This is a genomic window from Streptomyces sp. NPDC001852 (genome assembly GCF_042891825.1).
Classification (GTDB): Bacteria; Actinomycetota; Actinomycetes; order Streptomycetales; family Streptomycetaceae; genus Streptomyces.
The window spans coordinates 111,742-224,824 of the sequence record NZ_JBIATN010000015.1; the positions used below are offsets into that span (position 1 = coordinate 111,742).

Below are 113,083 nucleotides of genomic sequence, written 5' to 3' on the forward strand. Positions count from 1 at the left end.
GCGGAGCCCCCGGCACGGCTCGCGAGCCAGCCGCACCGCCTGGCCACCGGTGGTCGCATCGACCGCGACGTCCACCTGGCGTTCACGTTCGACGGCACCCGGTACGAAGGGTTCCGCGGCGACACCCTCGCCTCCGCCCTCCTCGCCAACGGCGTCATCCAGGCCGCCACCAGCATCAAGCTCGGCCGCCCGCGCGGCATCTTCTCGGCCGGCGTGGAGGAACCCAACGCGGTCGTCCAGATCGAGGAGCCGTTCCCCGAGCCCATGCTCCCCGCCACGACCGTCGAGCTGTACGACGGCCTGGTCGCGAGCAGCCTCCCGGGCCAGGGCCGGCTCGCCGCCGAACCCGACCCCGCCCGCTACGACGCCGTACACGCCCACTGCGACCTGCTCGTCGTCGGCGCGGGCCCGGCCGGCCTCGCCGCCGCGGCGGCGGCAGCGCACAGCGGCGCCCGCGTCATCCTCGCCGACGACCAGCCGGAACCCGGCGGCAGCCTGCTCGGCACCGGCGAGCACCTCGACTGGGTCGAGGCGACGCGTGCCCGGCTCGAAAGCGCCCCCGAGGTGCGCGTCCTGCGCCGTACCACGGTCTTCGGCCACTACGACGACAACCACCTCCTCGCCGTCGAGCGCCGCACCAGCCACCTCGGCGCCGACGCCCCGGCGGACGTCTCCCGCGAGCGGGTCTGGCGGATCCGCGCCCGGCGCGTGGTCCTCGCGACCGGCGCCCACGAGCGTTCGCTGGCGTTCGGCGACAACGACCGGCCCGGCGTGATGCTGGCGTCCTCGGCCCGGACGTACCTGCACCGGTACGCCGTGCTGCCCGGCCGGCACGCGGTCGTGTTCACCACCAACGACAGCGCCTACGCCGCCGCGCTCGACCTGGCCGCCGCCGGCGTGGGTATCGCCGCGATCGTCGACACCCGGCCCGAGCCGGGGGAGTGGGCCGAGCGCGCCCGGTCCGCCGGGATCGAGGTGCTCGCCGGGCACGCGGTCACCGGCACCGAAGGCGCGGACCGGCTCACCGCCGTGACGGTCGCCCCGTACGGGAAGACCGCCGGACAGCGGCAGTTCGCCGTCGACCTGCTCCTGGTCTCCGGCGGCTGGAACCCGGTCGCGCACCTGTTCAGCCAGTCGGGCGGCAAGCTTCGCCACGACGACGTGCTCGGTGCCTTCGTGCCCGACACGGGCCGGCAGGCGGTGGAGGTCGTGGGCAGCGCCAACGGCGCCTTCGACCTCGCCGCAACCCTCGCGCAGGGCGCGGCAGCCGGCACCCGCGCGGTCGAGGCGGAGGGCTACACGGCCGAAGCACCCGCCCTCCCGCCCGTGGCCGTCCAGCCGCACACCCCGCCCATGCAGGTCTTCACCGTCCCCACCGACACCGGCGCACCCCGCTTCGCCGACCTCCAGCGCGACGTCACGGTGGACGACCTGGCGCGGGCGACGGGCGCGGGACTGCGCTCGGTGGAGCACACCAAGCGCTACACCACCGCGGGAACCGGGGGTGACCAGGGCAGGACGGCCGGTGTGCTGGCCAGCGGGGTCGTCGCCGAACTCCTCGGCGTGGACATCTCGGCGCTCGGTCTGCCCACCTTCCGGCCGCCGTACACGCCGGTCTCCTTCGCCGCCCTCGCCGGGCGGGACCGTGGCGCGCTGAGCGACCCGGTGCGTACGACGGCCCTGCACCCGTGGCATGTGGCGCACGGCGCCCTGTTCGAGAACGTCGGCCAGTGGAAGCGGCCCTGGTACTACCCGCAGGACGGCGAGGACATGGAGACCGCGGTGCTGCGCGAGTGCCGCGCCGCCCGCGAGGGCGTCGCCTTCATGGACGCCTCCACCCTCGGCAAGATCGACGTGCAGGGCCCGGACGCGGCACTCTTCCTCGACCGGCTGTACACCAACATGATGAGCACCCTGAAGGTCGGCATGATCCGCTACGGCGTGATGTGCCGCCTGGACGGGATGGTCTTCGACGACGGCACGGTCATCCGGCTCGCCCAGGACCGCTTCCTGGTCACCACGACGACGGGCAACGCGGCAGCGGTCCTGGACTGGATGGAGGAGTGGCTGCAGACCGAGTGGCCCGACCTGCGGGTCCGCTGCACATCGGTCACCGAGCAGTGGGCGACCGTGGCCCTCGTCGGCCCGCGCTCCCGCCGGGTTCTGGGCTCGCTGGCGCCCCAACTGGCCGTGGACAACGAGGACTTCCCGTTCATGGCGTGGCGGGAGACGACCGTCGCCGGCATCGACGCGCGCGTGTGCCGGATCAGCTTCTCCGGCGAACTCGCCTACGAGGTCAACGTGTCACCGTGGGACGCCCTCGCCCTGTGGGAGGCGCTGTACGAGGCCGGCGCCCCGTACGGCATCACCCCGTACGGCACCGAGACCATGCACGTCCTGCGTGCCGAGAAGGGATACCCGATCGTCGGCCAGGACACCGACGGCACGGTCACCCCGCAGGACCTCGGCATGGGCTGGGCGGTGTCGAAGAAGAAGCCCGACTTCATCGGCAAGCGCTCCCACGCCCGCGCCGACACGGTCCGCCCCGACCGCAAGCACCTCGTCGGGCTCCTGACGGAGGACCCGGCCGCCTTCCTGCCGGAGGGCACGCACCTGGTCGCCGACGGCGAACTGCCCGCCCCGCCCGTACCGATGCTCGGTCACGTCACGTCCAGCTACCGCAGCGCGGCGCTCGGGCGGACCTTCGCGCTCGCCCTGATCAAGGGCGGCCGGGACCGCATCGGCGAACGCCTCTACGCACCCGTCGGCGACCGGCTGGTCCCAGTGACCGTCGCAAGCCCCGTCCTCTACGACCCCGAGGGAGCCCGCCGCGATGGCTGACACCGCCCCGACCGTACGGCAGCGCAGCCCCCTGGCCGACGCCGCCCACCGCCTGGCCGCCGCGACGCGCTCCTCCCGGGGCGCGATCCGCCTGGCCGAACTCCCCTTCCTGGCCCAGGTGAACGTCCGCCTCGACGCCAAGAGTCCGGCGGCGGACGCCGTCGGACTGGCCCTGGGACTGCAACTGCCCCTGGAACCCAACACCGTCGTGCACGCGGGCGGCGTGACCGTGGTGTGGCTCGGCCCCGACGAATGGCTCGTGGTGGGCCTGCCCGGAACCGAGCGGGACCTGGAGGGCCTGATCCGCTCGGCGGCGGGAGACGAACCGGTCTCCGTCACCGACGTCTCCGCCCAGCGCACCACCCTGCTGGTCGGCGGACCCCGAGCCCGCGACCTGCTGGCCCACGGCTGCGCGCTGGACCTGCACCCGCGTGCCTTCGGCCCCGGCCGCTGCGCCCAGACGACGCTGGCCCGCACCCAGGTCGTCCTGGTGGCCCGCGACGAGCCCAGGGCCGGCTTCTGGGTGCTGGTGCGCTCCTCCTTCGCCGGCTATCTGGCGGACTGGCTGCTGGACGCGGCCGTCGAATACCGGTGAGCGACCCGGCGGGGACGCGGAGGTGAACCGGCGGTGCCGGGTCGACGCGGGGGAGGCTCAGCCGACGTACCCCATTCGGTGGCTGATCTCCTCCGCGCCCCTGAGCAGCAGGGGCGCCAGCTCGTGCATGCGCTCCTCGGTGAAGCGGTAGGCGGGGCCCGATGCGCTGAGGGCGGCGACGACCTGGCCGTGGTGCGAGCGGATGGGGGCAGCCATGGCGTGCAGGCCGATCTCGAGTTCCTCCAGGGTCACCGCGTAGCCGCGTTCGCGCGCCTCGGTGAGGTTCTCCTCCAGCGTCGTCCCTGCGGTCAGGGTGTGCGGCGTGAGCCTCCGCAGTCCGGAGGCCGCGAGCACCGCGGCGCGCTCCTGCGCGGGCAGGTGTGCGAGCAGGACCTTGCCGCTGGACGTGGCATGCACGGGCGTCAGCTGTCCGACCCAGTTGTGGGTGCCGACGGCGCCCGGACCGCGTACCTGGTGGAGGTTGACGGCGTAGTGCTCCTGCAGCACGGCGATGTTGACGGTCTCGCCGATCTCCTCGCTGAGCCGCTCGCACACCTCCCGGCCCTGCTGTGTGATGTCGAGGCGGCCCGCCACCGCGCCGGCCAGGCGCACGATCCCGAAACCGAGCCGGTATTTGCCGCGCTCGGCGGCCTGCTCGACCAGACCGCGCGCCTCCAGCGCTCCGAGCAACCGGAACGCGGTCGACTTGTGGACGTCGATCTCGGCGGCGACCTCGCTGACGCCCGCCTCACCGCGCCGGGCCAGGATCTCCAGGACGCTGACCGCACGGTCGACGGACTGCACCCCGTTCACCGCCGGAGCCGCTGTTTCGCCATCTGCGAGGTAGTTGCTCATAGCGCAACTATACGCACCATCGGCCCCTGTGCCCCGTGGTTCGCAGAGGGAGGCTATACGACGGCTCCCCGGGCAGGGGAGCCGTCGTCGCAGAGTTCTCGCGGGCCGCGCGGGAAGGGGGTGTCAGCGGAAGACGACCGTGCAGTTGCCGTTGGTCAGCACGCGGCTCTCGCTGTGCCACTGCACGGCGCGCGCGAGGACCCGGGCCTCGACATCGCGGCCCATGGTGACCAGTTCGTCCGGGGTCTGGGAGTGGTCCACCCGGACGACGTCCTGTTCGATGATCGGGCCCTCGTCGAGGTCGGGGGTGACGTAGTGCGCGGTGGCTCCGACGAGCTTGACGCCCCGCTGATGCGCCTGCACGTACGGCCGGGCGCCCTTGAAGCTCGGCAGGAAGGAGTGGTGGATGTTGATGGCCCGGCCGTCGAGCCGCTTGCACAGGTCGTCGGAGAGGATCTGCATGTAGCGGGCCAGCACCACCAGGTCGACGTCGAGCGCGCCGACGAGCTCCAGGAGCCGGGCCTCCGCCTCGGACTTGGTCTCCCGGGTCACCGGGATGTGGTGGAAGGGGATGCCGTAGGTGCGGGCCAGCGGCTCGAAGTCGCGGTGGTTGGAGACGATCGCCGGTATCTCGATGTTGAGCGAGCCCGTGGACCGGCGGAAGAGCAGGTCGTTCAGGCAGTGGCCGAACTTCGACACCATGATCAGGGTGCGGGTCGGGGTCGTCACGTCGTGCAGCTGCCATGTGATCCGGTGGGCCTCGGCGACGGGGCCGAAGTCGGTGCGCAACTGCTCCAGGGACGTGGCCGGATACGAGACCTCGAAGTGCACCCGCATGAAGAAGCGGTCCTGCAGACGGTCGTCGAACTGCTGGCTCTCCAGGATGTTGCCCGAGTGGTTCACGAGGAAGCCGGTGACCGCGTGGACGAGGCCGGCCCGGTCGGGGCACGAGAGGGTGAGGACGAACTCGCGGCCGGGCTGCGGGCGAGGGGACATGGCATCCTCCGTAGTGCGCAATACGCAACGATGAGAGTGATGCGCAACATGGTCCGACGTTGGGGGCCGACTGGTCAAGAGGCTGACCCCTCACGCTCCTTGCCGGGGCGAGTGGTGACCTCACCCTCGGCCCACCCCTTGACAGCGGTCCTGCGCGACGGAAACCATGTTGCGCATAGCGAATATCGTTGTGTTATTCGAGACAGGTCTCCGGGGGCCCGCATGAGGACCATCACCGTCGTCGGCGCGTCGCTGGCCGGCCTGAGCGCCGTCCGTGCGCTGCGCGCACAGGGCTACGACGGCGAGATCGTCGTCGTCGGGGAGGAGCGGCACACCCCCTACGACCGCCCGCCGCTGTCCAAGGACTTCCTCAAGGGTGACCTCGACACCGACGCACTCGCGCTCGGCGACGCGGAGGAATACGCGGACCTGGACGCGCAGTGGCTGCTCGGCGAGCGAGCGGTACGGCTCGACCCCGCCGCCCGGACCGTCACGCTGGCCGGCGGGCGGCATGTGCGCACCGAAGGCGTCGTCGTCGCCACCGGCGCCGCTCCCCGGACGCTCCCCGGCGCGGACGGACTGGCGGGCGTCCACACCCTGCGCACCCTGGACGACGCCCAGGCCCTGCGCGCCGAGCTGTTGAACGGGCTGCCCCGGGTCGTCGTCATCGGCGCCGGTTTCATCGGCGCCGAGGTGGCCTCCACCGCCCACCGCCTCGGACTCCACGTCACCGTCGTCGAAGCGCTGAACGTGCCGCTGGAGCGTCAACTGGGCCGCCGGATGGGGCTGGTGTGCTCCTCGCTCCACCGCGATCACGGGGTCGGCCTGCTGTGCGGAACCGGCGTGGCGGGACTCACCGGCAACGGCCGGGTGACCGGCGTACGGCTGACCGACGGGCGTGTGCTGCCCGCCGACGTCGTCGTGGTCGGGGTGGGTGTACGGCCGGCCACCGACTGGCTCGCCGGTTCCGGCGTCCACGTGGACGACGGCGTGGTGTGCGACGCCGGCTGCGCCACCACGGTCCCGGGCGTGGTCGCCGTCGGCGACGTCGCCCGCTGCCCCAACCCGTTCACCGGCCGGCACGCCCGCATCGAGCACTGGAGCAGTGCCATGGAACAGGGGACGACCGCCGCCCGCACGCTGCTCTCGGGAGTGCCGGCCCCCGCCCCGGTCACCGCGCCCTACTTCTGGTCCGACCAGTACCAGGTGCGGATCCAGCTCGCCGGGCACGTCGCTCCCGCTGCCGAGCCCCAGGTCGTCGACGGCGACCTCGACAGCCGTTGCTTCACCGCCGTCTACCGGCGCGAGGGCGCGCCGGTCGCGGTGCTCTCCCTGAACCAGCCGAAGCTGTTCAACCGGCTTCGTCGCACCCTCACCCCCGCCGACGTGCCCGTCGGCTCATGAGCCCGGGCCGCCGGCTGCCCAGCCGTTCCCACCGGGAGACCGCACGACGTGTGCGGCGCGTCGACCCACCCGGGCCGTGGTCGTCCGGCGCCCACCGGCGCCCCCGCCGCGTGGCGATGCTCAGCGTGCACACCTCACCCCTGCACCAGCCGGGCACCGGCGACGCGGGCGGGATGAACGTCTGCATCGTCGAGCTCGCCAAACGCCTCGCCGCCATCGGCATCGAGGTGGAGATCTTCACCCGGGCCACCTCCGCCGCACTCCCGCCGCGCGTCGAACTGGCACCCGGAGTCCTGGTACGGCACGTGACCGCCGGACCCTACGACGGCCTGGCGAAGGAGGACCTGCCCGCTCAGCTCTGCGCCTTCACGCACGGCGTGACGCAGGCCTGGGCCGACCACCGCCCCGGCCATTACGACCTGCTCCACTCGCACTACTGGCTCTCCGGCCAGGTCGGGCGCCTCGCCGCCGAACGCTGGGGCGTCCCGCTGGTGCACACCATGCACACCATGGCCAAGGTCAAGAACGCCTCACTCGCCGAGGGGGACACCCCCGAGCCCGCGAACCGCGTGACCGGCGAGACACACGTCGTACGGGCGGCCGACCGGTTGACAGCGAACACCGAGCGGGAAGCGCACGAACTCCAAGGCGCCCGACGTCCTGCTGCGTGCCGTGGCCACGCTCCTCGCGGATCGGCCACGGCTGCGTGAGCGGATCACGGTGCCCGTGGTGGGCGGGCCGAGCGGCAGCGGTCTGGCCCGGCCGGAAGGACTGCAGAAGCTCGCGGCCTCGCTCGGCATCTCCGACGTCGTCCTGTTCCGCCCGCCGGTCGGCCAGGACCAGCTCGCCGACTGGTACCGGGCAGCGTCCGTCCTGGTCATGCCCTCCCACAGCGAGTCCTTCGGCCTCGTGGCCCTCGAGGCACAGGCCTGCGGCACGCCGGTGATCGCCGCCGAGGTGGGCGGGCTTCCGGTGGCGGTGAGAAACGGTGTGAGCGGCGTTCTCGTACGCGGGCACGATCCGGTGGACTACGCGCGGGCCCTGTGCGCCTTCGCCGACGACCCGCCACTCTCCGCCCGGATGGGCGCGGCCGCGGCCCGGCACGCCCGTCGCTACGGCTGGGACACGGCCGCGGCGACGACGGCGGACGTGTACGCCGCGGCCCTGCACGAGCGCCGCCTCCCCGGGCCGCCGGCCCGATGACGGCTGCATGTCTTCCGGCGCCCCGACGACAAGAGGTCGCTCAGAGCTGACTGAGAGGTGGCTGTGCCAGGGTGGCGCGCGCCCACACCCCCTTCAGGAGCCCCTGGATGACTCTGATCAACGGTCTGCCCGCCCATGTCCTGTTCGTCCACGTGGTCGTCGTGCTGATACCCCTCACCGCGCTGGCCCTCGTGACGGCCGCGCTCTGGCCGCGCGCCGCCCGGCGGCTGGGCGTCCTGCTCCCGGTGCTCGCCTTCCTGGCCCTGGCCAGCGTGCCGGTGACCACGCACGCCGGCGAGTGGCTCGAACGGCACGTGGCCGATGACGCCCTGGTACGCCGCCACACCGAGCTCGGCGACGGACTGCTGCCGTGGGCCCTGGGCCTCTTCGTGCTGGCGGCGGTCGTGTGGTGGGCGGGGCGGCGCGCTCCGGAGCAGCGCGGACAGGGCAGCGCCACGCTCTGGGCCGCCCTGCCGGTCCGCATCGTCGTCGGCGTGCTCTCGCTGGCCGTCGCGGCGGGAGCGGTCGTGGACGTCTACCGGATCGGCGACTCCGGCGCGAAGGCCGCCTGGCACGACGCCTACTCCAAGACGGCGACGGGATCGCAGGGCCACGGCGACTGATCCGGCGCCCGCCCGCTGGGCCCGGACCACCCGACAGGCCCCGCCTCCGCTGGGCCCGGCAGCCCTGCCGAGGGCCCCGGTGCGGAACTCCGCGCCGGGGCCCACGGCGCGTGCACGTGCTCGGCGCACGGCCCACCCTCGTCCGGCTCGGGGCCGAAGGACCCCCAGGCCCGGCCCGAGTGGCCCGTGGCGCTCTGTACCGGATGCGCCCACGCTGGGTGCAGAAGCCACGAAGGGAGCCGGTGCGATGACCTCCACCACCACCATGAGCGCGGCTCTGGAACCCGGGCACCGCGAACGGCTGATGCGCCTGGCCCACGAGGTCTCCTTCGAAGCCGGGTCCCGCCTCTTCGAGGAGGGCCGGCGCGCCGACCGGTTCTGGATCGTGCGCACCGGCACCGTCGCCCTGGACCTGCACGTACCGGGCCGCCGGCCCGCCGTGATCGAGACCCTCGGACGCGGCGAACTGGTCGGCTGGTCCTGGCACTTCGCGCCGTACCTCTGGCACCTGGGTGCCGAGGCGGTGAGCCCGGTGCGCGCCTGGGAGTTCGACGCCGGGGACGTGCGGGCGATGTGCGCCGAGGACGCCGAGTTCGGCCGGGAGATCGCCGACTGGGTCGGGCGCGTGGTCGCCCAACGCCTGCATGCCTCCCGGGTCCGGCTCCTCGACCTCTACGCCCCCTACGGCAGCGGCATGCTCACGTGACCCGCTCCTGTGAGGAGAACGCCATGGACAGCAGCCCGCACCGGGTGAGTGACGTGATGACGCGAGCCGCCGTCGCCGTGGGCCGCAAGGCGCCCTTCAAGGACATCGTGGAGCGCATGGAGCAGTGGCAGGTCAGCGCCCTGCCCGTGCTGGAGGGCGATGCCCGGGTGGTCGGTGTGGTGTCCGAGGCCGATCTGCTGCCCAAGGAGGAGTTCCGGGACAGCGACCCGGACCGGTTCACGCAACGGCGCCGACTGGCGGACCTCGCCAAGGCGGGGGCCGTGTGCGCCGAGGAGCTGATGAGCACCCCGGCCGTCACCGTGCACGCCGACGCCACGCTGGCCGAGGCCGCACGCATCATGGCGCTGCGGCACGTCAAACGGCTGCCCGTCGTGAACGCGGAGGGTGTGCTGGAGGGCGTGGTCAGCCGCGGGGACCTGCTCAAGGTGTTCCTGCGGCCGGACAACGACCTGGCCGACGAGATCCGGCGCGATGTCGTCGACCCGCTCTTCCCGGCCCCCGTCGAGCCGGTCCATGTCGTGGTCACCGAAGGCGTCGTGACCCTGACCGGGCGGGTGCAGGACGGCGCGCGGATCCCCCTCGCCGCACGCCTCACCCGCGGCGTCGAGGGCGTCGTGGGGGTGGACTGCCGGCTCACCGCGGCCGACGTCGGGTGAGCCGGGCGACGGGATGCCGGTGCGGCCGTCGGTGACGAAGCGAGGGCCGCACCCACGTCGTACGGCTCGGCGCCGAGGTGGTCTGTCAGGGCGTGGGCGTCCTGTCGGCCTCGGGGAGGTCGGGGTCGAGGTCCGGACGGCGAGGCGGTCCGGCCAGCCCGCAGTGCACGTCCACCACGCCCGGCACGGCCCGTGCGAGCCGCGCCGCGAGCGGGACCAGGGCCGTCTCACGGACCCCGCCCGCCAGCGTGACGACACCGTCGCGCACCTCCACCCGGACGGTGACGGCGCGCGGACCGAAGAGGCGTACGACGACCTCGCGCCGGACCTCCTCGGCGATGTCCTCGTCGTCCCGGAGAAAGACCTTCAGCAGGTCGGAGCGGCTGACGATGCCGCGCAGAGTGCCGTCACGGCCGACGACCGGCAGCCGCTTGACCCCGGTGCGGGCCATGAGGCGCGCGGCGTGCGCGAGCGTGGCCTCGGGCGCCACGGTGACGGCCGGGGCGGTCATCAGCCCCGCCGCGGTCACCGCGTCCGCCTTGCGGGCCCCGGCGGGGTACCGGACCTGCCCGTACCGGCCGATGCCACCGTCCTGGTACTCCTCCTTGGCCAGCAGATCACCCTCGGAGACCACGCCGACGACCCGGCCGGCGTCGTCCAGCACCGGCAGGGCGCTCACCTGCCACTCGCGCATGACCTTCACGATGTCCTTGAAGGCCGCGCCCGCGCGCAGGGCTACGACCTGGTGCGTCATCACGTCGTTCACGAGGGCCGGAGTGCCGTTCATGGCGTCCTCCCGGGGCGGGGGTGCCGTCGTCGGACATCCTCAGGCTGCGGCGGCGGACCGGTTCCTGGCATGGGCCGAGTGGTCCCGATCCCGTGTCCCGTCGGCCCTGCGCGCCGTGTGCGAGGGGACCGAGGGCGGACGCGGCCTACCCGGCGGACAGCGGGACGTGCCAGTCCAGCGCCGAACCGCCCGCCTCCGGGCTGGTCACCTCGAGCGCTCCGCCGAGGTTGTCCGCCCGTTCGGCCATGTTCAGCAGCCCGCTGCGCCGGCCGTCGGAGGGGATGCCCACGCCGTTGTCCGAGACCCTCAGGCGCACCTCGCCGCCGCCGGCCGTCAGGACGACCTGGGCCCGGTCGGCGCGGGCGTGCCGGGCGATGTTGGTGAGGGCCTCGGTCAGCACGGCCACCACGTGGTCGGCGATCTCCGGCGGCACATCGGTGTCGACCAGCCCTTCCATGCGCACGCTGGGGGTGAAACCCAGCACCGGGGCGGCTTCACCGGTGGCGCGGACGACCCGCGCCCGCAGCCCGCTGCCGACGACGCCCGTGCGTGACCGCAGCCCGAAGATGGTCGACCTGATGATCTTGATGGTCTCGTCGAGGTCGTCCACGGCCCGCAGCACCCGCTCGGAGGCCTCGGCATGTTCGATGAATCGGCCCGCGCTCTGCAAGGTCATCCCGGTCGCGAACAGCCGCTGGATGGCGAGGTCGTGCAGGTCCCGGGCGATGCGGTCGCGGTCCTCCAGCAGCGCGATCTGCTGGGCGTCCCGCCTGCGGTCGGCCAGCTCCATCGCGATCGCGGCCTGGGCGGCGAACCCCTGCAGCAACTCGGTCTCCTTCTGGAGGAAAGGCGGCCGGCCGCCCTCGCGGGCCACCAGCACCACGCCACGCACCCCGCTCTCGTCCGAGCCGATCGGGACGGCCACGGCGGGGCCGAGCCCCTCGAAGCGCGGCGGCTCGGGGGTTATCCGCGCGTCATGGATGACGTCGTCGCTGGTGACCGGGGCGGTTGCCGTGTACGCCAGGCCCATGAGGCTCGTGTCCATGGGCAGCACCAGACCCCGGTGCGCCTCCGCGTCCACGCCGACGGCGATCTCCACGGTGAGCGACTTCGTGCCCTCCATGGGCATGGCCACGGCGGCCAGTGCGGAGCCCGAGATCTCCCGGGCACGTTCGGCGATCAGGCCCAGGGACTCGGCGCGGTCGGTCCCGGACATCAGGCTGTGGCTGATCTCGGCGTTCGCCCGCTGCCAGCGCTCGCGCAGCCGGGAGTCCTCGTACAGGCGCGCGTTGTCGATGGCCACGCCGGCCGCCACGGCCAGCGTGGACAGCACCGACTCGTCCTCCTCGTCGAACTCCCGCCCACCGCGTTTCTCGGTCAGGTAGAGGTTGCCGAAGACCTCGTCACGGACCCGGATCGGGACGCCGAGGAAGCTGTTCATCGGCGGGTGCCCCGGCGGAAAGCCGTAGGAGGCGGCGTGTTCGGAGATCTTGCCGAGCCGGAGCGGCTGCGGGTGCCGGATCAACTCACCGAGGATGCCGTGCCCTTCCGGATAGGGGCCGATCGCGGCGATCTGCTCCTCGGTGACGCCCACCGTGTGGAAGGCGGACAGCCGAGTGCCGTCCGGCCCGATGACGCCGAGGGCCGCGTACGCGGCGGAGACGAGCACCGCGGCCGCCTCCACGATGGAGTGCAGGACCTGCTCCAGGTTCAGCTCCCGGCCGACGGAGAGGACCGCCTCCAGCAGACCCTGCACGCGATCCTGCGTGCCACGGGCCGCGTCGATCCGGGCCTGCAGCTCCTCCAGCAGCTCGTCGAGCTTCAGCTGGGGCAGTCGTACGCGGGGTTCCTCCGCACCGGTCACCACGCCCTCCAGCGCCCATCGGCTCACGGCTGCGAACCAACGGGTTCCCTGCACACCGTATCCCTTTCCCGGGCCGGGCGGGCATTTCCAGGACGTTGCCGCGACCTGGCTGTCAGGCTCCTCCCCGTCAGGCCGCGGGAACGGCCACTTCCGCGTGCTGCTCCCCGCCGAGCACGATCTTGAGCGCGCCGGTCTCGGCGGCCTCGGAGAAGACGTCGTAGGCCTCCTCCATGTGGCCCAACGGGAAGGTGTGGGTGACCAGTTGCCGGGTCGGCAGCCGGCCGGCGGCGGCCATCCGCAGCAGGGTGGGCGTGGAGGAGGTGTCCACCAGGCCGGTCGTGATGGTCACGTTCTTGATCCAGAGGTCCTCGAGGTGCAGCGTGGCGGGCTTGCCGTGCACCCCGATGTTGGCCACGTGCCCGCCGGGGCGGACCATGCGGGTGCACAGCTCGAAGCTCTCCGGGGCACCGACCGCCTCCATCACCACGTCCGCGCCGAGCTCCTCGGTCAGATCGGCGACCAACTGGGCGGGTTCCTCGCGCACGTCGGCGACGGCGTCGGCGCCGAGCCGCCGGGCGGCCTCCAGCCGGGCCGGTGCCAGGTCGACCGAGATGATCCGTTCCGGGGCGAACAGGCGCGCCGTGGCGACGGCCGCGAGTCCGACGGGTCCGGCGCCGACGATGACGACGGTGTCGCCGGGGCGCACCCGCCCGTTGCGGACACCGACCTCGTAGGAGGTCGGGAAGATGTCCGCGAGCAGGACGGCGTCCTCGCTGGGCACGGTGGCGGGCAGCGCATGCACGGACAGGTCGGCGTGGGGAACGCGGACGTACTCGGCCTGCGTGCCGTCGATCAGGTGGCCGAGGATCCAGCCCCCGCCGCCCCGGCACTGGCCGTACGAGCCGTCCCGGCAGAACCGGCACCGGCCGCACGAGGTGATGCAGGACACCAGCACCCGGTCCCCCGGCCGTACGGTGCGCACGTCGCTGCCGGCCTCGACGATCTCACCGACCGCCTCGTGCCCGAGCACCGTGCCGGAGCGGACCTCGGGGACGTCGCCCTCGAGGATGTGCAGATCCGTCCCGCAGATGGTCACGACGCCGACCTTCACGATGGCGTCGGTGGGTTCCTTGATGGCGGGGTCCGGGACGTCCTGCCAGGACGCCTGCCCCGGACCGTGGAACACGAAGCCCTTCATGGCAGCTCCTCGTCGGTCTTCGTCGACTCCGCCGCGGGATCGCGGTTCCGGCACGCTGCCGGGATCGCCCGCACCTTCAGTGTGGCCGGTGGGCAGCGGTGCCGCCTGGGCCGTCCGGCCCTCGCCCGGGGCACGCCGGGGCCGAGCGGGGGCGCGGCCGTCGTCCGGGCGGGCGGTGCCCCGTACGGACCCGCAGCCAGGGCCGGACGGCCCTTCCGCCCCGCCCGGAACGCCCGCTTGGCTCGTGACATGCCCGAGAACGACGCGGCCCGCGGGACAGAGCACCCCACAGCACCGGAAGCACTCGCGGCCCACCGGGCGGCCGACGGAGCAACCGTCGTGGCCCTGCACGGCGAGATCGACCTGCTGACCGCTCCCGCCCTGTCGCGGCGGCTCGACGCGCTCACCACCTGCCCGGGGCCCGATCTGGTGCTCGACCTGCGGCAGGTCACGTTCATCGACTGCGCCGGACTCTGGGTCCTGTGCCGCGCGCACAACCGGACGCTGGCCCGGCAGGGCCGGCTGCGGCTGATCACGGAGAGTGCGGGCTTCCGGCGGATCCTGCGGGTCACGGGCCTGGGGGACGTCTTCGAGGTGCACACACGATTGCCCCACCCGCTGCCGGGGGCCCGGGGCGGAGCGGTGTGATGAACGCGAAGCCGGGGCTGTGGCGTTGGCGGAGCAATCCGCTGCGGCGACGCGAGGACGTGGTGGAGGCCTGGCTCGTCCTGGCCGTGTGGATGGTCGTCGTGGTCGCCGGGGCCGTGGCCGGGGTGCTGACGGCACGCGCCGCCGCGGACGTGTTCGCGGCGCAGCGCGCCCACCGGCACCCCGTCCGCGCCGTACTGCTCGCCGACGCACCGCATGGCGCCACATCCGCCTGGCCGGCGGACGGCCTGGTCCGGGCGAGGGTGCGCTGGACCGCACCGGACGGCACTCCCCGCACCGGTGACACGCTGGTCGACAGCGGGCTGCGGTCCGGCGCCCGGGTGGCCGTCTGGCGGGACGACCACGGAAACCTCGCCCCCGCGAAGCCGACGAACCCCACCGAGGGCGCGATCGAGGCCGGCGTCTTCGGCGTCGCGGCCGCCCTGGCCGTCGCCGCCCCGGTGTACGGGGCGGGAGCGCTCGGACGACTGTGGCTCGACCGGCGGCGGATGGCCCGCTGGGAGCGTGAGTGGGACCTGGTGGAACCCCGCTGGGGCCACAGGACGGGCTGATCCGGACCGCCGTCGCAGGCGCAGGCCGCCGCCGCGGGCCGCACCTGCCGCGGACCTGGCGCCGAGGGCTCGCACGCGCGGTGGGCGAACGGCTCGTACGGCGCCGTGGCCGGCGACCCGGTGGCCGCGATCGTGCGGGCCAGGACGTCAGGCGGGCTCCGGCACGACGGCCACCGGGCAGGCCGCGTGGTGCAGCACCGCGCGGGCGACGCGCCCGAGCCGGGGCCCGAAGTGACCGTGCCCGCGCCGGGCGCCGACGACGAGCAGGTCGGCCTCACGGGAGACGGCGATCAGGGCGCCGCGGGCGTGGCCCTCGACCGTGCGGCGGTCCACCTCCAGCCCGGCCGGTGCGCCGCGCAGGGCCTCCTCCAGCAGCTCGAGGGCCTCCTGCCGCTGCAGACGCGCCGGTTCGCGGTGACCAGTGGTCGCGTGCGGGGGCTGCCGCCAGGCCCGTACGGCTTCCAGGGGCACCCCGCGCAGGCGGGCCTCGTCGACCGCGAACCGCACGGCGGCCGAGCCGGCCGGCTGCTCGCCCACCCCCAGCGCGATCCGTCCCCGGACCCCGGTGCGGGCCTGGTTGTCGTGGCTGTCACGCAGCACGATCACCGGGCAGTGCGCATGCCCGGCGACCGCGAGGCTGACGGAACCCAGCAGCGCCTCGGCCATGCCGCTGCGGCCACGACACCCCAGCACCAGGGCGAGGGCGCTGCCGCTCTCCCGTACGAGCCCGTGCTCCGGCTCCTCGGGCAGCACCTCGGTGGTGACCTTCACCTCCGGCCGGCGGCATCGGGCGCGCTCCTCCGCGGCACCGACGACGTCCCGGGCCATCACCTCCTCCAGCGGCTTGTGGAGCTCCTGCGCGAGCAGGGCCCCTTCGTAGCGGTCCCACAGGGAGCCGTACACCAGCCGGAGCGGGGCCCCGCGCAGGGCGGCCTCGTCGGCCGCCCAGTCGACAGCCCGCACGCTCGGCTCGGAACCGTCGACACCGACGACGATCGGAAGGTCCATCGTGTTCATCGCTCCTCGAGGGATCAGACGTGCGGAACGACGGCGACCGGGGCCAGGACGTGGTGCAGCACGGCATGCGTGACATGGCCGATGTGGGCGCCGAGCGGGCTGGTGCGGACGCGTCGGCCCACGACGACGAGGGAGGCCTCGCGCGAGGTGTCGACGAGCACCTGTGCGGCGCTGCCGCACCGGCTCGCCTCGATCACCTGCACGTCCGGGAACTTCTGCCGCCAGGAGCGCAGCAGCTCGGTCAGGGCCTTGGCCTGCCCGCGGGTGAGCTCCTCGGCGAGCTCGGCGTCACCGTAGAAGCGGTAGAAGGAGGTGGGCGGCTCGCTCCAGGCGTGCACGACCCGAAGGGGCGCACCGCGCCGGGCGGCGGCGCCGAAGGCGAAGCCGAGCAGGGTCTCGTCGGGGGTGCCGAGGTCGAGGCCGAGGACGACCGGCCGGAAGGGGGCCGCCTCGGACGGCACGCCCGCCGGGTCCGGCTTGTGCTCGTCGGTGGCCTGTTCTCCGGCCCGGACCAGCACGACCGGACGTTCGGCGTGGGCGAGGACGGCCAGGCTGACCGAGCCGGTCATGAAGCCGGCGATCCCGCCGAAGCCGCGTGAGCCCAGCACCGTCAGCTCGGCGGAGTCGGCCGCCTCGGTCAGGGCGTGGGCCGGATTCCCGGTGAGCCGGTCGGTGACCACCTCGAGGCCGGGATGGCGCAGCCGCAGCCCTTCGGCGGCCTCACGGGGAACCTCATCGGTCCAGTGCTGCCGGGTCTCGCCGCCGAGCAGCGGGGCCTGGGCCACGGGTTCGGGCACCGGCTCCCAGACGTGAACGATCTTCAGCGGCAGACCGCACAACGCTGCCTCACGGGCCGCCCATTCGGCGGCGGCCCGGCTCTCGGGCGAGCCGTCGAGACCTACCGTGACCGTTCGATTCATCGTCTCCACCTCCCGGGGCGAGGGATCCAGCTCCAGCGTGGTGCCACCGCGCTCGCGGGATGAGGGGCCGTAAGTCCCCATACGGGTCCGACCGGCCCCCGTGACCCGGACGGCACACCGGGCGTGACGGTGGCCGCGTATTCCGTTGCGCGGGGTGTGGCGGACGCAGTGATCCAGGGACTGTTGCCCGGACGGGCGGGGAGCCGAACGGCCCACCCGGGGGACCGGTGGCCCCTGGCCGGCCGTCCGGCACCGGCACATGCTGGGAACGGACCGGCCGCCAGGACCGTACGGAGGTCACCATGTACGGCACCCCGCACATCGTCAGCGATGTCATGACCCACACGGTCGCCGCCGTGGGCCGTCGTGCCCCCTTCAAGGAGATCGTGCAGCTCATGCAGGACTGGCAGGTCAGCGCCCTGCCGGTGATCGAGGGCGAGGGCCGGGTGATCGGTGTCGTCTCCGAGGCCGACCTGCTGCCCACGGAGGAACTGCGGGACGAGCCGGAGACCGGCTGCCTGCAGCGGCGCCGGCCGGCCGACATGGCGAAGGCCGGCGCACTGACCGCGGCGGAGCTGATGTCGTCGCCCGCCGTCACGGTCCGGGCGAACGCCACCCTCGCCGAGGCCGCGCGCACGATGGCGCAAGAGGGGGTCAAGAGGCTGCCGGTGGTGGACGCGGCCGGTCTGCTGGCGGGCATCGTCAGCCGTGCCGACCTGCTCAAGGTCTTCCTGCGCGACGACGACGCCATCGCCGAGGAGGTCCGGCGCGAGATCGTCTCGTACCTCTTCCCGCCGCCGGCGTCGGCGCTCCAGGCGGACGTGCACGACGGAGTCGTCACGCTGACGGGCCGGGTCCGCGATCCCGCCCTGGTCCCGGTGGCCGCGCGCCTGGTGCGGGCCGTGGAGGGCGTGGTGGACGTGCAGTTCGACCTCGCACACGACGACCGCGGGGTGACGGGGGCCGGTCGGCCCTAGCCCGCACGGCGCCACCGGATGGATGATCGGCCTCGTGTACAGCCCGCGGTCCGTCCTTCCCGGGGAACGAGAGGTCGTCATGGCCGAGACCCGCACCTTCACCGAGCAGAACCCGATCCGGGTGTTCCTGCTGGACGACCACGAGGTCGTGCGGCGCGGCCTGGCCGACCTGCTCGACGCCGAACCGGACATCTGCGTGGTCGGTGACGCCGACACCGCCGAGCACGCCCTCGCCCGCGGGCCCGCGGTGCGACCGGACGTCGCCGTGCTCGACGTGCGGCTTCCGGACGGCGACGGCATCTCGGTCTGCCGGGAGCTGCGCAGCCGGATGCCGCAGCTGGCGTGTCTGATGCTGACCTCGTTCGACGACGAGGACGCCCTGCTGGACGCCATCATGGCCGGCGCCTCCGGCTATGTGCTGAAACAGATCAAGGGCTCCGACCTCCTCTCCGCCGTGCGTACCGTCGCCTCGGGCCAGTCGATGCTCGACCCGGCGACCACGGCCCGCCTGATGCGCTCCCTGCGCACCGACCCGGCCGAGTCCCCGTCGCTGCCGTCCGAGCTGGCAACGCTGTCGCCGCGCGAACGGGACATCCTCGCCCTGATCGGGGACGGTCTCACCAACCGCGAGATCGGCAAACGGCTGTACCTGTCGGAGAAGACCGTCAAGAACCACATCTCGCGGATGCTGGCGAAGCTGGGAGTCCAGCGGCGGGTCCAGGCCGCGGTCCTCGCGTCCCACCTGGAGCCGCAGGGCTCGGGGGAAGGAGGGGAAGGAAAGGAGAGGTGAGGGGCGGAGGGAAGGGCGGACGGGAACAGGCCGCGGCACGCCCGGCGGAGCACATCGCACCGGCGGGCCCACGCGAGGTCCGCCGGTGAAGTGAAGGCGTCCGTCAGCCGTGGTGCCTGATCTCGACGTGCCTGGCCTCCGCCTTCTCGGCGCCCAGGCCCACGCTGACGGTCAGCATGCCGTCGGTGTAGTCGGCCGTGACGTCCTCCTCGTCGGCGCCGGCCGGCAGCGTCACGCTGCGGCTCAGCGCGCCGTACCGGATCTCGCTGTGGTGCTTGTCGACCTCCCGTTCGGTGCGCTCGGCCTTCACCGTGAGCACCCCGTCGCCGATGACGACGTCGATGTCCTCGGGAGACATGCCCGGAAGCTCGGCACGCACGACGTAACGGTCGTTCTCCGTGTAGTCCTCGATACGGACGGAAGGCATCGCGAACTTGCTCGGAATGGTCTCGAACCAGTCCGGCATGTCCAGGAAGGGGATCCTCTGCCTGCGGGTGAGTGTGCCCATGACCGTACCTCCTCGTTCTTCGCCTGCTTCCAGTACAACGCGCCGGGCATCCCCGTGCCGAGCCCAACAGGCCCCGTCATGGTCCTCGAAGTCCCTTCTGCGAAGTGACCATGGTGTGCGGGCGGGGGAGGGGGACACGCGGGCGCTCGTGGCCTCGGTGCGCAACGGGCTCTGCGCCTCGGGCCGTTCGGCCCTGGGCCGGGTCCGGGCGGCCCCTGCCACGGACGGTGAGCGTCGCCGAGGCTGGGGAGAGGACTCGGTATGCCGGCCCGCAGCACGCTGTGGGTCGTCGCCTCGTACGACGGCCGGGCCCGCCACCCAGGGAGGCCATCGTGATCACGCCACCCAGCACCTCGTACGACATCACCGCCCTCGTGTCCGACGCCGCGGCAGCCCCCTCGCTGCACAACGCCCAGCCCTGGAGGTTCCGTTACCGGCGCGACAGCGGGATCCTGTGCCTCTTCGCCGACCTGGAGCGTGCCCTGCCGCGGACCGACCCGGACAACCGCGGCCTGTACCTGGGCTGCGGCGCGGCACTGCTCAACCTGCGCGTGGCCGCAGCGGCGGCCGGCCTGGATCCGGCGGTCCGGCTGCTGCCCGACCCGGCCGATCCGGCGCTGCTGGCCGAACTGGACCTCGGCGGCCCGGCCCACCCCGACAAGGCCCTCGCCGTACTGGAGCCGGCGATCGGCCGTCGGCACTCCAGCCGTCATCCCTACCACGAGGAGGAGATACCGGGCGCGCTGAAGGACCGGTTGCGCGAGGCGGCCCGTGCCGAGGGAGCGGAGCTGCTGTTCCCGGGCCCCTGGCATGTGGCGTTGCTGCTGGAGCTGGTGCGCGACGCCGAGGGACGGGAGGCCGTGGATCCCGGCGTGCGGGGCGAGACGGTGCGCTGGACCGGAACGCGACCGTCGAGCGGAGCCGAGGCACGGGAGGGCATCCCCGCCGAGGCGTTCGGGCCCCGTAGCCGCCGCGCTGCCGCACCGGTGCGCGATTTCGCCGCGGGGCGGGCAGTGCCCGGTCGCGGCTGTGCGGCGTTCGAACAGAACCCCCAGGTAGCTCTGCTGGGCACCGCCCACGACCGGCCCGTGGACTGGTTGTGCGCGGGCCAGGCGCTGGAGCGGGTCCTGCTCCGGGCCACCACGGACGGGCTGGTCGCCTCGCTGACGTCCCAGCCCCTGGAATGGGCCGAGTTGCGGTGGGCCGTCCGCGACCCCGGCTCGGCCATGGCCCACGTCCAGATGGTCGTCCGGCTCGGTTACGGGCCCGAAGGACGACCGAGTCCCCGTCGGCCCGTCGCCGACGTGCTGGACGTCGTATGAGACGGCGACGCCCACGGGCGTCCGACCGGAGGGAGGATCCGGGTGAAGGTGTCCGAGGTGATGACCGCTCCCGCGGTCGCCGTGCCACCGCACGTCTCCCTGGCACAGGTGACCCGGAGGATGTCGGAGTCCGGTGTGGGTTGCGTCCTCGTCGTCGAGGACGGGACGCTGCGCGGCATCGTCACCGACCGCGACATAGCGGTGCGCGGGCTGGGCGGAGGGCTGCCCCCGAGCACAGCGGTCGAAGCGGTGATGTCCGCGGGGGTCGTCACGGTCGACGCCGCGGACGACGTCCAGGCGGCCTATCGCACCTTCCGTCGTATCGGCGTGCGCCGCCTGCCGGTGCTGGCCGGACACCGCCTGGTGGGCGTGGTGACGATCGACGACCTCCTGCTGGACGTCTTCCGGCGGCTGACCGACCTGCTGGGGCCGGTCGCCTGGAGCGTGCTGCGGGAACCGCCGGGACCGCCGGGAGCGGAAACGGCGTCGTGCGTGCGCTGAACGGGGGGCAACGCGCGACCGGGACGACGGTGCTCCGGAGAGGACGGCACCGGGGTTTCCCGGCGCCGGGCAGCAGGGCGCTGCCTGCCGGAGCAGGTCACTGCTGCCGAGCGCGCACGATCACGACCGGGCAGCTCGCGTGCTGCGACACATGCTGGCTGACCGAGCCGAGCAGGGCCGCGGCGAATCCGCCCCTGCCTCGGCTGCCGACGACCAGGACCTCGGCCCCCTCGGCGGCCCGCAGCAGCACGTCGGCGGCATTGCCGTGCACCACATGGCTGTGGACCGACTCGGCCGCTTCCGCCCCGAGCACGTCGGTCAGCTCCTTCCGTATCCGCTGCCGGGTCTCCTCCTCGTCGACGTCCATGTCCACGGCGGGCGCCGACCAGCCGTACAGCCCCGGCAGCTCCCACACCGCGACCGCCTCCACGGTGCCGCCGACGAGGCCCGCGTACCGGACGGCCCAGCGCAGTGCCTCGTACGAGGACGGCGATCCGTCGACACCGACGACCACCCGGGGCCCGGAGACATCCCTGTCCATGTGTCCCACCTCTCCTACGGCTCTTGCACCCGCCGGCTCTTCCACCCCGCCGATCGGAAACGCTCGTTTCCACGCTGCACGCGGTCGCGCGATCTCGCCAGGGCAACGCGTCCGAGGGCGATCCCCGGTGAAAAGGACGATGATGAGGTGAGTGCTCAGGCAGGGCGACGCGGGCGAAGTACCGCGCCTCATATGGTGGGAGGAGCCATGAGCAAGGCGGCGTTCGCTCGGCCGCGGATCGCGGCGGAAGGCTGTGGCTCTCGGCTGCCGACGCGCAGGGCGGCGCGCACTCCCGGCGTACGCAGGGCCTCGTCGCCGAAGAGCGACTGGCTCCTGCTGCCCGGCGGCTCGTGGCGGCATGTCGAGACGATCAGGGTGCGCAGTCTGTTCGGCTGAGAACACCATGCGGCGGACCGACCGGCCTGGCTGCTCCGGTGGCTCGCGACGGCCAGTGCACGACCGCGACCACGACCACGGGTCAGCGCGCCCGGGCCGTGACGGCCAGACCGACCGGGCCGAGCAGCAGTTCCCTGAGCCGGCGGCGCCCCGCACGGCCTCTGTCACCACGGTCCCAGGACTCTGAGCGGGAACAACTCACGCGCACCAGGTGCTGTCACTGATACCCGACCGGGTATGAGAGCCGCTGGAGTGGCGGCTGCTGGGGAGGGGACCGAGCGGCGGAGGAGCGCGAGACCGATGGCGACGGCAGGGAGTGACCGGCTCTACAGGGCCGACGAAGGCCGTACCGAACAGGGCCCTCTGGTGACGGGGTGCGGTCGCAGGATCGACGTACGGTGTCTGAGCCTCGGACACCCGGACCGGCCCCTCAGCCGGATCGCTCTGGACGTGGGGGAGGACCAGGGTGGCGAACCGGGAGTCTGGGCGGCACTCACCCCGGACGAGGCGCGTGGTCTGGCCCACCTGCTCCTCCAGCGGATCGGCGCGACCGACCGGCCCACCGAGGCCGGACCGCACGACGGCACTGCGTGACACGCGGCGGTACGGAAACCGCGCCGACGCCTGCCGTTCACCTGCCGCTCTAGCCGACCTTGATGGGCGCCGCCGTCCCGGACTGGGACGTACAGTACCCCTAGGGGTATTTTTCGAGGAGTGATCGTGGAACTGGAGCTTGAGGGCGCATCCCTGAGGGCCGTGCTGAACCGGCTGCGGCGTGCGCAGGGCCAGATCTCCGGCGTGATCCGGATGATCGAGGAGGGGCGGGACTGCGAGGACGTCATCACGCAGCTGGCCGCCGCCTCGCGGGCGCTGGACCGGGCCGGCTTCGCGATCATCGCCACCGGCCTGCAGCAGTGCGTGGCCGACATCGAATCGGGCCGTAGGAACGGGGAGGACACGGAGGCGATGCGCGCGCGGTTGGAGAAGCTGTTCCTGTCGCTGGCGTAGGCCACTGATCGCCGAAGCCGTCACGACCGGCAGCACCACCGCGGCCCACCTCTGCACGCTGCGGAGACACCCCGACACCCCGACACCCCGACGGCACGACCGCTCGTCCGCGGCGACCACGACCAGCGACGGCGATCGTGCCCCGCGCTTCTATCTCCGACCTGTGTTGTTCCTAGAATGGCCGGGTGGAGGACATCGAAGCGATCGCGGCGTTGCAGGATCCGGTCCGGCGGCGCCTGTACGAGTACGTTGCGGCGCAGGGCCGCGAGGTCGGCCGCAACGAGGCCGCCGAGGCGGCCGGGGTGGCGCGCACCCTCGCTGCGCACCATCTGGACAGGCTCACGGAGGTCGGACTGCTGGAGAGCGGCAGCCGTCGCCTGACGGGCCGCTCGGGGCCGGGGGCGGGCCGTCCCGCCAAGGTGTACACGCGGGCGCGGGCCGAACGGGCGGTGTCGCTGCCCGCCCGCGACTACCGCACCGCCGCCGAACTGCTCGCCGAAGCCGCTGAGCAGGCCGGGCTGGATGCCGGGCTCTGCGCGGCCGCGCGCCGCCGGGGTGAGGCCCTGCGCGGCTCGGCGGCACCCTGCGGCGGTCTCGAAGAGGTCATGGAGATGCTGGCGGCCCGTGGCTACGAACCGCACCTGGAAGTCGCCGAAGGCGCCGAAGGGGCCCAGGAAGCCTCCGGGGAAGCCCCGCGCGTCGTGCGTATGCGCAACTGCCCCTTCCATGCCGTCGCCGAACGCTTCCCGCCGCTGGTCTGCGGCATGAATCTCGCGCTGTTGGAGGGGCTGCTCGGCACGGACGGTCCCGTTCGCGCCCGCATGGACGCCCGGCCCGGGGAGTGCTGTGTGGTGGTCGAGGATTCTAAAAACAACAATGATTGACATAGAAAGCGGGGTCGTGCTGGGATGAGGCCATGACCGCATCCACGCATGCCGCTCACCTCGCCCACTTCAACGTCGCCACGCTCCGCCACCCCCTCGACGACCCACGTACGGCGCCCTTCGTCGACATGCTCGACCCGGTCAACGCCGCCGCCGACGGCGCACCCGGCTTCGTGTGGCGGCTCGTGGAGGAGGGGAAGGCCGACGCCACCGGCCTGCGCCCGGCGGGCGAGAACGTCATCGTCACCCTGTCGGTGTGGGAGACCCAGCAGGCCCTGTGGGACTTCACCTACCGCAGCGGGCACCTGGAGGCGATGCAGCGGCGCCGCGACTGGTTCGAACGGCACGTCGAGGCGCACCTGGTGCTCTGGTGGGTCCCCGCCGGTCACCTCCCGACCGTCGACGAGGCCCTGGAACGGCTGGCGGACCTGCGGGCCCACGGGCCGTCCCCCCGCGCATTCACCTTCGCCTCCGCCTACACCACCGCCGAGGCCGCCCGGCACCTTCAGGACGTGCCGCCGATGCAGCCCGGGATGGCCGTCGGGAGCGCGCGGCCGACGCCGGCCGGGGGCACGGCGGCCGTATAGCGCAGGGACGCGCGGGCCGGCAGGGACACCCGGCCCGGCACGGCGGCCGCGCCGGCCTCTCCGTTCGCGGCGATCAACATGGCCTTCCCGGCTGCCCGTTGATGCCAGTGCCCGCCCCGTCGCAACTGACTGCCTGCCAGGGCATCGGTCGCAGTCTCCACGAACGTGCCGGGCGACGCTGTGCCCGGCCCCGGGACGCCGACTCGAGCGGGCGGGGCTTCGGCGTCAGGATGGGCTTGATGCCCGGGACATGCCCGGAGCCCGCTCACGCACGCGGTCACCCCATGCACCAGCCCCCCGACCGGTCCCTGCACTGGCAGCCCGGCTTCGCCGTGGACGCGCGGCTGAGCCTGGAGAGCCTGCGCCGCGGCCGTGACGACCCCACGCACCGCGTCGAGGCCGACGGCGCCCTGTGGCGTACGGCGCTGACGCCCTCGGGACCCGTGACGTACCGCATCCGCCAGCAGCGCCTGGACGACCTGCACATCGACGCCTGGGGAGCCGGGGCCGCCGAACTCGTCGACCGCATCCGCACCGAACTGGGCGCGGACGACCGGCCCGACCTGTTCCGGCCCCGGCATCCGGCCCTCCGGGCTGCCCTCCGGCGCCTGCCCGGGCTGCGTGTGCCGTGCACCGGACGCCTCTTCGAAGCGATCGTCCCGGCGATCATCGAACAGCGCGTGATCGGCCCCGACGCCGCCGCGTCCTTCGGCCGCCTGGTCCGTGCCCATGGGGAGCAGGCGCCCGGCCCCGCGCCGGCGGGCATGCGGGTGCCGCCCGCCCCCGAGGTCTGGCGGACCCTCCCGAGCTGGGAATGGCGCCGGGCCGGCGTCGACCTGCAGCGCTCCCGCACCGTCGTCCGGACCGCCCGCCACGCCGCACGGCTCGACCGGGCCGCCGGGGACCCCGCCCGGGCCTACGAACTGATGGCGAAGCTGCCCGGCATCGGCATCTGGACGGCCGCCCAGGTCGGCCACCGTGCCCTCGGAGACGCCGACGCGCTGCCGCTGGGCGACTACCACCTCGGCCGCATGACCGGCATGGCCCTGCTCGGCCGGCCGCTGGCGGACGACGAGATCGAGGAGTTCTACGAGCCCTTCCGGCCCCACCGCTACCGGGTCCTGCGGCTGATCGAACTCGACGCCCGGCTCGCGCCCCGCCACGCACCCCGCGCACCCCGGCGACGGCCGCTGCAGTGAGGCGCCGAGCCCGTCCCGCGATGTCGGACGTGTCGTAGTGCGGGGCCGGTCTCGGACCCCGTCCCGCCCGCAGCGGCCGTACACCCGGTCGGAGCCGGTCACCGGGCCGGCGGGCACGGGCGGACGGACGCTGTACGGGGTGGACCTCGGCCCCGTGCCGGCACGAAGAGGCCGCCTTGCCGGCGGCCGTAGCCCGAACGGCCCTGCCGGGTACCCGGCGATCCGCCCCAGGGTGGGTGCTGCCGGGCACGTGTCACGCCCGACCGCCGTCCGATCCGGAAGGAACCCCGATGTCCGTCGACACGCAGCAGGCGCCCGCCGGGCTCACGGACGAGGAGCTCGCCACGCTGGACGCACACTGGCGCGCCGCGAACTACCTCTCCGCCGGCCAGATCTACCTCATGGCCAACCCCTTGCTGACCGAACCCCTGCGCCCGGAGCACGTCAAGCCGCGCCTGCTGGGTCACTGGGGCACCTCACCCGGCCTCAACCTCGTGCACACCCACCTCAACCGCGTCATCAAGGCCCGCGGCCTGAACGCCCTGTGCATCTGGGGACCGGGCCACGGGGGCCCCGCCGTCCTCGCCAACTCCTGGCTGGAGGGCTCGTACACCGAGACCTACCCCGACATCACCCGGGACGCGGCGGGCATGGCCAGGCTCTTCCGGCAGTTCTCCTTCCCCGGCGGGGTGCCGAGCCACGTCGCCCCGGAGACCCCGGGCTCGATCCACGAGGGAGGGGAGCTCGGGTACTCCCTCGCGCACGCCTACGGGGCCGCCCTCGACAACCCCGGCCTGCTGGTCGCCTGTGTGATCGGCGACGGCGAGGCGGAGACCGGGCCGCTGGCCGCCTCCTGGCACTCGAACAAGTTCCTGGACCCGGTCGGCGACGGCGCCGTCCTGCCCATCCTGCACCTCAACGGCTACAAGATCGCCAATCCGGCCGTGCTGGCCCGGCTTCCCGAGGCGGAACTCGACGACCTGCTCAGGGGCTACGGCCACGAGCCGATCCATGTCACCGGTGACGACCCGACGGCCGTGCACCGCGCGATGGCCGAGGCGATGGACACCGCCGTCGACCGCATCACCGCCCTGCAGCGGGCCGCCCGTGAGGACGCGGCCACGGACCGGCCCCGCTGGCCCGTCGTCGTGCTGCGCACCCCGAAGGGATGGACCGGCCCGGCCGAGGTCGACGGGCTGCCGGTCGAGGGCACCTGGCGCTCCCACCAGGTGCCGCTCGCCGCCGTCCGCGACAACCCCGAGCACCTGCGGCAGCTGGAGCAGTGGCTCCGGTCGTACCGCCCCGAGGAACTGTTCGACGAGCGCGGCGCCCCGCGCCCGGAGGTGGTCGCCTGCATTCCTGAGGGAGCCCGGAGGCTCGGGGCCACCCCGCACGCCAACGGTGGGCTCCTGGTGCGCGAACTGCCCCTGCCGCCACTGGAGAAGTACGCCGTGCAGGTCGACAAGCCCGGCGCCACCCTGCACGAACCGACCCGCGTCCTCGGCGACCTGCTCCAGGACGTCATGGCGGCCACCGCCGACCGCCGCGACTTCCGCCTGGTCGGCCCCGACGAGACTGCCTCCAACCGCCTGCAGGCCGTCTACGGCGCCAGCGGCAAGGCCTGGCAGGCCGCGGTCCTGCCCGTCGACGAACACCTCGACCGGCACGGCCGGGTGATGGAGATCCTGTCCGAGCACACCTGCCAAGGCTGGCTGGAGGGGTATCTCCTCACCGGCAGGCACGGGCTGTTCTCCTGCTACGAGGCGTTCGTGCACATCGTCGACTCGATGGTCAACCAGCACATCAAGTGGCTGCGCACCACCCGCCGCCTGCCCTGGCGCGCCCCCATCTCCTCCCTCAACTACCTGCTCACCTCGCATGTCTGGCGCCAGGACCACAACGGCTTCTCGCACCAGGACCCCGGGTTCGTCGACCACATCCTCAACAAGAGCCCGGAGGCCGTGCGGGTCTACTTCCCGCCGGACGCCAACACGCTGCTGTCGGTGGCCGACCACGTCCTGCGCAGCCGCGACTACGTCAACGTCGTCGTGGCCGGCAAACAGCCGTGCCACGACTGGCTGTCGATGGAAGAGGCGAAGGTCCACTGCGCGCGGGGCGCCGGCATCTGGGAGTGGGCCGGCACCGAGGACGGCACCCGCGAGCCCGACGTGGTGCTGGGCTGCGCGGGAGACGTGCCCACACAGGAGGTGCTGGCAGCGGCCCAGGTGCTGCGCCGGGAACTGCCCGAGCTGGCGGTGCGGGTGGTGAACGTCGTCGACATCGCGCGTCTGCTGCCGAGCGAGGAACATCCGCACGGGATGACCGACTTCGAGTACGACGGTCTCTTCACCTCCGACAAACCGGTCATCTTCGCCTACCACGGCTACCCGTGGCTGATCCACCGCCTCGCCTACCGCCGCACCGGGCACCGCCATCTGCACGTGCGCGGCTACAAGGAGATCGGCACCACGACGACGCCGTTCGACATGGTGGTCCGCAACGACCTGGACCGCTACCGGCTCGTGATGGACGTCATCGACCGCGTCCCCGGCCTGGCGGTGCGGGCGGCAGCCGTACGCCAGCGGATGGCGGACACCCGGCAGCGCCACCACCTCTGGATCCGCGAACACGGCGCGGACCTGCCCGAGGTGGCCGACTGGTCGTGGGACGGCTGAAGGGCCGAACAGCAAGGAGCAGCACGGGTGGCCGTCCCACCCGTCCGGGACCGGGACGCGCCGCTCGTAGCAGGAGAGCGGGAGGGGCGGCTGCTCCTCGATGACCCTTCGGCGCACCACGGGATCCGAGAACATGGGCGCGACGTCCGCCTCGTCCGGCCACAGACCGCCACGTCGAGGGACCCCCGGAAGGACCGTGCCCGGTAACCGCCGAGCTGATCGCCGATGCTCTCGGCGGTGCCACGGGGCAGTCCAGGGCGACGATGACCCGGCTCTCTCGATCCACGACGGCATTGTGCCCGTTCAGAGGAAGCTGACCCCCTGGGCCAGGTTGAGTTCGCCGGAGTAATTGATGGTGTTGGTGGCCGAGCGCATGTAGGACTTCCAGGCGTCCGAGCCGGACTCCCGGCCGCCGCCGGTGTCCTTCTCGCCGCCGAAGGCACCGCCGATCTCGGCTCCGGAGGTGCCGATGTTGACGTTGGCGATGCCGCAGTCGGAGCCGGCGGCGGACAGGAAGATCTCGGCCTCCTGCTGGTCGCGGGTGAAGATGCTCGACGACAGGCCCTGGGGGACGTCGTTGTGCAGGGCGATCGCCTCGTCGAGGGTGTCGTAGGTGAGGACGTACAGGATCGGGGCGAAGGTCTCCTCCCGTACGACGTCGGTCTGTTCGTCGACTCGGACGAGGACGGGCTCGGCGTAGGCCGCCGCAGGCGCCGCCTCGGCGAGGCGCCGGTTTCCGCCGGCCAGGATCTTGCCGCCCTGGGCCTGGACGCGGCTCAGGGCGCCCCGCATGGCGTCGAGTGCCGCGGTGGAGACGAGCGGGCCGACCAGCGTGGTGTCGTCGAACGGGTTGCCGATGGGCAGCTTGGTGTAGGCGGCGGTCAGCCTCTCGACGAGGGTGTCGGCGATGTCGCGGTGGACGATGAGGCGGCGCAGCGTCGTACAGCGCTGCCCCGCCGTGCCGGCCGCGGCGAAGACGATGGCCGGGACGGCGAGGTCGAGGTCGGCGGAAGGAGCGACGATCGCGGCGTTGTTGCCGCCGAGTTCCAGCAGGCTGCGGCCGAACCGGGCGGCGACGCGGGGACCGACCTCGCGGCCCATGCGGGTGGAGCCGGTCGCGCTGACGAGCGCGACTCGTGGATCGTCCACGAGCTTCTCGCCGACCGCACGGTCGCCGAGGAGCAGACGGTGTACGTCACGCGGGGCGCCCACCTCCGCCGCGGCGCGGGCGAGCAGATGGTCGCAGGCCAGGGAGACCAGCGGGGTGAGCTCCGACGGCTTCCAGACCACGGTGTCGCCGCAGACGAGGGCGACGGCGGTGTTCCAGGACCACACGGCGGCGGGGAAGTTGAAGGCCGAGATGACACCGACCACGCCGAGCGGGTGCCAGGTCTCGGCCAGTCGGTGGCCGGGACGTTCGGAGGCGATCGTACGGCCGTAGAGCTGACGGGACAGGCCGACCGCGAAGTCGCAGATGTCGATCATCTCCTGGATCTCGCCGAGCGCCTCGGAGCGGATCTTGCCCGCCTCGATGGTGACGAGGTCGGCCAGGTCGCCCTTGTACTCGCGCAGCAACTCGCCCAGACGGCGTACGAGTTCACCACGGCGCGGGGCCGGGGTGGCGCGCCAGGTGAGGAAGGCCGTGCGGGCGGCGGCGACGGCCTCGTCGGCGTCGGCGCCGGTGGCCGCCGGCAGACCGAAGAGGTTCTCGCCGGTCAGGGGCGTGCGCGCGGGGAAGTCGGTGCCCTCGGCCACGTCGACGCCGATGCTCTCCAGGGCGGTACGGGCGCGGACGCGAAGGTCGTCCGTGGTCGGCAGCGGGGTGCTGGTCATGGCGGTCCTTGAGGGGTGAGGGTTCAGCGGGGGGTGTCGGTCAGGTCGAGTGCGCGGGCGACCTGTGCGAGGGAGCGGTTCTGCCGCTGTTCATAGAGGTCGAAGGGGTCCAGGACGTCGCGTCCGAGGGCGCCGGAGAGCCAGGCGGCGTCGTAGGCCGTGCCCTGCTGGTCGTTGTCGCGGGTGCCCTCGCCGCTGAGGTTGGACTGGAAGATGCCGGCGGCGGAGCGGGGCAGGAAGTCCTCGTAGACGATGGGCTCGGCGTGTACCCAGCTGTGGTCCACCAGTTCGCTGAGGCTGGTGGGCGGCTTGCGGCCGTCACGGGGCCGGTCGTCGGCGAGTCGGTAGGTGAAGAAGGCCAGCCCCTCGGCCGCGAGTTCCTGTTCGCTGCCGGGCATGTGCCGCTCCCACACGGCGCGCGCGATGTCGCTGCGGGCCTTTGACGGGTGCTGGGACGCCTGCTCGTCCACGTGGCCCAGGAGTTCGTCGTACAGGGCGCGGCCCTCACGGGTGAGGGCGATGCCGCGCGCCTCCACCTCGCCGAAGCGGACCCGCAGGGCGCCGCTGACGACGGCGCCGTCCGGGGTGCGCATCGCGCGGCGCTCGGCCAGGGCCCGGAAGGAGGTCTGCCGCAGCAGGACGTCGGGGCCCTTCCAGGCCGGCGGGCCCTGGATGGTGTCGATCATCTCGATGCCGCGGTCCGTCATACGGCGGTACAGCTCGTCGATGTCCAGGACGCGCGGGGTGAGGTGGTTGATGTGCGTGCTGCGCACGCCGCCGATGTCCGCGGCGACGGCGGAGATCCGCTCCAGGGTCTCGTACCAGGCCCTGTCGACCGGCTCGGGAGACAACTCGAATGCCCGCACGGCCAGTTGGAGGAAGTGTTCGGCCTCGTCCTCGGGCAGTTCCCCCTCGGCGGCGGCACGGTCGGCCAGTGCGAGCAGCTCGGGCGGAAAGAGCTCGCGGCCGGCGAGGAAGGACTCCAGGCGTGTGCGCAGGTCGGCATCGAAGAAGCGCGGGTCGGCCGGGGTGAGCAGGGAGGTGAACACCCGGAAGGGATTGCGTGCCAGCTCCTCGCCGTCGACCGGCCGGAACGCGGTGGAGACGACGGGGACGGCGCTGGCGGCGGCCTCCCGCAGGTCGTAGAACCCGACCGGGTGCATGCCGAGGGCGCCGAAGACGCGGGCGACCTGCTGCAGTTCCCGGGGCGTGCCGACCCTGATGGCGCCGTGCCGCTCGGCGGTCACCCGGCCGATGGATCCGAGGCGTTCGGCGTCGGCTCCCCGCGCGCGCAGGACGTCCTCGTTGACCTCGCGGGAGACGTCCACGAGCGTGGTGTACGCCGGAACCTCCCGCCCGTACATGTGCGACAGCCGTTCTGCGAATGCGGCCCGCAGCTGCCACTGACCGGTCGCTGGCATGGCTGGCCTTTCGATCGGGGTTCACACCACATGGGCTTCGGGGCGGATCTCGGTGCCGAGGCGGAACCGGTCGGCACTGAGCGGGGAGATGTCGGTGAACGGCGCGCGCTCCAGGTACAGGTCGCGCATGACCTCGCCGACCGCGGGCGCCTGCAGGAAGCCGTGGCCGGAGAACCCGGTGGCGTACAGGAAGCCGGGCAGCTCGCCGGAGCGGCCGATCAGCGCGTTGTGGTCCGGTGTGACCTCGTACAGGCCCGCCCATCCCGCGACGGTCTCCATGTCGGCCAGGGCCGGGGCGCGATGGCGGGCGACGGTGCGGAACAGGTCCAGCCACTGCGGGGTCCAGGTGGTGTCGAAGCCGTCCTCCTGGCCGGGGTCGGCCAGCCCGAACAGCAGGCCGTCGTCACTGTTGTGGAAATAGGCGGTCGAGGAGAAGTCGATGGTGAAGGGGATGCGCGGCGCGGGCGGCACGAGCGGCGCGGTGAACGCCAACTGCCGTTTCACGGGCCGCACCGGGAGGGTGACGCCCGCCATGCCGCCGATCCGCGCCGACCAGGCTCCTGCCGTGCAGATGACGGTGGAGCAGGCGATGCGGCCCCGGCTGGTGTGCACACCGACGACGCGGTTCCCGGCCGTGTCGATGCCGCAGACCTCGGTGTGGGTGGCGACGGTGACGCCGCCCCGGGCGGCGGCCTGCGCGTACCCCTGGACGACCAGTCCGGGGCGGGCGTGCCCGTCGGTGGGGGAGTAGGCGGCGGCCACGAGGCCCTCGGTGCTGATGTAGGGACACAGGCGCCGGGCCTCGGCAGGGCTGATCGTGCGGCTCGGCACGCCCAGGCCGTTCTGCAGCCTGACGCCGGCCTCGAAGTCGCTCGCCTGCTGTTCGCTGTCGAGCAGGAAGAGGTAGCCGACCGTGTCGAGCCGGATGTCGGCGCCGGGACGGTGCGGGAAGTCCTGGAAGGCACGCAGGCTGCGGAGGCCCAGCTCGATGTTGAGCGGGTCGGAGAACTGGGCGCGCACGCCGCCGATCGGCTTGCCCGAACTGCCGCAGCCGAGATCGCCGCGCTCGACGACGACGATGTTCTCGACCCCGGCCTTGGCGAGGTGGAACGCGGTGCTCGCACCCATCACGCCGCCACCGATGATCACCACGTCGGCGGAGGACGGAACGGTGCGGAAGGCGGCGGAGGACAACGGGCCACTCCCTTCCGGAGGCCGCCCGCCGGACGGTCGTTCCCGGGTGCGGCGGGGCTGTCAGTGACAGAGTGATGCCGATCAGCTGTCTGTGCGTCATCGTGCAGCACCCCGACCGTTGACGTCCATCAACGGTTGGTGCATGCGAGCTTTTAGGGTTCCTATATGGACTGGACGAGTGCGCAGCTGCGTTCGCTGGTGGAACTGACCAGACGCGGCACCATCACCGCGGTCGCTCAAGCCCTGGGATACACCCCCGGCGGGGTTTCGCAGCAGATCGCCGCGCTGGAGAAGGCCACCGGCAGGCAACTGCTGCGGCGGGTGGGACGCCGCGTGGAACTCACCGACGCCGGAGCGGCCCTCGCCCTGCACGCCGAGCGCATCCTGACCACGGAGGCCGAGGCCGTGGAAGCACTGGAGCGCACCCGGAACGAGATGTCCGGGACGCTGCGGGTCGGCGTCTTCGCCACGGCCGCCGCCGAGATCCTGCCGCCGGCCCTGCGCCAGGTGCGCGAGACCCACCCCGGCCTGACCGTGCGCAGCCGGGACATGGACGTGGACGAGGTGTACGACGCGGTCGCCGGCGGCAGCGTGGACCTGGCGCTCGGCCTGGACTACCCGGACGTGCCCATCCCGCGGGATCCGTCCCTGCGGGTGCGGGAGCTGTCCAGGGAACGGTTCTCGCTCGCTGTTCCTGCCGGAGCCATGCCCGGCCGGCCCGAGGTCTCCCTCGCTGACACCAGCGACCTGGGCTGGATCCTGCCGTCGGCCGGCAGCTACTACGGCCGGGCCGTGCTCAACGCCTGCCGCCGAGCCGGTTTCGAACCGCGGGTGCTGCACGAGGTGACGGACACGGCCGCCACCCTGGCCCTGGTCGAGGCCGGTGTCGGGGTCAGCGTGGTGACGGATCTGATGCTCCGGCTGCGCCCGTCCTGCCTGGACGTCCTGGATCTGCACGAGACGATGGAGCGTCACATCGTGGTCGTCTTCCGCTCCTTCGTGGAGCACCGGCCGGCGGTGGCCGCCCTCGTGGATGTCCTGCGAGCCGCCGCCGGCAGCGCTCCCGCCCGGCGTGAGGGCCTGCCCCCGGGCTGACCCCGTCCGACGGTGATCGGCGTCGGTGCGAACCGGCGGCGGTGTCCTGGGCCTGGCGGCGGCCGTCGCCAGGGACGTCGCCGGCCCCGCCGTACCCCCTGGGACCCCGGCGATGTCAGTGGCGGCTGCGAGGCTGGCCGTATGGACAGGGACGACGAGCAACTGCTGCGGGGCCGGGTCTACGGCCAGGACCACGACCGACCGGGCCCGCGGCCGGGACGGCGGTACGTCGAACTGGTCGGCGGGCCGCTGGACGGGCTCCTGCTCGACATAACCGACTGGGAGCAGCACGAGATCGGTACCGGCGCGGCCCTCCCCACGGAGCTGGGGCGGTTCGGTACCGGCGGCCGGGCGATGTACGCCCCGCGCCCCGGCGACCCCCGCCACTTCGACTGGGGCGGGGACGCCCCGTGACGGCCGTCGGCCGGTCGCCGCGCACCCTTCGCAGCGGCCAGCGGCCAGCGGCCAGCGGCCAGCGGTCTGCGAGCCGCGCGCGTCCGTGTACGGCCCGAACTCCGCCCGGAACCGCTACAGCACGGCGTCCGCGATCACCGTGGCGACGACCTTCTCGACGTCCGCGGGCGTCGGAGCCGCGCCTTCTCGGTCGGCGAACAGCAGATGGGCGGCCCCGATCAGGGTCGGCGCGAGCGTGTCGATGTCGGCGTCGGGCGCCACCCGGCCCAGTTCGCGCTCGGCGGCGAGGTAGGACGCGATCATGCGCGTGGCCTCCCTGAGCACCGGCACGCCGCCTCCGGTGAGTGCGCGCAGCCGGGTGCGTACAGCGTCGCGGGAAATGACCAGACCGACGATTCTCAGGGCGATCGACCCGAACAGTTCGGTCAGTGCGTGCGTCAGGTGGGCGACGACCCTGCCGGTGCCGGCGGACTCGCGCAGTGCGGCTGCCTGGATCTCGATCCGGCCGATGCGGTCCAGCACGAACCGGGTGAGGAAGTCGTCGAAGTCCGCGAAGTGCCGGTGCAGCAGTCCTTTGGCGACTCCCGCCTCGGTGGTGACCGCCCGGCTGGTCAGCGCGTTCGCCCCCTCGCGGAGCAGTACGCGCTCCGCGGCGGCGAACAGTTGCTCACGCGCGTCACGCAGAGCGATCCCTGTCGGCACTGCACACCCCGATCCTTCGTCAATTCGTGTTCAGCCGTTGCGAGTGGGCATGCGCCCACTTAGAGTGGGCGCATGCCCACTCTACCTCCGAATCGCCAAGGGCGCCTTGCCGAGAACGAGACACACTTACAGCGCGAAGTGGCGGAGTCGTACGGCGAGGACGCCGAACGCTACGACCGGACCCGGCCCCGCTACCCGAAAGCCCTGGTGGAGCGCATCATCGCCACCAGCCCGGGCCGCGACGTCCTCGACGTGGGTGCCGGCACCGGCATCGCCGGACTGGCGTTCCAGGGCGCAGGCTGCACGGTCCTCGGGGTCGAGCCCGACCCGCGGATGGCAGAGTTCGCCCGCCGCAAGGGCCTCGAGGTCGAGATCGCCAGGTTCGAGGACTGGGACCCGGCCGGCCGGACCTTCGACACCCTGATCGCCGGGACGGCCTGGCACTGGATCGACCCGGCGGCCGGCGCCGACAAGGCGGCCCGGACCCTGCGATCCGGTGGCCGACTGGCGCTCTTCTGGAACGTGTTCCATCCTGCCCCCGAGGTGGCCTCGGCGTTCGGCGCGGTCTACGCCCGGGTGTTGCCCGAATCACCGGTCTACCGGCGCGGGATGGCCGGCCTGCAGAGCAACGCCGGCCTCGTCGCCAAGGCCTCCGACGGGCTCGGGCAGTCCGGCGCATTCGAGGAGCCCGAGCAGTGGCACTTCGGCTGGGACCGCGACTACACCCGCGACGACTGGCTCGAGCAGGTGCCGACCTTCGGTGGCCACGGCCAACTCCCGCCGGACCGGCTGGATGCGCTCCTGACCGGTTTCGGCGACGCCATCGACGCGATGGGCGGCGTCTTCACCATGCACTACACCGCACTGGTGCTCACCAGCGTCCGGGCTCGCTGAAGGCCCCGGACCCGGAACCGGACTCACCCTCCGCCCGCCATGCCCGGCCGGTCGGCTGAAGGCCTTTACGGCCGGCCGCGGACGGGCAGACATACAGAGGCGCCGTGCCGGACGGCTGCCGCGCCTCGGCACGCAACCCGCGGTGGGCCGGCCGCCGCTTGTCCGGCCCGGCAGATCACCATGAGGGGCCCGGACGGCCGGGCCACCACGAGGAGTCGTCAGTGAGGGTCGTCATCACCGGTGGGTTCGGATTCCTGGGCCGTCGGCTCGCCACCGCGCTGCTGCGGACGCGGACGTTCTGCGGCGCACCGATCGAACGACTGGTGCTCGCCGACCGGGCCGTACGATCCGGCTCACCACCGGCGACCGATCCCCTCGTGGACGTCGTGCACGGCGACCTCATCGACCGCCTGGACGATGTCTTCGCGGAGCCGGTCGATGTGCTGTTCCACCTCGCCGCCGCGGTGTCGGCCGAGTGCGAGTCCGACGTCGATCTCGGCATGCGCGCCAATGTGGACACCACCCGCGCCCTGCTCGACGCCGCCCGGGCACAGTCGGCCGCCGGCGGCCCGAGGCCGCGGGTGGTGTTCTCCAGCAGTCTCGCCGTCTACGGCGGCAGCCCCGAACTGCCCCTGCCCCCGGTCATCGACGAATCGACTCTGCCCCTGCCGCAGTCGACCTACGGGACGCAGAAGCTCATCTGCGAGCACCTGATCGCCGACCACACCCGCCACGGCTTCCTCGACGGACGCATCGCCCGCCTCATGACCGTCTCGGTACGGCACGGGAATCCGAACGCCGCCGCATCCGGCTTCCTGTCCGGCATCATCCGCGAACCGCTCGCGGGACTCCCGGCGACCTGCCCGGTGCGCCCCGAACTGCGGGTGGCCCTGTCCTCACCACGCCGCACGGTCGACGGACTGCTCCGCATCGCCGAGGCCGAGCGCGGCACCGGACCGGGACGGCTGCAAGGGACGGCGCCGGTCAACCTTCCGGCGCTCACGGTCTCGGTCGCCGACATGCTCGCCACTCTGCGGCAGGTGGCCGGTGACGCCGTCGCCGGCCTAGTGAGCATCACGCCCGATCCTGCCATCGAAGCCATCGTGGCCTCATGGCCCGCCGTCTTCGACAACACACGCGCCGCCGCACTCGGTCTCCAGCCCGACCCGGGCTTCCTGTCGGTCGTACAGGACTACATCGCCGAGCACGGCGACGCGGTCCTCATCGACCCCTCCTCGCGGCGGGTGCAGCGCCGAAAATCGTGATCATTCCAGAATTCCGGTCACGCCGGTGGCGCCCCCCAACCCGAGGAGGGGCGCGATCATGCCTGAACTTGCCGAGACGGCACGGCAGTGGGCGGCCCAGGGATGTACGGGCGTCCTCGCCCACCCCCTCACCGAGCAGGGCTTCGTCCCGCTGCCCTGCCCGCGGACCACGCCGCGGGCCGACGCCGCGCTGATCACCCGGCTGGACGAGGCGCGGACCCGGGCGGCCGGCACCGTCGCGACTCCCGCGCCGGAGGATGTCGACGGGCCCGCAGAGGCCGTCGAACGTGCCCGTGAGCTCCTCGGCCGCCGCCGGACGGGCCGGGACGTCCGCTCCACGGACGACGGACTCGTCCTCGTCGAGACGTTCCCCGCCGTACCACATCCGGTCATCGTGGGAGGCGGCGAACTGGCCGAGTTGCTCGCCGCGCAGGCCCGCCTGCTGGACTGGCACGCCACGGTGGAGTCCGGCGCCCAGGACTCCGTACGGCCGCTCGCCCGGCGTCCGGCCGCCGCCTGCTTGAGCGTCCTCAGCCATGAAGCGGACGTCGACGTCCCCGTCCTGTCCGCCGCGCTGACCACCGGCGTCCCCCATGTCGGTGCGCCGGGCTCACGCCATACTGCTCGCCGCACTCGACGGCAGCGAGGTCCGCGTGCCGCGCGGATCTGGCTAGTCTGCTGCGTGTGTCCGACGACATCACGCACGCGCGACGCGACGACAGGCCCGAGGAATCCCGTCGGGTACACCTCAGCCGGACCTTCGACGAAGACGCGGAGCTGTACGACCGGGCGAGACCGGGATATCCGCCGGGGCTGTACGACGACCTCGCGGACCTCGCGGGTGCCCGCCCCGGCAGCCGCGTACTGGAAGTGGGCTGCGGGACCGGCCAGGCGACCGTGCCACTGGCCCGGCAGGGCTGTCGGATCACGGCCGTCGAGGCGGGACCGAGCATGGCCGCGCTCGCCCGCCGCAATCTGGCGGGGGCCGGGACGGCCGAGGTGGTGACGGCGGAGTTCGAGAAGTGGCCGCTGCCCGACGAGCCGTTCGACACGGTCCTCTCGGCGACGGCGTTCCACTGGATCGACCCGGCGGTGCGGGTGGCCAAGGCCGCCGACGCGTTGCGTCCCGGGGGCGCGCTCGCCGTGGTGCGCACCCAGCATGTGCGGGGCGGCACCGAGGAGTTCTTCGTGGCGGTGCAGCGCTGCTACGAGCGCTTCGACCCCGGGACGCCGCCGGGGCTGAGGCTTCCCGCGGCCGCCGACCTCGACGGCTCCGACCATGCGGGGGAGGTCGCCCGCAGCGGCCGTTTTGGTCCCACCGCCTTCCGCCGCTACGAGCAGGATCTCACCTACACCACGGCGGACTATCTCGAGCTCCTGCGCACCTACTCAGGCCACCGGGCTCTCCCGGAAGCCGCCAGAACCGGGCTGCTGGAGTGCGTCGCAGCACTGATCGACAGCCGGTTCGGCGGCCGGGTGACCAAGCGTTGTCTCATCGACCTGGGCGTGTCACGGCGTCGGTGACCGCCCCTGGACCGCGCGCTGCGGGCTCGGTGTCAGGTACGCAGGAGTCGCAGGTCCGTCGCGTCCGCCATGGCCTTCATGCCCTCGTCGTCGGGGTGGAGGTGGTCGCCCGAGTCGTACGCCGGGTCGAGGGCGGCCGGGTTCGCCGGGTCGCGCATGGCCCGGTCGAAGTCGATGACGCCGTCGAAGGCGCCGCTGCTGCGGATCCACCGGTTGACGCTCTGGCGGATCGTCTCGGCGGCAGGGGTGTAGTAGCCGTTGCCCTCGTCGGGCATCAGGGTCGCGCCGATGACATGGACGTGGGCGGCATGCGCCTCGCGGATCAGTGTGCGGTAGCCGTTGACGAGGTCCTGGGCGGTCAACGGCCGGCCGTCGGGACCGGCGTTGTTGCCGATGTCGTTGATGCCTTCGAAGAGGATCACGTCCTTGACTCCCGGTTGGCCGAGGGCGTCATGTCCGAACCGCTTGAGGGCGCTGACGCCCTGCCACAGGTTCGGGACATCGGTGAGGACCCGGTTGCCGCCGATGCCGGCGTCGACGACGCTCAGTTTCTGCGGTCCCGGTCCGGCGCCCAGCCGGCGCCCGAGGAAGTCGGGCCACCGGCTGTAGGTGCCGGTCGAGGAGTGGTAGCCGTCCGTGATGGAGTCACCGAAGGCGACGACGGTGCCGCGCGCGGCAGGTGACACGACGTCGAGCCCCGCCAGGTAGTACCAGGAGGTCGTGGTGGTGCCGAAGGCGGCGGCGCTGTCGTCACCGGTGTGGTTCCCGGACGCGATGTAGGTGGTGTCGAACGCGTCGGAGTGCCAGGTCGACACCCCCGTCGTACCGGGCACGTAGAGGCTGACGAGCAGGTTCTCCCCGGCGCCGACCGATACCGGGACGACGTCGCTGACCGCCTCTTCGCCCGCGGGGATCGTGACGTGACGTGACCCGCCGAAGGTGACGTTGCGCGTGGTGCCGCGCGTCGCCTCGCCACCGCTCGCCTGAACGGCCACGTCCACGGCGCCGACATCGAGCGGGGTGGCGCTGTACCGGTCGGACAGGGTGATGCGTGCGCCCGAGCCCGAGACGCTGCTGTGGACCACCATCCGGATGGTCCGGTCGGTGAAGGAGGGGCCGCCGGCCGTCATGCTGGGCGACCAGGCGCTCACCCGGGTGCCCCTGCCCTGCGACGAGGGCGTGGCGGCGCTTGCCGCATGCGCGGTGCCCAGCGGAACGGCCGTCAGGGCCAGGCCGGTCAGCGCGCCGAACACGACCAGCAGTGTTCTACGGCGCGGTCGGCGACCCGCCGCCGTGCATCTCTTTTCCGGGGACATGCTCGATCCCTCCGCTCTTCTTGTGGTCCGCGTCCTCACCCGAAACTGCCCAGCGTGACCGACTCTCCGGGCTTGAGGCTGATCCTCCGCGACGTGCCGCCCGCGACCACGGTCGTGGCACGGCCGCCGACGCTCCTGAGCGTCACCTGAGTGACCTTGCCGTTCTTCCAGCTGAGGCCGGCCACGAAGCCGCCGCGGACCCCGACGCCGGACACCGATCCGGATGCCGCCCACGCGGCCGGCAGCGCGGGCAGCAACTCGACGTGACCCGGCCGTGAGGAGAGGAGCATGTCGATCACGGCCGAGGGCGTGCCGAAGTTCGCGTCGATCTGGAAGATGCCGCGGCCTTGTCCCATGTCCATGATGTCGAAGAGGTTCGGCGCGGTGCCGTTGCTGCCGTTCACGGAAGGCCTCAGGTTGGTGACGACGAGCTGGTAGGCCTTCTCCGCGTTCTTCAGCCGCGACCAGCACAGGCTGCGCCAGGCGTTGGCCCAGCCGTAGCTGTTCATTCCGCGGGCGGTCAGGAGGGCCGTGGCGCCGGCGAGGATGTCCTTCGGCGTGGAGTCGTCCGGGCGGATCCGGTCGCCGGGGAAGAGGCCGATGAGCGGCGAGAGGTGCCGGTGCGTGGTCTCGCCCAGGTTGTCGGGCGACATCCACTCCTCCAGCCACCCGGTCCTGGGGCTCACGACCGGCAGGTACAGGCGGCCGCGCAGACCGTCGATGACCGCGCTGTAGGAGGTGTCCTGGCCGAGTGTCCGGGTCGCGGTGCGGTAGATGCCGAAGAGGTGCCACACCAGTTCCTGGGCGTAGGTGATGCCCTTGGCGTCCAGCGGCCCCTGTTCGGGCGACCAGTCGCTGTCGGCGACGAGGACTTCGCGCGAGGCTCCGGAGGCGTCGGTGACGGTCGTGGTGATGAGACGGGCCTCCCAGAACTCCACGGCGCCCTTGAGGAGGGGATAGATCTTCTGGAGGTAGGCGCGGTCCTGGGTGTACTCGTAGTGCTCGAACAGGCTCTGGCAGAGCCAGGCGTTGCCGGCCGGATGCCACCACCAGCCGCCACCGCCGTAGGGGTTGGTGGAGATGGCCACGGTCCAACCGGCAAGCTTTCCGGTGGAGTTGCGGTATCTGTTGGCCGGGCTGTCGAACAGCCGCTGTGTGATGTCGGTCCAGGAGGGCAGCTGCGCGAGGCAGTAGTCCGCGAAGGCGTCGAAGCAGTCGGACAGGCCGGCGCGGTCGGCCAACCAGTAGTTCATCTGGATGTTGATGTCGGTGTGGTAGTCGCCCATCCAGTCCGGGTCGTTGCCGGCGAGCCACGGACCCTGCAGGCCCATCGGCAGGGTGCCCCGCGACCCGGAGATCATCAGGTAGCGGCCGAACTGCAGGTAGGCGGCCTCGAGTTCGGGGTCGGGGACGTCGTCCCGGTAGCGGGCCTGGATCCGTTGCCAGGTGTCCAGTCCGCGCTGTGCGGCGGACGACGTGCCGAGGTCGACGGTCAGCCGCTCGAACACCGGGCGGAAGTCGGCGACATGGGTGTGCAGCAGGGTGCTCGCGGAGTGGGAGGCCGCGTCGAGCACCTTGTTCCGTGCCAGGCGCTCCGGGTCCACGGACAGGTCGCGGAACCCGGTGGCGGCGTCGGGCGCGTAGTCGGTGCCGCCGCTGACCACCACCGTCAGGTCCTTGCAGTGGCTGAACGAGATCGACGTGCCGTCGACGGCGACCGAGCCGCCGCTGCCGCGGGCCGTGACGGCGGCGCCGTACCGCAGCCCGTTGGTGAGGGAGGCCCCGAACGAGGTGGAGTGCCCGGCGCTGTCGGCGGTGGTGGTCTCGCCATGGGTGCCGGCGAGGGTCACGGTGCCGGTGTAGGTGCCGCCGCCCTGCTGGGAGAAGTACAGGACGATGACGTCGTCGGGGCGGCTGGCGAAGATCTGCCGCCGGTAGGTGACGCCGGACAGGTCGTAGGAGGCGCTGACCAGGCCCTGGGCCAGGTCGAGGGAGCGGCGGTAGGTGTCGACGGAACCCAGGTCGTGCCCGGGGATGTCGACGGTGAGCTCGGCCAGCAGGGTCAGGGAGCCGAAGTCCTCGCGTCCATAGGGGAATTGGCCGTCGCTCTGCAGGGTGTCGTTGCGGCCGCCGGTCCACAGGGTGGCGTCGGTGATCGTCAGCAGTTCGCGGGCGGGGTCGTTGCTCGCGAGCGCTCCGAGGCGCCCGTTTCCCACCGGCAGGCCCTGCTGGATCATCGAGTCGGCGGAGCCGGGAGCCTGCCACCACAGTTGGTTCTTCGCGGCGGCGGCCGCGGACAGCAGGGGCGAGGAGGTGGGGCGGACGGGGGCCGCCGATGCGGTGAAGGCGGGCAGACCGCCGAGGGCGGCGGCCGCGCCGGCGGTGGCCGCGAGAGCGAGAAAGCCCCTGCGGTTCGGGTGGTCGTCGCGCGATTCGGTGTGCTCGGTGTGATCGGTGTCCACGTTGTGCACTCCATGTCGGGGGGAACGGCGCATGCGGGGACGGATATGGGCGTCGGGCGTGGGCTCGCCCGGGCGCTGCGGAACCGGATGGCGGGGGCGGGACCCGGGGTGTCGTTCCCGGGCCCGCGCGAGACGTCAGGCGGACCTGGGTACGTCGATCCTGTCGATGTCGGGTGAGTAGTCCCAGCCGCTGTCGAACGTGATGGTGTTGGAGCCCGCCTTCAGCGCCAGCTGGACGCTGACGGTGTCGACCGTGCCCCAGTCGCCCGTGGAGGGGAACTTCAGGCTGGTGCCGTTGCCGCTGTTGGAGTAGACGGTGACCGAGCGAGGGTCACCGCTGACATAGGCGACGTTCACGGTGTAGATGCCGTCCTTCTTCACGGTGATGTCGTTGAACTGCAGCTTGCTGCCGAGATAGAGGTTGCCGACCTTCTTGCCGCCGGAACAGGAGTCGCATGCGGCGACGGAGGCGTTGCCGGTGAGCGTGTTGTCCGCCGACTCGGCCTCGTAGCGGGTGGTGGCCGGCGGGGTGCCGCCGGGCTTGACGGTGAACAGCCGTGAGCCGTGTGCGGGGAGGGCCGCGGTGATCCTGTTCTTGTACGTGCCGAGGTTCTGGTGGTTCCACAGGTCGCGTACGGAGGCGGCGCCGGTGAAACCGAAGGACGCCCAGTCGGCGGTGACGGAGGCCGGCGAACTGCCGAGATTGAACAGGGCGACGGTGTAGGTGCCGTTGCCGTTCCTGGTTCCCCAGACCTGCTGGTCGCCCATCGGTGTGACGGGGCGTGCGACGGGCGAGTCGTTCTGGTCGACGGCGATGACTTCCTGGTTGGTCAGCAGGGACAGGCCGTAGGCGTCCAGCCGGGTGAGGTCGTCGCCGGTGAACAGGGGCGACTTGTTGATGGCCCACAGGGTCATGTAGCTCTGTCGCTCGGCATGGGTGAGACCGTCCATCGCGCCGTTGCCGACGTCGATCGCGTCGAGGTCGTTCCAGCCGCCCGGGCCCGCCACATGGCTCCACGCGGGGGCGTCGTCCCACCGGTCGTCGACCGAGTTCTCCCAGGTGGTGAGGGTGTTGCAGTAGCACTCCACATCGGTGTCGATGCGCCAGCCGTTGGAGTACCTCTTCCAGTCCGCGGCGTGTCCGATGTCGAGCGACCAGGACAGCTCCAGATGGATCGGGCGCCCGGTGCCGGCGATCGCCTGGTGCCAGGCGGCCACGTCCGCCACGTTGTTGTGGTTGTCACCGGACTTGGACGAGCCGGGACCCACCCCGTCCAGTTTGAGGAAGTCGTAACCCCAGTCCGCGAGCATCTGCGCCTGGGAGTCGATGTACTTCTGCGCGCACGGGTTGCCGAAGTCCAGCTTGTAGGCGCTGTCCCAGCCGTTGGTGGTGCGCAGATCCGGGTAGACGACGTCCGCCGTGGTACATCCAGGGGCGTTCCGGATCGGCACCCTGCCGTCGCCGTACGCCCCCTTCTCCAGGCCGACGGGCAGATAGATGCCGGCCTTGAGGCCCTTGGAGTGGATGTGGTCGGCGACCGACTTCATCCCGTCGGGGAACCGGACCGGGTCGGGTGTCTGCCGGCCGTACCGGTCGAACTCGGAGGTCCAGTCCTTGTCCATCCACCAGCCGGCGTCGATGTTGACATGGTCGTATCCGTACGTCTTCAGCGTGGCGGCGAGGGCGTCCGTCTGCTTCAGGACGTTCGCCTCGGTGAGGTAGCTGTAGTTGCCGTCCGGGTTCAGGCCCGGGTAGTGGGAGGACTGCATGCTCCAACTGGACCAGCCCATGTACGGCTTGGCCGCGAGGCCGGAGGCGGCGCCGTCCGTGGTGGCGGACGAGGCGACGGATGCGCTGGGGGAGCCGGATGCGCTCGGGGAGCCGGTGGCGACGGCCTCGGTGGCGGCGGCCGGGACCACGGTGGCGAGTCCGGCCGTGACGGCCAGGACCAGCGTCGCTCGGACGGCACGGCGCGGGAGGCCGGGGAGGGCTCCGCGCAGGACTCTGTACGGGGATGACCGCATGGTTCGCCTCCTGAGATGGGTGTGAGGGGAGAACGTGCGCCGGCACCCGCCGGGGACGGGCGTCGTTCGGGGCGGGGGCGAGGCGTGGTGCCGGGCCCGAAGCCGGGTCGAAGAGGTCGGCCGGCCGGTCGGGAACACACCGGTCCGGCGATTCAGCCCCTGTCCGGGCCGGTGGCGAGCCCGCTGATGAACCGGCGCTGCGCCGTGCGGCACATCAGGAGCCTGGGGACAGCGGTCGTACGAACCCCTGCCGCGACGAGATCGGATCGTGTGGGCCGCGGCTCTGCGTCGTCATCGCTCCTCCTTCTCCCATGCCCGAACCCATGAAGGACTGGATGGCGGTGGCCGCGGCCCCGCGTGCCCACTCCTCGAACGGCAGGGGACGTGTCACCACGTCGCACTGCGCAGCGGTGCCGAAGGCGGCCTCGGCGAACGCGTCCCGGATGCCCTCGGCGAACAGGTCGTAGGCGGCCAGGCCCTCGCCGGAGATGACCACTCGCTCGGGGCCGAGGATGTTCACCAGGAAGCCGATGGCCTTGCCGATGGCTTCGCCCGCTCGTGTGTAGACCTCTTTGACCCCTGGTTCCTCGCCGTGGGCCAGCGCCAGCGCCTCGGCCGCGTCGCTGACCTGCCGGCCCGTGGCCGCGCGTACGGCGCGGAGAATCGCCGGATCCGCAGCGATCGCCTCCACGCACCCCCGGTTGCCGCAGTGGCACAGCGGGCCGAGGGGGTCGAGCGACAGATGTCCGATCTCGCCGGCCACGCCGTGCGCGCCGGACACCACCTGCCCATGGACCACGAGTCCGCATCCGATGCCGGCGCCCACGGTCACCAGGGCGAAGTCCGAGAGACCGACTCCGGCCCCGAACCAGTGCTCCGCGACCGTGAGCGCCCGGACGTCGTTGTCGACCGTGACCGGCAGCCCGGTCGCGGTCCGGGCGATCCCGGCGAGCGGTACGTCCCGCCACTCCAGGAAGGGCGAGTAGCGGACCACGCCGTCCGCGCGGTCCACGTCCCCCGAGATCGCGATGCCCAGGCCCCGTACCTGCACACCGAGTCCGTCGGCCTCCGTGAGCAACTCCTGTACCAGCGCGGTGAGGAGGGGGAGCACCGCCTCCGGCTCGCGGCCTGTCAGCCGTACATGCCGGGACACGCGGATACGGCAACACAGGTCGGTCAGTACGGCGATGACCTCGTCGCCGGTCACCTTGACCCCGATGAACAGCGCCCTGCCCCCGTCCACCCGCACCAGGGTGGCCGGACGTCCCACCGCGGCACGCGCCTCATTGTCCATGCCCTCGACCAGATAGCCGAGTTCCATCAGTGGACGGACCGCCTTGGTGACGGCGGCGGCGGAGAGCTGCGTCCGCCGTCCCACCTCGGCCCGGGTGAGCGGACCGTGGGAAAGCAGGGTGGTGAAGACCAGGGAGGTGGCCGGTGTCATGGCCGGAAACCTAGAGAGCTTATTTTCCGCTGTCAATAAATAAAGCAGGCTCCAGTCGTCCAGGTTTGTTGGAACGACCCAGGCAAGCGGCACACACATGCACAGAAACCACCGAGCCGCCGCTCTGACCTGGTCGGGCGCGGCGACCTGCGGCCGTGGCTGTTCTGGGTGCAGGCACAGCGGACGCGGTAAGGCGGGGCACGGCCCTGCCCGGGGGCCGGGGCGCGCCGTTCAGTGCTCGTCGGAGAGCAGTTCCTCGACGGTGTCACTCTGTCCTCGTGCCTCCCCGGGGGAGGACACGTCGTTCGGCAGCTGTTGCTCCGCCCAGATGGTCTTGCCCGTGGCGGTGTACCGCGTGCCCCAGCGCTGGGCGACCTGCGCCACCAGGAAGAGGCCTCGCCCTCCCTCGTCGGTGGTGCGGGCACGGCGCATATGGGGCGAGGTGTTGCTGGCGTCCGACACCTCGCAGATGAGCGTCCGTTCGTGGATCAGACGCAGGCCGATCGGTCCGCAGGCATGCTTGATGGCGTTGGTGATCAGCTCGCTCACGATCAGCTCGGTGGCGAAGGCGAGGTCCTCCAGCCCCCACGCGGCCAGGCAGCGGGCGGTGTTGTCGCGCGCCTCGTGCACCGCCCGGGGGTCGGTGGGCACCTCCCAGGAGGCCACGCGGTCGGGAGGGAGGGCGCGCGTGCGGGCGATGAGGAAGGCCACGTCGTCGTGCGGATGGTCCGGCAGAAGAATGCGGACCATCGTGTCGCAGATCTCCTCCAGCGGCCGGTCGGGGTGGGCCAGGGCGAAGCACAGCCGCTCGAAACCGACGTCGACATCGCGGTCCGAGGCCTCGATCAGCCCGTCGGTGTACAGGGCGACGACGCTGCCCTCCTCCAGCTCGATCTCGGCCGACTCGAAGGGCAGACCGCCCAGGCCCAGCGGGGGGCCGGCGGGGATGTCGGGCAGTTCCACCGGCTCGCTGAGGTGGGCGATGGCGGGGGTGGGGTGTCCGGCGCGCGCCACGCTGAGTTTCCGCGAGATCGGGTCGTAGACCGCGTAGACGCAGGTCGCGCCAATCACCACCGGCCCGTTCTCCGAGGCTTCCGCCTCTTCGGCCAGGCGCAGAACGAGGTCGTCGACATGGGCGAGGAGCTCGTCGGGGGGCAGGTCCATGTCGGCCAGTGTCTGCACCGCCGCACGCAGGCGGCCCATGCTGGCCGCGGCGTGGATGCCATGGCCCACGACGTCCCCCACGACCAGGGCGATGCGGGCACCGGAGAGCGGGATGACGTCGAACCAGTCGCCCCCCACACCGGCCTCGGCGTCGGTCGGCAGATAGCGGTAGGCGACCTCGACGGCGCAGTGATCGGGCAGATCCGGGGGCAGCAGACTGGTCTGCAGGGCGAGGGCCGCGTTGTGCTCGCGCACGAACCGCCGGGCGTTGTCCACGCACACCGCGGCCCGCGCCACCAGCTCCTCCACGAGCAGCAGGTCGTCCTCGTCGAACGGGGCGGGGTTCTCCCAGCGCAGCAGCGTGACCACCCCCATGGTCGCGCCCCGCGCCCGCAGCGGCACCACCAGGTGGGTGTGCACACCGAGGCTGAGCAGCTTGGACAGACGCTGCTCGTCGCCGGCCAGCCACCACGTCGTCGTGTCCAGCACCGGATCGAGGATCGGCCGGCCCGTGGCCAGACAACGTCGTTGCGGGGACTTCGAGGGGTACCCGGTGGGCTCCCCGACGGGCACGATCGCCTCCGGCAGCTCCGCGTGGATCGACAGGTGCACCGCCCTCTGGAGCGTGCCGCCGGTGATGGGCCCGGGGGCGAGGTCCCTCGCCCTGAGGACGCCCTGGAAGAGGTCGATCGCCACGAAGTCGGCGAGCTGCGGCACGAGCACCTCGGCCAGCTCCTGCACCGTGCGGTCGAGGTCCAGGGTGGTGCCTATGCGCTGCGCCGCCTCGTTGACCAGCGCCAGCCGCTCGCGTGCCCGGTCCTGGGCGGTGAAGTCCACGGCGGTGTGACACACCCCCAGCGTCTTGCCGTCGACGTCCCTCAGCGGGAAGGACGAGCGGAGCCTGAGCTGGCCCTGCGAGTTCCGGCGGGACATGCCGTGCGGGGGCGCCACGTGCTCCACGGCCGGCGTGATCCGGCCCGATGTCAGCGCCTGCCGCGCCTGCCAGTCCACGGCGGTGGGCACCTGTGCCAGTCCGGCGGGCGCGGTCGTGCGGGGGGCCGCGAGGTCGGCCGGCAGGCCCTCCATGGCGGCCAGCACCTGGTTCACCCACTGGAAGCGCAGCTGACTGTCGAGGACGGCGATGCCGATCGGTGAGTCCTCCAGGAGGCCGCGCAGCACGGCCTGATCGAGTTCCCACCGGCGCGAGTCGGCCACCTCACAGGCCACGGCGAGCCATACGGCACCCTGCTCCGCGTGCAGCGGACACACCCGCAGGGCCAGTTCGACCGGGTGGCCCGCCCGGTGACGCGCGGTGATCATGCCCTCCCAGCCCTCCCCGACCCGCTGCGCCTGGGCGAGCAGGGAGGCCGGTGAGCGGTCGCTGCCGAGGAGGGAGGTCGCGGGCCGTCCCAGCACGCTGGGCGCCGGATAACCGAGGAGGCCCTCCGCCCGGTGGCTCCAGTACCGGATCAGGCCGTGTACGTCCACAAGGGCGACGGCGGCAGATGTGATGCCGAACGGATCGCCCCCGTGCTTGTCGGCCAGATCCCTGAGATCCATCGTGTCGGCCGCATCCGCAGGCGGGGTCACTGACACCACGGTCTCACACGGACCCGGGTGTGTCTCCGGACCGGCCGCCCGGGCCCCGGCACAGTCGCCGGAGAATGACGACGCCATCCGGGCGGTGGGTTTCGGCCCCGTCCCGCAGCGTGCCGGACCGGCTGCGGGTGCTACCGGCGCGGGCGCTCGAAGGTCAGCAGCAGCCCTTCGACGGCTCCGGGGCCTACGCGGCCCTTGACGTCGGCGGAGGTGATGGCCTTCAGGCCCCAGCCGTCCTCGGCGTGCTTGTTCAGGACCTTCTCCAGTTTGTCGCTGTCCAGAGCGTCGCCGATCAGCGACTCCCGGAAGGTGACGACCTTGTACTCGTACGCGTAGCCACTGCTCATGGTGCGGTGTTCCTCCTGACGGACGGGACGGGTGGTGGCCCGAAGGCCGGGGCAAGCCAATCATCATCGGGCCCCGCGGCAGAAGGACGTAGCGTGGTCGGCGGCAGAAGCGGCGGCCCGTGGTGGACCGCCCGGCGGCGACCCCTTGGTGGCGTGATGTGCTGGAGTGCGACGGCGGATCTCGCGGCAGGCAGCGCTGTCGCGGCGGTCGGGGTGGCTTGTGCGGCGCTCGTGCGCGAGGTCCGGGAACTCCCGCTCGCCACACTGCCGTTGCTGCTGGGGGCTCACCAGATCGTCGAGTCGGTGGTGTGGCGCTCGGGCGGGGGCGGCGGGCCCGCGACCGTCGTATGGGCCGTCATCGCCCTGCCGCTGCTGGCGGTGTGGGTCCCGGCGGGAGTGATGTGCGTGGCCCCGCCCCGTGCGCGGCTCCGGCTGGCCTTCCCGCTCGCCGCAGGAGCGTTGACCTCCGCGTGGCTCGCCCACGGCCTTGCCACCGAACCCGTGACGGCCGAGATCCGCGGCCACACCGTCGGCTACGTCCTGCATGCCTCGCCCGTACCTCTGCTCGTCATGGGCTACTTGCTGGCCACGGTGGGTTCTCTGCTGCTGTCCGGCGACCGGCGGCTGTTCGTGCTGGGCGTGCTGGCCGCTGTGGGCGCGACGGCGTGCTGGGCGTTGTGGCGGCTGGAGTTCGTGTCGACCTGGTGCGCCGTGGCCGCGCTGTGCTCGGTGGTCCTCCTCGGCTGGGTCCGCGCACGCCGGACGTCCGCCTGACGCATCTGCGCCTCGGCCCTGCCGGCGCCCGGTGCGGACGAGGATCAGCCCGTTCGGGTTCTCCTCCGAACGTCTCTTTCCTTGTCCGCCGTGAGTCGTAACAAGACCGGCCTGTAGATGGATTCGCGCGCCTGTGCCGACACGAAATGGTCGTGCCGTCCTGGAAGTTGATCGAAAGGAACGGCCATCGTGCGCATAGGACGCATGGCGCCCTTGCTCGCCTTAGGGGTCACGGCAACGCTGGTCCCCGCCCTCGCCCCGGCGCAGGCATCCGCGGCGGAACCGCTGAACGGATTCGCGAACCAGAAGCCCGCGTGGCACAGATGCGACGCGTCGCAGCCCGCCGCGTTCCAGTGCGCGACGATCGACGTCCCGCTCGACTACAGCCGGCCCGGCGCCAAGACGATCAAGCTGGCCATCTCCCGCATCAAGACCGGTGTCCCCGGCAAGCGGCACGGCGCGATCCTCTTCAACCCCGGCGGCCCGGGCGGCGAGGGCCTGGACATGCCGCTCATGATGAAGGACGCGATGCCCGGGAACGTACGCGAGCAGTACGACCTCATCGGGTTCGACCCGCGCGGCGTGGGCCGGAGCAGCCCGCTCACCTGCGGTCTCACGGCCAAGGAGCAGGCCTTTGAACACCCCTACAAGCCGGAGACGTTCAGCCGCGACGTGACGTGGGCCCGGACCGTCGCCGACAAGTGCCGTGCCAGGAACGGCGACAGGCTGGCGTACTTCACCACCCGCAACACCGCCCGCGACATGGACGTCATCCGCGCCGTTCTGGGCGAGCGGAAGATCTCCTACCTGGGCTACTCCTACGGCACCTACCTCGGGGCCGTCTTCGCGCAGATGTTCCCCCAGCGGACCGATCGCATCGTGCTGGACAGCGCCGTCGACCCCGCGCGGGTCTGGCGCGGCATGATCCAGGTCTGGGCGGAGGGCACCGAGCCGGCGTTCACCCGCTGGACGAAGTGGACCGCACAGCGCGACCGCACCTACCGACTCGGCAACACCCCGGCCGAGGTGAAGAAGACGTTCTGGGACCTGATCGCCCGAGCCGATCGCACGCCCATCGACGAAGGGGGCGAAAAGCTCACCGGGGACGACATCCGTGCCTCCCTGCGCGCCGGGTTCTTCACCCCCAAGGCGGCGGCCGAGGCGGTCGTCAACCTCAAGAAGGCTGCCGACGGCCATGCGGTCGCCGGGAGTTCCCTCGTACCGGACGACCAGCAGGGACCGCGCCACCCCGGGGCGCCCGCCGCAGAGCCACCGGGCGACAACGGATCCGCCGTCTTCTGGGCCGTGGTCTGCGGCGACACCGCGGCCTGGCCCCGTGACCCCGAGCAGTACCGGCGTGACGCGATCCGGGACAAGGCCAAGTACCCCCTCTACGGCGACTTCGGCTCCAACATCACGCCCTGCGCGTTCTGGGACAAGCCGGCCGAGTCCGTCACCGCGGTGGACAACAACGTCGGCGTGCTCACCGTCCAGAACCAGTGGGACTCCCAGACGCCCCTGGTCAGCGGCCTCGGCATGCACCACGCCCTGAAGGGCTCGCGCATGGTGTACGTCAGGGGCGGCGAGGGCCACGGCGTCTACTCCGACGACCCACGCGCCTGCGCCAACCGCGCCGTCAACGCCTACCTGAGCACGGGAAGGCTCCCGGCGCACGACGTCACCTGCAGGCCGTCCGGCCGCCGCAGCCCCGGCGTGAACCCGCGGATCGTCCCGGCGCCGCAGCACACACCGCAGACACCCCGCTTCTGAACCGGTTCCCGGAACCGGCCCTCTCACCGACCTCGCGACGGTCTGTGAGAGGGACGAAGCGGGGCGGCCGGACCGGGGACCTCCTCTGTCGCCCTACAGCGACGAGAGGTTGTCGGCCAGGTCGGCGAGGCCCAGCGAGCCCTGGGTGAGTGCGTTCATGTGCCAGGTCCGCAGGTCGAAACCGGCGCCGAGGCGGCGGCGGGAGGCCGCCCGCCCCTCCAGCCAGGCGCGCTCTCCCAGCTTGTAGCCGATGGCCTGGCCGGGCCGGCCCAGATAACGGTCGATCTCGCTGAGGCGGCGCGCGGTGTCGCTGCCGTGGTGGGCGGCCATGAACGCGGTGGCGAGGTCCGGGGTCCAGCGTTCGCAGGGATGGAATCCTGAGCCGGCGGGGATGGCGAGTTCCAGGTGCATGCCGATGTCCACGATCACGCGGATGGTGCGGAGCATCTGCTTGTCCAGGTAGCCCAGGCGGCGGGCGGGGTCCGTGAGGAAGCCCAGTTCGTCCATGAGCCGCTCCGCGTACAGGGCCCAGCCTTCCTTGTTGGCGCTGACCGCGCCGAGGGTGATCTGGTACGTGCTGAGGATGTCCGCGGCGGCGGTCCACCGGGCGGTCTGCAGGTGGTGCCCCGGCACGCCCTCGTGGTACCAGGTACTGACGATCTCCCAGGTGGGGAAGGTCTGTCGGCCCAGCGTGGGCAGGTAGGTACGTCCGGGGCGCCTGAAGTCGAGGCTGGGCCCGTTGTAGTAGGGGGCGCCCGGGCTGCCCGCGGGCGCGATCCTCGTCTCGACCCGGCGCAGCGGGCCCGAGATGTCGAAATGGGTGCCGTCGAGGGCGTCGATCGCCTCGTCCGTGATCTGCTGGAGCCAGGCGCGGATGTTCTCCTCGCCCGTGACCGCGTGGCCCTGCCGGTTCAGGTGGTCCATGGTCTCCCGGACCGAGGCGCCCGGGAGGATCCGGTCGGCCTCGGCCCTCATCTCGGCGACCGTCCGGTGGAACTCCTCCCAGCCCCAGGCGTAGGTCTCGGCCGGGTCGGGAGCGATGCCGTTGTACCAGCGGGCCGAGCGCAGGTAGCGCTCGCGGCCGACGGCGTCCGGGGTGCCGTCCGCAGCGGGCAGGTAGGTGTGGCGCAGCCAGTCGCGGAAGCCGGCCACCGCGGTCGTCGCCCGGAAGGCGGCGGCGTCCAGTTCGCGCCTGAGCCGGTCCGGACCGGCGGCCACGAACGCGGCGAACCAGCTCGCGCCACCGGTGTCCTGGCCGGTCCAGGCGGCGAGTTGCCCGATGACGGCCCGGACCTGGCGCGGTGCGCACAGCAGTCCGCGGGTGATGCCCTCGGTCAGAGTGGCCCGGAAGCCGTCCAGCGCGCCGGGCAGGTTGCGCAGCCGCCCGGCGACGGCCGCCCAGTCCTCGTCGGTGTCGGTGGGCATCAGGGTGAAGATGCCTCGCACCCTGTGCAGAGGCGAGTTGCCGTTGCTCAGCTCGCGGAACCGGTCACCCGCCTCGTGCAGGGCGAGTTCCGCGGTCAGCCTCTCCCGCAGCAGCCGGGCACAGTTCCGCTCGGTGTCCTCGAACACCACCCCGCTCTTCTCGGCGTCCCGCTCGGCGGCGTCGAGCACGGACAGCGTCCGGCGGGCCAGTTCGGCGAGTGCCTCCCAGCCCGCCGGAGACAGATCCGGCTGCCGGTCGTCCTCCGGATGCAGACCGAGTCGGGTCGAGGTCATGGGGTCGAGGGCGGCGACCTGCGCGACGTGGTCGTCGGCGATCCGGCGGGGTGTGCTCGGTTTCTCGGACACGCTTCTCATGCTGACGCACCGTCATCGGCCTTGTCAGCAGCGCGCGTCGGCTTTCGGCCGCTGGGTACGGCGGCCCGCACGGCAGGCCGCGAGCGCTGCCCGGACCGGCCCTGCGCCGTTCGGCGAGCTCGCGGCTGTGCCCTCGAGTCCTCCGGAGGACGAGGGCATCGAGCACGCGATGGGCGCCGGTGTGCGTCGACCGTCACTCCTTGCGGCCGCAGGACCGACGACGAGCCGCGCCCCGGGGCACCGAGCAGCCCCGGGGCGCGCCGGGCGGGTGTCATCCCGTGGTCAGGGCGGCCTGCTCCGTGCCGTCCTCCGCCGGCGACGCGCTCTCCTCCGCGGTACGTCCGTGCAGTGCCGTGACCACCAGTAGCGCCGAGAACAGGGCGGCCGAGCCGCACACCACGAACCCGAGCGCGTAGCCGTGGCCGAGGGCGTCCAGGGCGTAGGCGCGGGCCGCGCCCGGCGGGGAGGCGGCGGGGACGGAGTTCAGGGCGAGCGGTCCGCCCTCCTGCAGCACCGCATGGGCGGCCGCCTTCGACTCCGTGTTCAGGGACGACGAGCCGGCCAGCGAGGAGGTCACCCGGGAAGCCGCCCGGCTCAGCGCGACCGCGCCGATGACCGCGGGGCCGAGGGTGAAGCCGAAGTCGCGCAGCAGGTTGGTCGCCGCGCTCGCCATGCCGGCCAGCGGCAGCGGCACCGTGTTGACGGCGGTCGCGGTGATGGACGACACCGTGAAGGCGAAGCCGATGCCGACCAGGCCGAGGGGAAGGATCAGCGAGGTCAGGTTCCGGTCGCCGACGTCGAGCCCGGCGGCCAGGAAGTCGCCCGCGGCGATCAGCGCCAGCCCGGCCGTCAGCAGTGCCCGTGCGGGCAGCCGGTGCAGCAGCCGGGAGGTCAGCGGGGTGAGGACCGGGGTGATGCCGTTGAGCAGCAGGAACGCGAAGGCGGTGCGCATCGGGCTCTGGTGCTGGATGGGGCCGAGCCGGATGCTCGCCGCGTACGCCGTGCCCAGGAAACTGAACATGCCCACGACCGCGACGACCGACGCGATCGCGAAGGAACGGTTGCGGAACAGGTCCAGGCGCAGGAGCGGGGAGCGGGCCCGGCTCTCGGCGGCCAGGAACAGGCCCACGAACACGGCGGCGATCACGAAGGCAACGACCACCGGAACCGATCCCCAGCCGTCCGTCGGCCCCTGGATGACGGCGTACAGCAGGGCGAACAGACCGACACCGATGGTGACCTGGCCGCCGACGTCGAGCGAACGCCCCTCCGGGGACCGCGAGTTGGTGGCCAGCCACAGACTCACCAGGGCGCTCACCGCGGCCAGCACGGCGACCACCACGAACGCCGCGCGCCATGAGCCGTAGGTGCCGGTGATGCCGCCGAGCAGCGGGGCGAGGAAGCCGCCCGCGGACAGGCTGGAGGCCCATACAGCGATGGCGCGGGCGCGCTGCGGGCCGGTGTGTGTGCCGGCCGCGATCATGGCGAGCGAGGTGGGGAAGAGCGCGGCGGCGCCGAGCCCGGCCAGTGCCTGTCCCACCCACAGCTGATGGATGCCGGAGGCGCTCGCGGCGACGACCTCGCCCGCGCTCAGCAGCGCCGCGCCGCCGACGAGGAGCTGTTTGCGGCCGAAGAGGTCGCCCAGCACGCCGAAGGAGAGTTCGAGGACGGCGACGGGCAGCAGGAACGCGTCGGAGATCCAGGTGAGTTGGGAGCCGACGGGGTGGAGGTGTTCCTGGAACAGGCCGTTGAGGGTGGCCGGTATGGCCAGGCCGATCTGCGCGAGGCAGACGGCGAGACAGCCGGCGACGAGCGTGCCGAGGGGGAGGGAACTGCGCGGGGTGGCGGATGCGTCGGACATGAGCGGGTCCCGGTGTCAGTGGTGGGCGGGTTGGGGGGCCGGGCGGTCGCGGCCGACCGTCAGGCGTGCCGGGCGGTAGGGGACGTAGGCCGCCCCGTCCAGGCCGAGCGCGGTGGCGGACCGCTGGAGCGCGGCCGGGGTCGCGACGTCGTCCCAGTGGCCGGACGAGACGCGGTGTTCGAGCGCGTGCAGGGCGGCCACGGTCTCGGCGGTGGTGAACGTGCAGTGGCCCTGCCGCTCGACGTAGGCCTGCCGCAGCAGCGCGCCGTCCCCGGAGGTACGCACCCGGTCGCCGAACCGCCGTTCCTGCTCGACCGGGACCAGGTTGTCGGCGATCGTGTGCACGTCCAGCAGCGGTACGCCGAGGCCCTGACCGGCGGAAGAGGTGCGCTGCGCGGCATCGACCGCGGCCGGGTCGGCGGTGATCGAGGCGCCCCGGGTGAGGGACGTCAGGTCGGCGCGCAGGTCGAGTCCGGCCGTCCGGTACAGCGCGCGGACCTGCGGGGCGTGGACGGATCCGGCGAGCAGACGGGCGTAGTCCACGCCCCGGTTCCAGGAGTTGTTGCCGCCGGCCGACTGCTCGACGGCGTACCGGCCGCCCTCGACGAAGGAGAGGATGCCCTGCGCGAACCACGCGTACTGCTGCTCCTCCTGGCCCGACCAGTCCGTCGGTGCGGGCCGGTCCTGTCCGGGCGCCCAGGCGGGCAGGTTGAGGAAGGCCGCGGCCAGCGCGATCCGGGCGCGGCCCTGCGGGGTGGTCTGGGCGGCGGTGACGGCGTCGGTGAGCTTCTTGGCGGTGGCGGCCGCGGCGTCGGCCGAGCCGAAGCGCACCAGGCCGACGTCCTGCCCGGGCAGGAGCAGCCGGGCGATGGCGTACTCGGCGTCGAGCTGGTAGTTGTCCAGGTCGGTGCCGCCCGCGACCAGGCCGCACAGGCCGAGCGCACCGTCGACGCGGCCGTCGCCGTCGCGGGCGATCTGCGCGTTGACGAGCCCGCCCATGGACTGGCCGACGGCCAGGGTGCGTCGCGGCGCTCCGATCTTCGCGGTGACGGCGTCGAGGGTGCCGAACTGGTCGCGTTCCGCGCTGCTCAGGGCCCACATCGAGCCATGGGGGTCGTACGACGACCCGGCCAGCGCATAGCCCTCGGCGAGCAACTCGGTGCGTACGGGGTCGGAGGGGGCGTCCTTGGCGACGGTGGGGCCGAAGCCGTGGCTGAACAGCAGCAGGGTGCCGTTCCACTGGGCGGGGACGTCCGCGATCCAGGTGGCGCCGTCGGAGAGGGTGCCGGTGAGGTGGCCGGTGGCCGGCGGGTCCGCCGTGGCGGCGGTCGCGGGGGTGGTGGCGAGGGCCGCGGACGCCAGCGTGGCCAGGGTGGCCAGGGCGATCGGCAGGCGGCGGGGCGTTCGGGGGCGGGTGCTGGCAGGCATGGAGGTGGCTCCTTGAAGGCGGCTGCGGAGCGGGGACCCAGAAGATGCTCAGTGCACTGAACGAAGGTGTGGAGGAATGTAGGGCTGTTTTCTTGCGGCGGTCAAGACAGTGCACAACATTGCTCCGGCCGGGAGCGCACCGGAGGCAGGGCGCGGAGGCCGGGCACGTGTGAACGGGCGCTACGCCGCCGGAATCGTCTCGATCACCCGGCGCGCCGCGTCCCGGGCGGGCGCTTCCAGCAGGGCGTGGACCGTGCGGAACATCTTCTCCGCCGCGGCCGCCGGCCAGTCCGCCGGCAGATGCCGTACGGGCAGCCGGGGGTCGCCGCGGATGACCTGGAGCCACTCGGCGGTCAGCCGGAGGCGCAGCGCGAGGGCGTCCTCGGCGGTCAGGTCCGCGCCACCCGACGCGTACGGCCGCCAGGATTCCTCGAAGTCCCGGTAGCAAGTGGCCAGTTCGCGCAGATCCCAGGTGTCGTCGATCATCTCGGCGATGTCCATGCCGGCGTCCGCATGCGCCCGGAAGACCTTCACATGCGCTGCCAGCCCCAACTCGGCGACGATCGCGGAGACGTCGACCTCGCCGGGCGCGATCCACAGCCCGCTGAACAGCGCACCGAAGCCCGCCCAGGTCAACTGGGAGCGCAGATCGTGCCGCTGGCGCTGCCACGACTCCGGGAGCGAGAAGCCGAGCAGGGTCCAGGTGCCGTCCCAGTCCCGGTTGACCGCGCCCGTCTTCCAGATGCGCCGCTCGCCGTCGCGCAGGATCGCCTCCGAGCGGTCGGTGAGGCCGACATACGTACGCCGGCCCGCGCGCCGGCGGCTCAGCAGCCCGCGGGCGACCATGCGGGTGAGGGTGGACCGGGTGGCCTGCTCGCCGACACCGGCGCGCCGGAACACCTCGATGACGCTGCCCGTGTACACGCACACCCCGCGGCCCAGCACCTCGTCACCGAGGAAGCTGAGCAGGAGGGACTGGGGGCGGGGGACAGGACCGGTCACGGGAACACATTACGAGGCCGCGTCCGCCCGAATGCCCACGGCGGCACACGGCGGCCGAAGCGTCAGGTGAGCCCGTTGCCCGCGACACGCAGCAGGAGGGTGTGCAGCGTCTCCCGCTCGGCGGGGTCGAGCGGGGTGAGCAGTTCGTCGGTCACGCGCCGGCCCGCCTGGTCCGTGTCGCGGAGGAATGCCCGACCGTCCTCGGTGAGCACGACGATGCGGCTGCGGCGGTCCTCCGGTGCGGGCCGGCGCTCGGCGAAGCCCAGTTTCTCCAGGTCGTCCACCAGGCCGACGATCGCGCTCGGGTCGTAGCCCAGCCGGGCGCTGAGCTCGCGCTGGAGCACACCCTCGGTGGTGGCGAGGAAACGCAGCACGGCGTAGTGCCGCAGTCGCAGCCCCGACTCCTGCAGGAACGTGTTGAACAACTGACCCGAGCGCAGGCCCAGGCGGTACAGCAGATAGCCCGTGTCCGCGTGCAGGGCCCGCATCCACGGCTCGTCGGCGTCGATGGCGGTCGGGTGGTCGGTGCGCTGGCGGGCGATGGCGGGCTCCCTGGTCTCGGTCCCCGGGTGCCGGTGGCGGCGCTCGCCGGGGTGGTTTCTGGCGTGCCGAGTCCAGCATGGCGCACCAGAAGGTCGGCAACAACTATTGACGACAACAATTATTGCTCTTAGCTTCGATCTCCTCGCCACCCCACCCATGCGAAGGGACCGCACGTGCCCACCATCGATCTGACCGGCAAGGCCGCCGTCGTCACGGGAAGCGGCCGGGGCCTCGGCCTCGCCTATGCGCAGGCCCTCGCCGCCCACGGCGCGTCCGTGGTCGTCAACGACATCGACGAGGCCGTGGCCGAGCAGGCCGTCAAGTCCATCACCGAGGCCGGTGGCACCGCCGTGGCCGAAGTGGTCCCGGTCGGCACGGCCGAGGCCGCCGACCGGCTGGTGAACCGTGCCGTCGAGGCCTTCGGCCGGCTCGACGTCCTGGTCACCAACGCCGGCATCCTGCGTGACAAGGTGCTGTGGAAGATGACCGAAGACGACTTCGACGCGGTGATCACCACCCATCTCAGGGGGACCTTCACCTGCGCCCGCGCCGCCGCCGTCCGCATGCGCGAGCAGGGCGAGGGAGGCACCCTCGTCCTCGTCGGCTCCCCGGCCGGGCAGCGCGGCAACTTCGGCCAGACCAACTACGCCGCCGCCAAGGCCGGGATCGCCGCCATGGCCCGGACCTGGTCCATGGAGCTGGCCCGCGCGAACATCACCGTCAACGCGATCGTGCCGGTCGCCGCGACCGCGATGACCGAGACCATCCCGGCCTTCGCCCCGTACGTCGAGGCCATGAGGCACGGCCAACCGCTGCCGGCGTTCCTGCGCAAGGGGGAGGGCTTCGGCACCCCCGAGGACTGCGCGGCCCTCGTCCCCTTCCTGGCCTCCGAGCCCGCCCGCGGTATCACCGGCCAGTGCATCGGCATCGGCGGCGACAAGGTGGCACTCTGGTCGCATCCGCAGGAGATCCGCGCCGCCTACGCCGACGGCGGCTGGACCCCCGATGCCCTGGCCGACGCCTGGCCCACCTCGGTCGGCGCCGAGCAGCAGACCGTCGGCATCCCCGCGCCGAAGATCCCGGAGGCGTGATGGCACCCGCGCCGAAGCTTGACGAACTGGTCGCGATCGACGTCCACACCCACGCGGAGGTGTCCGCCAAGGGCCACTCCTCCCTGGACGACGACCTGCACGACGCCTCCTCCGCCTACTTCAAGGTCGAGGGCAACCGGAAGCCCACCCTGCAGGAGACCGCCGCGTACTACCGCGAGCGGCGGATGGCCGCCGTCGTGTTCACGGTGGACGCCGAGTCGGCGACCGGCACCGAGCCCGTCCCCAACGAGGAGGTCGCCGAAGCCGCGGCCGCGAACCCCGATGTGCTGATCCCGTTCGCCTCCATCGACCCCTTCCGCGGGAAGGCGGGCGTGCGGCAGGCCCGGCGGCTGGTCGAGGAGTACGGGGTGAGGGGCTTCAAGTTCCACCCCAGCATCCAGGGCTTCTTCCCCGACGACCGCTCCGTGGCGTACGGCCTGTACGAGGTGATCGAGGAGACCGGCACCATCGCGCTCTTCCACACCGGCCAGACCGGCATCGGCGCCGGTGTCCCCGGCGGGGGCGGCATCCGTCTGAAGTACTCCAACCCGCTCCATGTCGACGACGTGGCCGCCGACTTCCCCCATCTGAAGATCATCCTGGCGCATCCGTCGTTCCCCTGGCAGGACGAGGCCCTGGCGGTGGCGACCCACAAGCCCGGCGTGCACATCGACCTCTCCGGCTGGTCGCCGAAGTACTTCCCGCCGCAGCTGGTGCAGTACGCCAACACGCTGCTGCAGGACAAGGTCCTGTTCGGCTCGGACTTCCCGGTGCTCACCCCGGACCGGTGGCTGGCCGACTTCGCGAAGCTGTCCATCAAGGACGAGGTCAGGCCGAAGATCCTCAAGGAGAACGCGGCCCGTCTGCTCGGGCTGACGAAACCGTAAGGGGTGTCAGATGCGCAACGAGGGACTGGGGTCGTGGCCCGCACGCCGGGCCCGCAAGACCCCGCACCGCACGGCCCTGATCCACGGGGAGCGGTCCACCGACTACCGCACCCTGTACACACGGGTCACCCGCCTCGCCCACGCCCTGCGCGCCCAGGGCGTCCGGCGCGGCGATCGCATCGCCCACCTCGGCCCCAACCACCCCGCCTACCTGGAGACCCTGTTCGCCGCCGGCACCCTGGGCGCCGTCTTCGTCCCCCTCAACACCCGCCTCGCCGGCCCCGAGATCGCGTACCAGCTCGCCGACTCCGGCGCCAAGGCCCTCGTCCACGGCCCCGCGTACGCCGGTCTCGTCGCGGGACTGCCGGGCGAGACGGACGTACGCGCCTACCTCGAGACCGGTGAACCGTACGAGCAGACCCTGGCGTCCGCGTCGGACGAACCGATCGACGAACCGGTCACTCCGGACGACACCTGCATCATCATGTACACCTCCGGGACGACCGGCCGCCCCAAAGGGGCCATGCTCACCCACGGCAACCTCACCTGGAACGCCGTCAACGTCCTGGTCGACCACGACCTGATCGCCGACGAACGGGCCCTGGTCTCCGCCCCGCTGTTCCACACCGCCGGCCTCAACATGCTGACCCTGCCGGTGCTGCTCAAGGGCGGCACCTGCGTCCTGGTCGAGGCCTTCGACCCGGAGACCACCCTCGACCTGATCGAACGGCATGGGATCACCTTCATGTTCGGGGTCCCGACGATGTTCGAACAGGTCGCCCGGCATCCCCGCTGGGCGGACGCGGACCTTTCCTCGCTCCGCATCCTGACCTGCGGCGGATCACCGGTGCCGACCCCGCTCATCGCCGCCTACCAGCAGCGCGGGCTCACCTTCCTCCAGGGCTACGGCATGACCGAGGCCGCGCCCGGCACGCTGTTCCTGGACGCGGAGCACGCGGTCGAGAAGGCGGGCTCGGCCGGCGTACCGCACTTCTTCAGCGACGTACGGGTCGTACGGCCCGACCTCACCCCGGTCGACGTCGGTGAGACCGGCGAGGTCGTGGTGCGCGGACCGCATGTCATGCCCGGCTACTGGGGGCTGCCCGAGGAGACCGAGGCCGCCTTCGCGGACGGCTGGTTCCGCAGCGGGGACGCGGCCAGGGTCGACGAGGACGGCTACGTGTACGTCGTCGACCGGATCAAGGACATGATCATCTCCGGTGGGGAGAACATCTATCCCGCCGAGATCGAGGACATCCTCCTCGCCCACCCCGCCATCGCCGAGTGCGCGGTGATCGGCGTCCCCGACGACAAGTGGGGCGAGGTGCCCCGCGCGATCGTCGTACCCGCCCCGGGAGCCGAACTCGACCCGGACGACGTGCTGGACTCACTGACCGGGCGGCTCGCCAAGTACAAGATCCCCAAGTCGGTGGTGGTCACCGGCGAACTCCCGCGCACCGCCTCCGGAAAACTCCTCAAGTCCCGCGTGCGCAACCGCTACGGCACCCCAACCTCGTGAAAAGAAGGGCGACTTATGAGCATCACCGTCAACGGCCTGGACGAACTGAAGAAGCTCGCCGGAAGCGACCTCGGTACCAGCGAGTGGCTGGAGGTCACGCAGGAGCGCATCGACACCTTCGCCGACGCCACCGGCGACCACCAGTGGATCCACACCGACCCGGAGCGCGCGGCCCAGGGACCCTTCGGCGCGCCGATCGCACACGGCTACCTCACCCTGTCCCTGTTCATTCCTCTGTTCACCGGACTGCTGGATGTGCAGGGCGTGACCACGAAGGTCAACTACGGCCTGAACAAGGTCCGCTTCCCCGCGCCGGTGAAGGTCGGATCGCGCATCCGGCTGGCCGCCCGGCTCACCTCGGTCGAGGAGGTGCCCGGCGGCGTCCAGATCACCGTCGACGGCGCGATCGAGGTGGAAGGCGGCACCAAGCCCGCCGCGGTGCTCCAGAGCCTGTCCCGGTTCTACGCCTGAGAAAGTCGACGGACGGCCGATGCGCCGTCTCATGGCTTGACCGCGTCGGTGAGCGTGGGAGCGAGCCGGCTGCAGGGGATCCACCGCATCCACAACCCCTTCAGCAGAGAGAAGCCGGCCGTCCTCGGCCGGGCCCCCGAGTCGGCGCCCGGCACGCGCGTGCTCGATCTGGCCTGTGGTTCGGGCGAAATGCCGTGCACTGGGCCCGCGACCACGAGATCACCGGGACCGGGGTGGACATCAGCACGGTGTTCACGGCCCGCGCCCAGGCCTCGGAACCGGGCGTCGCCGACCGGATCACCTTCGTCCACGGCGACGCCTCGGGTCACGTCGCCGAGGAACCCGTCGACGTCGCGGCCTGCATCGGCGCCACCCGGACCGGCGGCGTCGCCGGCACGGTCCGCCTCCTGCAGAGCAGCCCGTGCCCGGGCGGGCCGATCCTGATCGGCGAGCCGTTCTGACGGCGCGAGCCGCCGGACCAGGAGACCGTCGAGGCCTGCCATGCCGGCAGCCGTGCGGACTTCCTCCCGCCGGCCGGGCTGATCGAGCGGTTCGGCTCACTCCCGACGCGAGTCACCAACCTCTTGGCCGAGTGCACCTAGCCGGCTCCGCGGGCCAGTACGCGGCGGGCGGCCTCGGCCTCTGCGGCGGGCGGGGACAGCTCGTCGAGTGTGTCGAGCTCGTCGTCGGACTCCAGCTCCCGTTCCCAGGCCGCTGCGAGCTGTTCCTGCTCCTGGCGCGGTTTGGCGCCGATGGTGTCCCGGTGATCGGGGTCCAGGGCTGCCAGGAATCGTACGACCGGATCTGTGGCCATGCCGTGCTCCTTGTCGCATGGAGGGGTGCCACCCTTGTCCAGCATCGCTGAACGAGCCCGCGTTGTCTGCTCGACCTCGTTCCGGCAGGTTCCCGAGGATGGCCCGGGCCGCTATTCGACGGCCGGGTCCTCCTGGCTGCACCGCACAGCCTTCTGTACGGCCTGCTCGACATCGTGCGGATCGGACCCGGTGGCCGCGGCGTGCGCGGTGACGGCCGCCTGTACGGCGTCGGACGCCTCGCGCCAGCGGCGCAGCTGGGCGTCGTACGCGTCACCGGTGAGGCCCGCGAGTTTCGCGCGCTCCTCCTCGGCGGTGCGTTCCCGCCTGATCAACTCATCCGGGACCTCTGCCACGTACGGATCCTAGTTCGCCTTCCGCCTCGGTGCCGCTCGGCCTGCCCACCGCCGGGGCTACTGCCGCTCACAGCAGGGCGACCTGCCCGCTCCTCGCGGACGACCCGGACACATTCCGGTGTCGTCGGGGCGAGCGGCTTCTCGCACATCACCGGCTTTCCGGCCCGTACGGCGGCGACGGCGAGGTCCGCGTGGGTCGTGTCGTGCGAGGCGATGACGACGGCGTCGACATCCGGGTCGGCGACGCTCACGGCCTCTGCGCCGGACACCCACTGGTGCAGTGTCCTCGCATGGTCGGCGGCCATGGTGCCCGCGCCGACGACCCCGATGCGAACGGTGCTCACGCCAGACTCACCCACGTTCCCTGCCGGGCCGAGCGCTCCATCGCATCCAGCACCACCGCGCCGGCCACGGCATCGCCGAGCGTGGTGCCGACCGCGGCGCCCTCGGAGATCGAGCGCAGGAACCGGTGGGCCTCGATGACCTTCAGGTCGTCGTAGCCCATGCTGGTGGCGGCGCCCGGCTGGAACGCGGCGTACTCGCCGTGGCCGGGGCCGATGTACACCGTGCTGACCGGCTGGTCCTGGTAGGTGGTGCCACGGCTGACGGCGAGTTCGCCCATGCGGCGGAAGTCCCAGAAGACGGCGCCCTTCGTGCCGTGCACCTCGAAACCGTAGTTGTTCTGCTCGCCGACCGAGACGCGGCAGGCCTCCAGGACGCCGCGGGCGCCGGAGGCGAAGCGCAGCAGGCAGTTGACGTAGTCCTCGTTCTCGACCGGCCCGAGTTCGCCACCGGTGGCCAGGGTGTGGCCGGCGGTGGCGCCGGTCGGCCGGGCGCGTTCGGGGAGGAAGAGCGCGGTGTCGGCGGTCAGCGAGGCGATGTCGCCGAGCAGGAAGCGGGCCAGGTCGACGCCGTGCGAGGCGAGGTCGCCCAGCACCCCGTTGCCGCCGCGCGCCCGCTCGTAGCGCCAGGTCAGGGCGCCGTCCGGGTGGGCGGCGTAGTCGCTGAACAGGCGGATGCGGGCGTGGGTGACCGTGCCGATCTCACCGGAGGCGATCAGATCGCGGGCGGCCTCGACGGCGGGCGCGTTGCGGTAGTTGAAGCCGACGGTGCCCTGGACCCCGGCCTTGGCGGCCGCGTCGGCGACCGCCCGGGCGTCGTCGGCGGTGAGCCCGACCGGCTTCTCGATCCAGATGTGCTTGCCGGCCTCGGCCATCGCCACACCGATCTCGCGGTGCAGGAAGTTCGGGGCGGTGATGCTGACCGCCTGGACGCGCGGATCGGCGGCCACCTCCCGCCAGTCCCGGGTCGCCGTGGCGAAGCCGTACAGCCCGGCCGCCTCCTCCGCCCGGCCCGGTACCTCGTCCGCGACGGCGAGCAGTTCAGGCCGCACCGACAGCTGGGGGAAGTGGTGCGGCAGGCGGGCGTACGCGTGGGTGTGCACCCGTCCCATCCAGCCGAATCCCACGACGGCGACGCCGAGCGTATTCACCATGAGCGCCCTTCTTTGGACCGTTCCAGAAGTTGCCGCTCACCATGGGGCCGTCTTTCATGGATGTCAAGGGGTCTTTACAGCGGCCGACGGGTTGTGGAACGGTCCATGGCATGAGTGCCCCGACCATCCGTGACGTCGCCGAGCGGGCCGGTGTGTCCAAGTCCCTGGTCTCGCTCGTGCTGCGCGGCTCGGAGGGGGTCCGGCCGGAGAAGCGCGAGGCCGTCCTCGCCGCGGTCGAAGCGCTCGGTTACCGGCCCAACGCGGCAGCGCGCAGCCTGAGCGAGCGGCGTACCCGCACGGTGGGGGTGCTGCTCGACGACCTGCGCAATCCCTGGTTCGTGGAGCTGCTCGACGGCCTGAACGCACGGCTGTACGACAACGGCCTGCACGTGCTGCTGGCCGACGGCCACCTCAACCGGCGCCTCGGCGAGGACCTCACCCGGACCTTCACCGAGCTCCGCGTCGACGGCCTGATCGCCGTCGGCACGCTCCAGGACCCCCAGGCCCTGCGCACCGCCGCCGGTCTGGTCCCCACGGTCGTCGCCGGCACCCGTGAACCGGTGCTGCCCGGCGTGGACATCGTCGCCAACGACGACGAGCACGGAGCCCGCCTGGCCACCGAGCACCTCATCGCCCTCGGCCACCGGCACATCGCCCACATCGCCGGTCAGGGCGCGGTCGGCGACCTGCGCCGGCGCAGCTTCGAGGCCGCCATGCGCGAGCACGGCCTCGCCGGCACGGCGGTCGTGGAACAGGGCGACCTCACCGAGGAGGGCGGTTACCGGGCGACGGTCCGGCTGCTGAGCCGTCCGCAGCGCCCGACCGCGATCTTCGCGGTCAACGACATGACGTGCGTCGGCGCGCTCTCCGCCGCCGAGGAGACGGGTCTGCGGATACCCCGCGACCTCTCCCTGGTCGGCTACGACAACACCTACCTCTCCCGCCTGCGCCATCTGTGGCTGACCACCGTGGACAACGCCAGCCATGACGTGGGCCGGCGCGCCGCGCAGCGGCTGCTCGACCGGATCGACGAGCCGGACCGCCCGAGCGGGGTCGAGCTCGCCACCCCCTTCCTCGAAGTGAGAGGCACGACGGCCCCGCCGCCGGCGCACGCCTGACGGCCACCGAGGACCACATCCGACCCGGGACGGCGTGCACGCCGTCCCGGGTCGCCTCGTTACGGCCATCCAGAAACGATAGAAAGGGGGTATGAGTGAGGTTTCCGGTCAATCCGGTCGTGTGCCGGATCGGCCCCGTCGCAGGGGAGAGGCCTGGCGGTCGCTGCTGAGTGTGCGCAGCCTCGCCGGTCAGGTCTTCCTGCTGCAGCTGGCGGTCGTGGTGCTGATCGTCGCCGCCACCCTGGTGGCGCTCGTGGTGCAGGGCCGACGCGACATCATGTCCGACGCCCGGGCCCGGACGCTCACCACGGCGCAGACCTTCGCCAACTCCCCGGGAATCGTGGCCGCGCTGAAGAGCGCGCACCCGAGCGCGGTGCTGCAGCCGCATGCCGAGGCGGCCCGCAAGGCCGCGGGCGTCGACGCCATCATCGTGTACGGACTGAACGGGATCACCCTCACCCACAGCGACCCGCACCAGATCGGAAAACACGTCATCGGGCCCTATGCCCAGGCGGCGACCGGCAAACCGTTCACGAGCACCTTCCAGGGCTCCCTGGGACTCTCCGTGATCTCGGCGGTCCCGGTCAGGGCTCCCGACGGCTCGGTCATCGCCATCGTCTCGGTGCCCGTCACGGTGGAGGCGGTGCAGCACAGGGTGAACCGGCAGCTGCCGGTCCTCTTCGGCGGCGGCGCCGCCGCGCTCGTCGTCGCCGCGGGCGGGTCGGCCCTGGTGAGCCGTCGGCTGCGGCGGCAGACCCACGGCCTGGGGCCGACCGAGATGACCCGGATGTACGAGCACCACGACGCGGTCCTGCACGCGGTGCGGGAAGGGGTGCTGATCATCGGCGGCGACGGCCGGCTGCTGCTGGCCAACGACGAGGCACGGCGGCTGCTGGACCTGCCGACGGAGGCGGAGCGGCGGCACATCACCGATCTGGGGCTGGAGGAGGACCTCACCGCCCTGCTGGCCTCCGACCGCCCCGCCACCGACGAGGTGCACCTGGGGGGCGACCGGCTGCTCGCGGTCAACAAGCGGCTCACCGACCCCCACGGACCGGCCGGCAGCGTGGTCACGCTCCGGGACACCACCGAGCTACGGGCCGTCTCCGGACGGGCGGAGGTGGCGCGCGAGCGGTTGAAGCTGCTCTACGACGCCGGGCTGCGGATCGGCACCACGCTCGATGTGCAGCGCACGGCGGAGGAACTGGCCGAGGTGGCGGTGCCCCGGTTCGCCGACATCGTCACCGTGGAACTCCTGGACCCCGTCCTGCGGGGCGAGGAGCCCTCCGGTACGACCGCAGGAACCACCGAGATGCGCCGCAGTGCCGTCGCCGGTCTGCCCACGGACGATCTCCTCCACCCCGTCGGTCAGCTGATGCGGTTCGTCCCGGACCACCCCGTCTCCCTGGCGATCTCCGACGGACGACCGGTCCTGGTCGGGAACCTGAACGCCCCCGACGGCTGGCCGGCCCGGGACCCCGAGGGTGCCCGCCGGATCGTGGACCAGGGCATCCACTCGATGCTCGTGGTTCCCCTGCGAGCCCGCGGCGTGGTGCTGGGCGTGGTGGACTTCTGGCGTGCGCAGGACTCCCCGCCGTTCGAGGACGACGACATGTCCTTCGCCGCGGAGCTGGCCGCCCGGGCAGCGCTGTGCATCGACAACGCCCGCCGGTACACGCGCGAACACGCCATGGCCGTCACCCTGCAGCACAGCCTGCTGCCCCGCGGGCTGCCCGAGCAGTGCGCCCTCGATGTGGCCTATCGCTACCTGCCGGCCCAGGCCGGGGTGGGCGGCGACTGGTTCGACGTCATTCCGCTGTCCGGCACCCGGGTGGCGCTGGTCGTGGGCGATGTCGTCGGCCACGGGCTGCACGCCGCGGCCACCATGGGCCGGCTGCGCACCGCCGTGCACAACTTCGCCGGCCTGGACCTGCCCGTGGAGGAGCTGCTGGCCCGGCTGGACGAACTGGTGGCCCAGATCGACGCCGAGGAGACCGCCGCCGCCGAGGACGGGCAGGCGATGATCACCGGGGCGACCTGCCAGTACGCCGTCTACGACCCCACCTCCGGGCGCCTGGCCCTCGCCACCGCCGGCCATCCGGGACCGGCGGTGGTCCGCCCCGACGGGACCGTCGACTTCCCCCGCCTGCCCGTGTCCCCACCCCTGGGGCTCGGCGCCGGCCTGCCGGTCGAGACCGCCGAACTCACCGTGCCCGAGGGATCCCGGCTGGTGCTCTTCACCGACGGACTGATCGAGGACCGTACCCGGGACCTGGACGCCGGTCTGGAGGCCCTGCGCGATGCCCTGTCCGGGCCCGAGCGCACGCCGGAGGCCACCTGCGCGGCCGTGATGGAGGCCATGCTGTCCGACCGGCCCAGGGACGACATCGCGCTCCTGGTGGCCCGCACCTGCCGCCTCGGGCCCGCGCAGGTCGCCGAGTGGGACGTGCCCCGGGACCCGGCGGCGGTGGCCCCGGTGCGCACCGCCTGCGCCCGCCGGCTGGCGGAGTGGGGTCTCGAGGAGGTCGCCTTCACCGCCGAACTCGTCCTCAGCGAGCTGATCACCAACGCCGTCCGCTACGGCGCCGAACCCATCGCCGTCCGGCTGCTGCGCACGGTGCCGATCAGCGGCTCCGCCGCGGGCACCCTGATCTTCGAGGTCTCCGACGGCAGCAGCACCTCGCCCCGGCTGCGCCGGGCGGAAGTCACCGACGAAGGCGGCCGCGGCCTCTTCCTGGTCGCCCGGTTGGTCGAACGCTGGGGCACTCGCTACACGCCCACCGGCAAAGTGATCTGGGCCGAACAGTCCCTCCACGACGGCGCCGCACCGGAGGCGGCGGGACTCGGCGAAGTCCTGCTCGACCAGTGGGACGACACGGCTCTGTGAGACGGCACCGCAGTGTTGGGGAGAGCGAGTTCCGCCGGGTAACACGCTGCTCGCGGGCTTTCCGGCCGGGATTCCGCCGACGAGGCGGCCGGGTACCCTGGCCTCGACGACCACTTCGCCGACGCAGTAGCCCCTCGGCCCTCCCGGCTTTCGACAGCCATCAGGACCCCACGACCCTTCCCACCCCAGGAGCAGTCGTGACCACACCCCGTGCCCGAGCAGCGGTCGCCTGTGGCTGCCTCGCTCTCGCGGCGCTGGGCCTCGGCGCCTGCGGGCAGCCACCGACCGCCAGACTCACGAGCCCGTCGGTGGCCACTTCCGCCGAGAACGTGGGCGGCATGCACGCACTGATCGCCGCAGCGAAACGAGAGGGCTCGCTCAGGGCGATCGCGCTGCCGCGTGACTGGGCCGACTACGGCGGCCTGATCGACGGCTTCGAGAAGAAGTACGGGATCAAGGTCACCGTGGACAATCCGCACGGCCACAGCGAGGACGAGATCGACGCCGTGAGGAAGAGCGGGAACAGACCGACGGCCCCCGACGTGATCGACGTGGGCGACACCTTTGCGCGGAACGCGGCGGATCAGAATCTGCTGGCGCCGTACAAGGTCGCGGCTTTCGACTCGATCCCCGCGAACCAGAAGGACTCCAAGGCCCGCTGGGCCAACAACTACGGGGGCTACATCTCCATCGGCTGCGACACCAACCGGGTCAAGGTCTGTCCGGAGACCTTCGCCGATCTGCTGAAGCCCGCCTACAAGGGCAAGGTCGCACTCGAAGGCGACCCGACCAGGTCGGCCACCGCCTTCGACAGCGTCTATGCGGCCGCGCTGGCGAACAACGGGTCGTTCGACAACGTCCAGCCCGGCCTCGACTTCTTCGCCGAACTCAACAGGATCGGCAACTTCAACCGTGTCAATTCCACCACGGCAACGGTCGAGGACGGCCGGACGCCCATCAGCATCAACTGGGACTACATCAACCTCCACTACGCCGACCAACTCCGTGGGAAGGGCGTCAACTGGCAGGTCGCGATCCCCTTCGACGGCAGCTTCGCCCAGTACTTCGCGTTGGCGATCAACAAGAACGCCCCGCACCCGGCGGCCGCCCGCCTGTGGCAGGAGTACCTCTTCAGCCCCGAGGGCCAGAACCTCCGGCTGCGCGGCTACGCCCGACCGGTGCTCATGGACGTCATGAAGCAGGACGGCACCCTCGACAAGGCCGCCGCCGCACGACTGCCGACGGTCGAGGGAACGCCGCAGTTCCCGACGGACGCGCAGCTGGAGAAGGCGAGGACGACGGTCACCCAGGGCTGGGCGAAGGCCGTCCCGGGGTAGTGCGCACGAGCGACGAGCTTGCCGGAGCTGCCGACGTGGGCGGGACGGCGAGTGCGCCGGCTGTTCAGCGGGCGGTGAAGCCGCCGTTGATGAAGAAGACCTGGCCATTGGCCCACCAGCCGTCGGTGAGCGGGAACTTCACCCACGGTGCGATGTACTCGATCCTCGTGAGTTCGCCGTTCATGGCCTGTGCCTTGAGGTACGCCACGGAGTCGTCGGTCTCCGCCGGGGAGAAGAAGCCGGTGTCCATCGCGCCGGGGGCGATGGGGTTGACGTGGCCGGACTGCTCCACCACGGCCAGCCGTCCCGCGGGCAGCAGGCGGGTCACCTCCTCCGCGCACTCCTCGGGAACCATCCGGTCCATGCCCGCCGCCGCGGTCAGCGCTGGTACAGCCCGACGATGGTGCCGCTCGCCAACTGCTCCCGGTCGAGCACGGCGTGGGCCTCGTCGGCGGTGGCCCGGTCGGGGAGCGAGACCGGGGCGGGAAGGGCGTAGAGCCGGAAGAAGTACCGGTGGGCGTCGTCGCCGACCGGGGGCTGCGGGCCGCCCCAGCCACGCTCCCCGAAGCCGTTGCGATGTGCCTGGCTGCCCTGTGGCGTCCGGCCGGCGTCGAGTCCCCCGGCACGGGGGTCGATGCCGGTGACGAGCCAGTGCACGAAGGTTCCGGACGGTGCGTCCGGGTCTTCGCACAACAGGACCAGCTCCGCCGCGTCATCCGGTACTCCGGACCAGGTGAGCGGGGGAGAGACGTTGTCCGCGTCATGAGCGTGATGGCGCGGGATCATGCTGTGATCGCTGAAGGCTGCGCTTCTGAGTTCGATACCGGCCATGCGACCGGAGTACCCGGCGCGGGCAGGGGTATACGGCCGAACCGCACGGGACGAACGGGATGACCCCTGGCGCGGGGGTACCCGCCCGCGACTGACACCCCGACGGTGCGAGGAGATGACTGGCATGCGGTTCATCGGACTGCTCCTTCTCGTGGGTGCGGGCGCCTTCACGGCCCTCGCGATCGCGGGCAACCTGTCCGGCGGGCCCGAGTACACGGTGTCCGTCCTCGATCACGACGTCGCCACCATGAGTGGCCTCGCCCTGTTCAGCTCCGGACTCGCGCTGGCGCTCATCTTCTGCGCGGGTCTGGCGATCATGGTGAGCGGCGCGACCCACGCCGGCCGTCACCGCGCTCCCCGGCAGCGCGGGACACGGCACACGACGCTCGGCGGGACACCGGGCCCCGGCGCCTGAAGGATGCGGGGTCCTGATGGCCGGGCTGATCGGCGCGGGCCCGATGCCCCGGCCTGACGCATCTGACAGGCGCCCGTGCGCGAGCAGCTCGTGGAGTGTCGGGTCAGCCCGCCCAGTCCAGCAGGCGCTCGCCCGTCTCGGGTGCCCGCAGCCGGGTGAGTGACTGCTTCTCCAGCTGCCGCACGCGTTCCCGGGTCAGTCCCACCTGGTCGGCCACCTGCTGCAGCGTGCGCGGATGCCCGTCGTGCAGTCCGTAGCGCAGGCTGAGGACCATGGCCTCGCGGGGGCCCAGCGCGCCCAGGGCGTCCCTGAGTTCCTCGGCGAGCGCCCGGTACTCGGCGACCTGCGGAGCCTGGAGTACGTCGGTGGCGGGGATGAGGTCGCCGACCACGGTCTCGCCGGTCTCGTCGACGGGTGTGTCCAGGCTCAGCGTCTGGCGCCCCACCCGGCGCAGCCAGGCGACCCGTTCCGCGTCGAACCCGCTCTCCCGGGCGACCTCGTCGTCCGTCGGCTCGTGGTCGAGGCGCAACCGCAGTTGTCGTTCGACTTTCGCGAGCTTCTGCAACTGCTCCACGACGTGCATCGGCAGCCGTACGGTACGGGCGTGCTGGGCCAGGCCCCGCTCGATCGCCTGCCGGATCCACCAGGTGGCGTACGTGGAGAACTTGAAGCCCTTGGTGTGGTCGAACTTCTCCACCGCCCGGATCAGCCCGAGGTTGCCCTCCTGGATCAGGTCGAGCAGGGGCGCGCCGCGGTGGGCGTGCCGTTTGGCGATCGACACCACGAGCCGCAGGTTGGCCCGGATCATGTGGTCCTTGGCCTGCGTGCCCTCCCGTACGGCCGCCTCCAGCTCACGGTGCCGCGGCGGCGAGAGGGCGCGCTCGCCGGTCCCGGCCCGCTCCAGCTCCTCGGCGGCGCGCACTCCGGCCGCGATGCGCTGGGCCAGCCGTACCTCGCCGGCGGCGTCGAGCAGCGGGGTCGCGGCGATCTGGGTGAGGTACTGGCCGAGCAGATCCGGCTCGTCGCCGGTCTCCGGGACCCGGCTGCGCGGTCGTGCGGACCGGGCGGCGGCACGGCGGCGCTCTCGGGGGTCCGCCACGGCGGATCGTGCGGGGGCAGGCATCTTTCCGGCCTCCGGCTCCTGTCGCTTCGACTCTGTGTGTCCAGAGGGGCTTGGCCACGGTGGCGGGTACCCGGCCGGAGCGGCAGGACACCTCCGCGTCCGGGGAGAGGCCGGCATGCCGTTTCGGCCTGCGGCGGTGCGGGAACCCGGTGCGGCGCCTGCGGAAAGAGGAGTCAGCCGTGCCCGACAACGACCAGGACCGGATGCGCAGCCAGGCCCTGCCGCTGACCGATCCGGCGTCGCTGGACCCGCTGATGGAGCGCATCGGCGACGCCCGCTACGTGCTGCTGGGCGAGGCGTCCCACGGCACCGCCGACTACTACCGGGTGCGTGATGTGCTGACGCGTCGGCTGATCGAGGAGAAGGGCTTCTCCTTCGTCGCGGTCGAGGGCGACTGGCCGGACTGCCAGGCCGTGCACTGCGCCGTGGTGGCCGCGCCGGACGCGCCCGAGGACCCCGGCGAGGTGCTGGCGGGATTCAGCCGCTGGCCGGCGTGGATGTGGGGCAACACCGACGTGGCCGCCTTCACCCGGTGGCTGCGCCGCCACAACGAGGCTCTGCCGCCGGGGCGGCGCGTGGGCTTCTTCGGGCTGGACGTCTACAGCCTGTGGGAGTCGCTGCACGCGGTGCTGGCCCATCTGCGCGAGCACGATCCCGACCAGGTGGAGCACGCCCTGGAGGCGTACCGCTGCTTCGAGCCGTACGCGCGGGATCCGCAGTCCTACGCGCTGGCCACCCGTTATGTGCCGGAGGGCTGTGAGCCACAGGTGGTGTCCGTGCTCACCGAGCTGCGTCGGCGGGCGGCGCAGGCGGCAGCCGTGGACGGCTCGCTCGCGGAGTTCGCCGCCCGGCAGAACGCCGAGGTGCTGGCCGGGGCCGAGGCCTACTACCGGGTCATGCTGGACAGCGGTCCCGAGTCGTGGAACATCCGGGACCGCCACATGGCCGACACACTGGACCGGCTGATGGAGCATCACGGCCCCGAGGCCAAGGCGGTGGTCTGGGAGCACAACACCCACATCGGTGATGCGCGTGCCACGGACATGGCCGACGTCGGCGAGGTCAACGTGGGCCAGCTGGTACGCGAGCGGCACATGGGGCGAGGGGTGGTGCTGGTCGGGTTCGGCTCGCACTCCGGCACCGTGATCGCCGCGGACGCGTGGGGCGACGTACCGAGGGTCATGGGCGTGCCGGCCGCTCGCCGCGGAAGTGTGGAGGATCTGCTGCACCGGGCGCTGCCCGGCGAGCGGGTTCTGTTCGTCTTCCCGCATGTGCAGCTGCAGCATCCGCCCTCCTCCGGGCGGGGCGAGTGGTTCCACGAAGAGCATGGTCACCGCGCGATCGGCGTGGTGTACCGGCCGCAGTACGACCGTGTCGGCAACTACGTCCCGACGGTCCTCGCCCAGCGCTACGACGCCTTCTGCTACCTCGACCGCACCCACGCGCTCACCCCGCTGCGCCCCTCGGCCGAGCAGAGCCGGGAGGAGCAGACCTGGCCCGCGGGCGTGTGACGCCGCGTCGGTCACTTCCTCGTCGACCGTGACATCCAGTCGGCCGGGCGCGCACTGGCGCTTCTCGGGTTTCGGCCGGCAGCCGTGGGTGCGTGGCTCGTTCCGGTCCCGTCGTTCCCGCGGCCCGTTCTCCCGGGATCCGGGTGGTCAGCCCGTGGCGGCCTGGTCGGCGTGGAGTGATGCGGCGGGCCGGTTCCCGGTGGGGTGGGTGGCGAGGAGCGGGAAGGAGCGGGCGGCCGCCAGGAAGCCGAGGGTCGTCAGGACGAACGGCCAGGTGAACGGATGGCCGCCGGACGGGGCGAGGAGGGCGGCGACGGCCGGGGTGAGGGCGGTCGCGGTCGCGGCGCCGAGCAGCGCGTACAGCAGTGTCGCCCGGGTGGCGGCCAGGAACACCCCGCACAGCGCCAGCGCCGCCAGAACCGCGTTGCAGCCCATCGTGCCGTCGGCGATCCGCGCGGCCGGCGTGCCGAGCGCCCAGGCCGTGAGGATGCCCGTCGCGCTGCCGGCGCAGGCCACCCACCCCGCGACCCGGCTTGCGAGGAAGAGGCCTGCCAGCAGCACGGCCCCCGCATGCCACTGGTCCAGAAAGAAGACCTGGGACACGTTGCGGAAGAACGCTCCTGCCAGGTCGTGCCAGCGCAGGGCGGCGGTTCCGGAGGCGGCGCGGGGCAGCGCGGCGATGCTCCCGCCATGGGGCCCGATCCGGCGGAAGGCGGGCGCGGCCAGGGTGACCGCTCCCGCCAGCAGGCAGTAGGGCAGGGTCAGCGTCGGCAGATCCCACACGTGCAGCAGCCGGACCACGGCCGCCGTGACGACGGTGGCCACGAGGCAGGCCGCGGCCGCGAGCACCACCGTGGCGGGCCTGTCCGCGCCGAGGAACACCGCGAAGCAGAGGGCGGTCAGGCAGGAGTTGAAGCCCTCCAGGCCGGTGCGCACCCGGTCGCGGGGAGCGCCCAGCAGGCGTGCGGCGCCGGTGCCGAGGGCGGCGCCGCCCAGGGCGTAGGCGCCGTACCGCCAGTCCGCCGTCAGCAGCGCGAGGGCGAAGACGGCGCCTGCCCGAGCGCTGTCGAGGAACATGACCTGGGCGAGAGCGCGCAGCACAGGGACGGCGAACGCCGGGGCGCGCCTCGGAGACCACCGGCGGGGGCGAGCTGCCGGCCGCCGGCCTCGCCCCTCCCCGCGCGCGTCCGCGCGACCGAGCACCTTCGTCCTGACATGGCGCAGCATACTCAACCCCCACCCCACCTTTTCCGCTTGGTGGCATTATATTTCCGCATTACGACATTGCGGTATGCGGAGGCAGGCGGCCGGGAGCGAGTCGACGATTGACACCGACGTCATCGACCTGATCGTGTCGTCGCATCACCGGGGAGGTTCCACATGTTGTCGCTCGATCTCCACCCGATCTTCCGCAACAACCGCGACATCGAACTCGCGCTGCGCCAGTTCCTCTTCAGGGCGAACCATTCGGGCGAGCCCGTTGCGGAGATCATTCCGGGCAAGGGTTCCGGACGGCTCAGGTCTCGCGTGCTCGCGTTCCTGGACCAGCAGCACATCCGGAAGCTCTACGTCCGGCGCGAGATCGACACGGGCAACGCCGGACGCATCCTCGTCTACTTCCGGTGAGCCCGCTCTACAGCGGCGCAGGGGAAGAGGCGCCCGCGATGAGCAGGCGGGGGGTTCCCGAGCCGTCCGCGGGGACGCTCCACAGGTCGCTGCTGCCGACCTTGCCGTCGGCGGGGAGCGCGTAGGCGACGGTGCGGTCGTCGAGCCAGGCGGCCTGGTCGTCGACGCTGTGGCGTTCGGCCAGCGCCGTCTCGCGCAGGGTGCGCAGGTCGAGGACGTACTCGTGCCAGAGGTCGGTACGCGACAGCACCCGCTTCTTGAAGGCGACGCGGGTCCCGTCGGGGGAGAGGGACGGGCACTCCACATTTTCGACCAGGGTGGTGACCGTGCGTCGGGAGATCGAACCCCGGACCAGATAGGTCTGGCCGGCGGTGTTGAGAGTGGCGTAGAAGGTGTCGTCGTCGGAGGCGAAGGTGACGCCCCAGAAGTTGATGTCCGACGCGTGGTAGGGCTTGCCGTCCCTGACGACGGAGAACGTCTCCAGGCTGGGCGTCAGCCGCATGGTCCGGGTGTCCAGGATCGAGGTCCGGGTGGAGAAGAAGGCGGACGAATAGGACTCGCCGGAGACGAAGACCGTCCAGGCGGCGAACCGGCCACTGGGCGACACCCGCGCCCGGCTGGGGGTGCCCGCGAGCGGAAAGGTGCGCCGGGTGCGGAGGCCGGCGTCCAGGAGCAGGGCGCGGTTGCTCTGCCTGAGGACGCCGGGGTTGGACTGGAGGCAGATGCCGGTGCCGGCGGCCGCGTAGAAGCGTACGCACGTCAGGCTCGAGGCGACCCGCCCGGCGTCCGGGCCGGTGGACGGGACCGAGGCGACCGCGTTGCGGTGCGGGCCGGCGGCCGTGTTGAGGAACGTCAGCCGACCCTTCTGATCCAGCGTCAACCTGCCCGCACGCACGGCGGGATCGCCCGACTGCGGCCGGTTCGCCCGGTCGGCGCGGGCTGCGGCGTGCAGGACCACGCCGGTGCCCAGGCCCGCGAGCAGCAGGACCGCCGTGACGAGTATGAGCAGACGGCGGCGCATCGATGTCATCCGGATCCTTGTGGTTCGTGTCGCCGAGGTGGTCATCGGGCTCCGTCGGCCGGCCGCAGCACCACGCCCGCGACGGCCGCGCAGCACAGCAGACCGATCGCCGAGCCGGCCAGCGCCGGGCCGTCTCCCCAGGCCGTCCAGGCGGCGCCGAAGGCCAGCGAGCAGCAGAACCGGGCCAGCGCCTGGCCGGTGCCGACGATGGCCAGGCCGCTGGCGCGCAGATGCTCGGGCACGAGGCCCGCGAGAGCGGCCGGGAGGACCCCGTCGGTGGCCGCGTAGAACGTGCCGTGCAGCGCGAGGACGACCGGGACGAGGAGCGGTGTGTCCGCGGCCCACAGCAGCAGCGCGTAGGAGGTGAGCAGCCCCACGTGCCCGGCGAGGAACACGCCGCGCCGCCCGACCCGGTCGGCCAGCGTGCCGACGGGCACGGCCAGCAGCAGGAACACGACGGCCGTGCCCAGCGGCAGCAGTGTGAACCACTCCTCGCCGACACCCGCCCGCCGCTGGAGGAGCAGATACACGAAGGCGTCGCTGACGGTGGTCAGGCCGAGCAGCGCGGCACAGCCGGCGAGCGCCCGCAGCCGCGGCAGGAGCAACAGGGCCAGGGCCTCGCGCAGGCGGACGGGCGGCCTGCCTTCCCCTGCAGGGGGCTCGTGAGTCACAGCGGAGTCATCGGTCACTTCTGCCGGCTGTGCGCCGTCGTGCTTCCCCGGGCCCTCCGGGCTCCCCGGTACGAACAGCACCAGCACCACCACGCCGAGCGCGGCGACGCAGGTGCTGACGCCGAACACGGCGTCGTAACCGCCGGTCGCCGCGCGCAGGATGAGGAAGGCCGCCAGCGGGCCGAGCATCGCCCCGGTGGTGTCCATCGCCCGGTGGACACCGAAGGCCCGGCCCTGGTGCTCGGCCGGCGTGGACAGGGAGATCATCGCGTCGCGGGGCGCGGTGCGCAGGCCCTTGCCGGTCCGTTCCAGAGCCAGCACCGTGCCGAGCGTCCCGAGACTGCCGGCGACGAGGAGCAGCGGCTTGCACAGCGCGGACAGTCCGTAGCCCAGCCCGGCCAGCAGCTTGTGGCCCCGCACCCGGTCGGCGAGGTGGCCGCCGGTGAGCTGGACCAGCGCGCTGACGCCGTTGTAGACGCCGTCGAGAGTGCCGAATCCCAGCGGGCTGAAGCCGAGCGTGGTGACGAGGTACAGCGGCAGGACGGCGGTGACCATCTCCGAGGAGATGTCCGTGATCAGGCTGACCGCGCCCAGCACGAACACGACCGGGGCGATGCCGGGCCCCGGGCCGCATCTTCGGCCCCGGTCGGCGCCCGCCTCGACAGGCGCGGAGCGGTCGGTGAGATACAAGACAGGGCTCCCGGTGTGGTGCGATCAGTTCTGCCGGCTGCTCTCGTCCCGGAGCCAGGTGCCGAAGTCCTGTGCCCGGATGGCCTTTCCGGCCCCCCGCCGGGCGGCGACCGCCGCCGCGACGAAGACCACGACGCCCGCGAAGAGCCTCGGCTCCCTGCGGAGCAGGGCTCCCAGATCCGCCGTGCTCGTGCGCGCCGAGGCTTCTTCCGGCCGGTGATGCTGTTCGACCTGGGCGGTGGAGACGGCGGCACGGATGCGCCGTTTGATCAAGTCCCGCCAGGTGCGCGGCGGTTGGATCACGACACTGGCCGCACCGACCACGAGCCGCTCCTCGGGGGCGAACGCGAGGGACGCGGCCAGGTCGTCCGCCATCAGTGGCGGCAGCGCCGCGATCCGGGCCTGCCCGGCCTTGGACACCGCGATCACGCCCCGGCCGAACAGCCCCTCGCGTACGGCGGGGAGCCGCTGCCACACCTGGTAGTAGGCGCGCACCCGCCAGGCGCAGGCGGCCAGCGGGATCCGCCGTTCGGGGGCGGTGGCGAGGATGCCCGAGGTGCCGTCGTCCAGGGGCCCGGTCAGCGCCCGGACGTCGGCACCCGTGATCACGACGTCGGCGTCCACGTAGAGGCGCGGGAAGCCGCGCGCGTGCTCGTCGCCCGTCCGCAGGGCGGCGTGCTTGGAGGGAACGGGGATCTCGACCACCCGGACGCGCGGGCCGCGGGCGGCCGCGATCCGCGCGGTGTCGTCCGTGCAGCCGTTGCACACGACCACGATGTCGGTCTCGTCCGCGGAGGGATCGACCAGCAGCGAATCGAGGAGCCGGCCGATGACGCGTGCCTCGTTGTGAGCCGGGATCACGATGCTCGTCACCCGGGCAGTATGGCCTCGATGTCGCCGTTGCGCTGCGTGTTTCGTCCAACTGTTCCCGTGACTGCGTCCCGTGGTCTAGATTGAGGTCCGCCGGACCGGTTTGGGAGGGGTACCTGCTCTTGACGGCACGTCAAGGTACGGCGTTGTGAACCGGATGCAAAACAGGCTTGACCAACATGCAGGAAGCACAAGGCGGTTGGGGAACCGCTGAAGTCTTCCTCGTCTTTTTCGGTGCCGCTGTGCGGAGGAGACACATGCGGTGCTGATCCAGCCCTGGCTGCGCACGTGTGACCGTAGGTCCGCCTGCCTCCGGCCAGGGGGAGCCGCGCATGTGGTGGGGGACATGACCATTGAGGTCACGCATGAGCAACTGGTCGTGGAACACAGACGTCCAGAAGCTCGCCGAAGACGCTGGGAACGCAAGTACCGGACGGTCCTGCTGGTCGCGGACGGCCTCGCCGCCGTCGTCGCGGCTTTAGTGATCCACGGGGCGTACGGCCGCTGGGCGGTGGCCCTGGTGCTGCCCCCGACATGGATCGTGGCGATGCTCGCCCACCGCTCCTACGATCGCAGTGCCCTGGGCCTGGGCGGCGAGGAGTACCGACGGGTGCTGCGCGGAGCCGTCGCGCTGCCGGCGCTGGCCGCCCTCGCGTACTGGCTGTTCACACGCGATTCAGGCCTCCTTCATGACATGACCATGGCCGCGGTGCCGGCCACCGTGATCGCCCTGCCGGTCCGGTACACGCTGCGCCGCCGACTGCACAGACGATGGGCGCGGGGCCGGGACCGGAGTACGACACTGCTGGTCGGGCCGTCCCGCGGCATCGTGGAGCTGGTCGCCGTGCTGCGGCGCGGCGGCGGACAGGAACTGCAGGCCGCCGGGGTGTGCCTGAGCGATCCGCAGAACGCCGCGGAGATCCGCAAGCTGGGGCTGCCGGTGCTCGGCGGCGTCGGCGACATGGACGACGTCGTCCGGGCCCTGGGCATCACCACCGTGGTGGCGCTGCCGGTACCCGAGACCGACGCCTCGGTCCTGCGCCGGATGGCCTGGACGGCCGCCGCGCAGGGCGTCGACTTCCTGCTGGCCCCCGTGCTGAGCGAGGTCTCCGCCTCCAGGCTGGCGGTACGGCCAACCAACGGGGTGCCGCTGCTGAGGATCCAGGCGCCGAACCTCTCCCGGATCTCCCGGCTGCCCAAGGAACTGCTGGACCGGACGCTCGCGGCCGCGCTCCTGCTGCTCCTCGCGCTGCCCATGCTGCTGATCGCCCTGGTCGTCCGGCTGGACAGCTCCGGGCCCGCCCTGTTCAGGCAGCAGCGGGTCGGCCGGTACGGCGACCACTTCACCATGCTGAAGTTCCGCACGATGCGGCCGGACTCGGAGGCCCTGCGGGCGGACCTGGAGCACCTCAACCGGAACAGCGACGGCCTGCTGTTCAAGGTGAAGGGGGACCCGCGGATCACCCGGGTCGGCTCGTTCCTGCGCCGCAGCTCGCTCGACGAACTGCCGCAACTGCTCAACGTCGTCAGGGGTCACATGTCGCTCGTCGGCCCCCGCCCGCCGCTGCCCGAGGAGGTGGAGGCGTACACGCCGGACATCAAGCGCCGGCTGCTCGTCAAGCCCGGCCTCACCGGACTGTGGCAGGTCAGCGGCCGCTCCGACCTGCCCTGGGAGGAGGCGGTCCGGCTCGATCTCGGATACGTGGACAACTGGTCGATGAGCCTCGACGTGTCGATCCTGCTGCGCACCGGGTCCGCGGTGGTGCGGGGAACGGGGGCCTACTGATGGACCGCCGACCGATGGACCGCCGGCGGACGGACCGCCTACCGATGGACCAAGGGGAGAGGGACCAAGTGACGCAGACCACGCAGCAGTTGGGGGTCGCCGTCGTCGGGGCCGGTTACTGGGGACCCAACCTCGTGCGCAACTTCCAGGCCAGCGAGCGGTTCCGGCTGCACTGGCTGTGCGACCTCGACGTGGACCGGGCCCAGCGGGTCCTCGGCGGCTACTCGACGGTCGAGGCCACCGCGGACTACGCGGCCGTCCTCGCCGACCCCGACGTGGACGCGGTCGCCGTGGCCACGCCCGCTGGCACCCACCTCGACATCGCCCTGGCCGCCCTGCGCGCCGGCAAGCACGTCCTGGTGGAGAAGCCGCTCGCGGCGACGTACGCCGACGGGATGCGCCTGGTGACCGAGGCGGAGGAGCGCGGTCTCACCCTGATGTGCGACCACACCTACTGCTACACGCCCGCCGTGGGCCGCATCCGCGAGCTGGTCCACTCCGGCGAACTCGGCGAGGTCCACTTCGTCGACTCGGTCCGGATCAACCTCGGGCTCGTCCAGAAGGACATCGACGTGATGTGGGACCTGGCCCCGCACGACCTGTCGATCCTTGACTTCATCCTCCCCGACCACGTCGAGCCGGTCGCCGTCGCCGCCCACGGGGCCGACCCGATCGGCGCCGGACAGGCCTGCGTGGCCTACCTGACACTCACCCTCAACACCGGGGCCATCGCCCACGTGCACGTCAACTGGCTGTCCCCGACCAAGGTGCGCACCACCATGGTGGGCGGCGCCAAGCGCACCCTGATCTGGGACGACCTCAACCCCCTGCAGAGAGTGGCCGTTTACGACCGGGGCGTGGACCTGGCCGCGCCCCAGGAGATCGACGACGACGAACGCCGGGACATGCTCGTCTCGTACCGCTCCGGCGACATGGTTGCGCCCGCGATCGGCGAGAAGGAAGCGCTGCGCAGCATGGTCGACGAGTTCGGCGACGCGATCCGACAGCGCCGGGCGCCGCTGACCGACGGCCGGGCGGGCCTGCGCGTGCTGGACGTTCTCGAGGCGGCGTCCCGGAGCCTCGAATTCCGGGGCGCGGTCGTCGGCCTGCGCGCCGGGCGTTGACAGATCCGATCGGCTGAGAGGCAAGTGCAGTTGAGCAGCGTACGGGGCAAGAAGATCCTGGTCACCGGGGGAGCGGGCACCATCGGCTCCCACGTCGTCGACCTCCTGGCCGAGGGCGGCGCCCGCGAGATCGTCGTACTCGACAACTTCGTGCGCGGACGGCGGGCCAACCTCGCCCAGGTCCTGCCGAGCGGCGTCGTGGAGATCGTCGAGGGCGACGTCCGGGACGCCGGGACCGTGCGGAAGGTCACCGAGGGCACCGACCTGGTGTTCCACCTCGCCGCGATCCGCATCACCCAGTGCGCGGAGGAGCCACGGCTGGCCAACGAGGTCCTGGTCGACGGCACCTTCAACGTCCTGGAGGCGGCGGCCGAGGCCGGCGTCGCCAAGGTGATCGCCTCCTCCTCGGCGTCCGTCTACGGCATGGCCGAGACCTTCCCGACGACCGAGCGCCACCACCCGTACAACAACGACACCTTCTACGGCGCGGCGAAGGCCTTCAACGAGGGCATGCTGCGCAGCTTCCACGCCATGTACGGCCTGGACTACGTGGCCCTGCGCTACTTCAACGTCTACGGCCCCCGGATGGACATCCACGGCCTCTACACCGAGGTGCTCATCCGCTGGATGGAGCGCATCGAGGCGGGCGAGCCGCCGCTGATCCTCGGCGACGGCACGCAGACCATGGACTTCGTCGACGTCCGCGACATCGCCCGGGCCAACGTCCTGGCCGCCGAGTCGGACCTCACCGACGAGGTCTTCAACGTCGCCAGCGGTACGGAGACTTCGCTCAAGGAGCTCGCCGAGGGGCTGTTGGAGGCGATGGGCGCACAGGGCCTGGAGCCGGTGCACGGGCCCGCCCGCGCGGTGAACGGGGTGACCCGGCGGCTCGCGGACACCTCGCGGGCCGCCGAGCGGCTCGGGTTCACGGCGCGGACGGACCTGCGTACGGGACTGCGGGACCTTGTCGAGTGGTGGCGCGCGGAGCGGGAGGCGGCCAGGTGACCACCGACCGCATCCCGGTGATGATCCCCTGGCTCGGTGAGGAGGAGGCCCGGGCCGCCTCCGAGGCGGTGCTGTCCGGGTGGGTCGCCCAAGGGCCCCGGGTCGCCGCGTTCGAGCGGGCCTTCGCCGAGCGGGTGGGCGCCGGGCACGGCATCGCCGTCAGCTCCTGCACCACCGCCCTGCACCTCTCCCTCGTCGCGCTCGGCCTCGGCCCCGGCGACGAGGTCGTGGTGCCCTCGCTGTCGTTCATCGCCACCGCCAACGCCGTACGGTACGTCGGCGCCGAGCCGGTCTTCGCCGACGTCGAGCTCGCGACCGGCAACCTGACCCCGGCCACCGTGGACGCGGTCCGCACCCCCCGCACCAAGGCCGTCCTCGCCGTCCACCAGGGCGGCGCGCCGGCCGACGTGCACGCCCTGCGCGCCTCCTGTGCCGACTGGGACCTGCCCCTGGTCGAGGACGCGGCCTGCGCCATCGGCTCCACGGTCGGCGGCAAGCCCGTCGGCCACGGCGCGCTGCTCGCCGCGTGGTCCTTCCACCCCCGCAAGCTCGTCACCACGGGCGAGGGCGGCATGATCACCACCGACGACACCGAGTGGGCTGCACGCCTGCGCAGGCTGCGCGAGCACGGCATGAACGTCTCGGCGGCGGAGCGCCACGCCAGCAACGGGCCTGTCCTGGAACGCTACTTGGAGACCGGCTTCAACTACCGGATGACCGACATCCAGGCCGCCGTCGGCCTGGTCCAGCTCGGCAAGCTCGACGCGATGATCGCTCGCCGACGCGAACTGGCGGCCCGTTACGACTCGTTGCTGCGAGACGTCCCCGGCCTCACCCCCGTACGCGACCCGGCGCACGGACAGAACAACTTCCAGTCCTACTGGGTGCTGCTCGACGAGGACTTCCCCGTCGGCCGGGACGATCTGCTCGCCGCGCTCGCCGCGGTCGGCGTCTCCGCCCGGCGGGGAATCATGGCGGCGCACCTCGAACCGGCCTACGCGGACCACCCCCGTGTGCCGCTGCCGGTCACCGAGCGGATCACCCGGGACTCGCTGATCCTGCCGCTCTTCCACACCATGACCGGGGTCCAGCAGGACCGCGTCGTGGCAGCACTGCGCGAACAGGCCCGCAGATGAAAGAACTTGTGATCATCGGCGCGGGCGGCTTCGCCCGGGAGACCGCGGCGGCCGTGGACGCAGTGGGCGAGTACCGGCTGCTCGGACACCTCGACGACAATCCCGCCCTGCACGGCACCGGGGTGGACGGCGTGCCCGTCCTCGGCGGCAGCGAGCTGGTCCACGAGCTGTCCGACGCCCACGTGGTGGTCTGTGTGGGCAACCCCCGGGACTACGCGGCGCGCGCCCGGCTGGTCCGCCGGCTGGGCCTGCCCGTGGAGCGCTATGCCACCGTGATCCACCCGACGGCGGCGGTGCCGGAGGCGACCTCCGAGGTCGGGCCCGGCTCCGTGCTGCTCGCGCACTGCGTCCTGACCACCGCCGTACGGGTGGGCGCACATGTCGCCGTGATGCCGCACGTGGTCCTCACCCATGACGACGTGGTCGAGGACTACGCCACGCTCGCCTCCGGCGTCCGCCTGGGCGGCGCAGTGCGGCTGGAGCAGGGTGCTTATGCCGGCGCCGGGGCTCTGGTCAGGGAAGGTACGACGGTCGGCGCCTGGTCGCTGGTCGGGATGGGGAGCGCCGTGCTCGGCGACGTACCGCCGGGCGAGGTCTGGGCGGGGAGCCCGGCCCGACGGCTGCGCGCGGCGGACCAGCCCGCGCTGGACGAACTTGCGACACCGACAGTGGGGGGACCGCTGACATGAAGCCGATTCCGCTCGTGGACCTCAAGGCGGCCCACGAGGAGGTGGCCGACGAGGTACGGGCCGGATTCGAACGGATCCTGGCCGACACCGCGTTCGTCGGCGGTGACGAGGTGCGCCAATTCGAGTGCGAATACGCGGACTTCGGAAACATCGCGCACTGCGTGGGCGTCGCCAACGGCACCGACGCCGTCGAACTCTCCCTGCGGGCAAGCGGCGTTGGACACGGCGACGAGGTCGTCGTACCCGCCAACACCTTCATCGCCACCGTCGGCGCGGTGGCCCGGACCGGCGCGCGCCCGGTCCTCGCGGACTGCCTGCCCGACACCTACCTCCTCGACCCCCAGTCCGCCCTGGACGCCGTCGGCCCCGCCACCCGCGCCGTGGTGCCCGTACACCTCTACGGCCAGATGGCCGACGTGACGGCGCTCACCGGCCAACTCCCCGGCCACGTACGGATCGTCGAGGACGCCGCCCAGTGCCAGGGCGCGACCCGCGACGCCCGTACCCCGGGCAGCGGCGGCATCGCGGCCACCAGTTTCTACCCGGGCAAGAACCTCGGCGCGTACGGCGACGCGGGTGCGGTGCTCACCGACGACGAGCAGCTCGCGGACCTGGTACGCGCGATCGCCAACCACGGCGGCGTCGCCAAGTACCGCCACGACGTGCCGGGGTTCAACAGCCGTCTCGACGGACTGCAGGCCGTGGTGCTGCGGGCGAAGCTGGCGCGCCTGGCGGACGGCAACGCGGCCCGGCGGGCCGCGGCGGCCCGCTACGACGCGCTGCTCGCCGACCTGGCGGCCGCCGGCCGGGTCCTGCTCCCGACGACGGCGCCCGGAAACGTCCACGTATGGCACCTGTACGTCGTACAGGTCGCCGGCGCGGACCGTGACGCCGTCGTCGGCAAGCTCAACGCGGAGGGCATCGGCGCAGGGGTGCACTATCCCGCCCCGGTCCACCTCACACCGGCGTACCGCCATCTCGGCCACTCCCGGGGCGACTTCCCGAATGCCGAGAAGGCGGCGGAACGGATCCTGTCGCTGCCGCTCTATCCGCAGATCACCCCCGACCAGCAGCAGCGGGTCGTGGACACCCTCACCGACGCGCTCGGAAGCTGACCGCTCCCGCTCTTCCCGCTCCACCCCGGCCCGCGGGCCGGTCCTGCACAGCACCGCTGAGAGGTACACATGAACAGATGGAGCAGACGGCTGCGGGGCGGGCGCCTCGCCGTCGTGGCAGCATTGATATGGGCGGTGCTCCCGCAGGCCGCGGCCGCGCAGGCGGCAGCCGACCCGTGCGGAGCGGGCTCGAACCCGATCGTCTGCGAGAACTCCAAGCCGGGCAGCCCCAAGACCGACTGGTTCTCGCCCAACGCGTACGGCGACATCCAGGGCTTCTCCACCAAGGAGAGCGTCCAGGCCGGCGACACCGTCCAGTTCAAGGTCCAGTCGAAAGTCCCGTACCACATCGAGATCTACCGGCTGGGCTGGTACGGGGGCGACGGCGCACGCAAGATGTCGACCGCGGCCCAGGCGGCCGTGACCTATCCGTCCAACTACACGACCAAGCCGACCAGTTGTGCCACGAAGAGCAGCACCGGGCTGGTCGACTGCGGCAACTGGCCGGTGACCGCGAGCTGGACCGTGCCCAGCGACGCCGTGTCCGGCCTTTACGTCGCCAACCTGGACCAGACCGACGGCAACGGCCTGATGCCGTATCCGTTCGTGGTCCGCAACGACTCCAGCACCTCCGACATGGTCGTACAGACCAGCGACGAGACCTGGCAGGCTTACAACACCTACGGCGGCCAGAACCTCTACGGCGGCGCCGGCCCCGCGCCGGACGGCCGGGCCTACGAGGTGAGCTACAACCGCCCGCTGGACATCGGCGGTGACAACGGCATCTACGGCTCCGAGTACATGATGCTGTCCTGGCTGGAGCGCAACGGCTACGACGTCAGCTATCTGTCCGGCGTGGACGTGTCCTCGGCCGCCGGCGCCACCCTGCTGAAACAGCACAAGGTGTACATGTCCTCCGGCCATGACGAGTACTGGACGCAGAGCCAGTACTCCAACGTCCTGGCCGCCAGGAAGGCCGGCGTGCGGGAGGCCTTCTTCAGCGGCAACGAGGTCTTCTGGAAGACCCGGCTCGCCCCGAGCATCGACGGCACGAACACGGCCGACCGCACCCTGGTCTGCTACAAGATGACCAAGATGGCGCAGAACAACGGCGTCGCCGACCCCAGCGGCAGCTGGACCGGCACCTGGATGGACCCCACCAGCACCCAGTACGGGCAGGACTACCAGCCGCCGAACATCCTCACCGGTTCCATGTTCCAGGTGAACGGCTACCGCAGCGACGCGATCACGGTCCCCGGTTCGTACGGCAGGAACCGGATCTGGCGCAACACCTCCATCGCGAACCTGACCGCCGGCCAGACCGCCACCTTCCCGACGGGGACCCTCGGTTACGAGTGGGACAGCGACATCGACAACAGCACCAGACCCGCCGGGGCCATCGACGTGTCGTCCACGACGGTGGACATCACCGACGGCAAGCTCCGCATGGACTGGGGCAACGTGTACGGCAACGGCACGGCGACGCACAACCTGGTCGAGTTCCGCGACCCGGACTCCGGGGCCCTGGTGTTCGGGTCGGGGACCGTGCAGTGGTCGTGGGGCCTGACCGACGTCCCGACGTACAACCCCGACGACACGGTGGTCACCGAGGACTCCCGGATGCAGCAGGCGACGCTGAACATCCTCGCCGACATGGGCGTCCAGCCGCTGACCCGGCAGAGCAACCTCGTCGCCGCCACGGCCTCCACCGACACCACCGGCCCGGCCGTCACCGTCGCGAGCCCGTCCTCGGGGGTCACCGTCCCGGCGCTGAAGCCAGTCACCATCACCGGCACCGCCACCGACTCCGGCGGGGGCGTGGTGGCCCGCGTGGAGGTGTCCACGGACGGCGGAACGACCTGGAAGGCCGCCAAGGGCCTCGCGTCCTGGACCTACACCTGGACCCCGACGGCCCCGGGCTCGGCGTCCATCAAGGTCCGCGCGGTCGACGACAGCGTCAACATCGGCGCCGTCACCACCGTCCCGGTGACCGTCGGCCCCCAGACCTGCCCCTGCACCGTCTTCGCCGCCTCGGCCGTTCCCGGCACCGTCAACGCGGGCGACGGCAGCTCGGTGGAGCTCGGCGTCAAGTTCCGTACCACGGTGGCCGGTTCCATCACCGCCGTGCGCTTCTACAAGTCACCCGCCAACACCGGAACCCACACCGGCAGCCTGTGGAGCGCCTCCGGCACCCGCCTGGCCACCGGTACCTTCACGGCCGAGACGGCCTCCGGCTGGCAGCAGCTGAACTTCGCCACCCCGGTGAGCGTCAAGGCCAACACCACCTACGTCGCGTCGTACTTCGCCCCCAACGGCGGATACTCCTACGACGGCGGCTACTTCTCGGGCGGCGACGCCGGCCTCGCCCCCCTCACGGCGCTGAAGTCCGGCACCGACGGCGGCAACGGCGTCTTCCACTACGGTTCGACCAGCGCCTTCCCGTCCTCGCAGTCCTCCGGCAGCAACTACTGGGTCGACGTGGTGCTGGACACCTCGACGGCCAGCACGACCCCGCCCACCGTCACCTCGACCTCCCCGACCTCCGGGGCGACCGACGCGTCGATCACGGCACCGGTGTCGGCCACGTTCAGCTCGGCCGTCGACCCCGACGGCGTGACCTTCACCGTGAAGGACCCGAACGGCAGCACCGTGCCGGGGGCCGTCACCTTCCCCGCGTCGAACAAGGCGACGTTCACACCGTCGACGCAACTGGCCCTGCACACCACGTACGCGGCGTCCGTCCAGGCCTCCGACGTGTGGGGCAACACCATGGCGGACCCGGTGACCTGGTCCTTCACCACCAGTCCCACCCCGCCCGCGGTCACCTGCCCCTGCACGCTCTGGAGTTCCTCCGCCGTGCCGGCCACCACCGACGTGACCGGCGACGCCAACTCCGTCGAGCTGGGCACCCGGTTCACGTCCTCGACGAGCGGCTGGGTCACCGGTGTCACCTTCTACAAGGGCACCGGCAACACGGGCACCCACACCGGCAGCCTGTGGTCCGACAGCGGCACGCTGCTCGCCACCGGCACCTTCACCAACGAGACGGCCTCCGGCTGGCAGACGCTGACCTTCGCCACGCCTGTGGCCATCACCGCCGACACTCCGTACGTCGTCTCCTACCACGCGCCGAACGGCAACTACGCGGTGGACGGCGGCTACTTCACGGCAGCCCACCAGTCGTACCCGCTGACCGCCACCGCCGACACCACCGCGCACCACAACGGGCTCTACCGGTACGGCGCCGACCCGGCCTTCCCCAACAGCTCCTACGGATCCGCGAACTACTGGGTCGGACCGGTCTTCACCGCCGACAACCCCAGCGCGTCCCTGACGACGGCCACCGCCTCGGAGGCGACAGCGTCCTCGGTGACGTACACCGCCGACGCGGCGAGCCCCCTCGTCATGGCCCTGCCGGGCACGGCCGAGCTGTCGTCGGTCAAGGCGACCGTCACCATCCTGCCCGGCCCCGAGGCCTCCGCCGCACGGAAGCTCCACGTCACAGCCGTCGCCTCCTACGACCGGGCCACCCACAAGGTGTCCGTCCACCTGTCCGCCCCGCTGCCGGACGGCACACGGTTCACGGTCACGGTCACGGCCCGGGACAAGCACCACCACACGGTGAAGTCCCACACCTGGAACCTGACCGGCAAGTCCGTCCGCAGGAAGAAGAACTGACCGACCCGCACCCACCGGTGGTGGTCTCCGCCGAACCCGGAGGCCACCACCGGGGATTGGCCTGCCCACCCATGAGCACCGTCAGTGTTGTGATCCCCTGCTACAAGTACGGCCATTTCCTCGCCGACTGCGTCAGCAGCGTCCTGGACGAGCAGAACGGCGTCGACGTCCGGGTGCTCATCATCGACGACGCCTCGCCCGACGACTCGGCGGAGATCGCACACAAGCTGGCCGCGGCCGACCCGCGCATCGAGGTCCGCGTCCATGAGACCAACAAGGGCCACATCGCCACCTACAACGAGGGCCTGCTGGAATGGGCCGACGGGGACTACGTCGCCCTGCTCTCCGCCGACGACCGGCTGGTACCGGGCGCGCTGGTCCGGGCCGCCGCGCTCCTGGACGCCCACCCCGAGGCCGGGTTCGCCTACGGGCGCCCCCTGCACTTCCAGCACGGCGGCCCGCTGCCACGGGCCCGTGCGCAGAGCACCGGCTCGGTCGTCTACCCCGGGCAGTGGTGGCTGGAGCGGCGCTTCCGCGAGGGCACCGGATGCATCACCTCGCCGGAGGTCGTCGTCCGCACCAGCCTCCAGCGCACCGTCGGCGGCTACGACCCGGCGCTGCCCCACGCCGGCGACATCGAGATGTGGATGCGGCTCGCCGCACACGCCGACGTCGGCTACATACGCGGTGCCGATCAGGCCTTCTATCGTGTCCACGGCAAGAACATGTCCACGACGGACTTCGGCGGTCAGCTCGACGACCTGCGCCAGCGTCTCGTGGCCTTCGACTCGGTGCTCGCCAAGTGCGCCGACCGGCTGCCCCGGGCCGACCGCCTGGCCCACGAGGTGCACACCCGGCTCGCCCGCTTCGCGCTGCGCCGGGCCTACCGTGCCTACGACCGGGGGCGCACCGGAGTCGTACCGGTCGACGACTGTGTGGCGTTCGCCGCGGAGTGCCTGCCGGGGTACGCCGCGCTGCCGGAGTACCGTGCGCTGCGGCTCAGGCGGCGGATCGGTCCGACGGTGATGCCGTATCTGCAGCCGCTGGTGTGGTCGGCCGTCGCCGAGCGCGGCCGGGAGTGGCTGTGGTGGGAGTCGTGGAAGCGCCGCGGTATCTGATGGGTGACCGGTTCTGCTCAGTGGGCCACGGGTACGGGACCGGTGTGCCGGCCAGGCGCGACCTGACGGCGGTTCATCAGGTACCGGTCGAGCCACAAGGCGCCCAGAACCCCGGCGGCGAGGCCCAGCAGGGACACGCCGGCCAGGGCCCGGCTCTTGTCACCCTGCACCTCGGCGGCGCTCGGGGAGGTCAGGACGGAGGGGGTGATCCGCGAACCGGCGGGGACCTTCTGAGCCGTCTGCATCTGCTCGACGTGCCTGGTGTAGACACCGATGATGCGGCGCACCGCCGTGACCGCGGCCTCCGGGTCGGACGCCTGCGACTGCACCTGCAGGGAAGGGATCAGATAGCGCGGTGTCGCGCTCGTGCCGCTGTTGCGGGGGACGAGGTGGTAGGTCCCGTGCACGCCCGCCGCGTTCAACTCCCTGGCGCCGGAGGGGGATTGCAGCTGCTGGACGACGGCGTAGGAGACCACGGCGAGCGGCGGCTGGAGATTGACGAGCTGGTTGGGCTGGTTCTGCGTCACCGGCGGCTTGAGGACGACCACCGCGGAGCCGACGTACTGCGGGGCGGGACGCACCACCTGGTACGCCCCGGCGGCCGTCAGCAGCAGCGCGACCACCACGACGTACCAGCGGCGGAGCAGCGCATCGGCGACGTTCCCGGGCGACATAGGAGTTCCTTCCGTCACCCCCGATACTTGCAGGAGGCGCGGCGGGATGCCACCGAATGGGGGGATGGTTCGTGAGCCTTGGTGAGATATGGGCCATTCTGCGCAGACGTTGGTACTTCATGGGGCCCTTCACCCTGCTCAGTCTGCTCGGCGGCGCGTATCTCTACGTGACCGTGCCCGTCTCCTACCAGTCGCAGAGCTCGGTCGCCCTGCTGGACTCCTCGGCCGTCGCCCGGCTCGCCCCCACGTTCGGCAACCCCATCTCCAACGCGGGCGGCTCGCTCATCGTCACGGCCGACGTGCTGATCAGAACCCTCGAATCGGCCGACGCCGCCAAGGAGTTGCAGGGGCGTGGCGTCACGGATCCCTACACGGCCGGCTTCGCGCCGCAGAGCGAGAGCCCGCTGCTCTCGCTCAGTGTCACCGGAACCGACCGGGCGAAGGTGCTCAGGGAGACCAACACCCTGACGGACTTCGCCGGCGAGCAGCTGAAGGCCCTGCAGGCCGCCGCCAAGGTCCCGCCCACCTACTTCGTCCAGACGGCGCCGGTCGTCCTGCCGCAGACCCCGGTGTCGAAGTCCAAGAGCCGCTATCAGGACATCGCGGCGGTCGTCATCCTGGGCGTCGTCAGCGCGTTCCTGCTGTCGATCCTCCTGGAGGGCGTCGCGGTGGTCCGCCGCCGGCGGCGGACCGGGAACGGGCCCGCCCCGCGACCGGAGCATGCCCGCACCCCCCGGGGCCCGCTCGGCCGACGGGTCGACGCGACCGCCGTCCTCACCGTCTACCTGGCGCTGGCCTTCTTCATCCCCTCGAACCTGGCCCTGCCCGCGCTCGGCGGCGTCGGCACCCCGGCCAACGTCTTCGCCCTGCTGGGCCTGCTGTGGTACCTCGCGACCTGGCTCGGCGGCCGCATCCTTCCGGCGCCGGGAACCAGGCTCGCCCGGCTCGCGATGTGCGTGCTAGGGCTGGCCGTCCTGGCGGCCTACGTCGCCGACGCGATGCGCGAGAGCTCGCACGAGGAGGTCCTCGGGGCCGACCGCGGGCTCATCGGGTTCCTGGTGTGGGTGTCACTGGTCGTCCTGACCTCGGCGGGGGTGCAGGAGCGCGGCCGGCTGGACGTCCTGATGCGCCGGATGGTCGTCATGGGCTCCGTCGTGGCCGCGATCGGCTTCTACGACTTCTTCGCGGCCACCAACATCGCCGACTCCATCCACATCCCCGGCCTCCAGACCAGCGTGGCCCAGGTGAGTGTCATGGACCGCGGCGCCTTCACCCGGCCCCGGGCCACCACGGCCCAGCCGCTGGAGTTCGCCGGCATGCTGGCGATCCTCCTGCCCTTCGCGATCCAGCAGGCCCTGGATCCGGTACGACGCGACCTCCACGCGCTGCGCCGCTGGGGACCGGTGCTGCTGATGGCCGGTGCGCTGCCCCTGTCGGTGTCGCGGACCTCGATCATCGGCCTGCTGCTGGTGGCTCTGGTGATGGTGCCGCGCTGGAAACCGGCCCGGCGCTGGGCCGCGATCGGGTTGATGACCGCCTCCGTGGCCGTCTTCAAGGTGCTGGTGCCGGGGCTGATCGGCACGATCACGGGCCTGTTCGCCTCGTTCCTGTCCAACTCCGACAGCAGCACACAGGCCCGCACGGTCAAGTACAGCGCGATCGTCCCCTATCTGAAGGAACGTCCGTGGTTCGGACGGGGCTTCGGCACCTTCACCCCGGACCTGTACTTCTTCACGGACAACCAGTACATGCTGGCCCTGGCCGAGATGGGCGCGCTCGGACTCGTCGCCCTGCTCCTCCTGTTCGTCACCGGCATCCACCACGGCGGCGGCATCCGGCGCCTGGCCCGCACCGAGTCCGACCGCGAGCTGGGTCAGGCGTTCTTCGCCTCGTCGCTGGTCGCCCTGGTCATCAGCGCCACGTTCGACTCGCTCAGCTTTCCCATGTTCGCCGGCATGTTCTTCCTGCTCCTGGGGGCGGGCTGCAGCTGTCTGGGCTTCGTGCGGGGCGAGGCTGCCGCCGCCGCGGTCCAGGGCCCCGGCCAGACCTCACAAGTCCAGCTCCCCCAACTCGTGGAGAACCGATGAGCCCCGTCACCGTCATCGTCGTCACCTGGAACAGCGCCCCGGTGCTCCCCGGGTTCCTCGCCGCGCTTCCCGAGGGCATGGCCGGCCTCGACTGGCGGCTCGTCGTCGCCGACAACGACTCGGCCGACGACACCGTGAAGGTCCTCGAGGCGCTGGCACCCGACGCCACCATCGTCCAGACGGGCCGCAACGCCGGGTACGCGGCCGGCATCAACGCGGCGCTGGCTGCCGCCGGCGAGGGCGGGGTGGCTCTGATCTGCAACCCCGACATCCGCATGCGGCAGGGCTGCGCCGAACGACTCGTCGGCAGACTCGGCGACGGAGTGGGGATCGCCGTACCCCTCCTGTACGAAGAGGGCCGCACCACGCCCCACTACTCGCTGCGCCGCGAGTCGAGCGTGCTGAGGGCCCTCGGTGAGGCCGTCATCGGCAACCGCAGGGCCGGGCGGTTCCCGCGCCTCGGTGAACTCGTCACCGACCCCGCCGCGTATCGACGGCCCACGCGCGCGGACTGGGCGACCGGTGCGCTCATGGCCGTCTCGGCCGACTGCCGGACCGCCTGCGGTCCTTGGGACGAGTCCTTCTTCCTCTATTCGGAGGAGACCGAGTACTGCCTGCGGGCGCGGGACCTGGGATACGGCACGCAGCTGGAGCCGACGGCCGAGGCCGTGCACCTGGGGGGCGACTCCCAGGTCTCGCCCCGGCTGTGGACCCTGCTCACGCTCAACCGGGTGCGGCTGTACGGGCGCCGCCACGGTGCCGTCGCGACGACGTGCTTCAGAGGTGCCGTCCTGCTGCGCGAGGCGTCGCGGGCCGTCCTCGGGAGGGGGGCCAGCAGGGCGGCGGCGGCCGCCCTGCTCAAGCCGGGCGTCCTGCGGGCCGCGCCGGGGCCTCAGCCGGACCAGGTCGTGTAGAAGCTCTCGGGGTTCACCAGATACCGCACCGTGGCGTACGGCACATGGCGCACGCGGTGGCCGCGGCTGTACCGGTGGACGAGTTCCCAGTCCTCACGGGGAAGGACGTCCGGCGTCCGCCGCAGTCGGCTGAAGTACAAGGTCCGGCTGCGCCGGGCGACGAAGGCGTTGGTGTCCAGAAAGGACTCGCGAGCGGCCCGACGACGGTCGAACGGCACGGACAGGATGTCCCGCTCGGTCCCGTCCGGCAGAACGCGGCGCAGCGCCGTGTAGACGCCGTCCGGCCCGCCGGGGGACTCCAGGACCTCCAGCGCCCGTTCCAGGTGGTCGGGCTCCCACAGGTTGTCGTCGTCCAGGAAGGCCACGTACCGCGAGCGGGTGAGCCGGATGCCGACATTGCGCACGACGCCGGCCACCCCGGTGTTGCGCGCCAGCGAAACAGCCAACAGCCTGGGATCATCCGGAAGTTCGGGCAGACCGGCCCCGTCGTCGACGACGATCACGACCTGATCGCGCACGGTCTGGGCCAGGGCCGACCGGACGGCAGCCCGCAGCGCGTCGGGGCGGCGGTGGGTGGCGATGACCGTGGCGACGAGGGCGGCGGGCAGGGGTGCGGCAGCGGCCGCGAGGCGGCGGACTTCGGCGGTTTCGAAGCGGCGCAGCCGCAGCGCGGAGGGCAGGAGCACGACCTTGTTGCGCAGCTCGAACAGGACCAGCCAGCCGAAGGTGCGCTTGAGGAGTTCCCAGGGGGCGCGGGTGATGCGTCGCATGATCCTCTTCCTCAGCCGGCCGGCGCCGGGCTGATCGGGGTGCCGTCGGAGAAGCGGTTGTTGCGCCAGACGTTGCCGGAACCGCCGGCGTTCCAGGCGGTGACGGCTCCGTAGAAGCCGCTGTTGTGGTGGTAGCGGGTGGAGAAGACGTTGTCGGTGACCGTGATCCCGGTGGCACCGGGGCCACCCCCGTACAGGGCGTACGCGCCGCCGGCCAGCAGATTGCCGTCGACGACCGTGTCGGAGACGTGGCCGGTGTCGGCGAACAGACCCAGGGCGGCGGAGGCTCCCCGGTCGACGCCGACCGGGTTGAGCAGTGTGTTGTGACGGATGATCAGCTCACCCTTGTTGCCGCCGCCGCTGATCACCGCATCGGTGTGCTGCCACTCGCCCCCGTTGTTGCGGAAGGCGACGAGGTCGTGGACGTAGTTGTCGTGGAGCTGCCCCTGCCCCGTGGACAGGGCGTTGCCGAAGACCGAGATGTCGCACCAGCCGACCTCGACGGAGCTGGTGCCCATGTTGGAAACGGCGTAGTCGACCCCGCCGTTGTCGGGGCCCTTGCCGGGTACGGCGGTGATGGTGCTGTGGAGGATCCTCAGGCCACGGTGGCCGGGGCGCAGGTTCACACCCCACCAGTTGGTCGACCTGATCCTGCTGTCGACGATGGTCACGTCGTCGGCGTAGACGTCCAGCGAGCCCGTGATGTCCCACCCTTGGATGACGGTCCCGTCGGTCGTGACGCTCAGGTTCCCCGTGGAGTGCGGTGTGAGGGGGATGCGGGGGCCGGTGGTGCGGGCGTCGGGAAAGCCGGCTTCACCCGGCGGCGCAGTGGTGGTGTGCGACGCGCCGGGGGAGTGGCTCCGGGCGGGCGGCGCGGAGTCGGTGCCCGAGGTGCCCGAGGTGCCCGAGGTGCCCGAGGAACAGGCGGCGCACAGCAGGAGGGCCAGACCGGCGAGCAGGCGGCGGAGCCCCGTCATACGGTCCCCGCCGTCCGGGAGCCGAGCAGGAAACGGCGGCTGGGCAGCACGCACACCACATAACAGGCCAGGGCGGCCGCGCCGATGACGAACAGGGCGGGGCTGCCGTCGCCGAGGACCCGCTTTGCGACGAGGATCACCACGGTCATCACGCTCCCCCCGAAGAAGGGCCACGCGCAGGCCCTGGCGATGTGGACGAGGCCGATCCCGGCCCGGCCGAGGGCGTGGAGGAAGGCCGGTACGACGAGTCCGGCGGCGACCAGCACATGACCCTGGGAGACACCGACGATGCCGCCCAGGCGGGCGCCGACGATCAGGGCGGGGACGAGGGCGACGACCCACAGCCCCTGGGTGAGGACGAGGGAGCGACGCTGCCCGGTGGCGACCAGGCAGTCGTAGGCGAGTTCACAGCCGATGCGGACCAGGCCCAGGGCCATCAGCCAGGGCAGCGCATCGGCGGCGGGCACCCATGTGCTGCCGTACACCAGGTGGACGACCGGGGCGGCGAGGCCGCCGAGCAGCACACACAGGGGTACGGTGCCGGTCACCAGCACGCCCAGAGCGCGGCTGAAGCCCTGGGCGAGGGCCTGCGGGGAGTCGGCGAGGCGGGAGAAGCCGGCGAAGGAGACGCGGCGGGCGGCCTCGGAGATGACGCGTACCGGCCAGCCGGACATGTTGAACGCCAGGACGTAGAAACCGAGGGAGACCTGGCCGAGGGTGGAGCCGACGACCATGGTGTCCACATTGACGACGGCGAGGGCGAGGAGGCTCGCGCCGGCCAGCGGCAGCCCGAACTTCAGCAGCGCGCGGGCCTGTTGGGGATCCCAGCCGAACCGCAGGGTCCCGGGGGCGGCCAGGGAACAGCCGACGAGGGCGGCGACGTTACCCGCGACCGCACCCACGGCGAAGCTCATCGCGCCCCATCCGGCGAAGGCCAGCACCAGCGTCACCGCGGTGCTGAGCACGAAGTTGAGCGCGTCGACCAGCATCCGCCTGCCCTGGGCGAATTCCCGGGTCAGAAAGCCGGCGGGCACCTGGGCCACCCCGTCGATCACCAGGCACAGACACATCACCCGCAGCACGCCCGAGGCGTCCGGCGAGTCCAGCAGCCCGGCCACCGTCGGTGCGGAGACGAAGAGGGCGGCGTACAGCAGTCCGCTGGACACGGTGGCCAGCGTCAGTACCGTCGGGGCGAAACGGCGGGCGTCGCCGTCCCAGCGGACGATGGCCAGGCTGACGCCCAGTTCGTTGGCGGAGAGCAGAACCAGGAGAACGGTCTGGGCGATGCCGTAGACGCCCCACTGGGCCGGTCCGAGGGCGAAGCGCGCCAGCAGGATGCCGGTGGCGAAGTTGCCGAGGCGCATCACCACGGTGTTGATCAGGCTCCAGCGGGCGGCTGAACGAACCTTGACGCCGAGGGAGTCGGGAGCGGAGGTGTCGCCCGGCTCAGCGGTCTCGCTGTCCGGTGTGCGAACGCTGTCCATGAGTCGGCTCCTCGTCGAGCGGCTCGGCGGCGGGTGCCACGGACACGACGGGCCGTCCGGCCCTCGGCCCCGTGGCGTTCTGGATGTCGGCCGACCGCGACCAGCCGGGCGTCGTCCGGAGGGCCATCGTCTGCTCCGCGACCGGTTCCCCGGCCGCCGCCTGTGCGGGTGCTTCCGGCCCCGCCGACGTCCGTGAGCGGCGGCGCGCCTCCACGTAGAAGACGGCGACCAGGCTCAGCACCAGGCCCAGGCACCCGGCCATGACCATGTACTCGAGCCGGGCCTTGGTCTGCGCCACCGGATTCTGCGGCGGCACGACGGTCGTCATCCGGATCATGGCCTTCGGGGCGACCGACTGCTGCTTCTGGAACTGATCCAGCCGGTCCTGGGCGTACGTGGTCAGGATGCGGTCCGAGGCAAGAACGGCGGCCTTGTCGGTGCCGGTGACGGTGAGCCACATCAGCGGCCCCTGCGCGTTGTCGGCGAGCTTGGCCTCGAACGTGCCCGTGGCGCCACGGGACGTGAGGTCCCGGAGCGAGTCGTCGGAGTTGAGGTTGCGGGCCAGACTGTCGGCCATGCCGGTGAGCGAGGTCTGGCTGCTCAGGAACGGGTTGCCGTCATAGGCCACCGTGGCCTTCTGGGAGTTCAGCAGCACGACCGTGCTCTGCGACTGGTAGGTGACCGGAACCAGCAGGGCCACGGCGACCGTCAGACCGGCGGTCAGCAGCAGTCCGGGCAGCAGGACGTACCAGCGCCTGCGAATGACACGGAAGATCTCAGCCAGATCCATGGTCCCCCCTCGTGACCCGCCCCCCGACGAGCATAAGTTGCAAGCGGATCATATGGGGAAGGTTTGGTCGGTGGGCCGCGGTCGCGTGCTCGCGGTGCCTCCCGCCAGCAGCACGTCGGCGATGCGGTCGCTCGCGCGCCCGTCCCACAGTTCGGGCCGACGCGGCGCGGGCGGATCGTCCAGCACCCGGTGCACGGTGGTCACGATGCGCGCCGGATCGCGGCCCGCCAGCACATTGGTGCCCTGCTCGACGGTGACGGGCCGCTCGGTGTTGTCCCGCAGGGTCACGCACGGCACACCCAGCGCGGTGGTCTCCTCCTGTACGCCGCCGGAGTCGGTCAGCACGACCCGGGCGGAGTCCTGCAGGGCGATGAAGTCCAGGTATCCGGCGGGCGGCACGAGGCGGATGCCTCCGGGGACGCCGATGTCGGCCAGTCGCTGCGCCGCGCGCGGGTGCACGGGCAGCAGGAGCGGGCAGCGGCCGGCGATCTCGCCCAGGGCCTTCAGGAGCGCGGCGAGGACCTCGGGGTCGTCCACGTTGGCGGGGCGGTGCAGGGTGACCAGGCCGAACTCGCCCCGGTCCAGGCCGTACCGGCCCAGGACGTCCGAGCCCCTGGCCCGCTCCAGGTTGGCCAGCAGCGTATCGATCATGACGTTGCCGACGAGGTGGATCTGGTCGTGCCGGTACCCCTCCGCGCGCAGGTTGTCGGCGGCGTCGGGCGAGGGGGCGAGCAGGTAGTCGCTGACGCGGTCGGTGGCGACCCGGTTGACCTCCTCCGGCATGCTCCAGTCACGGCTGCGCAGGCCCGCCTCGACGTGGGCGAGCAGCGGTCCGGCCTTGGCGGTGACCAGGGCGCAGGCCAGGGTGGAGTTGATGTCGCCGACCACGACGACGATGTCCGGGGACACCTCGCCGAGCAGGGGCTCGAACGCGGTCATCACACGTCCGGTCTGCTCGGCGTGGGTGCCGGACCCGACCCCGAGGAACCGGTCGGGCGGCCGGATGCCGAGGTCGGAGAAGAACACGTCGTTCATGGCCGGGTCGTAGTGCTGACCGGTGTGGACGAGGACCACCTCGGCGCCCTGGCGCTCCAGGGCGTCCATCACCGGCTTGATCTTCATGTAGTTGGGGCGCGCCCCGGCGACGCAGAGGATGCGCGGCATGGCTCAGAGCACCTCGATCGTGGGTCCGGAGGGCAGTCGTCGCCGGCAGTCGAGGACGAACGGGGCGTGCTCGGCGACGAGTTCGTAGTCGAAGCTGTCATGGTCGGCGAGCAGCACCACCACATCGGCGGCCGCCAGTTCCTGGGGTGTCAGCTCGACCCGCACCAGCCGGGTGTCCACCGGCAGGCCCTCGACGACGTGCGGGTCCGCCGCCTTGACCTGGGCCCCCATGTCGAGCAGCAGCTGGGAGATGCGCAGGGCGGGCGACTCGCGGGCGTCGCCGGTGTTCTTCTTGTACGCCAGACCGAGCAGCAGGATGTGCGAGCCGTTCACGGAACGACGTCTTTCGTTGAACAGGTCGCCGATACGGCGCGCCACGTACTCGGGCATGTGGTTGTTGATGTCGTTGGCCAGTTCCACGAAGCGGAAGCTCTGACCGAGCTCGCGCTGCACCCGCCAGGACAGGTACGAGGGGTCGATCGGCAGGCAGTGGCCGCCGACGCCCGGTCCGGGCGTGAACCTCATGAAGCCGAAGGGCTTCGTGGAAGCGGCGTCGATGGCCTGCCAGACGTCGATGTCCAGGTGGTGGGCGAACATCGCGATCTCGTTGACCAGCGCGATGTTCACATGACGGAAGGTGTTCTCCAGCAGCTTGGCGAGTTCGGCCTCCTTCGGCGAGCCCACCGGCACGGTGGTGTCGACGAGCCCGGCGTAGAAGCCCTGAACGGCCTCGAGCGACGCGGCGTCGACGCCGGACACGACTTTCGGGGTCTCCTTGAAACCCCAGACGGCGTTTCCCGGGTCGATCCGCTCGGGGCTGTAGCCGAGGTGGAAGTCGGTGCCGGCGGCGAGGCCCGAGCCGTCCTCCAGAATGGGCCCGAACAACTCCTGGGTGGTGCCCGGATACGTGGTCGACTCGAGGACGACGGTGGCTCCCGGGCGCAGGTAGCGGGCGAGGGTGGCCGCCGACTCCCTGATGTAGCGGAGGTCGGGGGTGCCCTCGTGCAGCGGGGTCGGAACGGTCACGACGGCGACGTCGAAACCGCCGCAGTCGCGGGCCGATTCGCTCGGGCGGTAGGTTCCCCGGTCGAGTGCCGCGCGGATCCGCTCGGAGGAGACGTCCTCGACGAAGGACTCACCGGCGGACAGGCTCTTGACCCGCCGGGAGTCGACGTCGTAGCCGATCACCTCGTGTCCGACCTCGGCGGCGCGGATGGCCAGTGGCAGGCCGACGTATCCCTGTCCGACCACGACGACGCGCATCAGTGACTCCTGTTCGCGGGAGCGGCCGACGGGTTGAGCCGGATGAGCTCTCGCGCCGTCATGAGGAGGAAGGCAGCATTGGTGGTGAGATAGCGTCGGCCCAGACGGCGCGGTTCCTGCAGCACGCGGTAGAGCCACTCCAGGCCCCACCGCTGCCAGGACCCGGGGGCCCGCTTGGTGACCCCGGCCAGGATGTCGAAGGAGCCGCCGACACCGTGTACGACGCGGGCTCCGGTGCGTGCCCCGTAGGCGGCGGTGAAGATCTCCTTCTTGGGCGAGGTCATGCCGAGGAACAGCATCTGGGCGCCGCTTCGGGCGATCGCCTCCGCTATCGCCTCCTGCTGGGAGTCGTCGAAGTAGCCGTTGCGGCTGCCGGCCACCTCCAGGCGGGGGAAGCGGTCGGCCACCCGGCGCAGCATCTGCTCGAGCACGTCCTGTCTGGCGCCGAGGAAGTACACCGGCAGGGCCGCCGCCTCCGCCTCCGTCAGCAGCCGGAGGAAGAGGTCGATACCGGCCACGCGTTCCGGCAGCGGTGCGCGTAACACCCGGCCGGCCCAGACCACGGCCTGTCCGTCGGCGAGGACGAGGTCGCAGCCGGACACGGCCCGGGCGAGCCGGGCGTCCCGCCGCATGTTCACCAGCTTCGCGGCGTTGACCACCCCGATCTCGAGCTGTCTGCCGTCCCGGACCGCGTCGAGGCAGCGCGCCACGGTCTCGTCCATGGTCAGCGGGTCCAGCTCGACCCCGAACAGCGTCTGACGCCCACTCATATCCGGCCGCCCTGCCAGGCGTGGAGCATCCAGCCGAACTCGTACGGCCGGCATTCGCGGTCCACGGAGAGGGGCCGGTACATCCGGTCCAGGGACTGCAGCCGTAGGTTCGGAGCGACTCGGGTGCCGAGTCCCCGGGCGGCGCGTACGGCCTTCTTCGGGTCGCCCCGGTAGACCTTGCGCCAGGTGGCACCGAGCTCGTCGAGGATCAACGGCTCCCGGTGCTCCGGGCGTTCGGCCAGTTCGGGCACGTCCGTCATCCAGCGCAGGCCCTTGCGGACCGACGCGCCGAAGTCGGTGCCGCCGGCGTCGGCGAGATCGAACAGCGCGGTCGGCGCCATCGCGTGCTGGTGGACGCTGTAGACCGGGTAGCCCTCCACGACGCCACCCGTGCGCGCGTCGTAGTGCCACCACCACTGCCCGCCGTCGCCCTGCAGCTCGCAGATGCGCGCCGCACACGCCTCGGCCGCGGCCAGTGCCTCCGGATCGCCGTGCCCCTCGCCGCTGGCGTGCGCGCGGGCCAGCGCCTGGAGCGGGTACGTCTGGTCGGCGAAGCAGCTCACGTGCGCCCGGTACCAGGGCACCTTGCCGGGTCCGGTGGCGTGCGGGAACAGCGGGCTGTCGCCGATCCGGGCCCGGAGCAGACGGTCACGGGCCGAGGCGAAACGTCTCTCCACATCGACCGTGCCGCGAGCCGTCGCGAGGGCGGACAGCACCCAGGCCGCCTCGACGGTGTACTGCGGCCGGTCCTCCTCGTCCAAGGCGTCGACTCGTGCGACGGCGTCGGACAGTTTGGGGTGTTCGGTCTCGGCGGCCGCCCAGGCGATGAGCGCCGCGTCACCGAGATCGGTCACCGCCGGGAGTGACTCGATCAGCAGGCCCGTGAACTCCTGGGCGCTGCGCCCGCCGAGCACCGCGCGCTGGCGCTGCTCGGGGAGGAACCGCGCTCCCAGCGCGGTGATGGCCGCGTACCGGGTGCTGGTCCCGCGCCGCTCCAGGGTCCATGAGCCATCGGGCGCCTTCCGCCCGGCCATGGTGAAGACGAAGGCCTCGCCGCCGGGGAGCAGCATCGACGGAAGCCCCGACTCCGCGACCGTGAGCAGCCGTTGGGCGAGCGCGAGGAGTGACGGCTCCTCACGACCGAGCGCCGCCAGACGTGTTGTAGTCATCCTTCGGACACACCAACCCCCCTGTGGGTCGCGTTGTGCGCAGGCTTGTGAACGCCGCGTCGCGGACGGCCACGCGGCGGAAGACGTACGTCGGACTTCAGACGTCAGGCGTCGGAGTGGTCCTCACTCCTCGCTGTGGACACAGGTGTCCCCACCCGGTAACCCCCCCTGGGCACTGGCTTGTGCGCTCACTGTGCCCGGTCTGCACAGTTCGCACACATGTTATGCCTGCACGTGTTCGAGGATCGGCGTTTTGGGAGAATCAGTTGTCATGCACGCTCGACGAGTTCGCCGTCCTTCTCGTCGTACGGCGCTCCCGTCTCGGGGCACTCCCAGCCACCCGGCTCGCCGTCCCGCTCCACCAGCCGCACGCCGGCCCGGCCGACCCAGCCGATCCGGCGCGCCGGAACGCCCGCCACGAGCGCGAAGTCCGGCACGTCCCGGGTCACCACGGCGCCCGCCGCGACCAGCGCCCAACGACCGATGCGCACCGGCGCCACGCACACCGAGCGGGCCCCCAGGGACGCTCCCTCGCCCACCACCACCGCCACGGCCTCCCAGTCGCCACCGCGCTTGAGCCGGCCCTGCGGATCGACCGAACGGGGGAAGTGGTCGTTGGTGAGCACCGCCGCCGGGCCGACGAACACCCCGTCACCGAGCTCGGCGGGTTCGTAGACCAACGCGTGGTTCTGGAGCTTCACGTTGTCGCCGATCCGCACCCCTGGGCCGACATACGCCCCGCGGCCCACGATGCACCCGCTGCCCAGCCGGGCGTCCTCCCGTATCTGGGCCAGGTCCCAGACCGTCGTCCCGTCACCGATCGCCGCTGTCTCGTCGACCTGGGCGGTCGGCTGGATCCTGAAGTTCACCGGGCGGAACCTTTCTTCTCGTTGAGGAGAGCCGGAAGAGCAGCCGCCAGCGCCTCGCGCCAGGGACGGATCGGTTCGATGCCCGTCCGCCGCCAGCGCTCGTGCCCCAGGACGCTGTACGCGGGACGGGGAGCGGGCCGGGCGAAGGCCGTGCTGGTGGTCGGCCGGACCCGGCCGGGGTCCGCGCCGAGCAGCCGGAAGATCTCCCGCGCCAGCCCGAACCAGGTCGTCTCACCACCGCTGGTGCCGTGGTAGACCCCGGCGGGCGCGCCACCGGCCAGGGCCGCCTGTCCGAGCCGTACGAGCCGGTCCGCGAGGTCCACCGTCCACGTCGGCTGTCCACGCTGGTCGTCGACCACGTCGACGGTGTCCTTGACCGTCTCCAGTTCGATCATCGTGTCGACGAAGTTGCCGCCTCCCGCCCCGTACAGCCAGGCCGTGCGCACGACGTACCCCGCGTCCGGGAGCGCCGCCCGTACCGCCTGTTCTCCCGCCAGTTTGGTACGTCCGTACGCGCCGCTCGGTGCCGTCGGGGCGTCCTCGGGACACGGGCTGGTCGCGTCACCCGCGAGCACATAGTCCGTCGAGACCTGGATCAGCCTGGCACCCGTCCGCGCACACGCCTCGGCGAGGTGCCGGGGCCCGCCGCCGTTGACCCGCAGGGCGTCCGCCTCGCGTGCCTCGGCGTCGTCAACGGCCGTCCATGCGGCGCAGTTGACCACGATCCGGGGCCGGTGCATGTCGATCGCACCGTGCACCGCGTCGGCGTCCGTGATGTCGAGACCGCCACGGGCCAGGCCGACGGCCGCCTCTCCGTCCCGGCGAAGCCGCTCCAGCACGTCCTGCCCCAGCATTCCGGTGGCGCCGGTGATCAGCCAAGTGGTGGTCATGGTCACCTGTTCGTCTGTTCGTCGGGAAGAGGGTGTGGACGCGTCACTGGAGCGCCGCTCGCTCCTTCAGCGGCTCCCACCAGGTGCGGTTCTCGCGGTACCAGGTGACCGTCTCCGCGAGGCCGGTGGCGAAGTCCTTGCGGGGCGCGTAGCCGAGCTCATCGCGGATCTTCGTGCAGTCCACGGAATAGCGGCGGTCGTGGCCCTTGCGGTCGGCGACGTACTCGACGCTGGTGTCCCAGTCCGCGCCGCAGGCCTGGAGCAGCAGGGCGGTCAGCTCCTTGTTGGTCAACTCGGTTCCGCCGCCGATGTTGTAGACCTCACCCGCGCGCCCCTTGGTGCGCACCAGCTCGATGCCCTGGACGTGGTCGTCGATGTGCAGCCAGTCGCGGACGTTGCCGCCGTCGCCGTACAGCGGGACCTTCCTGCCGTCCAGCAGGTTCGTGATGAACAGCGGGATGACCTTCTCGGGGAAGTGATGGTGCCCGTAGTTGTTGGAGCAGCGGGTCACCCGCACGTCGAGGCCGTGGGTGCGGTGATGGGCGAGGGCGATCAGGTCGCCGGCCGCCTTGGAGGCGGCGTACGGGGAGTTGGGGCACAGCGGGTCCGTCTCCGGCCAGGAGCCGAAGTCGATGGAGCCGTAGACCTCGTCGGTGGAGATGTGCACGAAGGTCTTCGAACCTCCGTGGCGCAGCGCCGCGTCCAGCAGTGTCTGCGTGCCGAGGACGTTGGTCCGGGTGAACTCGGTGGCGCCCAGGATCGAGCGGTCCACATGCGACTCGGCGGCGAAGTGGACCACCTGGTCGTGCTCGGCGAGCAGTTCGTCGACCAGTGCGGCGTCGCAGATGTCACCCTGGACGAAGGCGAATCCGGGGTGATCGCGCACCTCGTCGAGATTGGCCGGATTGCCCGCGTAGGTGAGTTTGTCCAGCACCGTGACCACCACCCCACCCGGGCCGGCCGGGCCGAGCAGCGTGCGGACGTAGTGCGAGCCGATGAAACCGGCACCGCCGGTCACCAGAATCCGGGTCGGGCGGGCAGGAGGGGACACGGGGGCCGTCATGACGATATCTGCACCTTGCTGTGATCGCCGAGGACGAAACGGTGGGCGGCGGGCTTGCGGGGTGCGGGAGTGACCTCGACGTTGCGGCCGATGAGGGAGGCCTCCACCCGCCGGACCCCGCTCATCGAGGAGTCGCGCAGCACGATCGAGTACTCGATCTCGCTGTCGTCGATCCGGCAGTCCCCGGCTATCGAGGTGAAGGGGCCGACGTACGAGTCCGTGATCACGGTGTTCGCGCCGACGACCGCCGGGCCCACGATCCGGCTGCCGGTGACCTTCGCCCCGGCCTCGATCCGCACCCGGCCGATGATCTCGCTGTCGTCGTCGACCGTACCGTCGATGCGGCGCTCCAGGGTCTCCAGGACCGAGCGGTTGACCTCGAGCATGTCGGTGACGTTCCCGGTGTCCTTCCAGTACCCGGAGATGATCGTGGAACGCACATCACGTCCGGTGTCGATCAGCCACTGGATCGCATGTGTGATCTCCAGCTCCCCGCGCCAGGACGGCTCGATGGAGCGCACGGCCTCATGGATCGCCGGGGAGAACAGATAGACGCCCACCAGCGCCAGCTCGCTCTTGGGATGCCGGGGTTTCTCCTCCAGGCCGACCACCTGCCCCGCCGTGTCCAGCTCGGCGACCCCGAACGCGGTCGGGTCCGGCACCTTCGTCAACAGGATCTGAGCCTCGGGCCGCTCGCCGCGGAAGGCGTCCACCAGATCCCTGATGCCGCCGACGACGAAGTTGTCGCCGAGGTACATCACGAAGTCGTCGTCGCCCAGGAACTCACGCGCGATCAGCACCGCATGGGCCAGCCCCAGCGGTGCCGCCTGCGGGATGTAGGTGACCTCCAGCCCCCATGCGGAGCCGTCGCCGACCGCCTCCCGGATCTCCTCGGCGGTGTCCCCGACGATGATCCCGACCTCGGTGATGCCCGCCTCGGCGATGGCTTCCAGGCCGTAGAACAGCACCGGTTTGTTCGCGACCGGTACAAGTTGCTTCGCCGATGTATGGGTTATGGGGCGCAATCGGGTACCTGAGCCACCAGACAACAAAAGTGCCTTCATGCATATCACCCTACTTACGTCGGACTTGCTGACGGGGGGATTCCGCTATCGGGCGGGACGGCATGGCCTGAACCCCCCGCTGGGGCTTGGAATCCACATCCGTGGCCTCTGCGCCGGGAACGCTGCGTGGACGCAGGCCGGCGACCAGGCCGAGGATCAGCACGGCGATGCCCAGCCACACCGACGGCCTCGGCGCTCCGCTGCCCGAGACCGCGCCGACGACGGCCGCGGCGAGCGGCGCGATGCCGGTGAGCAACCCCGCTCGCCCCGCCCCTGCGGCGCGGACCGTCGAGTACCACAGCACGAAGGCGACCGCCGTCACCATCAACGCCAGATAGCCGACGGCCGCCCACTGGGGCCCGGACAATTCCCGTACGGCCGACGGTCCTTCCGCCGCCGCGCCGAGGACGGCCAGCAGCACACCGGCCAGCCACATCGCGTGCACGGACACGCCCCACGGCGAGTGCCGCCGCAGCAGCGGCACCGCGAGCAGTGTGAATGCGGCCTCGCAGCCCAGAGCCAGCACCGCCCAGGCCACCCCGACGGCATCAGTGCGGCCCGTCCCCTCCACCAGCACCGCACCCGCCATGACGACAGGCGCCGCCCCCAGCACCTGCCGGCTCGGCCTGCGCCGCTCCAGCACCGGGCCCACCACCCCGAGAACCACCGGTACGCACGCCACCGCGACCGCGACCACCGCGGGTTCCGCATGGCCGACGCCCCGGACCACGGCCACGTTGAACAGCACCAGACCGGTGACCGCGATCCCGGCCAGCCACAGCCACTCCCGGCCCCGCGGCCACAGCAGCCGAGCACCGGCGAGCCGCGCCATGACCAGGACGATCACGGTCGCGGCCGCGTACCGGACCGCCTGGGTGGTGAACAGCGGTGCGTCGATCAGTGTGCGCGAGACGGTGACGCTGCTGCCGACCAGCGCCATCCCGGCCATGCCGGGGACGAGCCGGGCGAGCGAAACGGAAGGTGTGTCCATACCGCCCACGCTGCCCGCACCGCGGAGGTCCTGGACAGGTCCACAAGGTCACCGGTGCACGGGTCCAAAACCCCCGCCCGGCGGTCCGGACCGGCGGGGCGCCGGCGCTGCCCGACGAGAGCGTGCACGGCGTGCTCGTGTGAGCCCTGTACGCGCCCCCGCCCGGGCGAGAAGACTGCCTCGGCGAGGGCGGTCGACCACGGCATCACCCACCGCCTTCGGTCGACTCGCGAGAAAGGCAGGCCGGTCGCTGTGTTGCTGCGTCTCCCCACGTCGGTGTCCGAAGCCCAGGAGTGCCTGTCCGAGGGAGCCGTGCCGATCGGCGGGGCCACGCTCGTGTGGGCCACATGGCAGCGGGACGGCTTCCCCGAACTGGCCGTGTCCCTGCGGGAGGTGCCGGAGGCCAACGTGCTGGGGCGGGAGACAGTGGGCGGCGCCGTGGTCCTGCACCGGATGGACGACCGGATGCCGGACGTGCTGCGCCGGGCGGCCGCCGCGGTGGGCACCGGGGCCGTGCGACGGACGGCGACGGTCGGCGGCAACCTCGTCGGCAGCACACTGCGGTGTCTGCTGCCCGCGGCGACGGTACTGGACGCCCGGGCGACGGTGCTGGATTCCGACGGCGTCCACGAGACGGACCTGGCCGAGCTGGTGACCAAGCGCCCCGTCCTGCTCAGCCTGCGCTGGCGCGAACCGATCGCCAGCGCCTATCGGAAACTGGCCGGCGAGGCCGGCGGACCGCCGCCGCTCGTCGTCGCCTCGGCGCTGTACCTCGACGGCGGTGGCGACCTGCTGCGGGTCGCGGTGCGCGACGGCTATGACGTGCTCAGCGGCAGCGTCCCGGGCGTCACCGACACCGAGGAAGCCCTGCACACGCTGCGGGCGGCGGCCTTCGGCGACCTGCCGACCGCCGCGTGGGATGTCGTACGCTCACAGGTCGCCGGCCTTTTGGGTGGCCGCGACACGGACTGACCTGCCCCACCACCGCTCGAGTGCGCCGGCATGCGCCGTTGCCATGGTGTGCCTTCCAGATCATCCGTGCTCAGCCGACCGGGCCGTGCCACTCGATGGCGCCGACTGTTTCCCTGATCATCGCATCCGAAAAGTGATCACCCCTGATCGGTCACCGTCGTCCCCGCTGGGTCCGGTGATGGTTCAGGGCCCTGGTTGAGCCGGCGGATCCCCGCGCTCGTGGCGACCGGGCTGTCCAACGACAAGGCCGCCGCCCAGACCGTGCTCGGCCCCGCAACGGCCCGAGTCGCCGGAGTGCCACACGCCGGTGCAGCCTCCCCGGGGCCCGGATCTCGGCAGGCCTCGCTCACCGGTTGTCGTGCTCGTCGTGGCGGCGCCACCAGAAGCCGGTCTCGTTGCGGCCGAGGGGCGCGCGGTCGAGCCACTGGTACATCCCCCACAGGACGTCCCGCCGCGAGCGTCCCCGGAACAGGTCGGCGAGCGACGCCGTTCCCTCCTCGGTCTCGAAGCGGTAGTCCTTGTCCACCCGCAGCCAGGGCAACTCCCGCGGCCGCCGGGCCAGTTCGTCACCGCGCCGGGTGCCGTGCCGAGCTCTGGTCTGTCCGGTCCTCCTCTCCTCGCTACATCGTCGGCGGCGTGAGCTCGTGGACGCCCGCGGTGATCACCACCACGGCGGCGACCGGCGACCCGTGCGGCCGGTCCAGTGCGTACGCCACGCCACCTGCGAGTGCCCACACGGCGAGGCAGGCCCCGGCGAACAGCGGCGCGCCTCGAAGCCCGCCGGCCACACGGACATGCAGGGCGACCGCCGGGGCCGCGCCCGGCAGCATCATCGCCCCCAGCACCATCGCCGGCGCGGTCGGGCGCCGGAATCCGATGTTCACCGTCGGTTCTCCCTCCGGTGTGTCAGGCGGCGGGCCTTGTCACGTGGATCCGCGAGCCTGATCGTCGAGATGATCTCTCAGTGCGCCGAGGGGGCTGTCCCAGTCGCGCGCCAGCGCGGCCAGGAACTGCTGCGCCACCTGCATCGGTGCGGACCGCAGCCGGTAGCGCACCCGGCGTCGCTCACCCGGTTCGGCCGTCACCAGGCCGGCGTCGGCCAGCAGGGCCAGGTGTTTGGCGATCGCCTGCCGCGTGATCGGCAGCCGGCCGGCCAGCTCCGTGGCCGTGGCCGGCCCCCCTGAAGCCAGCGCGGCCAGGATGGCGCGCCGGCTCGGGTCGGCCAGAGCGGCGAAGACCTGCTCGGCGATCGCCTCGATGTCAGGCTGCGGCATCGAGGTGGTCGACCAGTTCGCCCAGTTCGCGCGCCCAACCCTCGGTGTGGCCGTCGTACTCCTTGCGGTGGACCTCGTCCGGCAGCTGCGCGAAGCCGGTCTCGACCACTGTCAGCCGGGTGCCGGTGCCGACCGGTTGGAGCGTGAACTCCACATATGTGCGGCGCGGATCGTGCTCGGGCAGTTCGGCCGTGCGCCACGTGAAGCCGAACACCGTCGGCTCCTCCACTCGTTCCACCCGCATGTCGGCGGTGTGTCCGCCCTCCCATTTCATCCAGGCCGTGCCGCCCGGGCGTAGATCGATCGCGGCCTCGTCGCCGAACCAGGCGCTCAGTCCCTCGGCCGTGGTGAGTGCCGCCCACACCTTGGCCGGGGGGTGGGCGATCTCGATCGTCCGCTCGATTCGATCAGGGAATGCCATGACTGCCTCCACGGGTGTCGCAACCATCTGGTTGCAAGAGTATGGCAACCGGATGGTTGCGTCAACCGGATCGATGGGAGGCCCGGCGGACCCCCGTAGCACGGCTCGATCTCCCCCTGATGGAGCGACACGCTGGGGGTGCGGCAGGTGAGTGGGCATCAGGAGATCAGTCGAAAGGGCTAATGTCGCATCAATCCGCTTTTGTCTTCGGGTACTTGACGTCCGATGGCGCCTTCGGGGGAGTGGCGTGTCGCGATGGAAATACCCCGATCGGCGCCCAATGGAAGTCATTCAATATGACCGGTGTGTCCGCTGTAGGTACTTTTGATCACGACCGGCTGACGGGCCGGTATCTCTGAGACAGCAGACAGGAGAAACGACATGAAGGTCCCCCGTTCCACCGTGGTCACCGCTGGTCTCGCGGCCGCCGCAGCCCTGGCCGCGACCGGCATCACGTACGCGTCGGCGGCCGACGCCCCGGTGCCCCAGGCGGCCCCGGCCGCTGCCGCCGCGGCGCCCCTCGGCGGCGAATCCGGGCAGGGCAAGGGCAACGAGGGCCGCGGGGGCCGCGAGGGCCGCGAGGGCGACTGGGGCCGGATCCTGATCAACGAGCGGTCGTACTCCAGCCGGCCCGGCGACTGCATCACCGTGGTCAGCGGCTTGGGCGCCCGGAGCATCAACATCCGCAACGAGAGCGACAAGATCGTCGAGGTCTTCCGCGGGGTGGTCTGCGACAACGGCGCTCCCATCGCCATCGTCGGCCCCCACAGCTCCTCGGAAGGCGTGCACCCGCGCAGGGTCGATGACATCCATGTCAAGCGCGGAGTGGTGGCCAGCTTCCGCGTGGTCCGGCGCCACGGTGGCTGGGACTGATCCGGCGCCGAGTGCATGATGTGGGGCCCCGGCCCGCCGGAATCGGGCCGGGGCCCCCGATGCTGCCCATTGTCCGACAACGCACGCGCCTGCACACCCCGCCAGAGCCGCACACCAGGCGCTGCTCGCGCTGTCCGGGCGCTCGACCATACGTTCACCTGCCGATCCGCCGCCGGCTCCCTTCCTCGGTGTTGCCTACCGCCGAACGAGTGAGCGACCGCGGACACGCCCGGTCAGGCCGTACGGCAGTCCTAGGTGTGCTGTCCGGGTCCGTAGAGTGCCGCGATGTCTTCGGAGGAGCTCCACCGGCTGTAGGTCGGATCCTGTGGCCAGCCGTCGGGCGAGTCCTGCCATTCCTCCTGGCGGCCGTAGGGCAGCACGTCGATCAGCGCGAAGGTGTGACTGAGCTGCTCGACGCCACGGCCGTCGGTGTGCCAGGTCCGGTACACGGTGTCGCCGTCACGGAGGAAGACGTTGACGGCGAATCCGCCGCCGGGCGGTGCGCCGATGTCGCTGCCGAACGGGCTGTTCGCAGTGGAGTACCAGGCCATCCGGTTCCCGACGCGCCGCTTGTAGGCAAGTGCTTCGTCGATCGGCCCCTGGGTGACGACGACGAACCGGGCGTCATAGGCGTCCAGGAAGTCGAGTCGGGTGAACTGCGACGTGAAGCCGGTACAGCCCGGGCACTGCCACTGCTTGCCGGGGAACCACATGTGACTGTAGACGATCAGCTGCTTCCTGCCTTCGAAGACGTCCACCAGCCGGACCGGTCCCTTCTCACCCTCAAGGGTGTACTCGGGCATCCGGACCATGGGCAGGCGGCGACGCTGGGCGGCGATCGCGTCCAGTTCTCGGGTCGCGGCCTTCTCCCGGACGCGCAGGGCTTCGAGCTCTCGTTGCCAGGTTCCGGCGTCGACGACGGGCGGTAGTGCGTTGGTGCTCATGGTCCCTCGCTGTCGTGTGCGCAGTTCGCGGTCTCCAGGTGTAGACCCCGCCCCGCCGTCGAATTCATCGGCGCCCGGCCCGTGCGATCAGAGCAGCCGATCCAGTTCACCCCCGGCACCGGGAACAGCGGCGGTCCGTCAGCGCCCCGACAGGCTCCCCATCGACCTGACCGTCGGCACATCGGCAGGGGCGATCGTCCGTGCGCCGCCGGCCACCGGCCAGGCCCCCGACCGGCTTGGAAGCCCGCCGCGACCTGCCGGCTCGGCCGGTGGCCCGGTCCAGGTGGACCAGCGCCGACTCGGGGAGGTCTGGACCGTACTCGGCGATGCGGGCTCCGATCCCGCCGAGGCCCGGCGCCTCGTGGGGGAGCCGGCGCTTGCCGCAGAGAGCGGATCCGAGCAGGCTCATCTCGCGCGCATGCACGCCATGGTCGGCACGGATCGCCGGCCGGACCGGGCGCTGCTCAAACGACTGGCTGGCCTTCGCCCGCATGCTGCTGAACGGCGGCGAGGGCAACAGCCACCGCCTGCTCACCCCCGCCTCGGTCGGCCGCATGACCACCAACCACCTCACGGCCGAACAGCGCGCCGCCGTCCCGCTCTTCCTGGAGGGCCAGGGCTGGGGCTACGGCGGCCAGGTCGATGTCACCCCGGCCGCTCCCTGGAACGTACCCGGCCGCTACGGCTGGGTGGGCGGCACGGGTACGACGGCCCACATCGTGCCGTCCACGGGAACGGCCGCGATCCTCCTGACGCAGGTGGCGATGACAAGCCCGGCCCCGACCCCGCTGATGCGGGACTTCTGGACGAGCGTGGCGTGCTCCTGAACGACCCCGGTCGTCTCCGCACGTCCGGTCCTTGCTCCCCGCGCCGATTCAAACTCACTGCCGAAGAACTGTTATCCGGGCCGTGTCGAGTGATCTCCCAGTTATCGGACAGAATCGTTCGGCCTCGATGACGGGAAGCATTTGTATGAGTACGCAGGACGCGGCGGAGACGGCGATACTGGTCACGGCCGCCCGAGAGGGCGACACGCAGGCCCAGGACACGCTGGTCCACACCTACCTCCCGCTGGTCTACAACATCGTGGGCCGGGCACTGAACGGC

At 71.9% G+C, this 113,083-nt stretch carries 103 protein-coding genes and 5 pseudogenes (2 of these 108 running past the window's edge); 53 read left to right on the forward strand and 55 right to left on the reverse strand.

Annotation, left to right across the window (positions count from 1 at the left end):
• Positions 1-2,841, forward strand: partial view of a sarcosine oxidase subunit delta family protein gene (locus ACFYZB_RS25930; protein WP_388762852.1) — the 3' portion only. Its footprint begins 390 nt before the window's first position; 2,841 of the gene's 3,231 nt are visible here — the last part of the coding sequence; the start codon falls outside the window, past its left edge; its stop codon occupies positions 2,839-2,841.
• Complete coding sequence (locus ACFYZB_RS25935; RefSeq protein WP_388762854.1) at positions 2,834-3,436, forward strand: sarcosine oxidase subunit gamma; 603 nt, start codon at positions 2,834-2,836, stop codon at positions 3,434-3,436. The genes ACFYZB_RS25930 and ACFYZB_RS25935 overlap by 8 nt, the downstream gene beginning before the upstream one ends.
• A gap of 57 nt (positions 3,437-3,493) precedes the next feature.
• Here ACFYZB_RS25935 and ACFYZB_RS25940 read toward each other — a convergent pair whose 3' ends face one another.
• Together ACFYZB_RS25940 and purU are read right to left on the reverse strand one after the other, a co-directional pair.
• Positions 3,494-4,291, reverse strand: coding sequence for an IclR family transcriptional regulator (locus ACFYZB_RS25940; RefSeq protein WP_388762856.1), 798 nt, complete (start codon positions 4,289-4,291; stop codon positions 3,494-3,496).
• Between the two features lie 123 nt (positions 4,292-4,414).
• Entirely contained in the window at positions 4,415-5,287 is an 873-nt protein-coding gene (gene purU / locus ACFYZB_RS25945; RefSeq protein ID WP_388762858.1) for a formyltetrahydrofolate deformylase, read from the reverse strand.
• A gap of 222 nt (positions 5,288-5,509) precedes the next feature.
• On the opposite strand from purU, the gene ACFYZB_RS25950 reads away from it, so the two are divergent.
• The 5 genes and pseudogenes from ACFYZB_RS25950 (at position 5,510) to ACFYZB_RS25970 (ending at position 9,900) form a co-directional block, all read left to right on the forward strand.
• Positions 5,510-6,691, forward strand: a complete 1,182-nt coding sequence (locus tag ACFYZB_RS25950) for an NAD(P)/FAD-dependent oxidoreductase (RefSeq protein WP_388762859.1) — start codon at positions 5,510-5,512, stop codon at positions 6,689-6,691.
• Positions 6,688-7,894, forward strand: a pseudogene (locus ACFYZB_RS25955) (glycosyltransferase). The gene ACFYZB_RS25950 and the pseudogene ACFYZB_RS25955 overlap by 4 nt, the downstream one beginning before the upstream one ends.
• Before the next feature lie 107 nt (positions 7,895-8,001).
• A complete protein-coding gene (locus ACFYZB_RS25960; protein ID WP_388762860.1) occupies positions 8,002-8,517 on the forward strand; it encodes a DUF2231 domain-containing protein in 516 nt (171 codons plus the stop codon).
• 247 nt (positions 8,518-8,764) lie between these two features.
• Positions 8,765-9,223, forward strand: a complete 459-nt coding sequence (locus ACFYZB_RS25965; RefSeq protein ID WP_388762862.1) for a cyclic nucleotide-binding domain-containing protein — start codon at positions 8,765-8,767, stop codon at positions 9,221-9,223.
• 23 nt (positions 9,224-9,246) lie between these two features.
• Entirely contained in the window at positions 9,247-9,900 is a 654-nt protein-coding gene (locus ACFYZB_RS25970) for a CBS domain-containing protein (RefSeq protein ID WP_388762864.1), read from the forward strand.
• Between the two features lie 85 nt (positions 9,901-9,985).
• Here ACFYZB_RS25970 and ACFYZB_RS25975 read toward each other — a convergent pair whose 3' ends face one another.
• The 3 genes from ACFYZB_RS25975 to ACFYZB_RS25985 all read right to left on the reverse strand — a co-directional run bounded on the left by ACFYZB_RS25975 (position 9,986) and on the right by ACFYZB_RS25985 (position 13,749).
• Entirely contained in the window at positions 9,986-10,687 is a 702-nt protein-coding gene (locus tag ACFYZB_RS25975) for a CBS domain-containing protein (protein ID WP_388762866.1), read from the reverse strand.
• 145 nt (positions 10,688-10,832) lie between these two features.
• Positions 10,833-12,551 carry a GAF domain-containing protein gene (locus tag ACFYZB_RS25980; protein WP_388763076.1) on the reverse strand — a complete coding sequence of 573 codons (1,719 nt, stop codon included), beginning with the start codon at positions 12,549-12,551 and terminating at the stop codon, positions 10,833-10,835.
• A 127-nt stretch (positions 12,552-12,678) separates the two neighbouring features.
• Entirely contained in the window at positions 12,679-13,749 is a 1,071-nt protein-coding gene (locus tag ACFYZB_RS25985) for a zinc-dependent alcohol dehydrogenase family protein (protein WP_388762867.1), read from the reverse strand.
• Between the two features lie 249 nt (positions 13,750-13,998).
• On the opposite strand from ACFYZB_RS25985, the gene ACFYZB_RS25990 reads away from it, so the two are divergent.
• On the forward strand, positions 13,999-14,397 hold the full coding sequence (locus tag ACFYZB_RS25990) for an STAS domain-containing protein (protein ID WP_351213368.1): 399 nt from the start codon (positions 13,999-14,001) through the stop codon (positions 14,395-14,397).
• The gene (locus ACFYZB_RS25995; protein WP_388762869.1) at positions 14,397-14,969 is read left to right on the forward strand and encodes a hypothetical protein; all 573 of its coding nucleotides are present in this window, start codon (positions 14,397-14,399) and stop codon (positions 14,967-14,969) included. Before ACFYZB_RS25990 ends, ACFYZB_RS25995 begins: the two co-directional genes overlap by 1 nt.
• 147 nt (positions 14,970-15,116) lie before the next feature.
• On the opposite strand, the gene ACFYZB_RS26000 is transcribed toward ACFYZB_RS25995, so the two are convergent.
• Both ACFYZB_RS26000 and ACFYZB_RS26005 read right to left on the reverse strand, forming a co-directional pair.
• Positions 15,117-15,977, reverse strand: a complete 861-nt coding sequence (locus tag ACFYZB_RS26000) for a universal stress protein (RefSeq protein WP_388762870.1) — start codon at positions 15,975-15,977, stop codon at positions 15,117-15,119.
• Positions 15,978-16,000: 23 nt separating this feature from the next.
• Positions 16,001-16,906 (reverse strand): universal stress protein, encoded by a 906-nt coding sequence (locus ACFYZB_RS26005; RefSeq protein WP_388762872.1) that lies wholly within the window; start codon positions 16,904-16,906, stop codon positions 16,001-16,003.
• A 302-nt stretch (positions 16,907-17,208) separates the two neighbouring features.
• Here ACFYZB_RS26005 and ACFYZB_RS26010 point away from each other — a divergent pair, with 302 nt between their 5' ends.
• Positions 17,209-17,883 (forward strand): CBS domain-containing protein, encoded by a 675-nt coding sequence (locus ACFYZB_RS26010; RefSeq protein WP_388762874.1) that lies wholly within the window; start codon positions 17,209-17,211, stop codon positions 17,881-17,883.
• Positions 17,884-17,962: 79 nt separating this feature from the next.
• Positions 17,963-18,673, forward strand: coding sequence for a response regulator (locus ACFYZB_RS26015; protein ID WP_388762875.1), 711 nt, complete (start codon positions 17,963-17,965; stop codon positions 18,671-18,673).
• Between the two features lie 103 nt (positions 18,674-18,776).
• On the opposite strand, the gene ACFYZB_RS26020 is transcribed toward ACFYZB_RS26015, so the two are convergent.
• Positions 18,777-19,181 carry an Hsp20/alpha crystallin family protein gene (locus tag ACFYZB_RS26020; protein ID WP_351213376.1) on the reverse strand — a complete coding sequence of 135 codons (405 nt, stop codon included), beginning with the start codon at positions 19,179-19,181 and terminating at the stop codon, positions 18,777-18,779.
• Between the two features lie 332 nt (positions 19,182-19,513).
• On the opposite strand from ACFYZB_RS26020, the gene ACFYZB_RS26025 reads away from it, so the two are divergent.
• Positions 19,514-20,503: an Acg family FMN-binding oxidoreductase gene (locus tag ACFYZB_RS26025; protein WP_388762877.1), complete on the forward strand. Its 990-nt coding sequence runs from the start codon at positions 19,514-19,516 to the stop codon at positions 20,501-20,503.
• A 60-nt stretch (positions 20,504-20,563) separates the two neighbouring features.
• The gene (locus ACFYZB_RS26030; RefSeq protein WP_388762878.1) at positions 20,564-21,004 is read left to right on the forward strand and encodes a CBS domain-containing protein; all 441 of its coding nucleotides are present in this window, start codon (positions 20,564-20,566) and stop codon (positions 21,002-21,004) included.
• Between the two features lie 97 nt (positions 21,005-21,101).
• On the opposite strand, the gene ACFYZB_RS26035 is transcribed toward ACFYZB_RS26030, so the two are convergent.
• Entirely contained in the window at positions 21,102-21,545 is a 444-nt protein-coding gene (locus tag ACFYZB_RS26035) for a universal stress protein (RefSeq protein ID WP_388762882.1), read from the reverse strand.
• Between the two features lie 207 nt (positions 21,546-21,752).
• On the opposite strand from ACFYZB_RS26035, the gene ACFYZB_RS26040 reads away from it, so the two are divergent.
• The 7 genes from ACFYZB_RS26040 to ACFYZB_RS26070 all read left to right on the forward strand — a co-directional run bounded on the left by ACFYZB_RS26040 (position 21,753) and on the right by ACFYZB_RS26070 (position 28,294).
• The gene (locus ACFYZB_RS26040; protein ID WP_388762883.1) at positions 21,753-21,941 is read left to right on the forward strand and encodes a hypothetical protein; all 189 of its coding nucleotides are present in this window, start codon (positions 21,753-21,755) and stop codon (positions 21,939-21,941) included.
• A gap of 300 nt (positions 21,942-22,241) precedes the next feature.
• On the forward strand, positions 22,242-22,535 hold the full coding sequence (locus ACFYZB_RS26045) for a hypothetical protein (protein WP_388762884.1): 294 nt from the start codon (positions 22,242-22,244) through the stop codon (positions 22,533-22,535).
• Positions 22,536-22,661: 126 nt separating this feature from the next.
• On the forward strand, positions 22,662-22,949 hold the full coding sequence (locus ACFYZB_RS26050) for a metal-sensitive transcriptional regulator (RefSeq protein WP_351213386.1): 288 nt from the start codon (positions 22,662-22,664) through the stop codon (positions 22,947-22,949).
• Positions 22,950-23,134: 185 nt separating this feature from the next.
• The gene (locus tag ACFYZB_RS26055) at positions 23,135-23,833 is read left to right on the forward strand and encodes a helix-turn-helix transcriptional regulator (RefSeq protein ID WP_388762886.1); all 699 of its coding nucleotides are present in this window, start codon (positions 23,135-23,137) and stop codon (positions 23,831-23,833) included.
• 32 nt (positions 23,834-23,865) lie between these two features.
• Complete coding sequence (locus tag ACFYZB_RS26060; RefSeq protein WP_388762888.1) at positions 23,866-24,420, forward strand: DUF3291 domain-containing protein; 555 nt, start codon at positions 23,866-23,868, stop codon at positions 24,418-24,420.
• Positions 24,421-24,704: 284 nt separating this feature from the next.
• Positions 24,705-25,619, forward strand: a complete 915-nt coding sequence (locus tag ACFYZB_RS26065; RefSeq protein WP_388762890.1) for a DNA-3-methyladenine glycosylase family protein — start codon at positions 24,705-24,707, stop codon at positions 25,617-25,619.
• Between the two features lie 290 nt (positions 25,620-25,909).
• Positions 25,910-28,294: a phosphoketolase gene (locus ACFYZB_RS26070; RefSeq protein ID WP_388762892.1), complete on the forward strand. Its 2,385-nt coding sequence runs from the start codon at positions 25,910-25,912 to the stop codon at positions 28,292-28,294.
• Positions 28,295-28,597: 303 nt separating this feature from the next.
• On the opposite strand, the gene ACFYZB_RS26075 is transcribed toward ACFYZB_RS26070, so the two are convergent.
• The 3 genes from ACFYZB_RS26075 to ACFYZB_RS26085 are packed head-to-tail and all read right to left on the reverse strand — an operon-like array spanning position 28,598 to position 32,742.
• Entirely contained in the window at positions 28,598-30,127 is a 1,530-nt protein-coding gene (locus ACFYZB_RS26075) for an aldehyde dehydrogenase family protein (RefSeq protein WP_388762893.1), read from the reverse strand.
• A gap of 23 nt (positions 30,128-30,150) precedes the next feature.
• Positions 30,151-31,548, reverse strand: coding sequence for a 2-oxoadipate dioxygenase/decarboxylase family protein (locus ACFYZB_RS26080; RefSeq protein WP_388762895.1), 1,398 nt, complete (start codon positions 31,546-31,548; stop codon positions 30,151-30,153).
• 21 nt (positions 31,549-31,569) lie between these two features.
• Positions 31,570-32,742: an NAD(P)/FAD-dependent oxidoreductase gene (locus tag ACFYZB_RS26085; protein ID WP_388762897.1), complete on the reverse strand. Its 1,173-nt coding sequence runs from the start codon at positions 32,740-32,742 to the stop codon at positions 31,570-31,572.
• Positions 32,743-32,907: 165 nt separating this feature from the next.
• Here ACFYZB_RS26085 and ACFYZB_RS26090 point away from each other — a divergent pair, with 165 nt between their 5' ends.
• Positions 32,908-33,837, forward strand: a complete 930-nt coding sequence (locus tag ACFYZB_RS26090; protein WP_388762899.1) for a LysR substrate-binding domain-containing protein — start codon at positions 32,908-32,910, stop codon at positions 33,835-33,837.
• A 141-nt stretch (positions 33,838-33,978) separates the two neighbouring features.
• The gene (locus tag ACFYZB_RS26095) at positions 33,979-34,251 is read left to right on the forward strand and encodes a hypothetical protein (RefSeq protein ID WP_388762901.1); all 273 of its coding nucleotides are present in this window, start codon (positions 33,979-33,981) and stop codon (positions 34,249-34,251) included.
• A gap of 114 nt (positions 34,252-34,365) precedes the next feature.
• Here the strand turns inward: ACFYZB_RS26095 and ACFYZB_RS26100 are convergent, their stop codons facing one another.
• Positions 34,366-34,953: a TetR/AcrR family transcriptional regulator gene (locus ACFYZB_RS26100; RefSeq protein ID WP_388762903.1), complete on the reverse strand. Its 588-nt coding sequence runs from the start codon at positions 34,951-34,953 to the stop codon at positions 34,366-34,368.
• A 72-nt stretch (positions 34,954-35,025) separates the two neighbouring features.
• Here ACFYZB_RS26100 and ACFYZB_RS26105 point away from each other — a divergent pair, with 72 nt between their 5' ends.
• The 4 genes and pseudogenes from ACFYZB_RS26105 to ACFYZB_RS26120 all read left to right on the forward strand — a co-directional run bounded on the left by ACFYZB_RS26105 (position 35,026) and on the right by ACFYZB_RS26120 (position 38,636).
• The gene (locus tag ACFYZB_RS26105; RefSeq protein ID WP_388762904.1) at positions 35,026-35,847 is read left to right on the forward strand and encodes a class I SAM-dependent methyltransferase; all 822 of its coding nucleotides are present in this window, start codon (positions 35,026-35,028) and stop codon (positions 35,845-35,847) included.
• 221 nt (positions 35,848-36,068) lie between these two features.
• A complete protein-coding gene (gene denD / locus ACFYZB_RS26110; protein WP_388762906.1) occupies positions 36,069-37,112 on the forward strand; it encodes a D-erythronate dehydrogenase in 1,044 nt (347 codons plus the stop codon).
• A 58-nt stretch (positions 37,113-37,170) separates the two neighbouring features.
• Positions 37,171-37,743: pseudogene (locus ACFYZB_RS26115) on the forward strand (XdhC family protein); the annotation flags it as partial.
• Positions 37,744-37,796: 53 nt separating this feature from the next.
• On the forward strand, positions 37,797-38,636 hold the full coding sequence (locus ACFYZB_RS26120; RefSeq protein WP_388762908.1) for a class I SAM-dependent methyltransferase: 840 nt from the start codon (positions 37,797-37,799) through the stop codon (positions 38,634-38,636).
• A gap of 32 nt (positions 38,637-38,668) precedes the next feature.
• Here ACFYZB_RS26120 and ACFYZB_RS26125 read toward each other — a convergent pair whose 3' ends face one another.
• From ACFYZB_RS26125 to ACFYZB_RS26150, 6 genes are all read right to left on the reverse strand, one after another.
• Entirely contained in the window at positions 38,669-39,952 is a 1,284-nt protein-coding gene (locus ACFYZB_RS26125; protein ID WP_388762910.1) for an SGNH/GDSL hydrolase family protein, read from the reverse strand.
• 35 nt (positions 39,953-39,987) lie between these two features.
• Entirely contained in the window at positions 39,988-42,414 is a 2,427-nt protein-coding gene (locus tag ACFYZB_RS26130; protein ID WP_388762912.1) for a glycoside hydrolase N-terminal domain-containing protein, read from the reverse strand.
• A gap of 135 nt (positions 42,415-42,549) precedes the next feature.
• The gene (locus ACFYZB_RS26135; protein WP_388762914.1) at positions 42,550-44,439 is read right to left on the reverse strand and encodes an alpha-galactosidase D; all 1,890 of its coding nucleotides are present in this window, start codon (positions 44,437-44,439) and stop codon (positions 42,550-42,552) included.
• Positions 44,440-44,653: 214 nt separating this feature from the next.
• Entirely contained in the window at positions 44,654-45,883 is a 1,230-nt protein-coding gene (locus ACFYZB_RS26140; RefSeq protein ID WP_388762916.1) for an ROK family protein, read from the reverse strand.
• A gap of 231 nt (positions 45,884-46,114) precedes the next feature.
• Entirely contained in the window at positions 46,115-48,637 is a 2,523-nt protein-coding gene (locus ACFYZB_RS26145; RefSeq protein WP_388762918.1) for a SpoIIE family protein phosphatase, read from the reverse strand.
• Positions 48,638-48,777: 140 nt separating this feature from the next.
• Positions 48,778-48,993 (reverse strand): DUF4177 domain-containing protein, encoded by a 216-nt coding sequence (locus ACFYZB_RS26150; protein ID WP_388762919.1) that lies wholly within the window; start codon positions 48,991-48,993, stop codon positions 48,778-48,780.
• 156 nt (positions 48,994-49,149) lie between these two features.
• Here ACFYZB_RS26150 and ACFYZB_RS26155 point away from each other — a divergent pair, with 156 nt between their 5' ends.
• Both ACFYZB_RS26155 and ACFYZB_RS26160 read left to right on the forward strand, forming a co-directional pair.
• Entirely contained in the window at positions 49,150-49,767 is a 618-nt protein-coding gene (locus tag ACFYZB_RS26155) for a DUF6629 family protein (protein ID WP_388762921.1), read from the forward strand.
• Between the two features lie 189 nt (positions 49,768-49,956).
• The gene (locus ACFYZB_RS26160) at positions 49,957-51,537 is read left to right on the forward strand and encodes an alpha/beta hydrolase (protein WP_388762922.1); all 1,581 of its coding nucleotides are present in this window, start codon (positions 49,957-49,959) and stop codon (positions 51,535-51,537) included.
• Between the two features lie 93 nt (positions 51,538-51,630).
• On the opposite strand, the gene ACFYZB_RS26165 is transcribed toward ACFYZB_RS26160, so the two are convergent.
• From ACFYZB_RS26165 to ACFYZB_RS26185, 5 genes are all read right to left on the reverse strand, one after another.
• Positions 51,631-53,337 (reverse strand): DUF885 domain-containing protein, encoded by a 1,707-nt coding sequence (locus ACFYZB_RS26165; protein ID WP_388762923.1) that lies wholly within the window; start codon positions 53,335-53,337, stop codon positions 51,631-51,633.
• A gap of 271 nt (positions 53,338-53,608) precedes the next feature.
• Positions 53,609-55,198 carry an MFS transporter gene (locus ACFYZB_RS26170; RefSeq protein ID WP_388762924.1) on the reverse strand — a complete coding sequence of 530 codons (1,590 nt, stop codon included), beginning with the start codon at positions 55,196-55,198 and terminating at the stop codon, positions 53,609-53,611.
• Positions 55,199-55,213: 15 nt separating this feature from the next.
• On the reverse strand, positions 55,214-56,626 hold the full coding sequence (locus ACFYZB_RS26175) for an alpha/beta hydrolase (protein ID WP_388762925.1): 1,413 nt from the start codon (positions 56,624-56,626) through the stop codon (positions 55,214-55,216).
• Positions 56,627-56,806: 180 nt separating this feature from the next.
• Positions 56,807-57,628, reverse strand: a complete 822-nt coding sequence (locus tag ACFYZB_RS26180; RefSeq protein WP_388762927.1) for a PaaX family transcriptional regulator C-terminal domain-containing protein — start codon at positions 57,626-57,628, stop codon at positions 56,807-56,809.
• 62 nt (positions 57,629-57,690) lie between these two features.
• Entirely contained in the window at positions 57,691-58,116 is a 426-nt protein-coding gene (locus ACFYZB_RS26185; RefSeq protein ID WP_351212430.1) for a MarR family transcriptional regulator, read from the reverse strand.
• 228 nt (positions 58,117-58,344) lie between these two features.
• Here ACFYZB_RS26185 and ACFYZB_RS26190 point away from each other — a divergent pair, with 228 nt between their 5' ends.
• The 5 genes and pseudogenes from ACFYZB_RS26190 to ACFYZB_RS26210 all read left to right on the forward strand — a co-directional run.
• On the forward strand, positions 58,345-59,262 hold the full coding sequence (locus ACFYZB_RS26190; RefSeq protein ID WP_388762929.1) for an SDR family NAD(P)-dependent oxidoreductase: 918 nt from the start codon (positions 58,345-58,347) through the stop codon (positions 59,260-59,262).
• Positions 59,262-60,149, forward strand: a complete 888-nt coding sequence (locus ACFYZB_RS26195; RefSeq protein WP_351212434.1) for an amidohydrolase family protein — start codon at positions 59,262-59,264, stop codon at positions 60,147-60,149. The genes ACFYZB_RS26190 and ACFYZB_RS26195 overlap by 1 nt, the downstream gene beginning before the upstream one ends.
• A gap of 10 nt (positions 60,150-60,159) precedes the next feature.
• Entirely contained in the window at positions 60,160-61,668 is a 1,509-nt protein-coding gene (locus ACFYZB_RS26200; RefSeq protein ID WP_388762930.1) for a long-chain fatty acid--CoA ligase, read from the forward strand.
• A 15-nt stretch (positions 61,669-61,683) separates the two neighbouring features.
• Entirely contained in the window at positions 61,684-62,139 is a 456-nt protein-coding gene (locus ACFYZB_RS26205; RefSeq protein WP_351212438.1) for a MaoC family dehydratase, read from the forward strand.
• Between the two features lie 48 nt (positions 62,140-62,187).
• Positions 62,188-62,726 (forward strand): annotated as a pseudogene (locus ACFYZB_RS26210) (SAM-dependent methyltransferase); the annotation flags it as partial.
• Positions 62,727-62,737: 11 nt separating this feature from the next.
• On the opposite strand, the gene ACFYZB_RS26215 reads toward ACFYZB_RS26210, so the two are convergent.
• The 4 genes from ACFYZB_RS26215 to ACFYZB_RS26230 form a co-directional block, all read right to left on the reverse strand.
• A complete protein-coding gene (locus tag ACFYZB_RS26215; RefSeq protein WP_388762932.1) occupies positions 62,738-62,953 on the reverse strand; it encodes a hypothetical protein in 216 nt (71 codons plus the stop codon).
• 111 nt (positions 62,954-63,064) lie between these two features.
• Entirely contained in the window at positions 63,065-63,307 is a 243-nt protein-coding gene (locus ACFYZB_RS26220; protein ID WP_388762934.1) for a hypothetical protein, read from the reverse strand.
• Positions 63,283-63,651 (reverse strand): Gfo/Idh/MocA family protein, encoded by a 369-nt coding sequence (locus tag ACFYZB_RS26225; protein ID WP_388762936.1) that lies wholly within the window; start codon positions 63,649-63,651, stop codon positions 63,283-63,285. The genes ACFYZB_RS26220 and ACFYZB_RS26225 overlap by 25 nt, the downstream gene beginning before the upstream one ends.
• Entirely contained in the window at positions 63,648-64,802 is a 1,155-nt protein-coding gene (locus ACFYZB_RS26230) for a Gfo/Idh/MocA family protein (RefSeq protein WP_388762938.1), read from the reverse strand. The genes ACFYZB_RS26225 and ACFYZB_RS26230 overlap by 4 nt, the downstream gene beginning before the upstream one ends.
• A 110-nt stretch (positions 64,803-64,912) precedes the next feature.
• Between ACFYZB_RS26230 and ACFYZB_RS26235 the strand changes: the two genes are divergently transcribed.
• From ACFYZB_RS26235 to ACFYZB_RS26245, 3 genes are all read left to right on the forward strand, one after another.
• The gene (locus ACFYZB_RS26235) at positions 64,913-65,920 is read left to right on the forward strand and encodes a LacI family DNA-binding transcriptional regulator (protein WP_388762940.1); all 1,008 of its coding nucleotides are present in this window, start codon (positions 64,913-64,915) and stop codon (positions 65,918-65,920) included.
• 91 nt (positions 65,921-66,011) lie between these two features.
• Positions 66,012-68,807, forward strand: coding sequence for a SpoIIE family protein phosphatase (locus tag ACFYZB_RS26240; RefSeq protein WP_388762941.1), 2,796 nt, complete (start codon positions 66,012-66,014; stop codon positions 68,805-68,807).
• Positions 68,808-69,004: 197 nt separating this feature from the next.
• On the forward strand, positions 69,005-70,144 hold the full coding sequence (locus ACFYZB_RS26245; protein WP_388762943.1) for an ABC transporter substrate-binding protein: 1,140 nt from the start codon (positions 69,005-69,007) through the stop codon (positions 70,142-70,144).
• Between the two features lie 64 nt (positions 70,145-70,208).
• Here the strand turns inward: ACFYZB_RS26245 and ACFYZB_RS26250 are convergent, their stop codons facing one another.
• Complete coding sequence (locus ACFYZB_RS26250; protein WP_388762945.1) at positions 70,209-70,508, reverse strand: hypothetical protein; 300 nt, start codon at positions 70,506-70,508, stop codon at positions 70,209-70,211.
• Positions 70,509-70,522: 14 nt separating this feature from the next.
• Complete coding sequence (locus tag ACFYZB_RS26255) at positions 70,523-70,975, reverse strand: YbhB/YbcL family Raf kinase inhibitor-like protein (RefSeq protein ID WP_388762947.1); 453 nt, start codon at positions 70,973-70,975, stop codon at positions 70,523-70,525.
• 124 nt (positions 70,976-71,099) lie between these two features.
• Here ACFYZB_RS26255 and ACFYZB_RS26260 point away from each other — a divergent pair, with 124 nt between their 5' ends.
• On the forward strand, positions 71,100-71,390 hold the full coding sequence (locus tag ACFYZB_RS26260; RefSeq protein WP_351212464.1) for a hypothetical protein: 291 nt from the start codon (positions 71,100-71,102) through the stop codon (positions 71,388-71,390).
• 103 nt (positions 71,391-71,493) lie between these two features.
• Here ACFYZB_RS26260 and ACFYZB_RS26265 read toward each other — a convergent pair whose 3' ends face one another.
• On the reverse strand, positions 71,494-72,513 hold the full coding sequence (locus ACFYZB_RS26265; RefSeq protein WP_388762948.1) for an RNA polymerase sigma factor RpoD/SigA: 1,020 nt from the start codon (positions 72,511-72,513) through the stop codon (positions 71,494-71,496).
• Between the two features lie 179 nt (positions 72,514-72,692).
• Here ACFYZB_RS26265 and ACFYZB_RS26270 point away from each other — a divergent pair, with 179 nt between their 5' ends.
• Entirely contained in the window at positions 72,693-74,024 is a 1,332-nt protein-coding gene (locus tag ACFYZB_RS26270) for an erythromycin esterase family protein (protein ID WP_388762950.1), read from the forward strand.
• Between the two features lie 147 nt (positions 74,025-74,171).
• On the opposite strand, the gene ACFYZB_RS26275 is transcribed toward ACFYZB_RS26270, so the two are convergent.
• Positions 74,172-75,125 (reverse strand): urea transporter, encoded by a 954-nt coding sequence (locus ACFYZB_RS26275; RefSeq protein ID WP_388762952.1) that lies wholly within the window; start codon positions 75,123-75,125, stop codon positions 74,172-74,174.
• A gap of 279 nt (positions 75,126-75,404) precedes the next feature.
• Here ACFYZB_RS26275 and ACFYZB_RS26280 point away from each other — a divergent pair, with 279 nt between their 5' ends.
• Positions 75,405-75,650 carry a Smr/MutS family protein gene (locus ACFYZB_RS26280; RefSeq protein WP_388762954.1) on the forward strand — a complete coding sequence of 82 codons (246 nt, stop codon included), beginning with the start codon at positions 75,405-75,407 and terminating at the stop codon, positions 75,648-75,650.
• A gap of 7 nt (positions 75,651-75,657) precedes the next feature.
• Here the strand turns inward: ACFYZB_RS26280 and ACFYZB_RS26285 are convergent, their stop codons facing one another.
• From ACFYZB_RS26285 to ACFYZB_RS26295, 3 genes are read right to left on the reverse strand one after another with little or no spacing between them, the layout of a single operon-like run.
• Positions 75,658-76,680, reverse strand: coding sequence for a TolB family protein (locus ACFYZB_RS26285; RefSeq protein ID WP_388762955.1), 1,023 nt, complete (start codon positions 76,678-76,680; stop codon positions 75,658-75,660).
• A gap of 32 nt (positions 76,681-76,712) precedes the next feature.
• The gene (locus tag ACFYZB_RS26290) at positions 76,713-78,032 is read right to left on the reverse strand and encodes an MFS transporter (RefSeq protein WP_388762956.1); all 1,320 of its coding nucleotides are present in this window, start codon (positions 78,030-78,032) and stop codon (positions 76,713-76,715) included.
• A gap of 24 nt (positions 78,033-78,056) precedes the next feature.
• Complete coding sequence (locus ACFYZB_RS26295) at positions 78,057-78,905, reverse strand: glycosyltransferase (protein ID WP_388762957.1); 849 nt, start codon at positions 78,903-78,905, stop codon at positions 78,057-78,059.
• Positions 78,906-79,248: 343 nt separating this feature from the next.
• Here ACFYZB_RS26295 and ACFYZB_RS26300 point away from each other — a divergent pair, with 343 nt between their 5' ends.
• The 8 genes from ACFYZB_RS26300 to ACFYZB_RS26335 all read left to right on the forward strand — a co-directional run bounded on the left by ACFYZB_RS26300 (position 79,249) and on the right by ACFYZB_RS26335 (position 90,553).
• Positions 79,249-80,688, forward strand: a complete 1,440-nt coding sequence (locus ACFYZB_RS26300; protein WP_388762958.1) for an exopolysaccharide biosynthesis polyprenyl glycosylphosphotransferase — start codon at positions 79,249-79,251, stop codon at positions 80,686-80,688.
• A gap of 68 nt (positions 80,689-80,756) precedes the next feature.
• Positions 80,757-81,812, forward strand: a complete 1,056-nt coding sequence (locus tag ACFYZB_RS26305; protein ID WP_388762959.1) for a Gfo/Idh/MocA family protein — start codon at positions 80,757-80,759, stop codon at positions 81,810-81,812.
• 24 nt (positions 81,813-81,836) lie between these two features.
• Positions 81,837-82,817, forward strand: coding sequence for an NAD-dependent epimerase/dehydratase family protein (locus ACFYZB_RS26310; protein ID WP_388762961.1), 981 nt, complete (start codon positions 81,837-81,839; stop codon positions 82,815-82,817).
• Entirely contained in the window at positions 82,814-83,953 is a 1,140-nt protein-coding gene (locus ACFYZB_RS26315) for a DegT/DnrJ/EryC1/StrS family aminotransferase (RefSeq protein ID WP_388762963.1), read from the forward strand. Before ACFYZB_RS26310 ends, ACFYZB_RS26315 begins: the two co-directional genes overlap by 4 nt.
• Positions 83,950-84,642 (forward strand): acetyltransferase, encoded by a 693-nt coding sequence (locus ACFYZB_RS26320; RefSeq protein ID WP_388762964.1) that lies wholly within the window; start codon positions 83,950-83,952, stop codon positions 84,640-84,642. Before ACFYZB_RS26315 ends, ACFYZB_RS26320 begins: the two co-directional genes overlap by 4 nt.
• The gene (locus ACFYZB_RS26325) at positions 84,639-85,757 is read left to right on the forward strand and encodes a DegT/DnrJ/EryC1/StrS family aminotransferase (RefSeq protein ID WP_388762966.1); all 1,119 of its coding nucleotides are present in this window, start codon (positions 84,639-84,641) and stop codon (positions 85,755-85,757) included. The genes ACFYZB_RS26320 and ACFYZB_RS26325 overlap by 4 nt, the downstream gene beginning before the upstream one ends.
• A 69-nt stretch (positions 85,758-85,826) precedes the next feature.
• Positions 85,827-89,435, forward strand: coding sequence for a DUF4082 domain-containing protein (locus ACFYZB_RS26330; protein WP_388762967.1), 3,609 nt, complete (start codon positions 85,827-85,829; stop codon positions 89,433-89,435).
• Between the two features lie 71 nt (positions 89,436-89,506).
• Positions 89,507-90,553, forward strand: coding sequence for a glycosyltransferase family 2 protein (locus ACFYZB_RS26335; RefSeq protein ID WP_388762968.1), 1,047 nt, complete (start codon positions 89,507-89,509; stop codon positions 90,551-90,553).
• A 17-nt stretch (positions 90,554-90,570) separates the two neighbouring features.
• Here the strand turns inward: ACFYZB_RS26335 and ACFYZB_RS26340 are convergent, their stop codons facing one another.
• Positions 90,571-91,227, reverse strand: a complete 657-nt coding sequence (locus tag ACFYZB_RS26340) for a hypothetical protein (RefSeq protein ID WP_388762969.1) — start codon at positions 91,225-91,227, stop codon at positions 90,571-90,573.
• Positions 91,228-91,346: 119 nt separating this feature from the next.
• Between ACFYZB_RS26340 and ACFYZB_RS26345 the strand changes: the two genes are divergently transcribed.
• A complete protein-coding gene (locus ACFYZB_RS26345) occupies positions 91,347-93,314 on the forward strand; it encodes an O-antigen ligase family protein (RefSeq protein ID WP_388762971.1) in 1,968 nt (655 codons plus the stop codon).
• Entirely contained in the window at positions 93,311-94,228 is a 918-nt protein-coding gene (locus ACFYZB_RS26350) for a glycosyltransferase family 2 protein (protein ID WP_388762973.1), read from the forward strand. The genes ACFYZB_RS26345 and ACFYZB_RS26350 overlap by 4 nt, the downstream gene beginning before the upstream one ends.
• Here the strand turns inward: ACFYZB_RS26350 and ACFYZB_RS26355 are convergent.
• From ACFYZB_RS26355 to ACFYZB_RS26415, 13 genes are all read right to left on the reverse strand, one after another.
• Positions 94,207-94,998, reverse strand: a complete 792-nt coding sequence (locus tag ACFYZB_RS26355; protein WP_388762975.1) for a glycosyltransferase family 2 protein — start codon at positions 94,996-94,998, stop codon at positions 94,207-94,209. The genes ACFYZB_RS26350 and ACFYZB_RS26355 overlap by 22 nt on opposite strands.
• A gap of 11 nt (positions 94,999-95,009) precedes the next feature.
• Positions 95,010-95,975, reverse strand: a complete 966-nt coding sequence (locus ACFYZB_RS26360; protein ID WP_388762977.1) for a hypothetical protein — start codon at positions 95,973-95,975, stop codon at positions 95,010-95,012.
• A complete protein-coding gene (locus ACFYZB_RS26365) occupies positions 95,972-97,459 on the reverse strand; it encodes an oligosaccharide flippase family protein (RefSeq protein ID WP_388762979.1) in 1,488 nt (495 codons plus the stop codon). The genes ACFYZB_RS26360 and ACFYZB_RS26365 overlap by 4 nt, the downstream gene beginning before the upstream one ends.
• A complete protein-coding gene (locus ACFYZB_RS26370) occupies positions 97,422-98,249 on the reverse strand; it encodes a Wzz/FepE/Etk N-terminal domain-containing protein (protein ID WP_388762981.1) in 828 nt (275 codons plus the stop codon). The genes ACFYZB_RS26365 and ACFYZB_RS26370 overlap by 38 nt, the downstream gene beginning before the upstream one ends.
• Before the next feature lie 48 nt (positions 98,250-98,297).
• A complete protein-coding gene (gene wecB / locus ACFYZB_RS26375) occupies positions 98,298-99,413 on the reverse strand; it encodes a non-hydrolyzing UDP-N-acetylglucosamine 2-epimerase (RefSeq protein WP_388762982.1) in 1,116 nt (371 codons plus the stop codon).
• A 3-nt stretch (positions 99,414-99,416) separates the two neighbouring features.
• Entirely contained in the window at positions 99,417-100,676 is a 1,260-nt protein-coding gene (locus ACFYZB_RS26380) for a nucleotide sugar dehydrogenase (protein ID WP_388762984.1), read from the reverse strand.
• Positions 100,676-101,446 (reverse strand): WecB/TagA/CpsF family glycosyltransferase, encoded by a 771-nt coding sequence (locus ACFYZB_RS26385; RefSeq protein ID WP_388762986.1) that lies wholly within the window; start codon positions 101,444-101,446, stop codon positions 100,676-100,678. The genes ACFYZB_RS26380 and ACFYZB_RS26385 overlap by 1 nt, the downstream gene beginning before the upstream one ends.
• Entirely contained in the window at positions 101,443-102,615 is a 1,173-nt protein-coding gene (locus tag ACFYZB_RS26390) for a hypothetical protein (RefSeq protein WP_351212516.1), read from the reverse strand. The genes ACFYZB_RS26385 and ACFYZB_RS26390 overlap by 4 nt, the downstream gene beginning before the upstream one ends.
• A gap of 269 nt (positions 102,616-102,884) precedes the next feature.
• A complete protein-coding gene (locus ACFYZB_RS26395; protein ID WP_351212518.1) occupies positions 102,885-103,484 on the reverse strand; it encodes an acyltransferase in 600 nt (199 codons plus the stop codon).
• Complete coding sequence (gene rfbD, locus ACFYZB_RS26400) at positions 103,481-104,374, reverse strand: dTDP-4-dehydrorhamnose reductase (protein ID WP_388762988.1); 894 nt, start codon at positions 104,372-104,374, stop codon at positions 103,481-103,483. Before rfbD ends, ACFYZB_RS26395 begins: the two co-directional genes overlap by 4 nt.
• Before the next feature lie 43 nt (positions 104,375-104,417).
• Positions 104,418-105,437, reverse strand: coding sequence for a dTDP-glucose 4,6-dehydratase (gene rfbB / locus ACFYZB_RS26405; protein WP_388762990.1), 1,020 nt, complete (start codon positions 105,435-105,437; stop codon positions 104,418-104,420).
• Complete coding sequence (locus tag ACFYZB_RS26410; protein WP_388762992.1) at positions 105,434-106,501, reverse strand: glucose-1-phosphate thymidylyltransferase; 1,068 nt, start codon at positions 106,499-106,501, stop codon at positions 105,434-105,436. Before ACFYZB_RS26410 ends, rfbB begins: the two co-directional genes overlap by 4 nt.
• A gap of 10 nt (positions 106,502-106,511) precedes the next feature.
• Entirely contained in the window at positions 106,512-107,492 is a 981-nt protein-coding gene (locus ACFYZB_RS26415) for a DMT family transporter (RefSeq protein ID WP_388762993.1), read from the reverse strand.
• Positions 107,493-107,744: 252 nt separating this feature from the next.
• On the opposite strand from ACFYZB_RS26415, the gene ACFYZB_RS26420 reads away from it, so the two are divergent.
• A complete protein-coding gene (locus tag ACFYZB_RS26420; RefSeq protein WP_388762995.1) occupies positions 107,745-108,464 on the forward strand; it encodes an FAD binding domain-containing protein in 720 nt (239 codons plus the stop codon).
• A 346-nt stretch (positions 108,465-108,810) separates the two neighbouring features.
• Here the strand turns inward: ACFYZB_RS26420 and ACFYZB_RS26425 are convergent, their stop codons facing one another.
• The 5 genes and pseudogenes from ACFYZB_RS26425 to ACFYZB_RS26445 form a co-directional block, all read right to left on the reverse strand.
• Positions 108,811-108,936, reverse strand: coding sequence for a DUF899 family protein (locus tag ACFYZB_RS26425; protein ID WP_388763077.1), 126 nt, complete (start codon positions 108,934-108,936; stop codon positions 108,811-108,813).
• Positions 108,931-109,074, reverse strand: a pseudogene (locus ACFYZB_RS26430) (DUF899 family protein); the annotation flags it as partial. The gene ACFYZB_RS26425 and the pseudogene ACFYZB_RS26430, both read right to left, overlap by 6 nt.
• A gap of 10 nt (positions 109,075-109,084) precedes the next feature.
• The gene (locus tag ACFYZB_RS26435; RefSeq protein ID WP_388762997.1) at positions 109,085-109,348 is read right to left on the reverse strand and encodes a hypothetical protein; all 264 of its coding nucleotides are present in this window, start codon (positions 109,346-109,348) and stop codon (positions 109,085-109,087) included.
• Positions 109,349-109,387: 39 nt separating this feature from the next.
• Positions 109,388-109,738, reverse strand: a complete 351-nt coding sequence (locus tag ACFYZB_RS26440) for an ArsR/SmtB family transcription factor (RefSeq protein ID WP_388762999.1) — start codon at positions 109,736-109,738, stop codon at positions 109,388-109,390.
• Positions 109,725-110,159: an SRPBCC domain-containing protein gene (locus tag ACFYZB_RS26445; protein ID WP_388763001.1), complete on the reverse strand. Its 435-nt coding sequence runs from the start codon at positions 110,157-110,159 to the stop codon at positions 109,725-109,727. Before ACFYZB_RS26445 ends, ACFYZB_RS26440 begins: the two co-directional genes overlap by 14 nt.
• Positions 110,160-110,540: 381 nt before the next feature.
• Between ACFYZB_RS26445 and ACFYZB_RS26450 the strand changes: the two genes are divergently transcribed.
• The gene (locus ACFYZB_RS26450) at positions 110,541-111,032 is read left to right on the forward strand and encodes a hypothetical protein (protein WP_388763002.1); all 492 of its coding nucleotides are present in this window, start codon (positions 110,541-110,543) and stop codon (positions 111,030-111,032) included.
• 251 nt (positions 111,033-111,283) lie between these two features.
• Here the strand turns inward: ACFYZB_RS26450 and ACFYZB_RS26455 are convergent, their stop codons facing one another.
• On the reverse strand, positions 111,284-111,976 hold the full coding sequence (locus ACFYZB_RS26455) for a DUF899 domain-containing protein (protein ID WP_388763004.1): 693 nt from the start codon (positions 111,974-111,976) through the stop codon (positions 111,284-111,286).
• Between the two features lie 467 nt (positions 111,977-112,443).
• Here ACFYZB_RS26455 and ACFYZB_RS26460 point away from each other — a divergent pair.
• Together ACFYZB_RS26460 and ACFYZB_RS26465 are read left to right on the forward strand one after the other, a co-directional pair.
• Positions 112,444-112,803, forward strand: a pseudogene (locus ACFYZB_RS26460) (serine hydrolase); the annotation flags it as partial.
• Between the two features lie 145 nt (positions 112,804-112,948).
• Positions 112,949-113,083, forward strand: partial view of a sigma-70 family RNA polymerase sigma factor gene (locus tag ACFYZB_RS26465; protein ID WP_388763006.1) — the start only. It continues 1,497 nt past the right edge of the window; the window shows 135 of its 1,632 coding nt (coding positions 1-135); its start codon is at positions 112,949-112,951; its stop codon lies beyond the right edge, outside the window.

Bases quoted from the DNA above. Each gene is read 5' to 3' on its own strand.
- ACFYZB_RS26150 (WP_388762919.1), bottom strand. From the start codon at position 48,993: ATGAGCAGTGGCTACGCGTACGAGTACAAGGTCGTCACCTTCCGGGAG.
- ACFYZB_RS26140 (WP_388762916.1), bottom strand. From the start codon at position 45,883: ATGACACCGGCCACCTCCCTGGTCTTCACCACCCTGCTTTCCCACGGT.
- ACFYZB_RS26235 (WP_388762940.1), top strand. From the start codon at position 64,913: ATGAGTGCCCCGACCATCCGTGACGTCGCCGAGCGGGCCGGTGTGTCC.
- ACFYZB_RS26250 (WP_388762945.1), bottom strand. From the start codon at position 70,508: ATGGACCGGATGGTTCCCGAGGAGTGCGCGGAGGAGGTGACCCGCCTG.
- ACFYZB_RS26285 (WP_388762955.1), bottom strand. From the start codon at position 76,680: ATGACATCGATGCGCCGCCGTCTGCTCATACTCGTCACGGCGGTCCTG.
- ACFYZB_RS26105 (WP_388762904.1), top strand. From the start codon at position 35,026: ATGCCCACTCTACCTCCGAATCGCCAAGGGCGCCTTGCCGAGAACGAG.
- ACFYZB_RS26020 (WP_351213376.1), bottom strand. From the start codon at position 19,181: ATGGGCACACTCACCCGCAGGCAGAGGATCCCCTTCCTGGACATGCCG.
- ACFYZB_RS26325 (WP_388762966.1), top strand. From the start codon at position 84,639: ATGAAGCCGATTCCGCTCGTGGACCTCAAGGCGGCCCACGAGGAGGTG.
- wecB (WP_388762982.1), bottom strand. From the start codon at position 99,413: ATGCCGCGCATCCTCTGCGTCGCCGGGGCGCGCCCCAACTACATGAAG.
- ACFYZB_RS26380 (WP_388762984.1), bottom strand. From the start codon at position 100,676: ATGCGCGTCGTCGTGGTCGGACAGGGATACGTCGGCCTGCCACTGGCC.
- ACFYZB_RS25985 (WP_388762867.1), bottom strand. From the start codon at position 13,749: ATGAAGGGCTTCGTGTTCCACGGTCCGGGGCAGGCGTCCTGGCAGGAC.
- ACFYZB_RS26265 (WP_388762948.1), bottom strand. From the start codon at position 72,513: ATGCCTGCCCCCGCACGATCCGCCGTGGCGGACCCCCGAGAGCGCCGC.
- ACFYZB_RS26345 (WP_388762971.1), top strand. From the start codon at position 91,347: ATGGGGCCCTTCACCCTGCTCAGTCTGCTCGGCGGCGCGTATCTCTAC.
- ACFYZB_RS26035 (WP_388762882.1), bottom strand. From the start codon at position 21,545: ATGGACAGGGATGTCTCCGGGCCCCGGGTGGTCGTCGGTGTCGACGGA.
- ACFYZB_RS26075 (WP_388762893.1), bottom strand. From the start codon at position 30,127: ATGACCAGCACCCCGCTGCCGACCACGGACGACCTTCGCGTCCGCGCC.
- ACFYZB_RS26060 (WP_388762888.1), top strand. From the start codon at position 23,866: ATGACCGCATCCACGCATGCCGCTCACCTCGCCCACTTCAACGTCGCC.
- ACFYZB_RS26015 (WP_388762875.1), top strand. From the start codon at position 17,963: ATGGCCGAGACCCGCACCTTCACCGAGCAGAACCCGATCCGGGTGTTC.
- ACFYZB_RS26070 (WP_388762892.1), top strand. From the start codon at position 25,910: ATGTCCGTCGACACGCAGCAGGCGCCCGCCGGGCTCACGGACGAGGAG.
- ACFYZB_RS26330 (WP_388762967.1), top strand. From the start codon at position 85,827: ATGAACAGATGGAGCAGACGGCTGCGGGGCGGGCGCCTCGCCGTCGTG.
- ACFYZB_RS26170 (WP_388762924.1), bottom strand. From the start codon at position 55,198: ATGTCCGACGCATCCGCCACCCCGCGCAGTTCCCTCCCCCTCGGCACG.
- ACFYZB_RS26440 (WP_388762999.1), bottom strand. From the start codon at position 109,738: ATGCCGCAGCCTGACATCGAGGCGATCGCCGAGCAGGTCTTCGCCGCT.
- ACFYZB_RS26365 (WP_388762979.1), bottom strand. From the start codon at position 97,459: ATGGACAGCGTTCGCACACCGGACAGCGAGACCGCTGAGCCGGGCGAC.
- ACFYZB_RS26040 (WP_388762883.1), top strand. From the start codon at position 21,753: ATGAGCAAGGCGGCGTTCGCTCGGCCGCGGATCGCGGCGGAAGGCTGT.
- ACFYZB_RS25960 (WP_388762860.1), top strand. From the start codon at position 8,002: ATGACTCTGATCAACGGTCTGCCCGCCCATGTCCTGTTCGTCCACGTG.
- ACFYZB_RS26360 (WP_388762977.1), bottom strand. From the start codon at position 95,975: ATGACGGGGCTCCGCCGCCTGCTCGCCGGTCTGGCCCTCCTGCTGTGC.
- ACFYZB_RS26175 (WP_388762925.1), bottom strand. From the start codon at position 56,626: ATGCCTGCCAGCACCCGCCCCCGAACGCCCCGCCGCCTGCCGATCGCC.
- ACFYZB_RS25975 (WP_388762866.1), bottom strand. From the start codon at position 10,687: ATGAACGGCACTCCGGCCCTCGTGAACGACGTGATGACGCACCAGGTC.
- ACFYZB_RS26030 (WP_388762878.1), top strand. From the start codon at position 20,564: ATGACCGCTCCCGCGGTCGCCGTGCCACCGCACGTCTCCCTGGCACAG.
- ACFYZB_RS26095 (WP_388762901.1), top strand. From the start codon at position 33,979: ATGGACAGGGACGACGAGCAACTGCTGCGGGGCCGGGTCTACGGCCAG.
- ACFYZB_RS26000 (WP_388762870.1), bottom strand. From the start codon at position 15,977: ATGGACCTTCCGATCGTCGTCGGTGTCGACGGTTCCGAGCCGAGCGTG.
- ACFYZB_RS26080 (WP_388762895.1), bottom strand. From the start codon at position 31,548: ATGCCAGCGACCGGTCAGTGGCAGCTGCGGGCCGCATTCGCAGAACGG.
- rfbB (WP_388762990.1), bottom strand. From the start codon at position 105,437: ATGACGGCCCCCGTGTCCCCTCCTGCCCGCCCGACCCGGATTCTGGTG.
- ACFYZB_RS26415 (WP_388762993.1), bottom strand. From the start codon at position 107,492: ATGGACACACCTTCCGTTTCGCTCGCCCGGCTCGTCCCCGGCATGGCC.
- ACFYZB_RS26065 (WP_388762890.1), top strand. From the start codon at position 24,705: ATGCACCAGCCCCCCGACCGGTCCCTGCACTGGCAGCCCGGCTTCGCC.
- ACFYZB_RS26335 (WP_388762968.1), top strand. From the start codon at position 89,507: ATGAGCACCGTCAGTGTTGTGATCCCCTGCTACAAGTACGGCCATTTC.
- ACFYZB_RS26340 (WP_388762969.1), bottom strand. From the start codon at position 91,227: ATGTCGCCCGGGAACGTCGCCGATGCGCTGCTCCGCCGCTGGTACGTC.
- ACFYZB_RS25995 (WP_388762869.1), top strand. From the start codon at position 14,397: ATGAACGCGAAGCCGGGGCTGTGGCGTTGGCGGAGCAATCCGCTGCGG.
- ACFYZB_RS26010 (WP_388762874.1), top strand. From the start codon at position 17,209: ATGTACGGCACCCCGCACATCGTCAGCGATGTCATGACCCACACGGTC.
- ACFYZB_RS26200 (WP_388762930.1), top strand. From the start codon at position 60,160: ATGCGCAACGAGGGACTGGGGTCGTGGCCCGCACGCCGGGCCCGCAAG.
- ACFYZB_RS26255 (WP_388762947.1), bottom strand. From the start codon at position 70,975: ATGGCCGGTATCGAACTCAGAAGCGCAGCCTTCAGCGATCACAGCATG.
- ACFYZB_RS26215 (WP_388762932.1), bottom strand. From the start codon at position 62,953: ATGGCCACAGATCCGGTCGTACGATTCCTGGCAGCCCTGGACCCCGAT.
- ACFYZB_RS26195 (WP_351212434.1), top strand. From the start codon at position 59,262: ATGGCACCCGCGCCGAAGCTTGACGAACTGGTCGCGATCGACGTCCAC.
- ACFYZB_RS25990 (WP_351213368.1), top strand. From the start codon at position 13,999: ATGCCCGAGAACGACGCGGCCCGCGGGACAGAGCACCCCACAGCACCG.
- ACFYZB_RS25970 (WP_388762864.1), top strand. From the start codon at position 9,247: ATGGACAGCAGCCCGCACCGGGTGAGTGACGTGATGACGCGAGCCGCC.
- ACFYZB_RS26280 (WP_388762954.1), top strand. From the start codon at position 75,405: ATGTTGTCGCTCGATCTCCACCCGATCTTCCGCAACAACCGCGACATC.
- ACFYZB_RS26045 (WP_388762884.1), top strand. From the start codon at position 22,242: ATGGCGACGGCAGGGAGTGACCGGCTCTACAGGGCCGACGAAGGCCGT.
- ACFYZB_RS25940 (WP_388762856.1), bottom strand. From the start codon at position 4,291: ATGAGCAACTACCTCGCAGATGGCGAAACAGCGGCTCCGGCGGTGAAC.
- ACFYZB_RS26260 (WP_351212464.1), top strand. From the start codon at position 71,100: ATGCGGTTCATCGGACTGCTCCTTCTCGTGGGTGCGGGCGCCTTCACG.
- ACFYZB_RS26410 (WP_388762992.1), bottom strand. From the start codon at position 106,501: ATGAAGGCACTTTTGTTGTCTGGTGGCTCAGGTACCCGATTGCGCCCC.
- ACFYZB_RS26300 (WP_388762958.1), top strand. From the start codon at position 79,249: ATGACCATTGAGGTCACGCATGAGCAACTGGTCGTGGAACACAGACGT.
- ACFYZB_RS26185 (WP_351212430.1), bottom strand. From the start codon at position 58,116: ATGCGGGCCCTGCACGCGGACACGGGCTATCTGCTGTACCGCCTGGGC.
- ACFYZB_RS26005 (WP_388762872.1), bottom strand. From the start codon at position 16,906: ATGAATCGAACGGTCACGGTAGGTCTCGACGGCTCGCCCGAGAGCCGG.
- ACFYZB_RS26370 (WP_388762981.1), bottom strand. From the start codon at position 98,249: ATGGATCTGGCTGAGATCTTCCGTGTCATTCGCAGGCGCTGGTACGTC.
- ACFYZB_RS26445 (WP_388763001.1), bottom strand. From the start codon at position 110,159: ATGGCATTCCCTGATCGAATCGAGCGGACGATCGAGATCGCCCACCCC.
- ACFYZB_RS26385 (WP_388762986.1), bottom strand. From the start codon at position 101,446: ATGAGTGGGCGTCAGACGCTGTTCGGGGTCGAGCTGGACCCGCTGACC.
- ACFYZB_RS26355 (WP_388762975.1), bottom strand. From the start codon at position 94,998: ATGCGACGCATCACCCGCGCCCCCTGGGAACTCCTCAAGCGCACCTTC.
- ACFYZB_RS26090 (WP_388762899.1), top strand. From the start codon at position 32,908: ATGGACTGGACGAGTGCGCAGCTGCGTTCGCTGGTGGAACTGACCAGA.
- ACFYZB_RS25965 (WP_388762862.1), top strand. From the start codon at position 8,765: ATGACCTCCACCACCACCATGAGCGCGGCTCTGGAACCCGGGCACCGC.
- ACFYZB_RS26450 (WP_388763002.1), top strand. From the start codon at position 110,541: ATGAAGGTCCCCCGTTCCACCGTGGTCACCGCTGGTCTCGCGGCCGCC.
- ACFYZB_RS26455 (WP_388763004.1), bottom strand. From the start codon at position 111,976: ATGAGCACCAACGCACTACCGCCCGTCGTCGACGCCGGAACCTGGCAA.
- purU (WP_388762858.1), bottom strand. From the start codon at position 5,287: ATGTCCCCTCGCCCGCAGCCCGGCCGCGAGTTCGTCCTCACCCTCTCG.
- ACFYZB_RS25950 (WP_388762859.1), top strand. From the start codon at position 5,510: ATGAGGACCATCACCGTCGTCGGCGCGTCGCTGGCCGGCCTGAGCGCC.
- ACFYZB_RS26230 (WP_388762938.1), bottom strand. From the start codon at position 64,802: ATGGTGAATACGCTCGGCGTCGCCGTCGTGGGATTCGGCTGGATGGGA.
- ACFYZB_RS25935 (WP_388762854.1), top strand. From the start codon at position 2,834: ATGGCTGACACCGCCCCGACCGTACGGCAGCGCAGCCCCCTGGCCGAC.
- ACFYZB_RS26135 (WP_388762914.1), bottom strand. From the start codon at position 44,439: ATGCGGTCATCCCCGTACAGAGTCCTGCGCGGAGCCCTCCCCGGCCTC.
- ACFYZB_RS26155 (WP_388762921.1), top strand. From the start codon at position 49,150: ATGTGCTGGAGTGCGACGGCGGATCTCGCGGCAGGCAGCGCTGTCGCG.
- ACFYZB_RS26240 (WP_388762941.1), top strand. From the start codon at position 66,012: ATGAGTGAGGTTTCCGGTCAATCCGGTCGTGTGCCGGATCGGCCCCGT.
- ACFYZB_RS26350 (WP_388762973.1), top strand. From the start codon at position 93,311: ATGAGCCCCGTCACCGTCATCGTCGTCACCTGGAACAGCGCCCCGGTG.
- ACFYZB_RS26205 (WP_351212438.1), top strand. From the start codon at position 61,684: ATGAGCATCACCGTCAACGGCCTGGACGAACTGAAGAAGCTCGCCGGA.
- ACFYZB_RS26125 (WP_388762910.1), bottom strand. From the start codon at position 39,952: ATGTCCCCGGAAAAGAGATGCACGGCGGCGGGTCGCCGACCGCGCCGT.
- ACFYZB_RS26320 (WP_388762964.1), top strand. From the start codon at position 83,950: ATGAAAGAACTTGTGATCATCGGCGCGGGCGGCTTCGCCCGGGAGACC.
- rfbD (WP_388762988.1), bottom strand. From the start codon at position 104,374: ATGACCACCACTTGGCTGATCACCGGCGCCACCGGAATGCTGGGGCAG.
- ACFYZB_RS26390 (WP_351212516.1), bottom strand. From the start codon at position 102,615: ATGACTACAACACGTCTGGCGGCGCTCGGTCGTGAGGAGCCGTCACTC.
- ACFYZB_RS26165 (WP_388762923.1), bottom strand. From the start codon at position 53,337: ATGAGAAGCGTGTCCGAGAAACCGAGCACACCCCGCCGGATCGCCGAC.